The sequence below is a fragment of the Streptomyces sp. NPDC101152 genome, from assembly GCF_044768275.1.
Taxonomy (GTDB): domain Bacteria; phylum Actinomycetota; class Actinomycetes; order Streptomycetales; family Streptomycetaceae; genus Streptomyces.
On record NZ_JBIWPO010000001.1, the window covers coordinates 56,086 to 168,898 of the forward strand.

General features: G+C 69.9%; 108 protein-coding genes and 4 pseudogenes (2 of these 112 running past the window's edge). 79 read left to right on the plus strand and 33 right to left on the minus strand.

Annotation, left to right across the window (positions count from 1 at the left end):
- A protein-coding gene (locus ACIRVK_RS00270) for a pyridoxal phosphate-dependent aminotransferase (protein ID WP_404242340.1) crosses the window boundary here: on the minus strand, positions 1–641 show its 5' portion. Its footprint begins 571 nt before the window's first position; 641 of the gene's 1,212 nt are visible here — the first part of the coding sequence; its start codon is at positions 639–641; its stop codon lies beyond the left edge, outside the window.
- Between the two features lie 248 nt (positions 642–889).
- On the opposite strand from ACIRVK_RS00270, the gene ACIRVK_RS00275 reads away from it, so the two are divergent.
- On the plus strand, positions 890–1,720 hold the full coding sequence (locus ACIRVK_RS00275) for a trypsin-like serine peptidase (RefSeq protein WP_404242342.1): 831 nt from the start codon (positions 890–892) through the stop codon (positions 1,718–1,720).
- Position 1,721: 1 nt separating this feature from the next.
- On the opposite strand, the gene ACIRVK_RS00280 is transcribed toward ACIRVK_RS00275, so the two are convergent.
- Together ACIRVK_RS00280 and ACIRVK_RS00285 are read right to left on the minus strand one after the other, a co-directional pair.
- On the minus strand, positions 1,722–3,353 hold the full coding sequence (locus ACIRVK_RS00280; protein ID WP_404242343.1) for an amidohydrolase family protein: 1,632 nt from the start codon (positions 3,351–3,353) through the stop codon (positions 1,722–1,724).
- A 12-nt stretch (positions 3,354–3,365) separates the two neighbouring features.
- Positions 3,366–4,643 (minus strand): amino acid deaminase, encoded by a 1,278-nt coding sequence (locus ACIRVK_RS00285; protein WP_404242345.1) that lies wholly within the window; start codon positions 4,641–4,643, stop codon positions 3,366–3,368.
- Positions 4,644–4,776: 133 nt separating this feature from the next.
- On the opposite strand from ACIRVK_RS00285, the gene ACIRVK_RS00290 reads away from it, so the two are divergent.
- From ACIRVK_RS00290 to ACIRVK_RS00305, 4 genes are all read left to right on the plus strand, one after another.
- Positions 4,777–5,820 (plus strand): sugar kinase, encoded by a 1,044-nt coding sequence (locus tag ACIRVK_RS00290; RefSeq protein WP_404242347.1) that lies wholly within the window; start codon positions 4,777–4,779, stop codon positions 5,818–5,820.
- Positions 5,817–6,593 (plus strand): IclR family transcriptional regulator, encoded by a 777-nt coding sequence (locus ACIRVK_RS00295; protein WP_404242348.1) that lies wholly within the window; start codon positions 5,817–5,819, stop codon positions 6,591–6,593. Before ACIRVK_RS00290 ends, ACIRVK_RS00295 begins: the two co-directional genes overlap by 4 nt.
- On the plus strand, positions 6,590–7,000 hold the full coding sequence (locus ACIRVK_RS00300; RefSeq protein WP_404242350.1) for a RidA family protein: 411 nt from the start codon (positions 6,590–6,592) through the stop codon (positions 6,998–7,000). Before ACIRVK_RS00295 ends, ACIRVK_RS00300 begins: the two co-directional genes overlap by 4 nt.
- A 107-nt stretch (positions 7,001–7,107) precedes the next feature.
- Positions 7,108–7,614 carry a hypothetical protein gene (locus ACIRVK_RS00305; RefSeq protein ID WP_404242352.1) on the plus strand — a complete coding sequence of 169 codons (507 nt, stop codon included), beginning with the start codon at positions 7,108–7,110 and terminating at the stop codon, positions 7,612–7,614.
- A 5-nt stretch (positions 7,615–7,619) separates the two neighbouring features.
- Here ACIRVK_RS00305 and ACIRVK_RS00310 read toward each other — a convergent pair whose 3' ends face one another.
- The 3 genes from ACIRVK_RS00310 to ACIRVK_RS00320 all read right to left on the minus strand — a co-directional run bounded on the left by ACIRVK_RS00310 (position 7,620) and on the right by ACIRVK_RS00320 (position 11,225).
- Positions 7,620–8,888: a hypothetical protein gene (locus ACIRVK_RS00310; RefSeq protein ID WP_404242354.1), complete on the minus strand. Its 1,269-nt coding sequence runs from the start codon at positions 8,886–8,888 to the stop codon at positions 7,620–7,622.
- A 49-nt stretch (positions 8,889–8,937) separates the two neighbouring features.
- Positions 8,938–9,450: a SigE family RNA polymerase sigma factor gene (locus tag ACIRVK_RS00315; RefSeq protein ID WP_404242356.1), complete on the minus strand. Its 513-nt coding sequence runs from the start codon at positions 9,448–9,450 to the stop codon at positions 8,938–8,940.
- A gap of 77 nt (positions 9,451–9,527) precedes the next feature.
- Positions 9,528–11,225, minus strand: coding sequence for a chitinase (locus tag ACIRVK_RS00320; RefSeq protein ID WP_404242358.1), 1,698 nt, complete (start codon positions 11,223–11,225; stop codon positions 9,528–9,530).
- 305 nt (positions 11,226–11,530) lie between these two features.
- Between ACIRVK_RS00320 and ACIRVK_RS00325 the strand changes: the two genes are divergently transcribed.
- The 15 genes from ACIRVK_RS00325 to ACIRVK_RS00395 all read left to right on the plus strand — a co-directional run bounded on the left by ACIRVK_RS00325 (position 11,531) and on the right by ACIRVK_RS00395 (position 23,435).
- Positions 11,531–12,343 (plus strand): hypothetical protein, encoded by an 813-nt coding sequence (locus ACIRVK_RS00325; RefSeq protein ID WP_404243113.1) that lies wholly within the window; start codon positions 11,531–11,533, stop codon positions 12,341–12,343.
- Between the two features lie 79 nt (positions 12,344–12,422).
- Positions 12,423–13,133 carry a Flp pilus assembly protein CpaB gene (gene cpaB / locus ACIRVK_RS00330; RefSeq protein ID WP_404242360.1) on the plus strand — a complete coding sequence of 237 codons (711 nt, stop codon included), beginning with the start codon at positions 12,423–12,425 and terminating at the stop codon, positions 13,131–13,133.
- Positions 13,134–13,142: 9 nt separating this feature from the next.
- A complete protein-coding gene (locus ACIRVK_RS00335; protein WP_404242362.1) occupies positions 13,143–14,390 on the plus strand; it encodes a CpaE family protein in 1,248 nt (415 codons plus the stop codon).
- Between the two features lie 16 nt (positions 14,391–14,406).
- A complete protein-coding gene (locus tag ACIRVK_RS00340; RefSeq protein WP_404242364.1) occupies positions 14,407–14,829 on the plus strand; it encodes a TadE/TadG family type IV pilus assembly protein in 423 nt (140 codons plus the stop codon).
- The gene (locus ACIRVK_RS00345; RefSeq protein WP_404242366.1) at positions 14,829–15,191 is read left to right on the plus strand and encodes a TadE/TadG family type IV pilus assembly protein; all 363 of its coding nucleotides are present in this window, start codon (positions 14,829–14,831) and stop codon (positions 15,189–15,191) included. The genes ACIRVK_RS00340 and ACIRVK_RS00345 overlap by 1 nt, the downstream gene beginning before the upstream one ends.
- Positions 15,192–15,221: 30 nt before the next feature.
- Positions 15,222–16,559: a CpaF family protein gene (locus ACIRVK_RS00350; RefSeq protein ID WP_404242368.1), complete on the plus strand. Its 1,338-nt coding sequence runs from the start codon at positions 15,222–15,224 to the stop codon at positions 16,557–16,559.
- A 9-nt stretch (positions 16,560–16,568) separates the two neighbouring features.
- On the plus strand, positions 16,569–17,513 hold the full coding sequence (locus ACIRVK_RS00355; RefSeq protein ID WP_404242370.1) for a type II secretion system F family protein: 945 nt from the start codon (positions 16,569–16,571) through the stop codon (positions 17,511–17,513).
- Positions 17,514–17,546: 33 nt separating this feature from the next.
- Positions 17,547–18,434, plus strand: coding sequence for a DUF5936 domain-containing protein (locus ACIRVK_RS00360; RefSeq protein ID WP_404242372.1), 888 nt, complete (start codon positions 17,547–17,549; stop codon positions 18,432–18,434).
- Positions 18,435–18,451: 17 nt separating this feature from the next.
- Positions 18,452–20,062: a sensor histidine kinase gene (locus ACIRVK_RS00365; protein ID WP_404242374.1), complete on the plus strand. Its 1,611-nt coding sequence runs from the start codon at positions 18,452–18,454 to the stop codon at positions 20,060–20,062.
- Positions 20,059–20,940: a response regulator gene (locus ACIRVK_RS00370; RefSeq protein ID WP_404242376.1), complete on the plus strand. Its 882-nt coding sequence runs from the start codon at positions 20,059–20,061 to the stop codon at positions 20,938–20,940. The genes ACIRVK_RS00365 and ACIRVK_RS00370 overlap by 4 nt, the downstream gene beginning before the upstream one ends.
- 139 nt (positions 20,941–21,079) lie before the next feature.
- Entirely contained in the window at positions 21,080–21,313 is a 234-nt protein-coding gene (locus ACIRVK_RS00375) for a Flp family type IVb pilin (RefSeq protein WP_404242378.1), read from the plus strand.
- On the plus strand, positions 21,310–21,912 hold the full coding sequence (locus ACIRVK_RS00380) for a pilus assembly protein TadG-related protein (protein ID WP_404243115.1): 603 nt from the start codon (positions 21,310–21,312) through the stop codon (positions 21,910–21,912). The genes ACIRVK_RS00375 and ACIRVK_RS00380 overlap by 4 nt, the downstream gene beginning before the upstream one ends.
- A 34-nt stretch (positions 21,913–21,946) precedes the next feature.
- Positions 21,947–22,528 (plus strand): hypothetical protein, encoded by a 582-nt coding sequence (locus ACIRVK_RS00385; RefSeq protein WP_404242380.1) that lies wholly within the window; start codon positions 21,947–21,949, stop codon positions 22,526–22,528.
- 56 nt (positions 22,529–22,584) lie between these two features.
- Positions 22,585–23,166, plus strand: coding sequence for an OmpA family protein (locus tag ACIRVK_RS00390; RefSeq protein ID WP_404243117.1), 582 nt, complete (start codon positions 22,585–22,587; stop codon positions 23,164–23,166).
- 107 nt (positions 23,167–23,273) lie between these two features.
- Positions 23,274–23,435 (plus strand): hypothetical protein, encoded by a 162-nt coding sequence (locus ACIRVK_RS00395; protein WP_404242382.1) that lies wholly within the window; start codon positions 23,274–23,276, stop codon positions 23,433–23,435.
- Between the two features lie 322 nt (positions 23,436–23,757).
- Here ACIRVK_RS00395 and ACIRVK_RS00400 read toward each other — a convergent pair whose 3' ends face one another.
- Positions 23,758–24,036: a GntR family transcriptional regulator gene (locus tag ACIRVK_RS00400; protein ID WP_404242384.1), complete on the minus strand. Its 279-nt coding sequence runs from the start codon at positions 24,034–24,036 to the stop codon at positions 23,758–23,760.
- A gap of 167 nt (positions 24,037–24,203) precedes the next feature.
- Here ACIRVK_RS00400 and ACIRVK_RS00405 point away from each other — a divergent pair, with 167 nt between their 5' ends.
- From ACIRVK_RS00405 to ACIRVK_RS00425, 5 genes are all read left to right on the plus strand, one after another.
- Positions 24,204–24,533, plus strand: a complete 330-nt coding sequence (locus ACIRVK_RS00405) for a hypothetical protein (RefSeq protein ID WP_404242386.1) — start codon at positions 24,204–24,206, stop codon at positions 24,531–24,533.
- A gap of 351 nt (positions 24,534–24,884) precedes the next feature.
- Positions 24,885–25,328, plus strand: coding sequence for a hypothetical protein (locus tag ACIRVK_RS00410; RefSeq protein ID WP_404243119.1), 444 nt, complete (start codon positions 24,885–24,887; stop codon positions 25,326–25,328).
- 593 nt (positions 25,329–25,921) lie between these two features.
- Positions 25,922–27,922, plus strand: coding sequence for a Flp family type IVb pilin (locus tag ACIRVK_RS00415; RefSeq protein WP_404242387.1), 2,001 nt, complete (start codon positions 25,922–25,924; stop codon positions 27,920–27,922).
- Positions 27,923–27,996: 74 nt separating this feature from the next.
- Complete coding sequence (locus ACIRVK_RS00420) at positions 27,997–28,764, plus strand: hypothetical protein (protein WP_404242389.1); 768 nt, start codon at positions 27,997–27,999, stop codon at positions 28,762–28,764.
- An 11-nt stretch (positions 28,765–28,775) separates the two neighbouring features.
- Positions 28,776–29,297 (plus strand): hypothetical protein, encoded by a 522-nt coding sequence (locus ACIRVK_RS00425; RefSeq protein ID WP_404242391.1) that lies wholly within the window; start codon positions 28,776–28,778, stop codon positions 29,295–29,297.
- On the opposite strand, the gene ACIRVK_RS00430 is transcribed toward ACIRVK_RS00425, so the two are convergent.
- The 4 genes from ACIRVK_RS00430 to ACIRVK_RS00445 form a co-directional block, all read right to left on the minus strand.
- Positions 29,273–29,869 carry an SMI1/KNR4 family protein gene (locus ACIRVK_RS00430; protein ID WP_404242393.1) on the minus strand — a complete coding sequence of 199 codons (597 nt, stop codon included), beginning with the start codon at positions 29,867–29,869 and terminating at the stop codon, positions 29,273–29,275. The genes ACIRVK_RS00425 and ACIRVK_RS00430 overlap by 25 nt on opposite strands.
- 278 nt (positions 29,870–30,147) lie before the next feature.
- Complete coding sequence (locus ACIRVK_RS00435) at positions 30,148–30,627, minus strand: hypothetical protein (protein WP_404242394.1); 480 nt, start codon at positions 30,625–30,627, stop codon at positions 30,148–30,150.
- Positions 30,627–31,028, minus strand: coding sequence for an LD-carboxypeptidase (locus ACIRVK_RS00440; RefSeq protein WP_404243120.1), 402 nt, complete (start codon positions 31,026–31,028; stop codon positions 30,627–30,629). Before ACIRVK_RS00440 ends, ACIRVK_RS00435 begins: the two co-directional genes overlap by 1 nt.
- Before the next feature lie 125 nt (positions 31,029–31,153).
- On the minus strand, positions 31,154–31,531 hold the full coding sequence (locus ACIRVK_RS00445) for a DUF192 domain-containing protein (RefSeq protein ID WP_404242396.1): 378 nt from the start codon (positions 31,529–31,531) through the stop codon (positions 31,154–31,156).
- Positions 31,532–32,524: 993 nt separating this feature from the next.
- On the opposite strand from ACIRVK_RS00445, the gene ACIRVK_RS00450 reads away from it, so the two are divergent.
- The 14 genes from ACIRVK_RS00450 to ACIRVK_RS00515 all read left to right on the plus strand — a co-directional run bounded on the left by ACIRVK_RS00450 (position 32,525) and on the right by ACIRVK_RS00515 (position 45,752).
- Positions 32,525–32,848, plus strand: a complete 324-nt coding sequence (locus ACIRVK_RS00450; protein ID WP_404242398.1) for a hypothetical protein — start codon at positions 32,525–32,527, stop codon at positions 32,846–32,848.
- Positions 32,845–34,215: a hypothetical protein gene (locus ACIRVK_RS00455; protein ID WP_404242400.1), complete on the plus strand. Its 1,371-nt coding sequence runs from the start codon at positions 32,845–32,847 to the stop codon at positions 34,213–34,215. Before ACIRVK_RS00450 ends, ACIRVK_RS00455 begins: the two co-directional genes overlap by 4 nt.
- Entirely contained in the window at positions 34,212–34,895 is a 684-nt protein-coding gene (locus ACIRVK_RS00460) for a hypothetical protein (protein ID WP_404242402.1), read from the plus strand. The genes ACIRVK_RS00455 and ACIRVK_RS00460 overlap by 4 nt, the downstream gene beginning before the upstream one ends.
- Before the next feature lie 21 nt (positions 34,896–34,916).
- The gene (locus ACIRVK_RS00465; RefSeq protein ID WP_404242404.1) at positions 34,917–35,489 is read left to right on the plus strand and encodes a hypothetical protein; all 573 of its coding nucleotides are present in this window, start codon (positions 34,917–34,919) and stop codon (positions 35,487–35,489) included.
- 15 nt (positions 35,490–35,504) lie between these two features.
- The gene (locus ACIRVK_RS00470; RefSeq protein WP_404242406.1) at positions 35,505–36,092 is read left to right on the plus strand and encodes a dihydrofolate reductase family protein; all 588 of its coding nucleotides are present in this window, start codon (positions 35,505–35,507) and stop codon (positions 36,090–36,092) included.
- A 40-nt stretch (positions 36,093–36,132) separates the two neighbouring features.
- A complete protein-coding gene (locus ACIRVK_RS00475) occupies positions 36,133–37,008 on the plus strand; it encodes an LLM class flavin-dependent oxidoreductase (RefSeq protein ID WP_404242408.1) in 876 nt (291 codons plus the stop codon).
- A gap of 92 nt (positions 37,009–37,100) precedes the next feature.
- Positions 37,101–37,916 carry a methyltransferase domain-containing protein gene (locus ACIRVK_RS00480; protein ID WP_404242410.1) on the plus strand — a complete coding sequence of 272 codons (816 nt, stop codon included), beginning with the start codon at positions 37,101–37,103 and terminating at the stop codon, positions 37,914–37,916.
- A gap of 904 nt (positions 37,917–38,820) precedes the next feature.
- Positions 38,821–39,594, plus strand: a complete 774-nt coding sequence (locus tag ACIRVK_RS00485) for an isoprenyl transferase (protein ID WP_404242412.1) — start codon at positions 38,821–38,823, stop codon at positions 39,592–39,594.
- 316 nt (positions 39,595–39,910) lie between these two features.
- Positions 39,911–41,236, plus strand: a complete 1,326-nt coding sequence (locus ACIRVK_RS00490; protein ID WP_404242414.1) for a PhoH family protein — start codon at positions 39,911–39,913, stop codon at positions 41,234–41,236.
- 401 nt (positions 41,237–41,637) lie between these two features.
- Positions 41,638–42,321 (plus strand): transglycosylase SLT domain-containing protein, encoded by a 684-nt coding sequence (locus ACIRVK_RS00495; RefSeq protein ID WP_404242416.1) that lies wholly within the window; start codon positions 41,638–41,640, stop codon positions 42,319–42,321.
- 150 nt (positions 42,322–42,471) lie between these two features.
- The gene (locus ACIRVK_RS00500) at positions 42,472–43,884 is read left to right on the plus strand and encodes an AI-2E family transporter (RefSeq protein ID WP_404242418.1); all 1,413 of its coding nucleotides are present in this window, start codon (positions 42,472–42,474) and stop codon (positions 43,882–43,884) included.
- A gap of 187 nt (positions 43,885–44,071) precedes the next feature.
- Positions 44,072–44,899, plus strand: coding sequence for a MarR family transcriptional regulator (locus tag ACIRVK_RS00505; protein ID WP_404242420.1), 828 nt, complete (start codon positions 44,072–44,074; stop codon positions 44,897–44,899).
- Between the two features lie 33 nt (positions 44,900–44,932).
- A complete protein-coding gene (locus ACIRVK_RS00510) occupies positions 44,933–45,319 on the plus strand; it encodes a roadblock/LC7 domain-containing protein (protein ID WP_404242422.1) in 387 nt (128 codons plus the stop codon).
- Between the two features lie 4 nt (positions 45,320–45,323).
- Complete coding sequence (locus ACIRVK_RS00515; RefSeq protein WP_404242423.1) at positions 45,324–45,752, plus strand: hypothetical protein; 429 nt, start codon at positions 45,324–45,326, stop codon at positions 45,750–45,752.
- 50 nt (positions 45,753–45,802) lie between these two features.
- Here ACIRVK_RS00515 and ACIRVK_RS00520 read toward each other — a convergent pair whose 3' ends face one another.
- From ACIRVK_RS00520 to ACIRVK_RS00540, 5 genes and pseudogenes are all read right to left on the minus strand, one after another.
- Positions 45,803–48,139, minus strand: a complete 2,337-nt coding sequence (locus ACIRVK_RS00520; protein WP_404242425.1) for an ABC transporter permease — start codon at positions 48,137–48,139, stop codon at positions 45,803–45,805.
- A complete protein-coding gene (locus ACIRVK_RS00525) occupies positions 48,136–48,822 on the minus strand; it encodes an ABC transporter ATP-binding protein (RefSeq protein WP_404242427.1) in 687 nt (228 codons plus the stop codon). The genes ACIRVK_RS00520 and ACIRVK_RS00525 overlap by 4 nt, the downstream gene beginning before the upstream one ends.
- Positions 48,819–49,343, minus strand: coding sequence for a PadR family transcriptional regulator (locus ACIRVK_RS00530; RefSeq protein WP_404242429.1), 525 nt, complete (start codon positions 49,341–49,343; stop codon positions 48,819–48,821). The genes ACIRVK_RS00525 and ACIRVK_RS00530 overlap by 4 nt, the downstream gene beginning before the upstream one ends.
- 105 nt (positions 49,344–49,448) lie before the next feature.
- Positions 49,449–49,694, minus strand: coding sequence for a hypothetical protein (locus ACIRVK_RS00535; RefSeq protein WP_404242431.1), 246 nt, complete (start codon positions 49,692–49,694; stop codon positions 49,449–49,451).
- Positions 49,691–50,694, minus strand: a pseudogene (locus ACIRVK_RS00540) (SPFH domain-containing protein). The gene ACIRVK_RS00535 and the pseudogene ACIRVK_RS00540 overlap by 4 nt, the downstream one beginning before the upstream one ends.
- Positions 50,695–50,984: 290 nt before the next feature.
- Between ACIRVK_RS00540 and ACIRVK_RS00545 the strand changes: the two are divergent.
- The 3 genes and pseudogenes from ACIRVK_RS00545 to ACIRVK_RS00555 all read left to right on the plus strand — a co-directional run.
- A complete protein-coding gene (locus tag ACIRVK_RS00545; protein ID WP_404242433.1) occupies positions 50,985–53,390 on the plus strand; it encodes a transglycosylase domain-containing protein in 2,406 nt (801 codons plus the stop codon).
- Positions 53,391–53,676: 286 nt separating this feature from the next.
- Positions 53,677–54,123 carry a DUF2690 domain-containing protein gene (locus ACIRVK_RS00550; RefSeq protein ID WP_404242435.1) on the plus strand — a complete coding sequence of 149 codons (447 nt, stop codon included), beginning with the start codon at positions 53,677–53,679 and terminating at the stop codon, positions 54,121–54,123.
- Between the two features lie 43 nt (positions 54,124–54,166).
- Positions 54,167–54,861: pseudogene (locus ACIRVK_RS00555) on the plus strand (hypothetical protein); the annotation flags it as partial.
- A gap of 77 nt (positions 54,862–54,938) precedes the next feature.
- Here ACIRVK_RS00555 and ACIRVK_RS00560 read toward each other — a convergent pair.
- From ACIRVK_RS00560 to ACIRVK_RS00575, 4 genes are all read right to left on the minus strand, one after another.
- Positions 54,939–57,041 (minus strand): SpoIIE family protein phosphatase, encoded by a 2,103-nt coding sequence (locus tag ACIRVK_RS00560; RefSeq protein WP_404242437.1) that lies wholly within the window; start codon positions 57,039–57,041, stop codon positions 54,939–54,941.
- Between the two features lie 292 nt (positions 57,042–57,333).
- Positions 57,334–58,029 carry a DUF402 domain-containing protein gene (locus tag ACIRVK_RS00565; RefSeq protein ID WP_404242439.1) on the minus strand — a complete coding sequence of 232 codons (696 nt, stop codon included), beginning with the start codon at positions 58,027–58,029 and terminating at the stop codon, positions 57,334–57,336.
- Positions 58,030–58,101: 72 nt separating this feature from the next.
- Entirely contained in the window at positions 58,102–59,487 is a 1,386-nt protein-coding gene (locus ACIRVK_RS00570) for a class II fumarate hydratase (RefSeq protein WP_404242441.1), read from the minus strand.
- A gap of 214 nt (positions 59,488–59,701) precedes the next feature.
- Positions 59,702–61,393: a fumarate hydratase gene (locus ACIRVK_RS00575; RefSeq protein WP_404242443.1), complete on the minus strand. Its 1,692-nt coding sequence runs from the start codon at positions 61,391–61,393 to the stop codon at positions 59,702–59,704.
- Positions 61,394–61,536: 143 nt separating this feature from the next.
- On the opposite strand from ACIRVK_RS00575, the gene ACIRVK_RS00580 reads away from it, so the two are divergent.
- Together ACIRVK_RS00580 and ACIRVK_RS00585 are read left to right on the plus strand one after the other, a co-directional pair.
- Positions 61,537–62,229, plus strand: coding sequence for a DUF1707 domain-containing protein (locus ACIRVK_RS00580; RefSeq protein WP_404242445.1), 693 nt, complete (start codon positions 61,537–61,539; stop codon positions 62,227–62,229).
- 113 nt (positions 62,230–62,342) lie between these two features.
- Positions 62,343–62,720, plus strand: a complete 378-nt coding sequence (locus ACIRVK_RS00585) for a WhiB family transcriptional regulator (RefSeq protein WP_404242447.1) — start codon at positions 62,343–62,345, stop codon at positions 62,718–62,720.
- Between the two features lie 82 nt (positions 62,721–62,802).
- On the opposite strand, the gene glpX is transcribed toward ACIRVK_RS00585, so the two are convergent.
- Entirely contained in the window at positions 62,803–63,837 is a 1,035-nt protein-coding gene (gene glpX, locus ACIRVK_RS00590; protein WP_404242449.1) for a class II fructose-bisphosphatase, read from the minus strand.
- 127 nt (positions 63,838–63,964) lie between these two features.
- Here glpX and ACIRVK_RS00595 point away from each other — a divergent pair, with 127 nt between their 5' ends.
- Positions 63,965–64,486 (plus strand): DUF4245 domain-containing protein, encoded by a 522-nt coding sequence (locus ACIRVK_RS00595; protein ID WP_404242451.1) that lies wholly within the window; start codon positions 63,965–63,967, stop codon positions 64,484–64,486.
- Positions 64,487–64,549: 63 nt separating this feature from the next.
- On the opposite strand, the gene ACIRVK_RS00600 is transcribed toward ACIRVK_RS00595, so the two are convergent.
- From ACIRVK_RS00600 to xseA, 3 genes are all read right to left on the minus strand, one after another.
- Positions 64,550–65,140 carry a malonic semialdehyde reductase gene (locus tag ACIRVK_RS00600; RefSeq protein ID WP_404242453.1) on the minus strand — a complete coding sequence of 197 codons (591 nt, stop codon included), beginning with the start codon at positions 65,138–65,140 and terminating at the stop codon, positions 64,550–64,552.
- 167 nt (positions 65,141–65,307) lie between these two features.
- Entirely contained in the window at positions 65,308–65,547 is a 240-nt protein-coding gene (locus ACIRVK_RS00605) for an exodeoxyribonuclease VII small subunit (protein ID WP_404242455.1), read from the minus strand.
- A 9-nt stretch (positions 65,548–65,556) separates the two neighbouring features.
- A complete protein-coding gene (xseA, locus tag ACIRVK_RS00610) occupies positions 65,557–66,777 on the minus strand; it encodes an exodeoxyribonuclease VII large subunit (RefSeq protein ID WP_404242457.1) in 1,221 nt (406 codons plus the stop codon).
- An 81-nt stretch (positions 66,778–66,858) separates the two neighbouring features.
- Between xseA and ACIRVK_RS00615 the strand changes: the two genes are divergently transcribed.
- Complete coding sequence (locus ACIRVK_RS00615; protein WP_404242459.1) at positions 66,859–67,869, plus strand: 4-hydroxy-3-methylbut-2-enyl diphosphate reductase; 1,011 nt, start codon at positions 66,859–66,861, stop codon at positions 67,867–67,869.
- 29 nt (positions 67,870–67,898) lie between these two features.
- Entirely contained in the window at positions 67,899–68,645 is a 747-nt protein-coding gene (ppgK, locus tag ACIRVK_RS00620; RefSeq protein WP_404242461.1) for a polyphosphate--glucose phosphotransferase, read from the plus strand.
- 247 nt (positions 68,646–68,892) lie between these two features.
- Here the strand turns inward: ppgK and ACIRVK_RS00625 are convergent, their stop codons facing one another.
- Complete coding sequence (locus ACIRVK_RS00625; protein WP_404242463.1) at positions 68,893–69,474, minus strand: DUF6542 domain-containing protein; 582 nt, start codon at positions 69,472–69,474, stop codon at positions 68,893–68,895.
- 168 nt (positions 69,475–69,642) lie between these two features.
- On the opposite strand from ACIRVK_RS00625, the gene ychF reads away from it, so the two are divergent.
- A complete protein-coding gene (ychF, locus tag ACIRVK_RS00630; protein ID WP_404242465.1) occupies positions 69,643–70,731 on the plus strand; it encodes a redox-regulated ATPase YchF in 1,089 nt (362 codons plus the stop codon).
- 64 nt (positions 70,732–70,795) lie between these two features.
- Here ychF and ACIRVK_RS00635 read toward each other — a convergent pair whose 3' ends face one another.
- Complete coding sequence (locus ACIRVK_RS00635; protein WP_404242467.1) at positions 70,796–71,419, minus strand: Uma2 family endonuclease; 624 nt, start codon at positions 71,417–71,419, stop codon at positions 70,796–70,798.
- 206 nt (positions 71,420–71,625) lie between these two features.
- Here ACIRVK_RS00635 and ACIRVK_RS00640 point away from each other — a divergent pair, with 206 nt between their 5' ends.
- The 13 genes from ACIRVK_RS00640 (at position 71,626) to ACIRVK_RS00700 (ending at position 84,712) form a co-directional block, all read left to right on the plus strand.
- On the plus strand, positions 71,626–72,606 hold the full coding sequence (locus ACIRVK_RS00640; RefSeq protein ID WP_404242469.1) for an LLM class flavin-dependent oxidoreductase: 981 nt from the start codon (positions 71,626–71,628) through the stop codon (positions 72,604–72,606).
- On the plus strand, positions 72,599–73,711 hold the full coding sequence (gene mpaB / locus ACIRVK_RS00645) for a daptide biosynthesis RiPP recognition protein (RefSeq protein WP_404242471.1): 1,113 nt from the start codon (positions 72,599–72,601) through the stop codon (positions 73,709–73,711). The genes ACIRVK_RS00640 and mpaB overlap by 8 nt, the downstream gene beginning before the upstream one ends.
- Entirely contained in the window at positions 73,708–74,523 is an 816-nt protein-coding gene (gene mpaM, locus ACIRVK_RS00650) for a daptide-type RiPP biosynthesis methyltransferase (protein ID WP_404242473.1), read from the plus strand. The genes mpaB and mpaM overlap by 4 nt, the downstream gene beginning before the upstream one ends.
- Entirely contained in the window at positions 74,523–75,803 is a 1,281-nt protein-coding gene (gene mpaD / locus ACIRVK_RS00655; protein WP_404242475.1) for a daptide-type RiPP biosynthesis aminotransferase, read from the plus strand. The genes mpaM and mpaD overlap by 1 nt, the downstream gene beginning before the upstream one ends.
- A complete protein-coding gene (gene mpaC / locus ACIRVK_RS00660; RefSeq protein ID WP_404242477.1) occupies positions 75,803–77,017 on the plus strand; it encodes a daptide-type RiPP biosynthesis dehydogenase in 1,215 nt (404 codons plus the stop codon). Before mpaD ends, mpaC begins: the two co-directional genes overlap by 1 nt.
- Positions 77,018–77,062: 45 nt before the next feature.
- Positions 77,063–77,257, plus strand: a complete 195-nt coding sequence (locus tag ACIRVK_RS00665; protein WP_404242479.1) for a daptide-type RiPP — start codon at positions 77,063–77,065, stop codon at positions 77,255–77,257.
- A 51-nt stretch (positions 77,258–77,308) separates the two neighbouring features.
- Positions 77,309–77,485, plus strand: a complete 177-nt coding sequence (locus ACIRVK_RS00670) for a daptide-type RiPP (protein WP_404242481.1) — start codon at positions 77,309–77,311, stop codon at positions 77,483–77,485.
- A 116-nt stretch (positions 77,486–77,601) separates the two neighbouring features.
- Positions 77,602–77,799 carry a hypothetical protein gene (locus tag ACIRVK_RS00675; protein WP_404242483.1) on the plus strand — a complete coding sequence of 66 codons (198 nt, stop codon included), beginning with the start codon at positions 77,602–77,604 and terminating at the stop codon, positions 77,797–77,799.
- A 2-nt stretch (positions 77,800–77,801) separates the two neighbouring features.
- Positions 77,802–78,530: an ABC transporter ATP-binding protein gene (locus ACIRVK_RS00680; protein WP_404242485.1), complete on the plus strand. Its 729-nt coding sequence runs from the start codon at positions 77,802–77,804 to the stop codon at positions 78,528–78,530.
- The gene (locus tag ACIRVK_RS00685; protein ID WP_404242487.1) at positions 78,523–79,263 is read left to right on the plus strand and encodes an ABC transporter permease; all 741 of its coding nucleotides are present in this window, start codon (positions 78,523–78,525) and stop codon (positions 79,261–79,263) included. The genes ACIRVK_RS00680 and ACIRVK_RS00685 overlap by 8 nt, the downstream gene beginning before the upstream one ends.
- A complete protein-coding gene (mpaP, locus tag ACIRVK_RS00690; protein WP_404242489.1) occupies positions 79,260–80,921 on the plus strand; it encodes a daptide biosynthesis intramembrane metalloprotease in 1,662 nt (553 codons plus the stop codon). The genes ACIRVK_RS00685 and mpaP overlap by 4 nt, the downstream gene beginning before the upstream one ends.
- A gap of 60 nt (positions 80,922–80,981) precedes the next feature.
- Entirely contained in the window at positions 80,982–83,582 is a 2,601-nt protein-coding gene (gene lanKC / locus ACIRVK_RS00695) for a class III lanthionine synthetase LanKC (protein WP_404242491.1), read from the plus strand.
- A gap of 41 nt (positions 83,583–83,623) precedes the next feature.
- Positions 83,624–84,712: a glycosyltransferase family 2 protein gene (locus ACIRVK_RS00700; protein WP_404242493.1), complete on the plus strand. Its 1,089-nt coding sequence runs from the start codon at positions 83,624–83,626 to the stop codon at positions 84,710–84,712.
- Here the strand turns inward: ACIRVK_RS00700 and ACIRVK_RS00705 are convergent.
- Both ACIRVK_RS00705 and ACIRVK_RS00710 read right to left on the minus strand, forming a co-directional pair.
- Positions 84,683–85,657: a helix-turn-helix domain-containing protein gene (locus ACIRVK_RS00705; protein ID WP_404242495.1), complete on the minus strand. Its 975-nt coding sequence runs from the start codon at positions 85,655–85,657 to the stop codon at positions 84,683–84,685. The two genes, ACIRVK_RS00700 and ACIRVK_RS00705, sit on opposite strands and share 30 nt — an antisense overlap.
- Before the next feature lie 210 nt (positions 85,658–85,867).
- Positions 85,868–86,527 carry a GPP34 family phosphoprotein gene (locus ACIRVK_RS00710; RefSeq protein ID WP_404242497.1) on the minus strand — a complete coding sequence of 220 codons (660 nt, stop codon included), beginning with the start codon at positions 86,525–86,527 and terminating at the stop codon, positions 85,868–85,870.
- 257 nt (positions 86,528–86,784) lie between these two features.
- Here ACIRVK_RS00710 and ACIRVK_RS00715 point away from each other — a divergent pair.
- The 9 genes and pseudogenes from ACIRVK_RS00715 to ACIRVK_RS00755 form a co-directional block, all read left to right on the plus strand.
- Positions 86,785–87,102, plus strand: a pseudogene (locus ACIRVK_RS00715) (DUF3533 domain-containing protein); the annotation flags it as partial.
- Between the two features lie 73 nt (positions 87,103–87,175).
- The gene (locus ACIRVK_RS00720; RefSeq protein WP_404242498.1) at positions 87,176–87,745 is read left to right on the plus strand and encodes a TetR/AcrR family transcriptional regulator; all 570 of its coding nucleotides are present in this window, start codon (positions 87,176–87,178) and stop codon (positions 87,743–87,745) included.
- 73 nt (positions 87,746–87,818) lie between these two features.
- Positions 87,819–88,271 (plus strand): annotated as a pseudogene (locus ACIRVK_RS00725) (SDR family NAD(P)-dependent oxidoreductase); the annotation flags it as partial.
- Between the two features lie 162 nt (positions 88,272–88,433).
- Positions 88,434–89,636: a DUF4190 domain-containing protein gene (locus tag ACIRVK_RS00730; protein WP_404242500.1), complete on the plus strand. Its 1,203-nt coding sequence runs from the start codon at positions 88,434–88,436 to the stop codon at positions 89,634–89,636.
- A gap of 147 nt (positions 89,637–89,783) precedes the next feature.
- Positions 89,784–90,536, plus strand: a complete 753-nt coding sequence (locus ACIRVK_RS00735) for a GntR family transcriptional regulator (RefSeq protein ID WP_404242502.1) — start codon at positions 89,784–89,786, stop codon at positions 90,534–90,536.
- Positions 90,537–90,838: 302 nt separating this feature from the next.
- Positions 90,839–91,024: an SPOR domain-containing protein gene (locus ACIRVK_RS00740; RefSeq protein ID WP_404242504.1), complete on the plus strand. Its 186-nt coding sequence runs from the start codon at positions 90,839–90,841 to the stop codon at positions 91,022–91,024.
- A 19-nt stretch (positions 91,025–91,043) separates the two neighbouring features.
- On the plus strand, positions 91,044–91,466 hold the full coding sequence (locus tag ACIRVK_RS00745) for a (deoxy)nucleoside triphosphate pyrophosphohydrolase (protein WP_404242506.1): 423 nt from the start codon (positions 91,044–91,046) through the stop codon (positions 91,464–91,466).
- A 124-nt stretch (positions 91,467–91,590) separates the two neighbouring features.
- Positions 91,591–91,998, plus strand: a complete 408-nt coding sequence (locus ACIRVK_RS00750; protein WP_404242508.1) for an ATP-binding protein — start codon at positions 91,591–91,593, stop codon at positions 91,996–91,998.
- A 310-nt stretch (positions 91,999–92,308) separates the two neighbouring features.
- Positions 92,309–94,966 carry a SpoIIE family protein phosphatase gene (locus ACIRVK_RS00755; protein WP_404242510.1) on the plus strand — a complete coding sequence of 886 codons (2,658 nt, stop codon included), beginning with the start codon at positions 92,309–92,311 and terminating at the stop codon, positions 94,964–94,966.
- 10 nt (positions 94,967–94,976) lie between these two features.
- Here the strand turns inward: ACIRVK_RS00755 and ACIRVK_RS00760 are convergent, their stop codons facing one another.
- Entirely contained in the window at positions 94,977–96,263 is a 1,287-nt protein-coding gene (locus tag ACIRVK_RS00760; RefSeq protein ID WP_404243122.1) for a hypothetical protein, read from the minus strand.
- Positions 96,264–96,338: 75 nt separating this feature from the next.
- Here ACIRVK_RS00760 and ACIRVK_RS00765 point away from each other — a divergent pair, with 75 nt between their 5' ends.
- Entirely contained in the window at positions 96,339–96,485 is a 147-nt protein-coding gene (locus ACIRVK_RS00765; protein ID WP_404242512.1) for a hypothetical protein, read from the plus strand.
- 6 nt (positions 96,486–96,491) lie between these two features.
- On the opposite strand, the gene ACIRVK_RS00770 is transcribed toward ACIRVK_RS00765, so the two are convergent.
- From ACIRVK_RS00770 to ACIRVK_RS00785, 4 genes are read right to left on the minus strand one after another with little or no spacing between them, the layout of a single operon-like run.
- Entirely contained in the window at positions 96,492–97,262 is a 771-nt protein-coding gene (locus ACIRVK_RS00770) for a succinate dehydrogenase/fumarate reductase iron-sulfur subunit (RefSeq protein WP_404242514.1), read from the minus strand.
- A complete protein-coding gene (locus ACIRVK_RS00775) occupies positions 97,259–99,202 on the minus strand; it encodes a fumarate reductase/succinate dehydrogenase flavoprotein subunit (RefSeq protein ID WP_404242516.1) in 1,944 nt (647 codons plus the stop codon). The genes ACIRVK_RS00770 and ACIRVK_RS00775 overlap by 4 nt, the downstream gene beginning before the upstream one ends.
- Before the next feature lie 23 nt (positions 99,203–99,225).
- Positions 99,226–100,047, minus strand: a complete 822-nt coding sequence (locus tag ACIRVK_RS00780; protein ID WP_404242518.1) for a hypothetical protein — start codon at positions 100,045–100,047, stop codon at positions 99,226–99,228.
- Positions 100,048–100,076: 29 nt separating this feature from the next.
- Positions 100,077–100,370, minus strand: a complete 294-nt coding sequence (locus ACIRVK_RS00785) for a hypothetical protein (protein WP_404242520.1) — start codon at positions 100,368–100,370, stop codon at positions 100,077–100,079.
- A gap of 430 nt (positions 100,371–100,800) precedes the next feature.
- Between ACIRVK_RS00785 and ACIRVK_RS00790 the strand changes: the two genes are divergently transcribed.
- The 8 genes from ACIRVK_RS00790 to ACIRVK_RS00825 form a co-directional block, all read left to right on the plus strand.
- On the plus strand, positions 100,801–102,921 hold the full coding sequence (locus ACIRVK_RS00790) for an ABC transporter family substrate-binding protein (RefSeq protein ID WP_404242522.1): 2,121 nt from the start codon (positions 100,801–100,803) through the stop codon (positions 102,919–102,921).
- 126 nt (positions 102,922–103,047) lie between these two features.
- Positions 103,048–104,955, plus strand: coding sequence for a translational GTPase TypA (gene typA / locus ACIRVK_RS00795; RefSeq protein ID WP_404242524.1), 1,908 nt, complete (start codon positions 103,048–103,050; stop codon positions 104,953–104,955).
- A gap of 653 nt (positions 104,956–105,608) precedes the next feature.
- Positions 105,609–106,643, plus strand: coding sequence for an ABC transporter permease (locus tag ACIRVK_RS00800; protein ID WP_404242526.1), 1,035 nt, complete (start codon positions 105,609–105,611; stop codon positions 106,641–106,643).
- 88 nt (positions 106,644–106,731) lie between these two features.
- A complete protein-coding gene (locus tag ACIRVK_RS00805; protein WP_404242528.1) occupies positions 106,732–108,546 on the plus strand; it encodes an ABC transporter substrate-binding protein in 1,815 nt (604 codons plus the stop codon).
- A 94-nt stretch (positions 108,547–108,640) separates the two neighbouring features.
- Complete coding sequence (locus ACIRVK_RS00810; RefSeq protein ID WP_404242529.1) at positions 108,641–109,621, plus strand: ABC transporter permease; 981 nt, start codon at positions 108,641–108,643, stop codon at positions 109,619–109,621.
- Positions 109,622–109,643: 22 nt separating this feature from the next.
- Positions 109,644–110,705, plus strand: a complete 1,062-nt coding sequence (locus tag ACIRVK_RS00815) for an ABC transporter ATP-binding protein (RefSeq protein WP_404242531.1) — start codon at positions 109,644–109,646, stop codon at positions 110,703–110,705.
- 11 nt (positions 110,706–110,716) lie between these two features.
- Positions 110,717–111,844, plus strand: a complete 1,128-nt coding sequence (locus ACIRVK_RS00820; RefSeq protein ID WP_404242533.1) for an ABC transporter ATP-binding protein — start codon at positions 110,717–110,719, stop codon at positions 111,842–111,844.
- A 247-nt stretch (positions 111,845–112,091) separates the two neighbouring features.
- Positions 112,092–112,813, plus strand: partial view of an ABC transporter substrate-binding protein gene (locus ACIRVK_RS00825; RefSeq protein ID WP_404242535.1) — the 5' end (the start) only. The gene runs 907 nt beyond the window's last position; the window shows 722 of its 1,629 coding nt (coding positions 1–722); the start codon lies at positions 112,092–112,094; its stop codon lies beyond the right edge, outside the window.

The following is a 112,813-nucleotide window of genomic DNA, read 5'->3' on the forward strand; positions in this document are numbered from 1 at the left end:
TCGTAGAGGATCTTGTCGTAGATCTCGTCGGAGCAGACCAGCAGGTTGTGGCGGCGGGCGATGTCGGTGAGCCCCTTGATCATCGCCTCGTCGTAGACGGCCCCCGTCGGGTTGTTGGGGTTGATGATGACGATCGCCTTGGTGCGGTCGGTGACCTTGCGCTCGATGTCCGCGAGGTCGGGCATCCAGTCGGCCTGCTCGTCGCACCGGTAGTGCACGGCCGTACCGCCGGAGAGCGAGACGGCGGCGGTCCACAGCGGGTAGTCGGGGGCGGGGACCAGCACCTCGTCGCCGTCGTCCAGCAGGCCCTGCATGGCCATCACGATCAGCTCGGAGACGCCGTTGCCGATGAAGACGTGCTCGACGTCCGTCTCGATGCCGAGGGTCTGGTTGTGCATGACGACCGCGCGACGGGCGGCCAGCAGGCCCTTCGCGTCGCCGTAGCCGTGCGCCGTCGAGACGTTGCGGAGGATGTCCTCCAGGATCTCCGGGGGGCACTCGAAGCCGAACGCCGCCGGGTTGCCGGTGTTCAGCTTGAGGATCCGATGCCCGGCCGCCTCGAGCCGCATCGCCTCCTCGAGCACCGGGCCCCGGATCTCGTAACAGACGTTGGCGAGCTTGGTCGACTGGATCACCTGCATGTCTGGGAGCTTACGGCCCGGTAACGCCTCGTGGACCGTGTTTTCCACCACGCGAGACGCGTCGGTTTGGGCTGTTATCGCCCGTGGCTGGCTCAGCAGTCCCATCCGCCCCTGACGTGGGTGCCGCCCAGCCCCCCATCGGGGGCATCGAAATCCGCCAACCGTGGTCCTGAAACGCCTCCTTGTCCGGGCATCCCCCTCAGTTCACAATGCGCATGACAAATTCAGTCGCAAGAGGGGACCCCCACATGAAAAAGCCTCTCGGCGCCGTCGTCACCGCCCTGGTACTCGCCGGGGCCGGCGCGGCACCGGCGGTCGCGGCGCCCGCGCCGGCCCCGACGATCAAGGCCGTCACCTTCGCCGGCACCGTCTCGCTGAGCAACTGCTCCGGCTCCGTCATCCGCTTCCCGAGCTCCGCGGACAGCGACCCGGCGCTCGTCCTGACCAACGGCCACTGCCTGGAGACCGGCTTCCCCGCGGCCGGCGAGGTCATCACCGGCCAGTCCTCCAGCCGTACCTTCGGCCTGCTGAACTCGGCCGGCAGCAAGGTCGCCACGCTCCGCGCCAACCAGGTCGTCTACTCGACGATGACCGACACGGACGTCACGATCTACCGCCTGACGACCACGTACTCCGCGATCAAGAGCTCCTACGGCATCAGCCCGCTGACCCTGCAGGACACCCACCCGGCCGCCGGTACCGCCATCACGGTCGCCTCCGGCTACTGGAAGCGGACCTACGCCTGCGACATCGACGGGTTCGTCTACCGCCTCCAGGAGGGCGACTGGACCTGGAAGGACTCGGTCCGCTACACCTCCGCCTGCCAGACCATCGGCGGCACCTCGGGCTCCCCGGTGATCGACAACGCCACCGGCAAGGTCGTCGCCGTCAACAACACCGGCAACGAGGACGGCGAGCGCTGCACGGAGAACAACCCGTGCGAGGTCGACGCGAGCGGCAACGTCACCGTCCGCCAGGGCATCAACTACGCCGAGGAGACCTACCAGATCCCGGCCTGCTTCACCACCGGCAACAAGCTGAACCTGGGCGCCAGCGGGTGCGTGCTGCCCAAGCCGTAGCTCAGGCCGGGGTGGCGTTCCGTCGCACGGGACTGCGACGGACCGCCCGTCCCGCCAGCACGTCCGTGCGCCGCCCGTCCTCGATCACCGGCTTCCCGTCCACGAAGACGTACGGAATGCCCGTCGGCAGGGTGCGCGGCTCCTCGAAGGTCGCCCCCGGTGCCACCGTCGCCGGATCGAACAGCACCAGGTCGGCCCGGTACCCCTCGCGGACCAGGCCCCGGTCGGGCAGCCGCAGCCGCGCCGCCGGTCGCGAGGTGAGGTGCGCGACGCACTCCTCCAGCGACAGCACCTCCAACTCCCGCACATACCGCCCGAGATACCGCGGGAAGGTGCCGTAGCCCCGCGGATGCGGCTTGCTTCCCTGCAGGATGCCGTCCGAGCCGCCGGTGTGGACGGGGTGCCGCATGATCTGCCGGACGTTCTCCTCGTGACCGACGTGCTGGAGGATGGTCGTGCCGAGCCGGTCCGTCAGGAGCAGGTGCCGGGCGGTGGTCCAGGGGGTCTCGCCGCGCGCGTCCGCCGACTGCCGGACCGTACGGCCGACGAAGTCCGCCAGGGCGGGGTCCGTCACGCCGGAGATCTCGACCGTGTCCCAGTCGACCGGCACGCCGTGACAGCCGTCCGAGCCGACGGCCTCCAGGTGGTGCCGGACGCGGTCGGCCGTGTCGTCGTCCGCCAGCCGCTTGAGGACCGCCTCAGGTCCGCCCTCGTTCGCCCAACTGGGCAGCAGCGCCACGAGGGTGGTGGAGCCGGGGGTGTAGGGGTACGTGTCGAGGGTGATGTCCGCCCCGGAGGCGAGCGCCTCGTCCAGCAGCGTCAGCAGCTCGGGCGCGCGCCCCTCGTTCACGCCGAAGTTCATGGTGGCGTGGGCGAGATGGAGGGAGCAGCCCGCCTCGCGGGTCAGGGCCACCATCTCCGCGTACGCCTCCAGCGCCCCGGCGCCGTAGGAGCGGTGGTGCGGGCAGTAGTAGCCGCCGTACCGCGCCACCACCCGGCACAGTTCGGTCAGTTCGGCGTCCTTGGCGTACATGCCGGGCGTGTAGGTCAGCCCCGACGACATGCCGACCGCGCCCTGCTCCAGCCCCTCGGCGACCAGCTCCCGCATCCGGTCCAGCTCCCGGGGCGTCGCCTCGCGGTCCTCCCAGCCGACGGCGAGCATCCGGACCGTGCCCTGCGGAACGAGATAGGCGGCGTTGACGGCGATGCCCCGGTCGAGCCGGTCCAGGTATTCGCCGACCGACCGCCAGTCGAAGTCGACGTCGTCTCCGTGCCCGTTCCAGCCGGTGATCGCGGTGCGCACCTCGGCGAGGGTGCGGTCGTCGACGGGGGCGTACGACAGCCCGTCCTGGCCCAGGACCTCGAGGGTGACCCCCTGGGCCGCCTTCGCGCTGTGGTCGGGGTCCCGGAGGAGAGCCAGGTCGCTGTGAGCGTGCATGTCGATGAAGCCGGGGGAGAGGACCAGGCCCTCGGCGTCCAGCTCCCGCATGGCCTTGGGGCGCAGGCAGCCGGCCGCGGCCGCCTCCTTCACGATCGAGACGATCCTGCCGCCGTCGACCACCACGTCCGCCCGGTACGACGGCTCGCCGCTGCCGTCCACGACGTCCGCGTCCCGGATGACGAGCTCCTCCATCGCAGGCTCCCTCTAGAAGAACGTACGGATGTAGTCGACGACCGTGCCGTCCGCCTCGACCAGCGGGATCAGCTGCCACTTGTCGAAGGACGTGCACGGGTGGGACAGGCCCATCCCCACCCAGTCTCCGACCTCCAGGTCCGCCTCGCCGGTCGTCCGCAGCCACGCGTGCTGGTCGGACAGACCGGTCACCTCGACGCCGGTCGCCGGGCGCTCGGTGCCGTCCCGGCGGATCACCTGGGCGAAGGGCAGGTCGAGGTCGTGGGCCGCGTCCCGCTTGCCCGCGTTGACGAAGGCCTGCTCGGCGGTGGGGCGGGAGACGACCTGCGCCCAGAGGCGGAACGCCGGCTCCAGCGCGCCCTCCTCGGGGACCCGGTTGAAGGGCGTGAGCCTGCGGTAGTGGCCGTCGTCGTGCGAGACGTACGCGCCGGACCGCAGCAACTTCAGGACGGGCGAGGAGAGTTCGGGGATCTGGTCGAACACGTCGGCCACCGCGTCGAACCAGGCGCTGCCGCCCGCGCTGACGACGATCTCGTCCAGCCCCTCGAACCGCCCTGCCTTGTCGAAGTCGACCGCCAGGGCCACCAGGCGCCGCAGCCAGGCGTGCACTCGCTCCGGATCGGCCCGCGGCACCTCGCCCTCGTACCCCGCGACCCCGACGAGCCGCAGCGTACGGGTGCCGGCCACCGCGTCGGCGACGGCGGCGCACTCCGCCTCCGTACGCACCCCGGTACGGGCCCCCTCGCCCGCGCCGAGCTCCACGACGACGTCCAGCGGGCGGCCCGCGCCTTCCAGTGCCGCGTCCATGAGCTCGACCCCGCGCACGGAGTCGACGTAACAGATGAACCGGAAGTCCGGGTCGGCGTCGAGTTCGCGCGAGATCCAGCGCAGGGCGGCGGGGTCCACGAGTTCGTTCGCGAGGAAGACGCGCCGGACGCCGAAGGCGCGCCCGACCCGCACCTGGTGCGGCACCGCGAGCGTGATGCCCCAGGCGCCGCGCTCGATCTGCTGCTGGAACAGCTGGGGCGCCATGGTGGTCTTGCCGTGCGGGGCGAAGGCGAGGCCGTGGCGGGCGGCGTACGTCTCCATCAGCGCGAGGTTGTGCTCCAGGCGCTCGGCGGACAGCGCGAGCACCGGGGTTGCGAAGCCGTCGGTGAAGAGGTTGCGGCGCTGGGCGGCCAGCTCGCCGACGGTGAGGCCGTCGGCGTCCGGGGGGAGGCCCTTGAAGCGGTGGTCCACGCGTTCCCCGGCGAGGTGCGCGAGGGCTTCGGAGGGGTTGTCGGCGGGCATGAGGCCTCCCTGATCCGGCCCGTTGCAGTATCTGCAACGTTCATTGCGTATGTCGCTCCCTGCTGTCTAACATCTCGGCGAACGCGGGGTCAACGGAGCCGTCCCCGCAGCCGACCCGGGAGCCACCACCATCGTGACCGCCAGCGCAGCCAGCAGTACCGGCGAGGGCGTGGACGTCGTCACGCTCGGCGAGTCCATGGTCACCTTCCTGCCGTCCCGTCCGGGCCGCCTCGCCGACGTGCCGTCCTTCGACCGGGCCATCGGCGGCGCGGAGTCCAACGTGGCCTGTGTCCTGGCGGCGGCCGGTCACACCGTGCGGTGGGTGAGCCGGGTGGGCGCCGACGGCTTCGGCGACCACCTGGTGAAGACGATCGGCGGCCACGGCGTCGACGTGTCCGCGGTGGGCCGTGACCCGGTCCGCCCGACCGGCGTCTACTTCCGCACTGCCGGCGACCGGGCGACGGACGCGCACGAGGTGGCGTACTACCGCGCCGGCTCGGCGGCGTCCGCGATGACCGTGAGGAACGTCGACCTGGAGGCGGTGCGCGCGGGCCGGGTCCTGCACCTGTCGGGGATCACGGCGGCGCTGTCCGCGGGGTGCCGGGACCTGCTGCTCGAACTGACGGCACCACGTCCTGGGCGTCCGCTGGTCTCCTTCGACGTGAACCACCGGCCGGGACTGTGGCCGCACTCGGGCGGCGCACGCCTCCTGCTGGACCTGGCGCGCCGGGCCGATCTCGTCTTCGTGGGCGAGGACGAGGCGGAGGCGGCGTGGGGCGTCACGGGCGGGCCGGAGGCCGTCCGGGAGGCGCTGCCGGAACCGGGGGTGCTGGTGGTGAAGCAGGGCCCCGGCGGAGCGACGGCGTTCACCGACGCCGCCGCCGTCTTCTCTCCCGCCCTGGACGTCGACGTCGTCGCCGCCATCGGCGCCGGTGACGCCTTCGCCGCCGGATTCCTGTCGGCGACCCTCCGCGAACTGCCCGTGCCGGTCCGCCTCCGCCACGGCCACCTCGCCGCGGCCGCCGCCCTCACCGTCCCCGGCGACCTCGCCGCACCCCCCGCCCGCGACACCGCCGACCGGCTGGCCGCCCTCGACGACGAGGCGTGGGGGAGACTTCGACTCGGCCCCGGCTGGACGCGAGCCGAGCCGGCCCCCGAGGAGGTACGCACCCCATGAGCCAGACCGTCGACCGAGCGCTCAGCATCCTGCCGCTGCTCGCCGAGGGCCCCGCCGACCTCGGTCAGGTCGCCGACCGCCTCGGCGTGCACAAGTCCACGGCCCTGCGCCTCCTGCGCACCCTGCACGAACACGGCATGGTCTACCGCCAGTCCGACCAGCGCTACCGCCTCGGCGCCCGCCTCATCGCGCTCGCCCACGAGGCGATGGAGAACCTCGACATCCGCGAGATCGCCCACCCCCACCTCGTACGCCTCAACGAGCAGTGCGGGCACACCGTCCACCTCGCCGTGTACGAGGACGACGAGGTGCTGTACATCGACAAGGTGGAGAGCCGGTACCCGGTTCGGATGTACTCCCGGATCGGCAAGCCCGTCGCCATCACCGTCGCCGCCGTCGCCAAGCTGCTCCTCGCCGACCTGCCGGAGGCGGAGCGGCGAGCGGTGGCCGAGCGGCTCGACTATCCCGCGTACACCCCCCGCTCCACCCCCAACGCCCCCGCTTTCCTGCGGGAGTTGGAGAAGGTGCGGGAGCAGGGCTGGGCCACCGACCTCGGCGGCCACGAGGAGTCCATCAACTGCGTCGCGGCCCCCGTCCGCGGCGTCGACGGCCGGGTCGTCGCCGCGATGTCGGTCTCCGCGCCGAACGTCGTCGTCACCGCCGACGAACTCCTCACCCTGCTGCCGCTGGTGCGCCGCACCGCCGACGCGATCAGCGGCGAGTACTCCGGCAGGACCCCCGTGACCGACAGCGAAGCGAAGGACCCCGCATGACCGAGAAGATCGCCCTCACCCCCAAGACCCACACCACCCCGCCCGCGAAGTTCTCCCACGGCGTGCGCAAGGGCGACATCCTCCAGGTCGCCGGGCAGGTCGGCTTCCTGCCCGCCGAGGAGGGCAAGCCGCCCACGCCCGCCGGGCCCACCCTGCGCGAGCAGACCCTCCAGACCCTCGCCAACGTCAAGGCGATCCTCGAGGAGGGCGGCGCGAGTTGGGACGACGTGATGATGATCCGCGTCTATCTGACGGACGTCGACCACTTCGCCGAGATGAACGAGATCTACAACTCCTATTTCGAGGAGCAGGCGCTCACCGCGCCGCCCGCCGCCCGCACGACGGTGTACGTCGGCCTGCCGGCCGGCCTCCTCGTCGAGATCGACGCGCTCGCCGTCCTGGGCTGAGGCGGGATGTGTGGTGGCCTTGGTGCTGAATTGGTTCGTGTAGGCGTCTGGTAACGAAGTGGGGGCTGGCTGTGCCCGACACAGGAACGTCGACCATACTGCCCGCTGTGGAGCAGCGCACAGGTTCGAGCAGCCAGCCCCTGAAGACAGAGCCCGTGAAGGGCGCCGGATTCGACCCGGCGTTCATCCCAGGGCTGACCTCCCCCGTGTCCGAGGAGCCGGAGGACGCCAAGCCCGAGGGCGAGGACGTCGAGGCACCGGACGCGGACGAGGCGGAGACCGCGACGGCCGGGGCCGACGAGGACTCCGGCGAGGAGGCGGCCGACGACGGTCCCGTCTTCGAGGCCGCCGACCGGCGGGCCCGGATCGTCGCCGACCGCCGCGGCATCCGCCTCAGCCTCGACGAGGAGAAGTGCGAGTTCCGCTGGGACGAGATCGGCGCCGTCGAGACGGAGTCCCCCCGCTTCGGCAAGCGGTACACCGTCACCGTCCACACCCCCGACCGCCGCTGGTACCCGATCGAGATCGAGGCGCCGGCCCGGTCCCGCTTCCAGGAGTGGGACGAGCAGTTGGACGCGGTGCTCGACGCCTACTTCGAGGAAGAGTCGGAGTAGGGCCCTTACTCACGCCACCACGCCGGGCTGAGGGCGATCGCGCGCAGCTGCCGCATGGTCAGGGCCGGGGTCTCGCGGGTGGCGGGAGTGTCCTGGGCGCCGGAGTTGAAGGCGCTGACCACCACGCGCCGACCGTCGGTGCGCAGGGTGTCCACGGACCACCAGACGACACCCGCGCCCCCCTTCTCGCCGGGCTGCTGGTGCAGGGCGACCTTCGTCCCGTCGGGCAGGGTCTGGGCGCCGGAGCCGAAGAGTTCGGTCGCCGAGTCCGCCATGTTGCCCTGGACGTTGACCTGGACGAGGCTCCTGCCCCTGCCGTCGTCGAGGACGAGGTAGCCGAACCCGGGGCCGTCGGTGCTGTCGTCGGCAATGGCCTTGATCCCCTTCGGCAGCAGTGACGTGAGCGTCGCCCGCACCGTCCGGGTGCCCACCGGGGCGGTCGGGGTCGGCTGCGGGCCGGGCGTGTTCGGGTCCGTCGGCATGGCGTCGACGACGTTCCGCCAGACACCGGCCGCCGCCAACTGCCGCAACCGGGCCGGGGACAGCGGAGGTTCGGGCCGGCTGATCGGCGCGCCCTTCTCGGCGGCGGCGTTCCACTCGCTGACGCCGATGTGCTGCCCCTCAGGCGTGACGAGCTCGGCTGTCCACCACTTGGTGTCGACCCGGCGGTCCGGATACTCGTACCCCTGCAGCACCATGACCACCGAACCGTCCGCCAGCCGGGTCCTGGTGCAGGCGTCGTAGTGGGCGTACACCTTGCCCGGGCACTCGGTGGTCTGCCGCGCCTGGTCGCCGCCCGGCTGCACGCGCCCGAAGCTGACGCCGACGGCCGCGGGGCCCTTGCCGTCGTCGTAGACGAGACGCACGTACGGCCCCGGCTGCTCGGCGGTGCCGCGTGCCTCCGCCTGGCTGAACCTCCCCTTCGGCAGCAGCCTTTCGAGGGTGTGGATCAGCTGGTTGCCCGAGCCGGGGAAGGGGGCCCGGGTGGCGTGCGGGGACGGCTTGTTCGCGCCCACCGACGCCCCGTCCCGCGGTGCGGAACCGGCGCCGGTCACGAGCAGCGCGCCGCCCACGCCGACGATCGCGAGGGAGGCGGCCGCACCGCCCACGGCGGCGGCCCGGCGCCGCAGCAGGCGCCGGCGGCCCTTGAGAACCCCGCCGGTGACGAGTGCGGCCCGGTCGGTGTCGAAGACGCCGCCCGCCTCGCGCAGTCCGGCGGAGAGCCGCTCCTCGAAGGGATCGCTGTGGGGCTGGCTGTGCTGTTCCACGGGCATGATGGACCACCGTTTCGCGAAGGGGTTGACGTGAGGTGGGGCGGGCGGGTCAGGGCCGGGCGTACTCGCCGAGGTCCTCGCCGAGCAGTTCGCGCAGCCGCCCGAGCGCCCGCACGCACCGTGTCCGTACGGCGGCCGAGCTGGCGTTCATGACGTCCGCGGTCTCCTCGACGGAACGGTCCTCCCAGTACCGCAGCACCACCACGGCCCGGTCCTTGGCGGCCAGCCGGCCGAGGGCCTCGAGCAGCGTCAGCCGCAGCGAGGGATCACCGTCGAGGGCGCGGTCGGGCAGGTCGGGGAGCGTGTCGGTGGCCTGCTCGGTGCTGCTGCGCCGGCGCTGGTGGGCGAGGAAGGTCCGGGTCAGCACGGTCTGCGCGTAACCCGCCGGGTTGTCGACCCGCGACACCCGCCCCCAGCGGACGTACAGCCGCCCGAGGGTCTCCTGCACCAGGTCCTCGGCGAGGTGGGTGTCGCCCGCGGTCAGGAGACAGGCCGAGCGGTACAGATGCCCGGCACGGGCGCCGGCGAACTCCGCGTACTCGTCCGCTCGTGCCTGTCTCATCCCTGTCCCCCTGTCACCGTGCCGTCCTCACTTCACTGATGCGGTGGCACCGGGGAAATGTTTCACCCCGAACGGCCCTACGGCAGCCCGTGGACGTGCGGTCCCACCGTGCCGGACCACGAACCACCGGCCGCCGCGTCCCAGTTGGTCGACCAGGTCATGGCGCCCCGCAGGTCGGGATAGGTCCGGGACGGTTTGAAGGAGCCGCAGTTGGTGGCCCGGGTGAGGCAGTCGAGGGCGTTGTCCAGCACGGTCGGGGACACGTACCCGCTGCCCGCGGCGCTCGTCGAGGCCGGGACGCCCAGGCCCACCTGGGACGGCGACAGGCCGCCCTCGAGCTGGATGCAGGCGAGGGCCGTCAGGAAGTCGACCGAGCCCTGTGAGTACACCTTGCCGTCGCAGCCCAGCATCGAACCGCTGTTGTAGTACTGGGTGTTGACGACCGTGAGGATGTCCTTGACGTTCAGCGCGGTCTGGAAGTAGCCGGCCGACGTCGACTGCATGTCGATCGTCTGCGGGGCCATCGTGATGACGAGGGACGAGCCGGCCTTCGCCGACAGGGACCGCAGCGCCTGGGACATGTAGGTCGGGTTGAGGCCGTTCTCCAGGTCGATGTCGACGCCGTCGAAGCCGTACGTCTGCATCAGCGAGTACACCGAGTTCGCGAAGTTGGCCGCGGACGCGGAGTCGCTCACCGACACCGTGCCGTTCTGCCCGCCGACGGAGACGACCACCTTCTTGCCGGCCGCGTGCTTGGCCGCGATGTCCGCCTTGAACTGGTCGACGGTGTAACCGCCGAGGCCGGCCGAGTCCAGGGTGAAGCTCACCGCACCCGGCGTGGTCGTCGCGTCCGCGAACGCCACGGCGATGATGTCGTACTGGGAAGAGACGTCCGAGAGCTTCTGGACCGTGGCGCCGTTGTTGAAGTTCTGCCAGTACCCGGTGACCGCGTGCCTGGGCAGCGCGCCACCCCCTCCGCCGCCCCCGCCACTGGCCGCCGTCGTCCCGGTCACCGCCGCCGACTTCCCGGACTCGCCCGCCGAGTTGGTCGCCGTGACCTGGAAGGAGTACGAGGTGGAGGCCGCGAGCCCGGTCACGGTCGCCGAGGTCCCGGACACCGCCGTCACCTTCGTGCCGTCCCGGTAGACGTTGTAGCCGGTCGCACCCGACACCGCGTTCCAGGCGAGGGAGACGGACGAGGACGTCGTCCCCGACACCGCGAGGCCACCCGGCGCCGCCGGGACCGTGGGGCCGGGATCGCCGCCCCCGCCGCCGTCCGGTCCGTACACGGACACGTCGTCGGCGTAGTAGGCGGCCTGCCCGTACCAGCCGTGGGTGTAGACGGTGACGGACGTGGTGGCGGCGCCGGTGGTGAAGCTCGTCGTCAGCTGCTTCCAGCTCGCGGAGTCCGGCGTCCAGGTCGAGACGTCCGTCGTTCCCGTGCCGCTGACGCCGAGGAAGGCGTACCCGCCCTGCACCCAGGCGCTCAGCGAGTACGTCGCGTTCGGCTGGACGGCCACGGTCTGGGCGCACTGCGCGTCGTCCTGGCCGGCCGGCGTGGCCTTGAGCGCGGCCGAGCCGCCGTGCACCGGTGCGGAGACCGTCGTTCCGCTGCCGGCGGAACACGTCCAGTTGCTCAGGCCGGACTCGAAACCGGCGTTCTTCGCGTTGTTGACGTCCGCCGCGGAGGCCTGGCCCGCGCCCGCGAGGGACAGGGCGAGGGCGGCGGTCACGGCGGAGGACCAGAGGCGTGTCGATCGTCTCAGTGGGGACATGACAACAAGTTGGTCCAGACCAATACGGCTGTCAAGAGGTCCAGACCAAATCGGCTGCGCACCCCAGGGTCATTTCCTTGGCGGCGAGATGCTCAACCTGCCCCGTTTTGACGTGTCTTGTGAAACACCAGTTGCCCATCAGCTACAGAAACGCTGTTCTCCGGTCACAGAGGCGTGGATACAGTGCTGAGGTAGTCACGCAGTGAAGTCATCTCGGTGTACCGGAGTCACCCAGCCCCGGTGGATCGACGGCGTAACACGGGGAGCTGCGCGTGCCAACTGCCATTGCCGTGACCAGTGCCGACATGGCGCTGCCGCCGCTGGACGAACGGACCCTGCCCGCCGCCGTCCTGCCGGACCTGGACCGACAGTCGCTCGACGAGGCGCTGTCCGCCGTCCAGGCACTGATCGACCAGCACGGGCATGTCGTCGTCGTGTCCTCACGGGCCGCACCGCCCGGGGTGGAGCGTCGGCTGCACACCATCCGCTCGCTCCTGGAGAGCGACCGCATCGCCCTGTTCCGCCCGGATCTGCCCCCGCTCGCCCTCGCCGTACTGGCTCGCCAGTTACGGCAGTTGGCGTCCTGCGACCTCTCGCCCGGCGTGCTGGCCTCCGCGGGCCGGCTGCTCACCCATTACATCCACGCCGGCGCGCTGCTGGGCTCCGTCGCCCGCCTCGACCGCGTCCCCGTCGGCCTCAGGTCCCACGCCAAGTCCTGGGTGCCCGGCAGTCACTTCGCCGTCCTCGCCCACCCCGAGCCGCAGTTGGTGCGGCTCGGCCCCACGGCCGCCCTGGCGGGACCGGAGTTCGGCACCTGGATGCTGGTCGGCAAGGGCCAGCTCCAGTCGGACTGGGTGACCGGCACCCTCGCCCAGCAGTGGAACGTCCAGGGCCTGCGCGAGACGGCGCCACCCGCCGAGTCCTCCGCCTGGTGGGGGACGAACAAACTGATCGAGTTCGCGACCTTCCTCCCCGACCTCTCGGTCCTCTACCAACTGGTCGCGTCGGTGCGGCAGAGCACCTGCCACTGGTGCGGCATCGACGTCATCGGCGACCGCTGCGTCTTCTGCTCCGCAACCCCACCACCGCTCCTGGAGAACCAGCTCCCGGCCGGCTAGCCCCGGGCCGCCCGACCTGCCGCTCGCCCGACCGATCCCATTCCGCTCGACCGATATCCCCGATGAGGTTGTACGGCTCATGAACTCCCGTCAGCGCCGCGGTGTGCTCCTCCTGCTCCTGTCGGTCCTGTGCGCCCTCGGCGCGTTCGCCGGCGTCCTGTCCGTCATCAGCGACGTGAAGTCCAAGGTCGGCCCGGAGGTCACCGCCTACCAGGTGAAGGACGACATCGCGCCGTACACCCAGCTGAACGCGGGCCAGTTCGAGAAGATCAAGATGCCGAAACGGTGGCTGTCGCACAACGCGGTCACCGACCTGGACGCCGTCCGGGGCAAGATCGCCGTCACCACGCTGCGGTCCGGCTCCCTGCTGCAGAGCGACATGATCGTGGACCAGCCCGCCCTGCAGCCGGGCCAGCAGGAGGTCGCCATCATGATCGACGCGGCGACCGGTGTGGCGGGGAAGATCACGCCCGGTTCGACGGTCAACGTGTACGCCACCTTCGCGGGCGCGCGGGACGGCGACCCCGCCCAGTCCAAGATCATCGTAACGAACGCGAAGGTGCTGGACGTCGGCCGGATCACCGCGCTGGACCCCAACACGAGCAACAAGAACAGCCAGCAGCCCACCGACGCCGTCCCCATCACCTTCGCCCTCTCCACCCTCGACGCCCAGCGGATCACCTACGCCGAGTCGTTCGCCCAGCGGGTCCGGCTCGCGCTGGTGGCTCCGGGCACCAGCACCACGGTCCCCGACAGGGACCGGACGTACCAGCTCGCGAAGGACAAGTGAGAGGCCCCCATGCCCACCAGGATCCTGCCGGCGGTCGGGGACGCGGACGCGGTGCGTTCCATCACGACGCTGCTCAGCCAGCTCCCGGACGCCGAGCCGGTGGCCCCCGTCGTCGACTCCACCCAACTCGTCGACACCCTTGCCCGGCTGGCCGCCGAGTCCATCGACGAACTCCCCGAGGTCGTCGTCGTCCACGAGCGCATCGGCCCCGTCCCCGCCCTGGAACTCATCCGCGAAGTCGCCCTGCGCTTCCCGGCGGTGGGCGTCATCCTCGTCACCTCGGACGCGAGCCCCGGCCTCTTCCAGGCGGCGATGGACTACGGCGCCCGCGGCCTGGTCGCCCTCCCCCTCAGCTACGAGGAACTCGCCAGCCGCGTCCAGGCGGTCGCCCAGTGGTCGGTGGGCGTACGGCGCCATCTGGGCTCCGGCGGCGACGTGTTCACCGGCGTCGGCGGCATCGTCGTCACGGTGAGCGGCGCGAAGGGCGGGGTGGGAGCCACCCTGACCTCGATCCAACTGGCGCTCGCGGCCCAGGCGTCGGGCCGGAGCACCGCTCTGGTGGACATGGACCTGCAGACCGGGGACGTGGCCTCGTACCTGGATGTCCAGTTCCGCCGCTCGGTGGTCGACCTGGCCGCGATCACCGACATCTCGCCCCGGGTCCTCGCCGACGCCGTCTACCGCCACGACACCGGCATCGCCCTCCTCCTCGCGCCCGGCGAGGGCGAACGCGGCGAGGAGGTCACCGACCGCGGCGCCCGGCAGATCGTCAGCGCCCTGCGCTCACGGTACGAGGTCGTGGTCATCGACTGCGGGGCGCAGCTCAACGGGGCGGGCGCGGCCGCCGTCGAGATGGCGGACACGGCCCTCCTCGTCACCACCCCGGACGTGGTCGCGGTCCGGGGCGCCAAACGGACCGTCCGGATGTGGGACCGCCTGCAGATCCGCAAGGCCGAGGAGACGACGGTGGTCGTCAACCGGCACACCCGCGCGACCGAGATCCAGCCACCGCTGATCCAGAAGATCACCGGCACGGCGGTGGCGGCGACCGTGGTCCCGGCCAACTTCAAGGAGCTGCAGGGGGCGGTGGACGCCGGCCGGGTCCACGAACTGGACAGCAAGGGCGCGGTCAAGCAGGCCCTGTGGGGGCTGGCGGGCGAACTGGGACTGGTGAAGTCGGCCGAGGGACCGCAGCGGGGCGGGGGACGGTTCCGGGGCGACCGGGGCGCCGTGAGTTTCCGGCGGCGGCGGGACTGAGGAGACGGGGGCTCGGATGCGTACCGCTTGGGCGGAGAGGGAGCGGCAGAGGGACGAGGGCAACAGGGGCCGAGGCAGGGACAGGGGCCAGGTCACCATCGAGTTCCTCGGCATGACCCCGCTGATCATCGTGACGCTGGTGGTGGTGTGGCAGCTCGTGCTGGTGGGATACGCGTACACGCTCGCGGGGAATGCTGCGGACGAGGGGGTGCGGGCGGGGACGGCGGCCGAGGGCGATATGCAGGGCCAGTGCAGCGCGGCAGGTATGAAGGACCTGTCGGGCGCGTGGCAGGGGGGTGCCGATGTGCAGTGCAAGGCGGAGGGCGGTTATGTCACCGCCGATGTCCGGATCAAGGTCCCTGTGCTCTTTCCCGGTGTGATCGACTTCCCGTTCACCGTGACAGGCCACGCGGGCGCGGTTGAGGAGGCGCCGCACTGATGTCATACGACTGTGAGGGCCGTGACCGTGGCCAAGTCGCCATCGAGTTCCTGGGCTTTCTGCCGATCCTGCTACTGGTGGGCATGGCGGCCGTGCAGCTGGGTCTGATCGCGTACACCGCGCAGCAGGCCGGCACGGCAGCCCGGGCGGGGGCACGCTACGCCTCGTTGCACCAGGGGGCCGGTGCCGACGGGGCCTGCAAGGTCGCGGTCAGCAGCCAGCTCGCTGGAGGGACCAGCTGCTCGGGTGGTTCGGGCGGTGACGAGGTCACGGTCACGGCCACCGTCCACATCCCCTCGATCGTCCCCTTCGTGGACTTCGGAGACGCCCACAAGACCGCCACTATGCCGCTCGACCACTGACGCACTCAGGCACAGCGAGGAGCACGCACCATGAGCCTGCGGGCACGCATCAACCCCCCCGAGGAGAACGGCCACCGGGGCGAGGACGGCCACATGGTCGCCTCGTACCGGGCCAAGCTCCTCGAGGAGATCGACCTCGCGGAGATGTCCTCGCTGGCCGCCGCCGAACGCCGGGCCCGCCTCGAGCGTGTCCTCGGGCACATCATCAGCCGCGAGGGCCCGGTGCTGTCGACGGTGGAGCGCTCCCAGCTGATCCGCCGGGTGGTGGACGAGGCGCTGGGCCTCGGCATCCTGGAGCCGCTCCTCGAGGACGCGTCGATCACGGAGATCATGGTGAACGGGCCCGACGCGATCTTTGTGGAACGGAGCGGCAGGGTGGAGCAGTTGCCGATCCGCTTCCCGTCACACGATCAGCTCATGCAGACGATCGAGCGGATCGTCTCGACCGTGAACCGCCGGGTCGACGAGTCGAACCCGATGGTCGACGCCCGCCTCCCCTCTGGTGAGCGTGTCAACGTGATCATCCCGCCGTTGTCCCTGACTGGGGCCACGCTCACCATCCGTCGTTTCCCTCGCTCCTTCACACTGCAGGAAATGATCACCTTCGGCTCGTTGGACGAGCACATGCTGTACCTGCTGGCAGGGCTGGTGCAGGCGAAATTCAACGTGATCGTGTCGGGTGCGACGGGCACCGGCAAGACGACCCTCCTCAACGCCCTCTCCGGCCTGATCCCGGAGGGCGAACGCATCATCACCATCGAGGACTCCGCCGAACTCCAGCTACAGCAGTCCCACGTCATCCGGCTGGAGTCCCGCCCCCCGAACGTGGAGGGCAACGGCCAGATCACCATCCGCGACCTGGTCCGCAACTCCCTGCGCATGCGCCCCGACCGCATCGTCGTCGGTGAGGTCCGCGGCGGCGAGTCCCTCGACATGCTCCAGGCGATGTCGACGGGCCACGACGGTTCGCTGGCCACGGTCCACGCGAACAGCGCGGAGGACGCCCTGATGCGTCTGAAGACCCTGGCCTCGATGTCTGAGGTGGAGATCCCCTTCGAAGCGCTGCACGACCAGATCAACAGCGCGGTCGACGTGATCATCCAGTTGACCCGGTTCGCGGACGGCGCCCGCCGGATCACCGAGATTGCGCTCCTCGACAGCCATGGCAGCGAGCCGTACCGCCTGACGACGGTTGCCCGCTTCAACGCGCAGCCCATGGCCGCCGACGGCCGTGTCTACGGCAACTTCGAGTACTTTCCCCTCCCGCGTCGGACCGCCGACCGCCTCTACCTGGCGAGTCAGCCCGTCCCTCAAGCCTTCGGCGTCGCCCGGACGGCAGACCAGCTAGCCACCCGAGAAGCCAGGTAGGACCGCCCGATGGATCTGCACAGCCTGATCACGCTCACCACCGGCATCACCCTGCTGACCTGCGTCCTGGCGGTCATGGGCCTGCACTCCTACGCCATGGGCAGGGCTCAGCGCCAAGCCCTCGTCGACCGCCTTTCTGCCACCGGCCAGATCACTGTCGGCGGCCGACCACGCCGCTTCCGCAAGCTGGACCGACGGCTGCGCCGTACGACGTTCGGCAAGAAGCTGGAACTACGGCTGGCCGCAACAGGCCTGGACATCACCCCGGGTGAGTTCTTTGTCTACATGCTCGCCACGGTGGCGGGGCTGTGGCTCATCGGGCAAGCGACCCTCGCTCCCTTCTTCGGTCCGCTCGCCGGACTGCTGGGGATCTGGGTGGCCGTGCAGTTCCTGAACTGGCAGCGGCAGAAGCGTATCGAGAGGTTCATCAACCAACTCCCGGAGCTGGCAAGGATGCTGGCCAACGCAACGCAGGCCGGTCTGGCGCTGCGAACGGCGATCGGCATGGCCGCCGAGGAGTTGGAGGCGCCGGCGGGTGAGGAGCTGACCAAGGTCGCCAACCTGCTGGCGATCGGGCACTCGATGGACGACGCGCTCGGCGAGCTTGCGGACCGACTGCCGTCCCGGGAACTGGTGGTGCTCGTCACCACTTTGGTGCTGTCCAACCGGGCGGGCGGCCAGGTCGTCGAAGCCTTGCGCAATCTCACAGAGACCCTGGAGGAACGCAAGGAAACCCGGCGCGAGATCCGCACGCAACTGTCCCAGGTGAACCTGACGTCCTACGCCGTACCTGTCCTCGGAGTGGGCTCGCTGTTCTTGATGAACAGCATCAAGGACGGCGCCCTGGATCGTATGACGGGCTCTCCGATCGGTCAGGCCTGCGTGCTGATCTCCTTCGGCCTGTATGCCGTCGGCTTTCTCCTCATCCGCCGTATGTCCCGCATCGACGTCTGAGACATCCGGTTACCGGAAGGAGGGAGAGACGCGATGGCACTTCTGCTGGCACTCGTCATGGGACTCAGCGTGTGGGGCATCTTCGCGGGCATCCGCATGTACCGCGCCGATGCCCGGCTGCCCGGCGACCTCGCACTGGCCCTGGAGGTCGGCTCAACACGGACCAGCGCCGTGGGCTCGCTCATCGACCGGCTCGGCATTCGGTACGCGCCCGCGGTCCTGCGCCTGATGGGCCCCAAGATGGTCGCCAAGTACCGCCGCCGGATCGACCTTGCAGGCAACCCCGGCGGCCTCACTATCGACCGCTACGGAGCCCGACGCGCGGTGTACGGGTTTGTCGGTGGCCTCGGCGGTCTCATCGCCCTGATGCAGGGGAGCTTCCTCATCGCTCTCCTCATGATCGCCTTCGGGGTGTTCTGGGCTGATGTCGGCATCTGGTCGGCGATCCGCATCCGCAAGGACGCGATTGAGCGGACCCTGCCGGACTTCCTCGACGTCCTGGCGGTCGTGGTCAGCGCGGGCCTCGGCTTCCGCCAGGCACTCGACCGGGTCGCGACGAAGTACGAGGGCCCGTGGGCGGACGAGATCCGCATCACCCTGCGCCAGATGGACCTCGGCATGAGCCGCCGTCAGGCCTTCCAGGAGCTGCGTCGGCGCAATGACTCCGAGCAGGTGGCCATGTTCGTGACCGCGTTGCAGCAGGGCGAGGAACTGGGCGCGCCGATTGTGGACACCCTCGTCGCGCTCGCCAAGGACATGCGCCGAACAGACGCGCAGAACGCCCGTCGCAAAGCCGCCCGCGCGGTCCCGAAGGCCACTTTGATGATCACGACCTTCATGGTTCCCGCCACCATGATCCTCCTCGGCGCGGGAATGCTGCTCGGTTCTGGTACGGACTTCACCTCGATCGTGGGCAAATAGGACGGGTGACGAAGGGCATGGCGACGACAAGGGAACGCACCGGGCTACTGCGGCGCCGCCCGAGGACACCGGAGATCACCACGCCCCCCGCGGGCACGGTTCTCCCGCCTCACGTGCGCACCGGAGCGTCCGACATCCCGGTGACGTCGGTGACTCCGGCGCTGCCACCAGGTTGGGAGCGCGCGGACGCGCATCTGGCTGGCGTACCGGCACAGCCGGATCCTCGCGGCCAGGTCCGACCTGCAAGGGTCTCGGCAGACAGGGCCGGGGACACCGTCGGGACTGCGGCGCCGGTCGTCGTCGAGGCCCGGCCACCGCAGGCGCCCCCCACGACCACGCCCAAAGACCCCACCATCGCCCTGCAGATCAACGCGCTCCAGGCGATGTGTCGTCAGGTCTTCGGCTTCCGCCTCGCCATGATTGCCCTCGCGGCCCCTGCCGCAATCCTGAACGCCGCCCCGGGACTTAGTACCCGCGGTCCGGTGGGCGCGGCCACCGTCATCACCTTCATGGGCTCCTATGTCCTGTTCCGGGACTGGGAGCGGTTCGGCCCCCTGCTCCTGCGCCACCCCTCCCTGCTGGCAGTTGACACTCTCTTCGGCTCCCTGCTCCTCATCTCCGCCGGCCCGGACACCACCCTGGCCTACGTCAGCGTCTGCACTCCACTGCTCGCCGGCATCGTCTATGGATGGCGGGGCGCCGCCTGCTTCGCCTCCCTCCAGTCGCTGATCCTCCTGCTGGTCTACACGGCCGCGAGGAACCTACACGCGGACCTCGCCCAGTCCTTGCTGCTGCCAGGCCTGTGTGTCATTGCCGGGGCTGTAGGTTCGGCCCTTCGTAAGCTCATGCTTCGGTTCGGGGAGGCGACCCATGCCCTGACCGGGGTCCAGGCCAGGCTCGCGGTGACGGAGGCCGTCAGCGCCGAACGGGCGCGGCTGGCCCGAGAGATGCATGACACGGTGGCCAAGACCCTGCACGGGGTGGCTCTGGCTGCGGACGGCCTCGCCGGCTCAGCCGATGCCGACCGCATGGACGCGGAGCTCGTCAAACAACAAGCTGAACTCGTCGCCCGCTCGGCTCGCCGCGCAGCCGCCGAATCCCGGGAACTCCTCGCGGACCTGCGCCGCGAGTCCGACCCGGATCAGGCCACCGACGTCCTGGTCGAACTGGCGGCCCGCACCCGGGACTTCGCCACCAGCACCGGCCTCCGGGCCATCTATCGCCCCACCGGCGACCACGCCGTACCGCCCGTCCCGCCCGCGGTCGCCCGTCAACTCCTCACCATCACCTCGGAGGCCATGGAGAATGCGCACCGCCACGCGGGCCCGACGAAGATCGACATAAGCGCGGGAGTCCACGGCGAACTCCTCCGCATCAGCGTCTACGACGACGGTCGAGGCCTGCCCCCTGGCACCAACCTCGAACAGCTGCGACGGGCAGGCCACTTCGGGCTGGTCGGCATGGTCGAGCGTGCCGCCTCGGTGGGCGCCCGCATCCGCATCGGCCGCGGCGGCCATACGCGCGGCACCGAGGTACGCCTGGAACTCCCGCTCGCCGCCCTCACGACATCGAACACATCAGTACGTAGCCCCCATCCCCCCACGTCAGGAGAGGAGGCCGCCCGATGACCGACCGGACGCGTCCCCATTCGGTGCCTCAACAGCCACCGCAGAGCCCCTTCGGGGCGTCGGCAGCACCCACGCCGCTCAAGGTCATCGTGGCGGACGACAACCCTGTCGTCCGTGCCGGCCTCACAGCGCTGCTCTCCGGACGTGAGGACATAACGGTCGTCGCAGAGGCGGCGGACGGCCGTGAGGCCTACGAGGCGACCCACCGACTGCGCCCGGACGTCGTCCTCCTGGACGTTCGTATGCCCGGCGTGGACGGTATCTCGGCGCTTCCGCACCTCGTGCCCTTGGCTCCCGTCATGATGCTCACGTACAGCAGGGAGTCGGAGATTGTCCAGGAAGCCCTGCGCCGAGGCGCGGGGGGCTACCTGGTTCATGGGGAGTTCACCGCCGACCAACTCGTCGCAGCTGTACGGGACGCCAAGGACGGCAGAGCCCACTTCACGCCCTCTGCTGCAGGAGCGCTGCTGGATCAGCTCCGTCAGGGACAGCGTGAGATGCCACTCCCCGAGGGGTTGGGTGGTGCGAATGCATACGATGCAAAGCCCATCACCCATCCCGCTCTCTTCTCGGAACTCCCAGCACCAGTAGAAGATTTTCTTCCGCCTCCACAAAACATCCTCAAAGGGCTTTCGCAACTGCAATCGTCTGTGGGACAGTCTTCAAGGTTCCGACTGAGCACGAGGGAGGCGGAGATCATGGACCTCATCGCGTCCGGCATGAACAACCAGCAGATCGCCGCCACGTGCTTCATCAGCGAGAAGACGGTCAAGAACCACATCAACCGCATCTTCGCCAAGCTCCACAGCACCAGCCGCTCGGAGGCCGCCGCCAAGTGGCTCGGCACGGCTCCTGGTTCGGGCCGAGGGCTGGGGTGAGGCGAGATGAATCGTGGGGGGAGTGCTCGGGGCCTTGACTGGGCCCGGAATTGGGCCCTGGGGCCCTCGGGTGAGGGCGGTGTCCCGCCGTACGGTGACGATGCCGGTGACCGGCCGGCCGAACTCGGAGGGGAACACCATGAGCGACCTGATGCTGAAGACTGCCGTCGCGACCAGGGTCCGGATCAACGGCTGGAAGAACACCACGGTCGAGGCGGTACGGCGCCGGGCCAACGACAAGGGGCAGACCGCAGTCGAGTACCTGGGCATCATTGCGGTGGTGGTGGCGATCGTCGTACTCATCGCTTCGACGAACTTGGGCCAGACCATTGTGAACAAACTGACTGCTCAGATCGCGAAGGTCGCTCCCTGACCCGACGACCTTTCAGGTTCGGCGACTCAGGGCAGGCTTTCCCCATCTATCTCACGGTGGTGGGGGGCCTGCTCTTTCTCGCGTTCGCCTACTTCGCGGTCGGCCAGGCCGCGGTGAACCGGAACGGCGCCCAGACGGCTGCCGACGCGGCTGCGCTCGCCGCGGCACAGGACACCCGGGACCAACTTGCCGGCGCGTGGGTGCAGGACGTGCTCGACCCCACGAAATGGCAGGACATCTTCCACGGGAAGTCCGACGGACTTCTTCCCTCGTGCGGGCGTGCGTACCAGCTCGCCGCCCGGAACGACGCCGGAGTGATCAGCTGCGCCCCGGACGGGCCCTTGGGGTTCACGGTCGAGGCTCAGACGAACAAGCCCATCGGGGACTCAGTCATCCCATCGACGAAGGACCGCCGGTCGCACGCGGACGCCAAGGCCGTGATCGAGCCGCTCTGCTCTTTCGAGCTTCCGGCCGCAGGCGCAGGCCCACACACACTGCCGCGGCTCTCCTGCAAGGACCGGAACTGGGACCTCGACCCGCAGCACCTCACCGATCTGCCGGGACCTCAGGACCTCTTCGACGTCCATCTGGCCGACTGACAAGCGAACGACGAGTGGAGAAGGAAGCGGAGTCATGAGCATTCGGTTCACTACCAAGGCCCGCAGGGGGATGGTCGCGCTGACCGTTGCGGCCGGACTGGCCGTCGGGGTGGCCGGCTGCGGCAGCGGAGGCGGGGACGGCAAGAAGCCGGACGCATCGGCATCCACCGCCAAAGTCTCCGGGTCCAATCCCAGTGCTCAGGATGGGCAGTCCGCTGCGCCCCTGGCGGAGTTGAAGGGCCCGAGCGGCCTGCTGCTTCAGATCACGTCTGTGGTGCGGGATTCCGGGGGATTCGTCACGGTGAACGGGACCATGAAGAACGACGGTTCCGACGTTGCCGTGATCCCCGCCGAGTTGAGTGGCAACGAGACTGAGATCATGAACAATGGCAGGTCGTTGGGCGGCGCGACGCTCGTCGACTCCCAGGGAAAGAAGCGGTACTACGTGCTCAGGGACACGGACGGGCGTCCACTGACCACGACGGGTTTCTCCACGCTCAAGGCCGGTGAATCAATGGGAGTGTTTCTGCAGTTCCCGTCACCGCCGACAAGTACGACCGAGGTCACCTTCCAACTGCCGCTGTTCCCGAGCGCGGTCATCAAGATCTCTGGGTGAGGCGCACCGTGACCACGACATTCAGGCTCCCTCTGGCCGTCACCGCTGCCGCCCTCATGGTCGCGGCCAACCTTTACGGCGCTACGGCGGTTCATGCGGATCCGAGCCCAAGCGTCCCCCCAGGCACCGACCCATCCGCCTCCGCTCCCGTAAAGATCGACCCCCACGACCCCAACCTCAAACTCTCCAAAGGCGCCACGCTAGCCGCCCCGAAAGTCCTCGACATCAAGTCGGTCGTGGAGGACCAGTCCGGTGACGAACGCCGTGAGGACACCAACACGGAAGTGACCTTCGCGCTGCAGGCGGAGGTCCTGTTCGGCAAGGACAGCGCCACACTGAACGCCGACGCGAAGGCACGGATCGCCGCGATCGCAGACGAGGTCAAGAAGCAGCACGCCACCCAGGTACGCGTCTTCGGCTTCACCGACAACCTCGGCACGCACGAACACGGCGTCGTCCTGTCCAAGCAGCGCGCCAACGCCGTACAGGCGGTCCTGGACCAGGATCTCAATGACCCGAACATCACGTTCGAAGTCCGCGGCTACGCAGAGCAGTACCCCATCGCCGACAACTCGACGGAGGACGGCCGCAAGAAGAACCGCCGGGTGGAGGTCACGTTCCCGCGGACGGGGAGCTGAGGGACAACCGACGTCGGCGTCGAGTAGGTCCGCCAGTGAGCCCATGTCCCCGTCGCCGAACTGAGATAGGCAGACTCGGTGGCCGAGCGTGAACGCGGAGGTGCGCAGTGAAGGGACGTTCGTGGTCCGAGGTCCGCGCGGAGGCGTTGTCTCGCCATCCGGAACTGGCCACGGCTGAGGCCGAGGAGCAGCGCGCCGCCATCCGGGAAGAGAGCAAGGCCCGCATCCGGGGGCATGAACTGGCCGGGCTGCGCCGGAACGAGGACTGACGCAACGGGACATGGCGCCAGGCCCAAGGTCGGTCAGGCGCGCGTCTCGCAGATCGAGCACGGTCAGATCGACGGTCTTGAAATGCTGCGCGTCTATGCGGCCGTACTGGGTGGGCGGATCACGGGTGTCTGGAGTGGGGCGTCTCCTCGGTGCAGGTGGCCTGACACCTCATCGCTCCCTGCACTCCCAACGGACTGGGCTCGGCCGGCGCGTTATGCACAGCGGCAGCCCGGCTCGCGAGGGCCGTGAGGGCTCACGAGTATCTGACGGCAAGATGAGACTGATCGCTCCGGTCGTCTAGTAGATCGTGAGCTCCTACAGTCAGGCGTCGCTCTCATTGTCATCGGACGCGTCGCTGGGCAGCGCGACAGCGAACACGCCCTTGCCCTGGACGCCCTGAACGATCCCCTCGGCCTGCAGCAGTTCGATGGCGGACTTGATGGTGCGGCGGCTGATCTGACCGCCCGTCTCCAGCTCCAGCTCGTGCTGGGAGGGAATGCGGCGGCCGACCGGGATCTCGCCGCGTCGGATCCGCTCGCGCAGAGCTGATGCCAGCTGCACGTACATCGGGGTGATGCTCTCCCGGTCGATCTCTATCATGCCTGGGAGCGTAAAAGGTCAGCTCAGGCCAGCATAGGACTGCCTATCACGTGAGAAGACGTGCCAAGACGTTCTAAGTTGCCGTACAGTCGGTGTCAGCAGAAGACCCCCGCGACGGGTGGAGCCGTCCGGAGGCTTGGCCACCAACCCTCTGGAGGTTGACGACAGTGAGCATTATCCACGCGATGGTCCGCTGCATCCTGGACCTGTTCGCGCCCGGCACCGGCACCCGCCGGGCGAGCGCACACCCCGCGCAGAAGGCCCCGGCCCCCGCACCGGACTCACCCCACCCCCCAGCCGTACCACTCCCCACCCACCGCTCCCCGTATGGCCTGCCCGTGGCGCTCGACGGCCGTGCCGCCACCTTGGTTCGTCCCTACGTGGTCGCCGCCGAACGAGAGCACGCCCAACTCCGACGCCGCATCGCGCTGGTCCTGGCCGCGGACTTCGGCATCGACCTGGACCGGCACGTGCTCGGCGCGGGAGGGATGACGTGATGGAAACGCGAAACGAGCCGCCGCCCGGTGACGCGGAGGCCCACCGCCCGAAGCTCACGGCGCCACGCCCACCGGTGCGGATGTGCGTGCGCTGCCATGTAACCACCGAAACCCCGGTCGTGGTGTGCGTGGTGCACCAGAACTCGGGACCCGGTTTCACTGTGTACGCCTGCCAGACGTGCGCCCCGCACTTCCCGCCGCCGGAGGTGCCGTTGTGACGGGCGGCACCGGGACACCCGGGCAGTGTTTGGGGGGTGCACGGTTCACATCTGCGGGTGATGGCAGGGCGGCTAGTTTCGAAGTACTTTCAAAGTCATGAGTCCCGAGAGCGCAGCCGTGAACTTCTCCTAACTGGTCAACAAGAACAGGCAGACTCTGGCTCGGCTCCAAGAATCGCCGAGGCTGGTCCTGCACCGCAGAGATGGTGAGGATCTGGTCCTGACCACTGCAGCACGGGCCGAACAGGACCAGACGGTGGTGTCGGCGGCTACCCGGATGCTCGCCGCGATGGCCAGGCGGGAGCCCGGCAGCATGGAACTGCTCTTGGACATACTGCCGGACGCTTTCCCCTGGGTCCGCTTCCTGCCCGAGGCAGACGTCCACGTCTTCGCCGTCGAACTGGTCGACACGATGAGGGCCGCCGACGCGGTCGGGAACCGCGCGTCTGTGGCCCAAGTGCTCATCGCCTGGCAGCACACCGCTGAGGTTCACTCCGACCCCGAACTCATGGCGGCGCTGACCAGGGACCACGGTGAGGACTATGGGCCTGCGCCGGACCCGCGGGACCTCGCGTGAGTCCGGCACGCGGCGATCGCGCTGCACCACCGGCGCCAGACGGACACTGGGAGGTCCGCTTCGCGGACCGGCTTCGGCGAAGGGCTGGGAAAATTTCTGCAGGCACGCTCGCGAGAACACCTACGAGCCTGGCTCAACATGCGCCAAGATCCGAAGCCCACCACTGAGACATCCCGACAACACCGGCTGAAGGGCAGGCTGGCGCACGGCGTTCACCGGGGACAGACCTGTGAACAATGGCAGATCGAAGTGACCGGCGGCGGACGAATCTGGTACCTCCTGGACACCGCTCGCAACACTTGCTGGATCACTTTCGCAGGTACAGGACATCCCCGGGCAACAGATCCCCGATGAGTAGTTCCCAGGTCGGATCTTCTCCCTGATTGGGCACCGATTTGGGCCCCCAGACCCATGCCGCCCACCCACCCCCTCCCTACCGTCGATCCATGCCGTGGACCAAGGGCGGGGGCCGGTCGACCTGACCCGGCAGCGCAGCAACCCGCCTCGCCACACCGATGGTCAACGAGGGGACGGGCATGTCGTCAGTCGGGGGAGCAGCGCAGTACGGGGCCGGTTGGCCACCGGAGCCAGGGTTGCGACGAGAACCGCCACGCGCACTCTCGCTGGCGTACCTCCTCATCCACACCCTCTTCGGCTTCACCGTCCTCGGCGGCCTGGGCCTCCTCCTCACCGCCGCCTCCTACGACGCCCTCGGCGGCGGTGTCATCGCCCGCGTCGCCTACGCCGCCGCCCCCGGCACCCTCGGCTGGTGGCTCGCCCGGCGCAGCCGACAGGGCGGCGGCCCGTGGACAGGGCGCGGCCTAATCGCCGTACAGGCATGGCTGATCCTCGGCGGCCTCGCCAACCTCGCCGCCGGCTCCGGCCGCGCCGGCCTCCAACTCCTCCTCCCCACGCTCATCCTCTGCTTCCTGCTCCAGCCGGAGAGCAGACAGTGGTACGACACCCCCACCTCCGACCGCGCCAAGCACCGCCCCTTCTCCGTCTCCCGCATGATCCGCTGGCGCCGCGACGACGGCCAGACGGCGGTCGAGTACGCCGGCCTCGTCGCCATGGTCGCCGCCATCATCACGGCGCTCCTGGTCAGCGGCCTCGGCACCCAGATCTACGGCGGTATCGAGACCCAGGTCTGCAAGGTCGCCGGCCTCGGCTGCCCGGCGGCCTCCGGGGGCACGGACACCAGGGCGGGCACAAGCTCGACCCAGGGCACGAGCACAGGCGACCGTCAGCACACCACCGGCGGCAAGAAGACCACGACCACCCGGAGCAACGCGGACAACAGCACCGGCAAGAAGGACGACGGCTGCTTCTCCGGCATCGGCGCCTTCTTCGGCTGCGCCGGCAACCAGATCAAACAGGTCGGCCAGGGCATCTTCGTCGACGGCGTCTGGGGCGACCTGACCGGCATCTACGACATGGTCCGTCACCCCATCAAGACCCTGAAGGGCCTCGGCGACTACGGCAAACAACTCGGCCACGACTGGATGACCAACTCCCAGGACGCCCGTGACAAGTGGTCCAAGGGCGACTACCTGGGCGCCGTCCTGGGCTGGGGCGGCGCCTCGCTGAAAACCGGCGGAACCGTTCTTTATGACATGTTCATCGGCGACGACGTGGCCAAGGACTGGAAGAACGGCGACAAGACCCGCGCCGTCAGCCACGTCCTGTGGAACATCGGCTCCCTCTTCATCCCTGGCTACGACGGAGCCAAGGTCGTCGAGAAGGTCGGCGACCTCGGCAAGCTCGGCAAACTGGGCAAGCTCGCGGAGGAGGCGGCCGAGGCGGCGGAGGAGGCGAAACGGGCCGCAAAGGCGGGGGACGTCGCAGAAGCCGAGAAGGCGGCAAAGCAGGCCGACGAGGCAGCCGCGGAAGCAGAGCAGAAGGCCAGAAAGGCCGGCTGCACGATCTCCGCCCCGGCCCACCGCATCCCGTACGACACTCACGAGCACTACGACGGCACGACACCGGACACCGGCGGCAACCCCACCACCGGCTCCCCCGGCACCGGAACGACCGTCCTCGCCGCAGGCGCCGGCTCCCCGTACGTCGTACTCGCCCAGGACGGCTGCGACGAGGAAGCCAAGAAGGCGGCCGAGGAGGCCCGTAAGAAGGCAGACGAGGCGGACAAGGCGGCGGGCCAGTGGCAGGCGGGAGACGACATCGCCGGTCCTGCGGCGGGGAAGAAGTTGAAGTTCCCCAACAAGCGGCACACCGTCGGCGGCGCGGGCAGCGGGCAGATCAAGGAACACAACACGGTGATCCTGCGGGGAAACGAGAACCTGGTCCGCGACGACATCGAGGGGATATCCAAGGGGCGCGCAAGGCTCCTGCCCGACGGAAACACATACGAGATCAACGGCCGCCGCTACCGGGTCGAGGACACCGGAACTGTTTTCCCCGTCTCCGGCCCGGGCTTGGTCGACATGGACCGCATTGAATACGCTGCCCTGAAGGAGATCGTGCGGAACAAGGGTGATCTGGAGAAGTCGCAGGCTTTGCGTCGAGATCCGAAATTCATCAACAATCCGGACAAGGTCGCGAAGGCCAAGCAGGTGTACGACGGGACGTACAAGTGATTGCGAATCTCTTCACCGTCGCGGAACTGGAGCCGTCAACGCTCCGTCAAGCGTTGGCAGCGTTGCTGGTTCTCATGGATGAGTCGGTGGACGTCTGCGACGTGGACGGAGACCAAGAGGCACGCCGATGGAACGCGCCAGTCCTCTGCACGTACCGCGTATTGCCGCTCGGCGACCTGGCGCTGGAACTCGAGGTCCAGGTCCAGGACGGGACGTCCGGCACATGGGACGAGGCAGCCCTCGCCCAAGGCCTCGCGGCCCGCACAGGGACCTCGGTCCTCTATCCGTCCCCGGATCTGGACCTGGACAGTGCGTACCGGGTCGCAATGGCGGACGGACGGGAAGTGCGCTGTCGACTGGAGGCGATCGACTCGGACGAGGACACGACGTACCGGGTCGACGCGGTGGAGGAGCCGGTCCCTGATCTGCCCCGTGCGACGGTGGAGCCTCTCCCCGAAGTCCTCGACAACGAACCTCTCCCGACACCCCTCTCCGACGAGTTCCTGGCCACCTGTCCCGCAGGCACAACGGACACGGTGGAAGGCCGTGTCCACTACGCCCTGCGCGTATGGGAGCGACTCGTCCGCAGGCTCGAGACCGGCCAAGACCCCCCGGGGCGTTATCGCGAAGACCTGCTCAAGCGTGACCTGGAAGCCCGCGACGACCTCGACCGACTTTCCCACGAGATGGACGACCCGCACGCCGAGGCCCTGCGATCCACGCTCAGCCGCCTCGACCGCAGCTACCGCGACCACACCTTGCCGGGACCTGGACAGCAAACGGAGCGCTGGTGGTGGCACCAGCGATTGAAGCGCGTTCCCTGGAAGCAAGTGACCAAGTGACAGGAGCAGCGGTGCCCGTTTCGAGTACGACTCAATGGAGCGAGGTTGAGGAGATCCTGCGCCAGCGGTCCGTCACGGATGTCCTGATCCCGGGACGGATCGACCGCGACGAACGGGTCCCACGGTTCGCCCCTCAACCCGTCGTCGTGTTCGTCGTCTTGGACGAGGGCGCCCTGCGCCTGGAATCGGTCGGCGGATACGGCCAGTTGGAGGTCCGACTCGTACGATCAGTGACCCTCGACGATGTCGAACTCTTCGCCGCCATCGAGGAGGAGGGCGACGAACTCGCCCTCGCCTCCCAGGGCGAGCAACTCTTCGGCGACAGCTGGGACCGCCTGCGCTGCACCACCGTCCGCCCCTTCACGGACCCGGCGTCGAAGCCCGACGAGGGCGTGGTGAAATGCCTGGCCGTCGAACTCGAGTCCCGCTACTGGCTCTTCTTCGACCCGACCTGGACCTTCGGCATCAAAATCGGAAACGCGGAGGACATGCGCCGCTGGGAACGTAGTCAGAACGGCTCGAAGCTCGGCTGAACAGGGCCGATCTCTCCGGCGGCAGCCAGTTCCTCCAGGTCCTCCGGCTCGAGGAACTCCAAGGCGTCCGGTTCGATGCCGTGGTACGGGTCGACGTCGAGTAGCCGTCGTACGAACGCGAGGGCGAAGCTTGAGAACGGTCCGTCGAAGGTCTCGCAACCTTCTTCGTGGACCATCGTGACGATCTTCCATCGGTTTGGATCCGGGTCACAGGGAAGGAAGAAGTGCTCGTCGCCGCTGTAGTCGTATCCCCACGAGATCAGCCCACCGGGCTCGGGGCGGAAGGGGTACGGGACATGCTCGGAGCCGCCACCGTCGAGGGCCCTGTCCCGGCGCTCAGTGAAAACCTCGTGCGTCTTGCGCATGCGTGCCAGCAACGGGCTTGATCCACGCGGGTGGAAGACGACGAGCTCGCCGGAGATGACCCCGCTGCCGTAGGTGTCGAGGAACGTCTTGAAGTCACTGGGCAGAGGGGAGCCTATGTGCTGCTCGACTTCGGTCCAGTCATCCGGGGTGGACGGCCGGCGCGTGGGCTCGCCGAGCAGGGCCTGCAACTCATGTAACGAGGACACGCACTGCTCCCAAGCTCAAGCCGCTCAACCTTCGATGAGGCGAACCTAGTGGTCGTCACCCTTCAGCGACAATGCTCAACGCCTTCGCTGTCACCGGACACTCATTCCGAAACGGTGGGTTACCCAGGAGGTGGACAACCCCGCGCGCCAGGTCCTCCGATCCATGCTCACCCGCCTCTACCGCGACGACACGCTGCCAGGACCCGGGCAGCAGGCGAAGCGCTGGATGTAGACCTCAACGAGTGGTTGTATCCAGCGCCTTCACAACATGCGACCGCCTAGACGACGGCCGAGCGGACGGACAGTGTTCCCGTGGCTGTATCGATCGTTGCCTGGGTGCCGAGGGGGATCGTCGGGGGGTTGTTCCCGTGTCCGGCCGGGAGGTCGCCGAGGACCGGAATGCCGAGTCCGACCAGTCGGTCGTGCAGGACGTCGCGGATGCCCCATCCGCCCAGCGTGGGGTCGTCGGCATCGCGTTCGAAGCCGATGAACTGGGCGAGGGTGATGCCGCGCAGACCGTCGAGTGCCCGGGACCGGGTGAGTTGGGTCAGGGCGCGGTCGACTTCACCCAGCCCGGTGCCTCTTTGGTGTTCGAGGAAGAGGATGGCTCCCCGCAGGCTGGGCAGGCCGGCTCCGGTCTCCGTGCGGATCGCGTTGAGGTTGCCGCCCATCAGGATGCCGGTCGCCGTGCCGTCGACGGTGACGTCCGCGGTCACCTCGGACGGGTCGCGGTGGAGAGTGACGGAGGCGGTGGTCATCAGTGCGCGGCGCAGGGACTCGGCGGACGCGGGCCCGGTGTAGGTGTCGTTGGCTTTGGCGAAGGGGCCATGGAGTGAGGCCAGGCGGCATCGTGACCACAGGCGAGGTGGAGGTGGGTGATATCGCTGAAGCCGACGACCGGCTTCGGGTCACGTCTGAGTGCGTCGGTGTCGAGGTCGTCGACGATGCGGTAGGTGCCTTTGCCACCCATAGCGGCGATCACGGCGCGGACGCTGGGGTCGCGGAATGCCTCGTTCAGGTCGGAGAGGCGGTCCTCGTCGCGGCCGGCCATGTAACCCCACTGGTCGGAAGACGTGTTTGCCCAGCTCGACCTGAAGGCCCCAGGAGGTGAGCAGTTCGACGCCCCGGGCGACTTCTTCCCGACTGGGCGGACAGGCAGGAGCGACGATCCGCACCCGGTCTCCGGGCCGCAAGCGCGGCGACCTCAACGACGGAGGATTTTGGTGGTCATCCATCCGACAATCCTGCGCGTGATCACCAACGGCCGAGATCCACTTTCACGGATCACGCGTCATCGACCACCACATCCACCCGCACCCCAGTCCTGATCCCCCAGCCGGCCATGGCACCCGCCCCCGCCTCCAGCACATGCCGCGCCCAGATTCGGGGCAACCCCAGCCGCCCCGGCTCCATGGTGCGGACGGCGATGACGGTGAGCCGTCGGTCGAGGTAGGCGACATCGATGGGGATACGCATACGAAAGGTGTGCACGCTGTTGGCCGGGGTGAGCAGCAATGCCCCCTCAACGGAGTCTCGCCCCAACAACCCTTTGGTGCGAGCCCGATAGGAGGTGGCGATCTCCAATGGCAGGGAAGCAGCCTCGGCATCCTCCTCGCCGTGCAGAACCAGAATTCCGCGCCCGTCCCGCCATCGCCGTCCCATGCCGAGTACGCCTCCTGTTGCCGTCAGTGCCGCACTTGCGCGACCTGAACCTACCCGTAGGGAATGACCATCGGTGGCCGCATCTGTTTCGCATGCCGTAGATCGATGGGCGGAAGGTGCCAAGTGCCGGGGCAGGCAACGCCCCGTCGCGAGGCCCGGCACGCCCACAGGACGCCCCGGACGCCGCTCCTTATCGGGCAAACGTTGCCTGTCGCGGCACTAGCATGCCGGGCAGGGCCCCACGCCCCACTCGGACCCCGGACAGGGGGATGAGCATGCGGTCGACCACTTCACGTCCAATCTTCCGGCGCTCTGTCAGCATCGTCGTGGTCGGCGTGGCCCTTGCCTCAACCTCAGGATGTACCGTTCCCGTCGATGCCGTCGCCGGCCTCTCCGTGACCGCCGACGGAGATCTGCTCGGCGTCTTGATGGTGTGCGGACATCACCTCGACGGTGCGACCCTTTACGAGGACGGCGACGACGTCAACAAGCAGAAGACGGTCGGCTCATGGACCGTCGACCGCCCCCTTGGGCGGGGCCTCGTCACCTGGACACTCGATTCCCCCGCCGACGGCTGGACCACAACCAGATCCCTCGCTCCGCTCACTGTCAAGGCCACCTACGCGCTGTATGGCTGGACCAAGGACAACTCGTGGTCAGTGAGCAGCAGTTCCTTCACCCTGGCCGACCGGGACCGACTCACCCCGGGGAAGGTCCGCTACGACAGCGTCTCGGGTAGCGGTGACGAGGCCCCAATCACCGTCCCCGTGGCTGATTTCAAAAGCCAAGGCGTGCCAGGGCATGTAGGGTCACGGCGCCTCCGACTAGATCGAGAGGCACACGTGACCGGGAGGCGCGCGCTTCAACCGTCGCCTCTCTCGCATCCGGCGGGCGCTCCCCCTGAAGAGGGGGAGTGCTTCCCTATCCGCCACGAAAACTGGACGACGTCGTTCCTTCCATCGGTGCTGATCGACCGGGGAGAGGGGCGGCAGAATGGCGGAACGACTCGTGGTGGACGGGGACGAGCTTGCTCACTTCATGAAGCTTCTGAAGAAATCCGGCGACTCACTGAGGGGACTGCGTCGGGCTCTGAACGACGCGACCGTCACAGGGCTGGGCACGGATGACCTGGACTCCGCGTGCGAGGAGTTTCAGCGGGACTGGAGGTTCGGGACCCAGCAGATCGGCGAGCAGACCGACGGTCTGGCAGAAGTCATCGGGAAGAGCAGGGACAGCTATCGCGAGGTGGACAGAGCACTCGACGAAGCGCTGAAGGGGGGCAAGTCCGGCAAGGGCGGGGCGGGGAACTCAAAGTGACTCTCAGCAAGCCGCGAGGGCCCAAGTCCGGGTCGGGCCCTACTGATCCGGGCTATCCGAATCTTGGTTTCAACCCGGTGCCGGGCAGCGGGGACACGGTGCGCGAACTGCACAAGAAGCTGGGCAACTGCGCCAAAGTCCTGGAGGAGACCCATGGGTTGGTGACCAAGCTGGTGGAGGGCAGCTACTGGAAGGGCGACGCTGCCGTCGCATTCCGGGAACAGCTGGCGGACGGTCCATTGCCGCTGAACCTCAAGAACGCCGCGCACTCCATCCGCAAGGCGGCCCGCCAACTGCAACGTTGGGAGGGTGAACTCGACGACTTTCAGCGGCATGCCAGGCGACTGGAGGACGATGCAAAGGACGCGCGAGCAGCCCTGGATGCGGCGAAGAGCCACGCGAACAAGGTGGGGAAAGATCCTGAGCTGCACAAGAAGGGCGCCCAGGACGTTGAGGCGCAGAAGTCGCTGACCCATGCGCATACAGCCGTAGAGGATGCAGAGGCCGAGCTCCGCAAGATCATCGCCAGGGCGAAGAAGCTGGCCGAGGAGCACGAGGAGAAGGCGCGCCACCGAGCCGACAGGATCCGTGACGCCACACGGAAGCTGGCACCTCACGAGCCAGGAGCGTTCGACAAGGTCCTGGACTGGCTGAGTGACAACCTGCCCGACATTCTCAGCGCCTGCGCGGCCGTACTGGGCGCACTGGCACTACTGGGACTCACGGTTGTGGCGCCTTGGGTACTGCTGCTTGCGGCCGGCCTGCTGAGTGGGATGGCCTTCGGCTTGCGCGTCACCGATCCCGAAGTTCTCGGGTCGCTGAGGGGCGGTTTCGTGGACGGAGAGCTGAACGTCGAGTTTTGGAGTAACGCGCTGGGGGTCGCGGGGGACTTCCTGGGGATGCTGCCCGGATTGGGAGCGGTCATCAAGGGCGGCTATCTGGGTGTAAGGGCCTTGGGAGAGTCCGGCGAACTGCTTTCGCTGGCCGGAGATGCCGAGGAGGGCTTGACGCTGGGCCAGAAGCTCGCAAGGACGGGCACCAACGCAGTGACGTCGCTCAAGACCATCGGTAGTTCTGTCACGTCGGAGGCCGCCACTCTGGAAGGGGCGGTGAGTATTCTGGCGCACCCCCGGGTGCTGGGCGGACGGCTCGCGCCGATCGTCGAGAAGGTTGACGCGCCGGCTACGTACCTCGGGACTGGGACAGCTGTCTACGGGGTCGTGAGCAGTGGTGTGGACAGCCTTGACACCGATGCGGCCAAGACCACGACCAACCTCCTCGACGGACCCAGAACCCTCGGTGTCGACTTTCCGGCGACCTTGGGGGCCATCCACTTCCTGTTGCGCGGAGCCGGGGAGACAGCATGACCAGTGTCTCGTACATGATCGACGAGTCTGCTTGCAGCCAGGATGCCGATATCTGGTTCGCGTTGCCCGCGGGTTTCGTCCCGCTTCCGTTGCACGAGCTCAACGAGGCAGCCCGCACTGCGCAGACGGCATGGCAAGGCGACTTGCTGCGGCCCCTGCTGGAAACGATGCTCGAAGGATCTGCCCGGCAGCGGCTGCTGACCGATCTGGGGCCGGTCCTCCGCATGGCCCAGCTCCTTCTCGCGGCCGGAGCCGTGAAGTGCTGCCTCGGGCTGCATCGGGACGACGAAGGTGACGGTCGTTTGCTCCTTTCCCTCTTCACTCTTGCTTCGCGTGCGACCGACTGGGCGCCCCGCAGCGTCCTCGCGGCCCGCGCCGCCATGAGTGCACAGGGCGCCGATCAGATCCTGACCCTGGATCTGCCGTGCGGGCCGGCTTCGCTCGTGCAGGTCTCCCTGAACGGAGCACCGGAAAAGGGGATCGCCGAAGGACACCGATTGCTCCAGATCACGGCGTACGTTCCGTGCCCAGATGGCCGACGGATCGCGTTGCTCACGCTGGCTACGACGGCTGTGGACCAAGCGGAGTACTACCGGGCCTTGCTGAGCGACATCGCGGGAACGGTCAGTTTTGACAACCCGCTTCCGAACGTAATCGATGACGTACCCGACGAGGACTGAATGCCTCCTACGCGCGCCCCTTTGGCCTGGGACGATCCGGCGACCCGTCGCGCATGGGCCAAACTCGTGACCTGCGCGGCACTCGGTCAACTCTTCTGGCCCCTGGCATGGGGAGCCCTGCTGGCCTGGTACGTCAGCATGTCCGAGACCTGGACGTTGTGGCTCTTGTTCGTCCCGATGGCCTACACCTTCTACCGGACCTTTCTCCAGGTGGCGTACTGGAGAGGAGCCTTTCGTGCACGGACTCTTCTTCGGCGATATCCATGGCAGACGTACAACGCTCCGGAGAGCGGTGTCGGCAACATCCCGGGTGTTCGGAGCGGCTACGCCTGGCTGAGATTTCCCCTGCCGGATGCACCGGACCAGCAGGTGACGATGACCCTGCATTCTCATGTGCGATCCGTATGGTGGGGAGGCCGCCTCGGGAAACGGGCCAAGCCCGAACGCAAGGCACAGGTCCAGGAGATCTGGTTCGCCGGTGACCCCCGCATGGCTGCGGTGATCGCAGTACCGGGCCCGCGTCGCCTGTACGTGCTCCATCAACGCCCGACTTTCAGCCCCGACATGCCCGGCCGTGTGGTGAAGGATTCCTGACCGATTGGATCGTCCATGGGAAAGATCGTTCAGATCATGTCCGTCTCCCTCGACGGCTACATCGAAGGCCCCGGCCACGACATCACCTGGCACCGTGTCGACGACGAACTGCACCAGCACATGAACGACACGGTCAGGCAGCTCGGTGGGCTGCTCAGTGGGCGGCGTACGCATGAGCTGATGGAGGCGTACTGGCCCACCGCCGACTCGCAGCCGGGCGTCAGCAGGGTGGAGGCCGAGTTCGCCGGGATCTGGCGGGAGATGCCCAAGGTGATGTACTCGCGGACGGTCGAGAAGGCCGGGTGGAACACCACGGTTGCGAGGGAAGTCGTCCCCGGCGAGGTCGAGGCGCTCAAGGCGCAGGCCGGCGGGGATCTCGGGCTGGGCGGGGCCGAGCTCGGCGGGGAGTTCCTTCGGCTCGGGCTGGTGGATCAGCTCCGGGTGTATGTCCACCCCGTGTTGCTGGGGCGCGGCACTCGGCTGTTCCCGGGGGACCACGGGCTGCCGTACGCCGACTCCCTCCGGTTGCTGGAGAGCCGGGTGTTCGGGAACGGCGTCGTGCTTCTTCTCTACGAGTGGGAGCGTGGCACCGGTGCGGAGTAATTCTGTTGTCCGGCGCCGGGCGGCCGGGTAGGAAGGGCCCATGACCGCACTCGGAGCCGTTTTCCGTCCTCAACTGCCGCCCGAGCGCCTGCGGGACGTCGTACGTCGTGCCGACGAGAGCGGGCTGGAGCAGCTGTGGCTGTGGGAGGACTGTTTCCGGGAGGGCGGGATCTCCACCGCGGCCGCCGCACTCGCCTGGTCCGAACGGGTGAGGATCGGCGTCGGGCTGCTGCCGGTCCCGCTGCGCAACGTCGCCCTCACCGCCATGGAGGCCGCCGCGCTGCACCGGATGTTCCCGGGGCGCCCGATCCTCGCGGTCGGGCACGGCGTGCAGGACTGGATGGGGCAGGTCGGGGTGCGGGCCGAGTCGCCCCTCACGCTGCTCCGGGAGCATCTCCTCGCGCTGCGTGCCCTGTTGCGCGGGGAGCGGCTGACGACCAGCGGGCGGTACGTCCGTCTCGACGAGGTCGCTCTCGACTGGCCGCCCGCCGAACCCGTTCCCGTCCTCGCCGGCGCCACCGGGCCCCGCACGCTGCGGCTGACCGGTGAGGCCGCCGACGGTACCGTCCTCACCGCCTCCACCACCGCGGAGGGCGTACGGCAGGCCCGGCAACTCATCGGCGCCGGGCGGGAGTCGGGCGGCCGTACCGACGCGCCGCACGAAGTCGTCGTCTACCTGCTCGCCGCCACCGGCGCGGGTGCCGAGACCCGGCTGCGTGCCGAACTCGTCGCCGAGGGGCTCGCGAACGTCCCCGACCTCGGTGTCGCCGGAGACGCCGGCGCCGTCGCGAAGGCCGTCCAGCGGCTCGCGGAGGCCGGCGCCGACACGGTGATCCTCCAGCCGACCGGCGACGAACCCGACCCGGAGGGGTTCGTACGGTTCGCGGCGGAGGAGGTCAGGCCGCTCGTTCCATGAACGGCCCCGACGGCCCCGACAGCCCCAACGGCCCCATCGGCACCCCGCGAAAATCAGCGGCGCCACCCCCACCGCCCTGCCACGATCGACCCATGCCTGATCAACACCGGACTCCGGAACCCCCGCCCCACGAACCCCGCACCTTCGTATCCCTGATCGCCGAAGGCGTCGCCGTGCCCACGGAAGGGTGGGACTTCTCCTGGTTCGAGGGGCGGGCCACCGAGGAACGGCCGTCCTGGGGGTACGCCGTCTCCCTCGCCGACCGGCTGGCGCACGCCACCGCCGTGCTGGACGTCCAGACCGGGGGAGGGGAGGTCTTCGACTTCGCCCTCGGACGGGCGCCGAAGACCCCGGTGCTCACCGCCGCCACCGAGGGCTGGCCGCCCAACGTCGGCAAAGCCACCGAGCTGCTCCGCCCTCGAGGCACCGTGGTGGTCGGTGTCCCCGAGGACGCACCGCTGCCGTTCGCGGACGGTGCCTTCGACCTCGTCAGCAGCCGGCATCCGGTGACCCCGCACTGGACGGAGATCGCCCGCGTCCTGCAGCCCGGCGGCACGTACTTCGCCCAGCACGTCGGCCCGCGCAGCGTCTTCGAGCTCGTCGAGCACTTCCTCGGTCCGCAGCCGGAGGCCCACCTCAGCAGCCGTCACCCCGAGCGCGAACGCGCCGGCGCGGAGGCGGCCGGTCTGGAGATCGTCGACCTGCGTGCCGAGCGGCTGCGGGTCGAGTTCCACGACATCGCGGCCGTCGTCCACTTCCTGCGCAAGGTGATCTGGATGGTCCCGGACTTCACCGTCGAGGCCTACGAGCCCCGACTCCGGGCTCTGCACGAGCGGATCGAGTCCGAGGGCCCGTTCGTGTCCCACAGCACGCGCCACCTCTTCGAGGCCCGCAAGCCGGTCCGGTAAGACGGCAGAGTAAGACGGCGGCACCGCCCGGTTCCGCGGGATTGGCCAGGAAATGCTGGTCCAGCCGCCGTGCGCCAGACCGGTGACCGATGGTGGCCAGGGTCATGTGGTGACTGTGCGGCGGTAGTGGGAGGGAAGCCGTCCTGGAGCCGACGGGTCGGTTTCCACATTGTTATTCCCGCGAGTCGCATCCAGCCCCATCGGTCACGTAGGTTCAGACCAAGGTAATTCGCGCAAGCAAATATGTGCGGTCGGCACCGCGCGGTGGAGGGGGCTGCGCGGGTGCCGTTTCTCCCCGGGCGCCTGCCGTCGTGGGCGTCAAGCGGGCGTTCGCACCCGCCGTCACCCACCCGGAGGACCTCGGTCGCGACACGCCGAACGCGTACCAAGACGCGCCGAACCGCGTCTTCCCTGAGAAACCGCTGTGATCCGGCCAGGAGCCCCCTCCGCAGAGGGCTCTCCGTGACCACCCATGCGTCGCCGTTCGATTCCGGAGAGTAGTTGTGGCACGCCGATGCGCGCAGCATCACTTACGAAGGGTTATGGTGGAAACCCCCCCTCGGGCCGGTCCGTCTCCCCCCCACGGACCGGCCCGTTTTTTGTCCCGTCGGACCGGCCCGTTTCTTGGGTGCGGGGTCGTGACGTCAGCGGTCGCGCCGCGCGGTGCGACCAGGCACGACCAGGCACGGGGGCTCCCCGCACTCGTCCACAAGCCGACCCACGAGCCGGCCGACAAGCCGACCCACGAGCCGGCCGACAAGGCGGCCCACAAGCCGACCACCCCCCCACATTTGGCGCCCCCGACGGCCCCGACGCCCCCCGAACGTCAAATAGGCGCCCGCTACAACCAACGGTAGGCTGCGGCCCGCGGGGACCGTACCGGTACGGAGGGGCTGACGATCTAGTGAACCTGCGCGACAAGCTGCGCGGCCTGTTGGTCAGGCTGTACGCGCGCCGGGTGGAAGGCCACCTGGACCACGCTCAGGTGCCCAAGCACATCGGCGTCATCATGGACGGGAACCGGCGCTGGGCGAAGGCGGCCGGCTCCACGACCGTGCACGGCCACCGGGCCGGCGCGGAGAAGATCGAGGAGTTCCTCGGCTGGTGCACGGAGACGGACGTCGAGGTCGTCACCCTGTGGCTGCTGTCGACGGACAACTTCGACCGCCCGCAGGAGGAGCTCGTCCCGCTGCTCGGGATCATCGAGGGCGTCGTGCACGCCCTCGCCGAGGACGGTCGCTGGCGGGTGCACCACGTCGGCACGCTCGACCTGCTGCCGCAGCGGATGCAGACCACGCTCAAGGAGGCCGAGGAGGCCACCGCCCACATCGACGGGATACTGGTCAACGTCGCCATCGGCTACGGCGGCCGGCAGGAGATCGCCGACGCGGTGCGCGCGATGCTGCTCGACGCCCACGACAAGGGCACCCCGATGGAGGACCTCGCCGAGGCCGTCGACGTCGACATGATCGGCCGCCACCTCTACACCGGCGCCCAGCCCGACCCCGACCTGGTCATCCGCACCAGCGGCGAGCAGCGGCTGTCCGGCTTCATGCTGTGGCAGACGGCGCACTCCGAGTACTACTTCTGCGAGGTCTTCTGGCCCGCCTTCCGCAAGGTCGACTTCCTGCGCGCCCTGCGTGACTACGCCGCGCGACACCGCCGTTACGGCGGATGACGTCGGAAATCCCGCTACTACCCCCTTTCCGACAGAAGTAACAGGGAGTTCACCAGGACGCCGCCCGACGCGTCGGCATGGCAGCGCATGTTCGAGGGCATAAGCCAGTCAGGTCGATGCCCGAACCACGGGTGTCGGATCTCAGCGGGCGGCACGGGGCCGTCCGCCCGGGAGGCCCCTTGCACCAGCCCGACCGTGCGGTTCCGGCACGGAAGACAAGGCGGAGGGCCGGTCCCCGGCCCGTGCAAACGGGCCGTCGACCGGCCCAGCTCCACTCCGTCGCTCCCCGACCTCATCCGAGGGGGTACGTCCTTCCGTGGTGACCAGCACAAAGCGCCACAAGCCAGACCGGCGCACCTATGTTCTCGACACCAGTGTTCTGCTGTCGGACCCCAACGCACTGAACCGCTTCGACGAGCACGAGGTCGTGCTCCCCATCGTCGTGGTCACGGAGCTGGAGGCCAAGCGGCACCATCCCGAACTCGGGTACTTCGCCCGGCAGGCCCTGCGCCTGCTCGACGACTTCCGGGTCCGGCACGGCCGTCTCGACGCCCCCATCCCGATCGGGGACCTCGGCGGCACCGTGCGTGTCGAGCTCAACCACTCGGACCCCAGCGTGCTGCCGACCGGCTACCGCCTGGGGGACAACGACTCCCGCATCCTCGCGGTCGCCCGCAACCTGCAGGCCGAGGGGTACGACGTCACCGTCGTGTCGAAGGACCTCCCGCTCAGGATCAAGGCCTCGTCCGTCGGGCTCCTCGCCGAGGAGTACCGCGCCGAACTCGCCATCACGGGCTCCTCCGGCTGGACCGGGATGTCCGAACTGACCCTGCCGGCCGAGCAGGTGGACATCCTCTTCGAGGAAGGGCACGTCTACGTCCCCGAGGCGTCCGACCTGCCCGTGCACACCGGCCTGACCATCCACTCCGAGCGTGGCAAGGCGCTCGGACGGGTCACGGCGGACGGCAACGTCCGGCTGGTGCGCGGCGACCGGGAGGCCTTCGGGATCAAGGGCCGCAGCGCCGAGCAGCGGATCGCGCTCGACCTGCTGCTCGACCCGGACGTCGGGATCGTCTCGATGGGCGGCCGGGCCGGCACCGGCAAGTCGGCGCTCGCGCTGTGTGCGGGTCTGGAGGCCGTGCTGGAGCGACGCCAGCACAAGAAGGTGATGGTCTTCCGGCCGCTGTACGCGGTGGGCGGGCAGGAGCTCGGCTATCTGCCGGGATCCGAGTCCGAGAAGATGAGCCCCTGGGCGCAGGCGGTCTTCGACACGCTGTCCGCGGTCACCAGCCGAGAGGTCATCGAGGAGGTCACCGCGCGCGGGATGCTCGAGGTGCTGCCGCTCACCCACATCCGCGGCCGCTCGCTGCACGACGCGTTCGTGATCGTGGACGAGGCGCAGTCGCTGGAGCGGAACGTCCTGCTGACCGTGCTGTCCCGTGTCGGTGCCAACTCACGGGTCGTTCTCACCCATGACGTGGCCCAGCGGGACAACCTGCGCGTGGGGCGCTACGACGGTGTCGTCGCCGTCGTGGAGAAGCTGAAGGGGCATCCGCTCTTCGCGCACGTGACCCTGACGAGGTCCGAGAGGTCCCAGATCGCCGCACTGGTGACCGAAATGCTGGAAGACGGTCACATCTGACCGATTCGGCAGCGGTTGGCGCCGTCCCACAAAGGCTGTGAGCCTACTGGGACGGCGCTTTCGCGTGTGGCGGTTTCGCGAAATCCCCAGGGCCAAACCGGATGTGAGCTTTCACACGCAACTCGGAATTGCCACCCGGCGTCCGGTTACGGCAGAGTCTCTTTCCTGTCAGGCCCCGCATACGACACAGCTGTACCCCCAGCGGTACGGCGCCACATGAGCACCACCATCAACTCCATACCGGACGTCGTATGCCGCCCGCGCACCACGCGGCGCTCCCCGCACGGGAGTTGCCCACCGGGCCCGTGCCTCCCGTGACCGTGCAGTGGGGAGGCCAGCGTTCAGGGGCACGATTGCGTCCGCCAGGGTCACCGAAGCGGGCGATGCTGGAAGGAAACCGTGTGAGCCGGATTTCGGTCCGGGGATTCGCAGTGGCCTCGGCCACCGCGGTCACCGCCGTCGGAAGCGTCGTCGGAGTTGCCTCGGGCAGCGTCGCGCAGAACAACGACGCCGAGGCGACGGCAGCCGACACCACGCTGCTCGCTGACATACCGGCGGGGCAGCAGGCCCAGGTGCAGACCGCGTCCCTGACGCAGCAGGCCGACGCCCAGGCCATCCAGGCGGATGCCAGCGCCAAGAAGGACGCCGAGGAGGCCGCCCGCAAGGCCGCCGCCGAGACCGCCCTGGCCAAGAAGGCCGCCGCCGAGCAGGCGGCCAAGGACGCCAAGGCGCGCGCGGACGCCAAGTCGGCGGCGAGCCGGAGCAGCTCCGACTTCCCGGTCCAGAGCTCGTACAGCATCGCCGACATCCAGGCGATGGCACGGCAGATGGTGCCCAGCGGCCAGTTCCAGTGCTTCAGCTACATCGTGGACCACGAGTCCAGCTGGAACTACCACGCGGTGAACGCCAGTTCCGGCGCCTACGGTCTGTTCCAGGCCCTGCCCGCCTCGAAGTACTCCACGGCGGGCTCCGACTGGCAGACCAACCCGGCCACGCAGATCAAGTGGGGCCTCAACTACATGAACAGCCGCTACGGCAGCCCGTGCCAGGCCCAGTCCTTCTGGGCCGCCAACCACTGGTATTAAGCCGTCGGGGTCCCGCACCCCTCTCTCAACCTTCGACAGCCCCTCCCCGTCCTAGGGGGAGGGGCTGTCGCCCTGTACGGTCGGACGCGAACGGCTCCGGGGGGAGGAGTGGTGGCCAGCACCCGGGGACGCGGGGGAAGAGGACGGATCATGTCGCGAGTGCCAGGGTGGCTCGGTCGGCTCGGCGCGGGCCTCACCGAGGTGAGTGAGCGGCTGGACGAGCGCCGCGCCGAGGTGGAGCGGGAGGAGGCCGAGATCGGGCCGCCGCCGCGCAGGACCGTCAAGGCCGCGCGCAGCTCCGCCGGCGACCGGCCGGCCGCGCGGTCCGTCGGGCACGTCGACCACATCGACCACGTCGACCAGGTCATCGAGGTCCACCCCGCCCCGGTCCGCCCCGACCCCGCGCACGCCGTGCCATGGGGGGTTCGGGTCGCCGCCGAGGCCGGCTGGCGGCTGCTGGTGCTCGCGGGCACCGTCTGGGTGCTGATGCGGGTCATCAGCACCGTACAGCTCGTCGTCTTCGCCTTCGTCATCGCGCTGCTCATCACGGCGCTGCTGCAGCCGACGGTGGCCCGGCTCAAGAGCCACGGCGTCCCGCGCGGCCTGGCCACGGCCCTCACGGCGATCCTGGGCTTCGTCGTGCTGGGCCTGTTGGCGTGGTTCGTGACCTGGCAGGTCATGGAGAACATCGACAACCTCTCCAACCAGATCCAGCACGGCATCGACGACCTGCGCAACTGGCTCCTGAAGAGCCCCTTCCACGTCACCGACAAGCAGATCAACCAGATCGCCAAGAACCTGCGGGACGCGGTCGGCGCCAACACCGACCAGATCACGTCCTTCGGCCTGGAGGGCGTCCAGGTCTTCGTCGAGGTGCTGACCGGCATCCTGCTGACCTTCTTCTCGACCCTCTTCCTGCTCTACGACGGCCGGCGCATCTGGGAGTGGACGCTCAAGCTGATCCCCGCGGCGGCCCGCCCGGCCGTCGCCGGCGCCGGCCCGCGTGCCTGGCGCACCCTGACCGCCTACGTCCGCGGCACGGTCCTGGTGGCCCTCATAGACGCCGTCTTCATCGGCATCGGCATCTACTTCCTCGACGTGCCCATGGCCGTCCCGCTGGCCGTGTTCATCTTCCTGTTCTCCTTCATCCCGCTGGTCGGCGCGGTGGCCTCCGGCGCGCTCGCGGTGGTCGTCGCGCTGGTCACCCAGGGCGTGTTCACCGCGGTGATGACGCTGGTCGTGGTCCTGGCGGTCCAGCAGATCGAGGGCCACATCCTGCAGCCCTTCATCCTCGGCCGCGCGGTCAGCGTGCACCCCCTCGCCGTGGTCCTCACGGTCGCCACGGGCGGCATGGTGGCCGGCATCGGCGGCGCGGTGGTGGCCGTACCGCTGGTGGCGGTGACGAACACGGTGGTCGGCTACCTGCGGGCGTACGACCTGGAACGGCGGGCGGCCGGCGGTGGCCGCGCGGGGGAGCCACCGGAGCGGGCGGGGACCGATGAAGAGCCGCTCGAGCCCGTCGGGGCCGAGGGGGGCCCGGCCCCCAGTGAGGCCGGCGCCTGAAAAGAGTTCGGAGATCGGTCAAATGAGCGCCGAACAAAGGCATTTGGACGGCCCGGCGGCTCAACTTCCGTCAGCTGGGGACAGCTCGGAAGTTTCCCGCCGGAATATGCGCCCGGCTTGATACACCTTCCCTCCTCAGCGCTACGCGTCAGGCGTATGTGCGATCTGCGGCAGGGCGGGGGGCGTGATGTCGGGCTACGAGCTGCTGGCGCGCTCCCTGGCCGCCTGCGGCCGTGAGGGGCTGACGGGGGAGCTGCGGGTGTCCGGGGCGCCCGGGGGCGTGTTCCACCTCCGGGACGGCCTCGTGGTCGCCGCGGAGTCGCCCGGGGCGCCCGGTGCCGAGGCGCTGCTGCTGCGTTCGGGGCGGGTGAGCGGCGAGCAGTGGGCCGCGCTGGTACGGGAGGCCGGAGGGGCGCGCTGGCCGGGTGCCGGGCTGATCGCGCACGGCTTCGCCGGAGCCGCCCAGTTGCGGGTGGTGTGCACGATGGCGCTCAGGGACGCGGCGTTCGCGGTCGTCGCGGGCCAGGTGGACGGCTGTGAGTGCGCCGCACCCCGATGCGAACCGCCCGCCCTCCTCGCCGTGGGCGAGCCGCCCTCCCGGCTGCTGCAGGACGCGGCCCGCAAGCTCGCCGCCCTCGCCGCGCTGCCCCGCCCCGTCCACCCCGACCGGGAACGGCCCGTACCCGTACGGCGGTTCGACGAATCCACGCTGAGCGAGCTGCGGCGCGACCTGCTCACCCACGCCGACGGCCGGCGTACCGCCCGCGACCTCGCCTTCCGCACCGGGCGCGGTGTCTACACCGTCACCGTCGAGGTGGCCCGCATGCTCGCCGAGGGCCTGCTGGAATGCGCCCCGCCGCCCACACCGGTCCCCGTCCGTACGCCACCGGAGGGCCTGAGGCAGCGCACACCCCCGCCCCCCGCACCGCCCGAGCCCGAGCCGCCCCCGCCCGTCGAGCTGCCACGCCGCCGTCCGGGCGGGTTCTTCCGCCTAAGGAACGGAACCACCAGATGACCGAATGCCACATGTTTCAAGGGAGTTGAGCCTATGGATCACGAAGCCCTGGCGCACGAGATGCGCGGACTGCGAGAACAGGTGACCGGCATCACCGACACCGCGGTCGCGGCCTCGGACGGGCTGCTCATCGCCGCCGACACCGCCGACTCGATCGACCCGGAGGGCCTCGCGGCGCTCGCCGCGGCCGGGCTCGGCCTCGCCCGGCGCACCGCCCAGGCGACCGCCCGCGGCACCCTGCGCCGCACGGTGACGTACGGCAGCCACGGCTGTGCCGCCTTCTACGCCGTCGGCGACACGGCCCTGATGGTCGTCCTCGGTGACGAGGGCCTGGACGTGGACCGGCTGCACCGGGTCACCCAGGCGGCCCTCGACCGGATCGGCTCGATCCTCATGGACAAGACGGCAGAAGGAGTCTGAAGGGATGGCGACGAAGCGTATGACCCCCGGTTTCTCCGACCAGGTGATGGGCCTGGTCAAGTCCTTGCGTACGGACGCGCCCGACTGTCTGGCCTCGGGCGTCGTCGACATGTCCACCGGCATGCTGCTGTCGTACGAGACCGTCGACAATCACCCGCCGGAGGTCCTGGACCTGCTGGCCGGCGCCACCCTGGACCTGTTCCAGGGGCGCACGGTGGTGATGATCGAGGACGTCTTCAAGGAGCGGCGCGGCGTCCAGAGCGACAACCACTTCTTCCAGGAGATCCTCGTCAACAGCGAGAACCTCACCCACCTGTTCGTGCGGATGAACGAGCAGCAGGACGTCGTCGCCGTCGTCGTCTGCCGCAAGTCGGTCAATGTGGGGATGCTGTTCGCCCAGGTACGGCGGGTCGTGCAGAGCTACGGCCTGTGAACGCATCCGGGCCCCTCCCCGTCGCAGGGGGAGGGGCCCGGATGCGGCGCCTACTCGGTGCGCAGGCCCTCCGGGCGCATCAGCCGCAGCAGCGGCGGCAGGCTGAGCGCGGTCACGGCGAGCACGACCGCCGCGCCGAGGCCCGTCATCGTCAGCACGCTCGCCCAGTCCACGGTCACCGAGTCACCGGTCATCTTCAGCAGCACCGCGCCCAGCGTCAGCCCGACCACGGACGCCAGCAGCAGCCCGAGCGCGATCGGGATCGCCGTCTGCCACAGCACCGACAGGCTCAGCGTGCGGCGCCGGGTGCCGAAGGCGACCAGCGACGACAGCAGCTTCCTGCGCTCCCGCAACTGCTCCAGCTGGGAGACCAGCAGGCTCGCGCCGATCAGCACCAGCACGCAGGTCGCGCCGACGAACAGGCCGGTGCGGATGGACCGGAACTGCAGGGACTGCTCGGTGGACGTCAGCGTGAACTCGGTCGCCAGCGGATCGAGCCGCGCGCTGGTGTTGCGCGCGTACTCGCGGGCGTCCGGTACCGACGGATCCAGTGAGACGTACACCTTGTTGGTCAGGCCGGCCGCCGCCGCGGGCAGCGCCGTCGAGGTGATGAGCAGGCCGCCGCGCGCGTAACCGCTGGGGTCCTCGCGGGGGGTCGCCGTCCTGATGTCCGCGGGCACCTTCCAGGCGGCGGCCGGACGGCTCGTGACCCCGCTCCAGCCCGGGTTGAACCACAGCGTCCCGCCGGGCCTGAACAGCTCCTTCTCCTTGGCGTCGGAGTCGCCGCCCACGATCTGGAAGATGTCGCCGTCCCGGCACGAGGGCAGCGTCGCCACCTCGCGCAGTTCCGCGCAGGAGCCGGCGGCCACCTCCAGCTCGTTCTGCGGGTCCTTCGGCGCGTTCCCCAGCGAGCCCTCCGCGAGGACCGAGGCACGGCTCACGCCCTCGGTCCGCACGAACTGCCGGCGTGCCTCGGCGAGTGAGACGCCGCCTCCCTGCAGGGAGACCTCCATCTGCGCCCGGTTCACGTCGTTGCGTGTCTGCTTGGTGTAGTCGTGCTCGACGCCGGAGAACAGCATCTGCAGCGCGATCGCCCCGGCCACCGCGACCGCGATGCCGTTGACCATGCGGGCCGCCGAACCGCTGCTCAACTGCAGCCTGCGGACCGCCAGTTGCCAGGAGACCGCGCCGGGATCCAGCCGGGCCACCACGGCCTCGACGACCCACGGCAGCAGAGCGGTGACGCCGACCAGCAGCAGCACGGTGCCGCTGATCACCATCCACTGGTTGAAGTTCCCGTTGCGGTTGCCCTGTCCGACCATCGGGTACAGCAGGCCGAGGCCGGCCAGCGGGAGCAGCAGCCGCCACCACAGCCGGCGGCGCGGCGGCCTGGCCGTACGGACCACGCCCAGCGGTTCGATGACGACCCCGCGCAACGCGAACAGGGTCACCAGCACGGCCGCGGCCGGGACCGCGACGGCGACGAGCACGACGAGCAGGGGCGAGGAGTCGAGGTCGCTCGGGAAGACACTGATGTCCCGCACCACCAGCAGGGCCGCGAGCTGCCGCGCCACCAGGAAGAAGACGGTGCCGAGGACCAGCCCGAGCAGCGCCCCGGCCAGGGCCTCGCCGCCCGCGATCCGGCGCGCCATCCGCCCGTCCGCGCCGACCAGGCGCAGCGCGGCCAGCCGGCGGTCCCGGCGCTCGCCGCCGAAGCGCACGGCCGCGGCGATGAACACGCCGACCGGCAGCAGCAGCACCACGAAGATGATCATGACGAGCAGGAGCAGGACGGGGTCCAGCGGCTGGTCCTGGTGCCCGGGGGAGGGCCCGAAGTAGTCGAGCCGCTCGATGTAGCCGCCTCTCAGATGGTTCTCCAGTCCCGTGGCGCCCGCGTAGAAGGCGAGCTCGGCGGGCCCGATCAGTCCGGCCTCCTGGATGGTTCCGGTGATCCGGTACGGGATGCGCTCGCGCAGCAGCCTGCCGGAGCCGGAGTCCAGCAGCTCCTTCAGCGCGGGCGAGACCACCATCTCGCCCTTCGCCGGGAACCTGCTCACACCCGGCGGCAGCGGCGAGCGGGCACCCTCGGGCTCCAGCAGCCGGCCGCGCACGTCCCTGCCGCGGAACGTCGTGCCGGCCTGGCCGACGATCAGCGTGTCGTCCGCCTTCTTCAGCGCCTTGCCGGTGAAGGTGAAGTCGTCCCGGGCACTGCCGCGGTGGTCACGCGCGGACAGTGCGTTCGGGATCGCCGTCGTGATCAGCAGCAGGGCCACGCCGAGCCCCACACCGACGGCGGTCAGCAGGGCCCGTACCCAGCCCTCGCGGCCGCCCACGAAGGCGAACCGCACCCCCATGGCCAGATCCCCGGCCCACCCCCGCAGTGTCATACGACCCGCTCCATGTCCCGGGACCTGCCGTCCCGTACGACGATCTCGCGGTCGGAGTAGGCGGCCACCCGGGCCTCGTGCGTGACGAGGACGACCGCCGCGTTGGTCGACCGGGCCGCCTCCGTCAGCAGCTCCATCACGCGCTCGCCGTTGAGCGAGTCGAGCGCGCCGGTCGGCTCGTCGGCGAAGAGCACCCGTGGGTTGGTCACCAGCGCCCGGGCGACGGCGACGCGTTGCCCCTGGCCGCCGGAGACCTCGCCGGGGCGCTTCTTGCGCAGGTCGTCGACCTCGAGCCGCTCCATCCAGCCCAGCGCGGCCTTCTCGGCCTCCTTGCGCGAGGTGCCGTTCAGCCTGAGCGGCAGGGCGACGTTCTCGACGCAGGTCAGCTCCGGCACCAACTGCCCGAACTGGAAGACGAACCCGAACTCCGAGCGGCGCAACGCGCTGCGCTCGGCGTCGCCCATGGTCGCCATCTCGCGACCGTTGTAGACGATCGATCCGGAGTCGGGCGGCACGATCCCGGCGAGGCAGTGCAGCAGCGTCGACTTGCCGGACCCGGAGGGGCCCATCACGGCGACGACCTCGCCGGGGTGGATGGAGAACTCGGCGCCGTCGAGGGCGACCGTGGGGCCGTAAGCCTTGTGCAGGTCGTCGGCGACCAGCAGGGAGCCGGCGGGAGTCACCTGGCCACCACCTCGGCGAGCTTGTCGAGACGCGCCGCGGTGAGCTCCAGCCACCGCAGGTCGGCCTCGAGATGGAACAGGGCGTGGTCGCAGATCAGCTGGTCGGCGAGGTCGCCCTTCCTCTTTCGGTCCGTCAGGATGCGCATCATGCGCAGGTGCTCGGCACGCTGGGTGTCGAGGATGTCGGCCGCGTTGCGGTGCGTGAGCAGCGCGAGGACGACCTTGGTGTAGAGCGTCGACTGGAGGTACGGCTCCGGCGCCTCGGGCGTCGCGAGCCACCGCTCGACGTCGGTGACCCCGGCGTCGGTGATGGCGTACCGCTTGCGCTCGGGACCGCCGCCCGCCTCGATGCCGTCGACCTCGACGAGGCCGTTCTTCAGCAGCCGGGACATCGTCGAGTAGACCTGGCCGTAGTGCAGCGGCCGGTCGTGACCGAACTTCTCGTCGAAGGCCCGCTTCAGGTCGTAACCGTGGCGCGGACCGGACTCCAGGAGCCCCAGAAGGGTGTGACCGATGGACATGCCGAGGACTGTACATGGTGTGTATACGCGCCATGTATACGCACGGTGTGTAGATCATGGCGGGGTGTGGGAGGGCCCAGGTGAGGGCCGATTGTCACAACTCCGTCACGGAGAGGGCGGGGGCTCGGGTGGGCGGCCCCTTCTGGGCAGGGGGCCCGCCTCCCCGGGCAGCCGGCCCGCCTCCTTCAGCGCCCTGCGCAGCAGGAACTCGATCTGGGCGTTGGCGGAACGCAGCTCGTCGCCGGCCCAGCGCGCGATCGCCTCGTGCACGGCCGGGTCCAGCCGCAGCAGCACCTGCTTGCGCTGCTGCGGCCGGCGTGCGGGCGTGGCGCCCTCGGAGGGTTCCGTCACTGGTAGAGGGTCCCGGTGTTCAGTACGGGCTGCGGTGCGCGGTCCCCGCACAGCACCACCATCAGGTTGGACACCATCGCCGCCTTGCGCTCCTCGTCCAGCTCCACGATGTCGCTCCCCCACTGCCTGAAGGGCGTGGGAGGTGCCCCCACGGAGATCCGGACGAGCGCCGCCTCGACCATCCCGACCGCCCTGTCCACGATCTGCCGCCGGGCCGCCACGACGGCCCCCGCCTGCTGGCGCTGGAGCATCGCCGAGGCGATCTCGGGAGCGTACGCGAGATGCGTGAACCGGGACTCGATGATCTGCACGCCGGCCGCCTCCACGCGCGCGTGCAGTTCAATGGCGAGCTTCTCGGTGATCTCCTCGGCGTTGCCGCGCAGCGACAGCCCGCCCTCGTCGTGCGCGTCATAGGGGTACTCGATGGCGATGTGCCGTACGGCCGCCTCGGTCTGCGTGGCGACGAACTCCAGGTAGTTGTCGACCTCGAACGTCGCCTGCGCCGTGTCGCGCACCCTCCAGACCACCACGGCGGCCAGTTCGATCGGATTGCCGTAAGCGTCGTTCACCTTCAGTACCGCGGTCTCGTGGTTGCGGACACGGGTGGAGATCCTCGTGCGTGAGGTTGGGGGCACCTCCCGCTCGAGCGAAGCCGAGAGTGGGGGAGGGTTCACCCGCGCAGCCCGTCCTGGCGGATCGTCCCCCGGTAGCGCCCGAAGAGCTGCACGACCCGCGCCTCGCCCGGCGCCACGGTGTTCAGGCCCCGCAGCGAGATGATCGCGGCGAGGAGCACGAGGATCCCCGCGGGTATCAGCGCGGCCTTCACGCCGGTGGCACTCGCCGCGGCCGCAGCGGCGAGCAGCGCGGCCCCGGCGCCCAGGCCGAGGAGCCCGAGCAGCAGCGCGAGTCCTCCGCCGATGCTGTGCGCGTCGAACTCGCGGACCCGGGGAGCGGGCATCTCCGGTACGTCGGCGGTCGGTGTGGAGTCCTGTTCGGACATGGGTGATCCCCCGTTCTCATACGGTCCTCAAGCGGTCCTTAAGGTCCCGTTGGTCAGATTCTTACCTATCTTGGTTCTAGCCAAGTGATATCACTTTACCCCCGCGAGGCAACCCTGAAGCGCTCTGACCCGTCGGTTCCGTTGGGGCGGGTGCTGATTCTCACGCCCGGGAAAGGCCGGATCGGCGGACCTTTGTCATATCTCCTGGTGTTAGCTTTCTGAGCTGACCTGAGCGGCGGAACCTGTGTGACGTGTGAGCACACATGAACGAAGCGGAGCGGATCGGACCCATGGGACGAGCGGAAGAGAGACGAGCGCGACAGCGCGGTGCCCGCCGCGCGGCGCCCCCGACGCGCTCGCCCCAGGCGACGGCGCCCCCGACGCGCTCCGCCCAGGCGACGGCGTCCGCGGGTCCGGCGGCGGCGGAGCCCACCGTCATGGGCGGCCGGGCCGCGGCCCGCAGGGCGGCCCAGGGACGCGGCAAGCCGAAGGGGAAGGGCAAGGACGGCCGCAGCTTCCTGCGCCGGATGTTCACCTGGAAGAAGGTCGTCGGCACGATCTTCACCCTGTGCCTGCTCGTCATGGGCGCCTTCGTGGCGCTGTACGTGATGACCCCGATCCCGGCGGCGAACGCGGACGCCACGCTGCAGAGCAACGTGTACAAGTACAGCGACGGATCCCTGCTGACCCGCGACGGTCAGCGCAACCGCGAGATCGTCGACCTCTCCAAGGTGCCCAAGGACGTCCAGCGGACCTTCGTCGCCGCTGAGAACAAGACCTTCTACCAGGACTCCGGCGTCGACCTCCGGGGTACCGCCCGAGGCATCTTCAACACGCTCATGGGCAAGGGCGCGCAGGGCGGTTCGACGATCACCCAGCAGTACGTGAAGAACTTCTACCTGACCCAGAACCAGACCGTCACGCGCAAGCTGAAGGAACTGGTCATCTCGCTGAAGCTGGACCGCCAGAAGTCCAAGGACTACATCCTCGCCGGCTACATCAACACCAGCTACTACGGCCGTGGCGCCTACGGCATCCAGGCCGCCGCGCAGGCCTACTACCGCGTGGACGCCCAGAACCTCTCGGTCGAGCAGGGCGCCTACCTCGCGGCCCTCCTGCAGGCGCCGAACCAGTACGACTGGGCCATCGCCACCGACACCGGCAAGCAACTGGCCAAGGCCCGCTGGAACTATGTGCTCGACAACATGGTCAAGCAGCACTGGCTGGACCCGACCAAGCGCGCGGCCATGAAGTTCCCGGTGCCCAAGGACCCCAAGGCCTCGCCGGGCATGGGCGGGCAGACCGGATACCTGGTGGACGCGGCCAACAACGAACTCGCCGCACAACTGGTCGCCGAGGGCAAGTCCGACAACGTCAACGACGCCCTGACGGCGATCAAGGCCGGCGGCTGGACCATCACGCTCAACATCGACAAGAAGAAGCAGTCCGCGCTGGTGAAGGCCGCCAAGAGCCAGCTGACCGGCAAGCTGAACCCGAAGAAGCGCAAGGTCGACGGGGACGTCCAGGCCGGTGCCGTGTCCGTGGACCCGAAGACGGGCGGGGTCGTCGCCCTGTACGGCGGCAAGGACTACTTCTCCCACTACTACAGCAACGCGACCCGCCGGGACTACCAGGTGGCGTCCACCTTCAAGCCGGTGATCCTCGCCGCGGCCCTGGCCAAGCAGGCGCAGACGCAGGACGGCCAGGAGATCACGGCCACGACGACCTACGACGGAACCAGCGGCCGTCAGGTCGTGGACCACGGCAGCAAGGTCGGCTTCGGGCCGCCCAACGAGGACAACACGGACTACGGCAAGATCACCGTCCAGAAGGCGATGGACTACTCCGTCAACGCCGTCTTCGCGCAGATGGGCGTCGACGTCGGCATGCAGAACGTGCTGGGCGTCGCCGGCCAGCTCGGCATGGACACCAAGGGCCTGCAGGCGGTGCCCGCCCAGACGCTCGGTTCCATGGGCGCGAGCCCGATGGAGATGGCCGGGATCTACGCCACCTTCGCCAACCACGGCAAGAAGGTCACCCCGACCGTCATCAAGTCCGCCGTCCAGAGCGGCGGCAGCCCCATCCAACTGCCGAACCCCATCGGCGGCCAGGTGATCACCCGCGAGGCAGCCGACACGGTGACCTCGGTCCTGACGGGCGTGGTCGACGACGGTACGGCCAAGGAGTCGGTGGCCAACAACCCCGCCCGCAACGGCCAGCAGGTGGCGGGCAAGACGGGTACGTCCGACAAGAACAAGTCGGCGTGGTTCACCGGGTACACACCGGATCTGGTGACCTCGGTCGGCGTGTTCGGCGAGGACGCGAAGGTCCACGCGCAGGTCCCGCTGTACGGAGCGGGTGGCGTGGCACGCGTCAACGGCGGTGGCTTCCCGGCGCAGGTGTGGGCGGCGTACATGTTCGGCGTGACGCAGAGCGACACCAAGTTCGACCTCCAGACGACCCAGGGCGCGGCGGTCGCGCCGTCGTTCACCCCGTCGAGCACTCCGAGCAGCACCCCGTCGAACACTCCGAGCGGCACCCCGTCGCACAAGCCCAGCAACAGCCCGTCGAACAAGCCCAGCAACAGTCCGTCGAACAAGCCCAGCAACAGTCCGTCGAACACCCCCAGCAACAGCCCGTCGAACAGTCAGTCGCCCCCCTTGAACAACCCACTGAAGCCGAACAACGGCCAGTAGCCAACAGAAAATCACGCGGACGCTCGGCTGAGGTTTCCCAGCCGAGCGTTTTGCATGGGCAACCGATGACGGCCGGTCCGGCGTTCGTCCCTGACGATCCGGCACGCCAATAGGTTGTGGGCGATTTCAAGCCGAGATTTTACCGATTTTGCAGGTGCCATAAAAATGCTTGACTCGGGTGACATGCATCGGCCAAGCTTTCTTCTCGGCAGTCGAGGGGGAAGCGACAGACATCATGGCGGCCCTGACTCGGTGTGTGAAATGTCAAACGTGGGGGATACCTGGCATGCGCAAAATGTCCAAGCTTGCGCTCATTTCCGTTGCTGCAACGGCTTTTTCGATGCTTCCGCTGGCTGGTACTTCGTACGCCGCGGGCTGTTCCGGCGCCGGCTGCGACAACAAGGGGCCGAAGGCGACCGCCTGTGATTCTTCCGCGACGACGGAACGGTCCATCAACAACAACGGTCGGGTGGCGGAACTCCGCTGGTCAACGGAGTGCGTCGCGGGATGGGTACGGATCAAGAACAACGCCAGCCCTTCGGTCTATGACTCGACCGCCACGATTGAGAAGTACAACGGTGACGGAAAGCTCTTGAAGGCCCTTTCCGTGCGGACTCCCGGAGAAGGCGGCACCGACTGGTCGAACATGCTCGGGGGAGGGACGTACTACTACCGTGTCTGCGTCCGCTTCGACAGCGACCTGTATCCGCTTCTGTGCAGCTCGAAGTTCTAGCCTCGCACTTGCGCAAGGCACCGTATTTCTTAGGGGCATCGGTATGACCGTCGCCGAGGGCGGACGCACCGGCTGGAACACCATGTACGCCCTCACGCGCGCGCTGCAATATGAATTGGGCATCAGCGCCCTGTCCAGTACTTTCGGGCCGACCACGCTTAACGCACTCAAGTCGAAGTACCCCAAACTCAACGCTTCCACGGTTCCGTCCGCCGACTTCTGTCGCATCATCCAGTCCGCCCTGTACCGCAAGGGCTATGACGGCGGCGGCATCGACGGGGTGTACAGCGACCGCGTCGCCTTATCCATATCGACACTCAAGGCCGATATGGGTGTTGGTGGCACCTTCCGGGCAGCAGCCTCGAGCCCAAGGTGTTCAAGGGCCTGCTCAACATGGACGCCTACGCCACCGTCAACAGCGGCTCCGACAGGGTCCGTGAGATCCAGCAGTGGATGAACGGCCGCTACGTCAACCGGCAGGACTTCTACATCGTCCCCTGCGACGGCCACCACTCCCGCGATGTCGCCAAGTCCCTGCTCTTCGCCATTCAGTACGAGCTCGGCATGGCCGACGGCACCGCCAACGGCGTCTTCGGCCCCGGCGCCCAGTCCGGCCTGCGTAACCACACGGTCGCCGCGGGCACCACCGGCACGTGGGCCCTGCTCTTCACCGCCGCCATGATCCTCAACAAGCGCGCCGTGCCCTTCGGGAACTTCACCGGGGACGTGTTGACCGCCCTGGTCTGAGGCGCCGTGAGGCAACGGCCCAGCGCCCGCCCGGGCACTGGGCCGTTCTGTTGTTGCGCCCCTCCGCGTCAGATCTGGTTCGCGTTCTTGGCCAGTTCGAACCAGACGACCTTCCCGGTGCTGAGCCGGGTGGCCCCCCAACGGCGCGCCAGCCGGTTGACCAGGTACAGACCCCGGCCGCCCTCGTCCGTCGCCCGGGCCTGCCGCAGGCGGGGCAGCTGGGGCACGTCGTCGCCCACTTCGCAGCGCAGGACGTCGGTGCGCAGCAGACGCAGGGTCACCGGGCGGGAGGTGTAGCGGACCGCGTTGGTCACGACCTCGCTGACCAGCAGTTCGACGGAGTCGCTGAGTTCCTCCATGCCCCATCGGGACAGGGCACGCCGGGCCAGTCGCCGGGCACGGCCGGGTGCCGCGTCCTCCGGCTCCAGGAACCAGTACGCCACGTCACTCGGCGCGATCCCGTCGAAGCGGGCGGCGAGCAGCGCGATGTCGTCGTCCCGGTCGCCCGGACCGAGCATGTCGAGCACCTCGTCGCACAGCGCCTCCAGCGGCGGCGGATGATCCGGCCCCGTCAGCGCGGCGGTCGCGGCGAGCTTCTCGCGCAGCTGCTCTATGCCGGTCCACACGTCCCGCAGCCGGGACTCCACCAGCCCGTCGGTGTACAGCAGCAGCGTCGCCCCGGCCGGCGCGTCCAGCTCCACGGCCTCGAAGTCGACACCGCCCACGCCGATCGGCGCCCCGGGCGGCACCCGCAGCACCTCGGCCCGCCCGCCCAGGTGCAGCAGCACCGGCGGCGGATGGCCCGCGTTGGCGATGGTGATGCGGTGCGAGACCGGGTCGTAGACCGCGTACAGGCAGGTCGCCATGCGGTCGGTGCCGAGGCGCTGGGCCTGCTCGTCGAGGTGGTGCAGGACCTCCTGCGGAGGCAGGTCCAGGCCGGCGAGGGTCTGCGCCGTCGTCCGCAACTGGCCCATGATGGCCGCCGACGTCATGGAGTGGCCCATCACGTCGCCCACGACCAGCGCGACCCGGCTGCCCGGCAGGGGGATCGCGTCGTACCAGTCGCCGCCCACCCGCGCCGTCTCCGCGGCCGGCAGATAGCGCGACGCCAGCCGCACACCCGTCGGCTGCGGGAGCGTCTCCGGCAGCATGGTGCGCTGCAACTCGTCCGCGATGTACGCCTCGCGCCCGTACAACACCGCCTTGTCGATGCCCAGCGCGCTGTGCGTGGCGAGCTGCGCGGCGACCAGGAGGTCGTCCGGCTCGAAGGGGATGCGCTCCGGGCGGCGCAGGAACAGCGCCGCGCCGATCACCCGGCGCCGGCCCCGCAGCGGGGCGAGGATCGCGCGCTGCCCGCCGGGCACGGCCGATTCCCCGTGCTCCCCGAGGAGTTCGGGCAGGGCGGCATGGGCGGCGGGCGCGTCGGTGAAGACCGGGCGCACTCCGCGCAGCACCTCGGCGAGCGCGCTGCCGGGCCGCACCTCGCACAGTTCGGCGCCGAGCGTGTCGAGTTCCGACAGCTCGGGCGGCTCCGGCTGCAGGGCCGGCGAGAAGCCGCCCTCGGTGTCGCGTTCGGCCGGAATGCGGTCGGTGCGCCGCAGGCGCAGCAGCAGCGGACCCGTGGGGCGCTCGTCGCCGACCGGCAGCGGGTCGCGCAGGTACACCAGGATCGCGTCGGAGAACGTCGGCACGGTCGCCCGGCACAGTCCCATCACGATCTCGTCGAGGTCGATGCCGCGGGCGATCCGCCGGGTCGCGGCGCCCACGAACCGGAGCCGGTCGCCGTCCCGCCGCATGGGCGTGGGCTGCCCGGGCGCCAGCCCCTGCCCGGTACGGCGCTCGTGCCCGTCCTGGGGCCTGTCCGGCTCGGCGCCCGGCTGGAGCGGGATGGCCTCCGGCACGGGCCGCGGACGGTGGGTGTCGGGTTCTACGGCGGCCGGCTGGGAGTGCTCGGGGCCGCTGGTGTCGGGGGGCGAGGCCGGTTCCTTTCCCTTGCCGCACGGCGTGGCCGTACCCGGCGTCGACGGTGTCTCTCCGGTGCGTGCCTGTGCGGGTAAGGCGGCCGAGGGCGCGGGAGCCGCCGGCGCCGGGGTGTGCAGGAGCGCCCCGCGGGCGTCCGCGGGGTCGGCGCCCGGCTGCGGGCGCTGGTAGGAGATCGGATGCTCCGTCACGCGTGTCGAATCCGTCCGTCCGGGGCTGCGTGCGACACACGCAGATGGTCCCGCCGAAATCCCGATACCCGGAATATGTGCACCCGGAACGGAATTCCCGCGTGGTCAGGGGATGTTCCTGTGCCACCGGCGAACCGCCGGTTCGCACCGGTGTCGCCCTCGTACCCCTCGCTCACGTCCTGCCGCCCCTCGGTGACGATCGGTCAAGCCCAGCGCATGATCCGGGAGTTGCCACTGCGCTCCCTTGCGGAGGACGATCCTACGGTTGTGGACCGGGGGCGCATCAAGGGTCTCATGTGGACACGTGCGCGGGCGTACGGTCCCAGTCCTCCGGCAAAGAAGGTACAGCCCAGGACGGATCCGGGCGCCAGTGCTGCCAGCCCTCGCTGTACGGCGGGCCCCAGGCGCGGATCTCCTCCACCGCCGACAGCCCCGCCCGCCGTACCCGTTCGGCCACCTCGTCGTCCATCAGGCCGTCCTGGCGGGCCTGCGCGAACTCGTCCTCGTCGCGCCAGGCCCAGCTGCGGTCCGGATAGACGCAGATGTCGAGGAAGTGGTCCTCGGAGTCGACCCCGTCGGCCCAACGCTCAAGAGGCGTCTCGAGGTTGACGTACCAGTTCTTGAACCGCCAGCCCGGCTCCCAGAACAGCCACACCGACCAGGGTTCGCCGGGCCGGGCCAGCTTCAGCACGCCGGTGCCGAACCAGCGGTCGAGCTGGACGGTGCGCGGCTTGGTGTAGCGCGAGCGCAGCGGTTCCTGGTGCACGGGCGTGCCGTCGACGAGCATCGGCCTGACGCACTCGGTGCCGGGCGCGAGCCACACGGCGAGCAGGTCGGCGTCGTCACGGACGACGGTGACCGGGCGGGCGATGTGGACACGGTCGCCGGCGTTCTCCCGGTACCGCCACAGGATCTGCGTCCCGGGGGCCCAGAAGCCCGTCGGCCCGTCCGCCGCCACGTCCGCACTCACCGCTCCACCGTCCGCCATGCACAGATATTAGGTGCCGTAGGCATACGACGCTGCGGCGCGCGTCACGGTTCTCGCCATGTCGACGATCGGTTACGGGCGCGTCATACGCAGGACATCCAACGCCTCGTCGAGCTGCTGCTCCGTCAGGTCGCCCCGCTCCACGTACCCGCTCTCCAGCACGACCTGACGGATCGTCTTCCGCTCCGCCAGCGCCTTCTTGGCGACCTTCGCGGCCTCCTCGTACCCGATGTACTTGTTCAGCGGGGTCACCACGGACGGTGACGACTCGGCGTACTCGCGCGCCCGTTCCCGGTTCGCGGTGATCCCGTCCACGGTGCGGTCGGCGAGCAGCCGGGAGACGTTCGCGAGCAGCCGGACCGACTCCAGGACGTTCTTCGCGATCACCGGCAGCATGACGTTCAGTTCGAAGTTGCCGGCCGCTCCGGCGGTGGCGACGGTGGCGTCGTTCCCGACGACCTGGGCGGCGACCATGAGCACCGCCTCCGGGATCACCGGGTTGACCTTGCCCGGCATGATCGAGGAACCGGGCTGCAGGTCGGGCAGCGTGATCTCGGCCAGCCCCGTGCGGGGGCCCGAGGACATCCAGCGCAGATCGTTGGCGATCTTGGTCAGCCCGACCGCGATGGTCCTCAGCTGCCCGCTGGTCTCGACGATCCCGTCCCGCGCGCCCTGCGCCTCGAAGTGGTCGCGGGCCTCGGTCAGCGGCAGCCCGGTGACGCGGGAGACCTCCTCGATGACGGCCGCGGAGAAGCCGGGCGGGGTGTTGATGCCCGTGCCGACCGCCGTACCGCCCAGGGGCAGTTCGGCGAGGCGCGGGAGCGAGGCGTACAGCCGCTCGACGCCGTACCGGACCTGCGCCGCGTACCCGCCGAACTCCTGCCCCAGCGTCACGGGCGTGGCGTCCATGAGGTGCGTGCGCCCCGACTTCACGACGTTCGCGAACTCCTCGGACTTGCGCTCCAGGGAGGCGGCGAGGTGCTCCAGGGCCGGGATGAGGTCCCGGGTGACGGCGGCGGTGGCGGCGATGTGGATGGAGGACGGGAAGACGTCGTTGGACGACTGCGAGGCGTTGACGTGGTCGTTGGGGTGGACGTCCCGGCCGAGCCGCTCGCTCGCCAGCGTGGCGAGGACCTCGTTGGTGTTCATGTTGGACGAGGTGCCCGAACCGGTCTGGAAGACGTCGACCGGGAACTGCTCGTCCCAATCGCCCCGGGCGACCTCCTCGGCGGCCTCCTGGATCGCCTCGGCGATGTCCTTGTCGAGCACCCCCAGGCGCGCGTTCACCTTCGCCGCGGCGCCCTTGACGCGGGCGAGCGCCTCGATGTGGGCGCGCTCGATCCGCTGGCCGGAGACGGGGAAGTTCTCCACCGCGCGCTGGGTCTGGGCCCGCCACTTCGCCTCGGCCGGGACGCGTACCTCACCCATGGAGTCGTGCTCGATCCGGTATTCGCTCATACCCGTATAGCGATCGGGATGCTGACGATGTTCCGGGCCGCCGCCACTCGATCGGGTGAGATCCGGCTCTCACCGTGGAGGAGACCCAGGAGCAGACGCCCGCCGTCCGACGGCACCGCCCAGCCCGTCTGGGGTCCCCCCTCTGGGGGAGTTCGAGGACGAGGCCGTCAGGCCGGCGGCGGGGGCGAAACCGTCCCCCGCCGCACCACAGGCGCTACGCCAGCCCCGGCCCCCGCACCGGAATGGTCGTGAACGTCGGCTGCGGGGCCGGGTCCTGGAAGAAGTCGTTGCCCTTGTCGTCCACGACGATGAACGCCGGGAAATCCTCCACCTCGATCTTCCAGACGGCCTCCATGCCGAGCTCCTCGTACTCGACGACCTCGACCTTCTTGATGCAGTCCTGGGCGAGGCGGGCCGCCGGGCCGCCGATGGAGCCGAGGTAGAAGCCGCCGTGCGCGTCGCAGGCGTCCGTGACCTGCTTGCTGCGGTTGCCCTTGGCGAGCATCACCTTGGAGCCGCCGGCCGCCTGGAACTGCTCGACGTAGGAGTCCATACGGCCGGCCGTGGTCGGGCCGAAGGAGCCGGACGCGTAGCCCTCGGGGGTCTTCGCGGGGCCCGCGTAGTACACCGGGTGGTCCTTCAGGTACTGCGGCAGCTCCTCGCCCGCGTCCAGGCGCTCCTTGATCTTGGCGTGCGCGATGTCACGGGCCACGACCAGCGGGCCGGTGAGCGAGAGGCGGGTCTTCACCGGGTACTTGGTGAGCTCGGCGAGGATCGCGTCCATCGGCTGGTTGAGGTCGATCCTCACGACGTCACCGGCCTCGTCCAGATGCTCGTCCGTCGTCTCCGGCAGGAAGCGTGCCGGGTCCGTCTCCAACTGCTCCAGGAAGACGCCCTCGGGGGTGATCTTCGCGAGCGCCTGGCGGTCGGCGGAGCAGGAGACGGCGATGGCGACCGGGCAGGACGCGCCGTGCCGGGGCAGGCGCACCACACGCACGTCGTGGCAGAAGTACTTGCCGCCGAACTGCGCGCCGATACCGATCCTCTGCGTCAGCTCGAAGACCTTCTGCTCCAGCTCCTTGTCCCGGAAGCCGTGGCCGAGTTCGGAGCCCTCGGCCGGGATCTCGTCCAGGTAGTGCGCGGAGGCGTACTTGGCGGTCTTCAGCGCGTACTCGGCGCTGGTGCCGCCCACCACGATCGCCAGGTGGTACGGCGGGCACGCGGCCGTGCCGAGCGAACGGATCTTCTCCTCCAGGAACTTCATCATGGAGGACTCGTTCAGGACGGCCTTGGTCTCCTGGTAGAGGAACGACTTGTTGGCGGAGCCGCCACCCTTGGCCATGAACAGGAACTTGTAGGCGCCGCCGTCGGTCGCGTACAGCTCGATCTGGGCCGGAAGGTTGGAGCCGGTGTTCTTCTCGTCCCACATGGAAAGCGGGGCCATCTGCGAGTACCGCAGGTTGAGGTTCTGGTAGGCGTCGTAGATGCCCCGGGACAGGGCCTCCTCGTCGCCGCCGGCCGTCAGCACGTTCTGTCCGCGCTTGCCCATGACGATCGCCGTGCCGGTGTCCTGGCACATCGGGAGCACGCCGGCGGCCGCGATGTTGGCGTTCTTCAGCAGGTCCAGGGCGACGAACTTGTCGTTGCCGGACGCCTCCGGGTCGTCGATGATGCGCCGCAACTGGGCCAGGTGCGCGGGCCGCAGGTAGTGCTGGATGTCGTGGATGGCCTCCTCGGCGAGCTTGCGCAGCGCCTCCGGCTCCACCTTGAGGAACGTCCGCCCGTCGGCCTCGAAGGTGGAGACACCCTCGGAGGTCACCAGCCGGTAGGGGGTGGTGTCCTCTCCCATGGGGAGCAGATCGGTGTACGCGAACGCAGGGTTGGGTGGGGGGGAAGTACGCGGCATCGCAGCCCATTCCTCACTCGGCAGACGGTCGCTGCCTCCCTTGGCAGCGGCCACCAGCGTAGAACCTGCGTCCGACAGCGGGCCTGTGAGGTTGTCCTCAGGAGGGGTAGTCGCGATCTATCGCGTTTCGGTACGCTGCTGTCGTGGACCTTCACAAGCACACCGAACCCGCCCTCGCGGAGCCCGGCCTGCGTGCCTCCGACGCCGACCGCGACCGCGTCGCCGACATCCTGCGCGAGGCCCTCGCCGAGGGCCGCCTGACCTCCGACGAGCACGCCGAGCGGGTGGAGGGCGTCCTGGCCGCCAAGACGGTCGGCGAACTGGAGGTCTTCATACGGGACCTGCCCGCCGCCCACCGCCCCCGCACGGCCCCCGCCTTCGCCGCGGCCCCGAGCCGCCCCACCCTCGGCGCGATCCCGGTCGACCCGGACGACAACGTCGTCGCGGTGTTCAGCAGTGCCATGCGCAAGGGGCGCTGGCGGGCGGGCCGCCGTATCCACGCGTACGCGATCTTCGGCAGCGTGGAGATAGACCTCAGCGAGGCGCTCTTCGAGTACCAGCAGGTCGTGATCAAGGCGATCTCGGTCTTCGGCAACGTCGAGGTCCGCGTCCCGGAGAACGTGTCGCTGCGCGGCACCGGCGGCGGCGTCCTCGGCAACTTCGAGGTGGCCCCGCTGGACGCGGAGGAACCGGACGCGCCGGTGGTCTTCGTGGACGGCTGGGCGGTGCTGGGCAACGTGGAGGCGAGGCCGAAGCGGGGCAAGCTCGTCGCGGACATCCTCGATCGCGTGCAGCACAAGGTGGACCGGAGTTTGCGCAAGCACCTGGGTCGTTGACGTATGTGAACGGTGGATTCCAGCGGTTCGGAACTCAGTGCATAGGCGCGCGCACAGCGGGTAGGGCTTGCTGCATCGTCGCTCGCTCGCGAAGCCGTCGTCAGGAGTAGACCGTGCTGCAACCGCCGCATTCGTCCCTGCAGGTAGCTGCCGTTCCGGCCCCGCGGGTGCCAGTGCGGGACAGGGACCAAGACGCTCCATGGCACACCGAGGCGGTGTGCCGGCGCGACGAGGCCGGCCTGTTCTTCGCCCCCTCCAAGGAACCCACCGCCGCGCGGCTCTCCCGCGAGGAGGCGGCCAAGCGCGTGTGCGCCCGCTGTCCGGTGATGGTCGAGTGCCGCGAGCACGCCCTGCTGCAGCCCGAGCCCTACGGCGTCTGGGGCGGCCTGACGGCGGCCGAACGCCGGGTGGTGCTGGCCCGGCGCCGCCGCCGGGACATGGAGCTGAAGAAGGCGGCACGGGCCCAGGGCCGTATAGCGCAGGCGGGTTAGCCGCGCGAGGCGGGTGAGCCGGGCGCCCCCTCCGCACCAGGGGGCGCCCACTTCTCGATGCGCGGGCTCCGCAAGTCCCGCGCTATTTGGCGCGGTCGAAGTCGATCTGGCTGTAGGCCCGCAGCTTGCTCAGCCGGTGCTCGGAGTCGATCCGCCGTACCGTGCCCGACTTCGAGCGCATGACGATGGACTCGGTGAGCGCCGTCTCCGACCGGTAGCGCACCCCTCGCAGCAGCTCGCCGTCGGTGATGCCGGTCGCGACGAAGAAGACGTTCTCCCCGGACACCAGGTCGTCGGTCGTCAGCACGCGGTCGAGGTCGTGCCCGGCGTCGATCGCCCGCGCCCGCTCCTCGTCGTCCTTGGGCCACAGCTTGCCCTGGATCGTCCCGCCCAGGCACTTCACCGCGCAGGCGGAGATGATGCCCTCCGGCGTCCCGCCGATACCGAGGAGCATGTCCACGCCCGTGCCCTCGCGCAGCGCGTAGATGGAGCCGGCGACGTCGCCGTCGGAGATCAGCTTGATCCGTGCCCCCGCCTCCCGGATCTCCTTGATGATCCCCTCGTGCCGCGGCCGGTCCAGGATCACGACCGTCACGTCCTCCGGCGTCGACCGCTTCGCCTTGGCGACCCGCCGGATGTTCACCGACACCGGCGCGTCGATGTCGACGAAGTCCGCCGCCTCGGGCCCGGTGACCAGCTTGTCCATGTAGAACACGGCGGACGGGTCGAACATCGACCCGCGGTCGGCGGCCGCCAGCACGGCGATCGCGTTCGGCATGCCCTTGGCGGTGAGCGTCGTCCCGTCGATCGGGTCGACGGCGATGTCGCACTCGGGCCCGGTGCCGTCACCGACCCGCTCCCCGTTGAAGAGCATCGGGGCCTCGTCCTTCTCGCCCTCGCCGATGACGACGATGCCGTTCATCGAGACGGTGTGGACGAGGGTCCGCATGGCGCGCACCGCGGCGCCGTCGGCGCCGTTCTTGTCGCCCCGCCCGACCCAGCGGCCCGCGGCCATCGCGGCGGCTTCGGTCACCCGGACGAGTTCCAGGGCGAGGTTGCGGTCGGGGGCTTCGCTGGGAACTTCGAGTTCGGACGGCAGGTGATGATGCTCGGTCATCGAGGCGCACCTTTCTGATACGACGACGGCCGGATGAGGGTTCGACCCTCGACTCTATCGTCAGTCCGACAAAATGAGCAGGGGACCCCACGGATGAGCGGACCGGGTACCTGCGACGATAGGGGGCGTGGCAGGTTCGAACGGCAAGCAGAAAACGGTCCGGGACATGGTCCTCTCCCTGGGCCTGATCGGGATCGCGGCGGCGCTCATCTACGTGTTCATCCCGCACGACGACTCCGCCCCCGATCTCCCCCGGGTGGACTACCGCGTCGAGCTGCTCACGGCGCGTCGCGCGGCGACGTACCCGGTGGCGGCCCCCGAGGGCCTGCCGGCTACCTGGAAGGCGACCTCGGTCCGCTTCGACGGCGCGAACTCCGACGCCTGGCACCTCGGCTTCCAGGCCCCCGGCGGTCAGTACGTGCAGGTCGAACAGTCGACTCAGAAGCCGTCGGAGTTCATCGACACCGCCACCCAGGGCGCCACGGCGACCAAGTCCACCGAGCAGATCGACGGCAGGACCTGGACGCGCTACACCGGCGGCCGCTACAACGCCCTGGTGCTGCCCGGCAAGGGCTCCACGACCGTCGTCGCGGGCACCGGCTCGTTCGAGCAGCTGACCCAGGTGGCGCAGGTGCTGAAGACCTCGTAGGAGCACCTGGACACGGCGAAGGCCCCGGCGGTGTCGCCGGGGCCTTCGTCATGCCGAAGTCGCTCAGACCGTGGTGACGACCTGGTCGTACTCCAGGCGCGGGGAGCGCGGGAACCAGGCGTCCTCGCCCGGCTTGCCGATGTTGACGACCATCAGCACGGAGTGGTCGTCGTCCAGGAACTCCTTCTGGATGCCCTCGAGGTCGGCGCCGGTCATCGGGCCGGCGGCGAGACCGGCGGCGCGGACGCCGATGATGAAGTAGGCGGCCTGGAGGGCGGCGTTCAGCGTGGCGTTCTTCTCGCGGGCCTCGCGGCTGGCCGCGAACATGTCCTTGGCCTGCGGGAAGTGCGGGAAGAGGTGGGGCAGCTCCTCGTGGAACTCGTTGTCCGCGGAGAGGATCGCGACCAGCGGGGCGGCGGCGGTCTTCTTCTGGTTGCCCTCGGCGAGGTGCTGCACCAGGCGCTCACGGGCCTCGGGGGAGCGGACCAGGGTGACGCGCAGCGGCGACTGGTTCATGGAGGTCGGGCCGTACTTGACCAGGTCGTAGATCGCCTGCACCTGCTCCTCGGTCACCGGCTCGTCGGTGAAGGTGTTGGCGGTGCGGGCCTCGCGGAACAGCAGGTCCTGGGCGGCGGGGTCAAGAGCGAGAGACATGCGGGGAACTTCCTCGGGGGTGACGCCTGGGTCCTTTACCGGACCGCGGTCCGGATTGGCTGACGGCACGAAGGTACGTGAGGGAAGGTTCAAGTTTCAACAAAGAGCAGCCCGTAGTGATCCGCTTCACACGGATCACTCCGGGGACTGCCGGCGGCTCCTGCCCCCTACGACTGCTCGTCGCCCTCCGCCTCGGCCCTCTCCTCCTCGGCCAGCGCCGCGTCCAGTCGCGCCCGGGCCCCGTCCAGCCAGCGCCGGCACACCTTGGCCAGTTCCTCGCCGCGCTCCCACAGCGCCAGGGACTCCTCCAGCGTCGTACCGCCGGCCTCCAGCCGCCGTACGACCTCGATCAGCTCGTCCCGAGCCTGCTCGTACCCGAGCGCCTCTTCCGCCACCTTGCTGCTCATCCACCCACCCTAGACATCGACATCGGCATCGACTCGTACGGAGAACTCACCCTCGGACACCCGCGCCCGCAGCGGCTCGTCCCCGGTGACCTCGGCGGGGTCCCGCACCACGTGCCCGTCCGCCTTCTGCAGGACCGCGTAGCCGCGCTTGAGGGTGGCGGCGGGGGAGAGGGCCACCACGCGCGCGTGCGTGTGCGTCAGCTCGGAGTCGGCGCGGTCGAGGAGGTGGCCGAGCGTCCGCCGCGAACGCTCGACCAGCGAGGCCACCTGGTCGGCCCGCTCGTCGATCATCCGGTGCGGATCCTCTATCGAGGGCCGCGCGAGGGCCTGCGCGAGCCCCCGCTCCTCCCGCTCGACGAACGCCACCACGCACCGCCGCGCCCGGTCCCGCAGCAGCCGCACCCGCTCGTACTCCTCCCCGACGTCCGGTACGACCTTCTTCGCGGCGTCGGTCGGCGTGGACGCCCGCAGGTCGGCGACGTAGTCAAGCAGCGGGTTGTCCGGCTCGTGCCCGATCGCGGAGACCACCGGCGTACGGCACTCGGCCACGGCCCGCACCAACTGCTCGTCGGAGAACGGCAGCAGGTCCTCCACGCTGCCGCCGCCCCGCGCGACGATGATCACGTCCACGTCGCCCAGCTCGTCGAGCTCCTTCACGGCCTGCACGACCTGCGGGACGGCGTGCACGCCCTGCACGGCGACGTTGCGCACCTCGAAGCGGACGGCGGGCCAGCGGTGCCGGGCGTTCTCCAGCACGTCCCGCTCGGCCGCCGAGGCCCGCCCGCACACCAGCCCCACGAGCTGCGGCAGGAACGGCAGCGGTTTCTTCCGCTCCGCCGCGAACAGCCCCTCCGCGGCCAGCGACTTCTTCAACTGCTCAAGGCGCGCGAGCAGTTCACCGACCCCCACGGGCCTTATCTCGGCGGCGCGCAGCGACAGCTGGCCGCGGGGCGCGTACCACTCGGGCTTGGCGTACACGACGACGCGCGCGCCCTCGCTCACCACGTCGGCCACGGCGTCGAACGTCTGCCGGTAACAGGTGACGCCGATCGAGATGTCGTACGAGGGGTCACGCAGGGTCAGGAACACGACCCCCGCGCCCGGCCGCCGCGACAACTGGGTGATCTGCCCCTCGACCCAGACGGCCCCCAGCCGGTCGATCCACCCTCCGATGAGCCGCGACACCTCACCGACGGGCAGGGGAGTCTCGGCGGACGTGTTGAGAGCCATGCCGCGAGAGTAACGGCCCGCACCGACAACGCCCCGAACACCGGCCAGCGGGATCTCCGGCGCCCCGGACCCGGCCTTACGATGGATCGCATGACCGCTTCGCCTGGCCGCCGTGTCCTGCTCGCCGCCCCCCGGGGCTACTGCGCTGGTGTGGACCGCGCCGTGATCGCCGTCGAGAAAGCCCTGGAGCAGTACGGGGCTCCCGTCTACGTCCGGCACGAGATCGTGCACAACAAGTACGTCGTGCAGACCCTGGAGAAGAAGGGCGCCGTCTTCGTCGAGCGGACGGAGGAAGTTCCCGAAGGGAACATCGTCATGTTCTCCGCGCACGGGGTGGCCCCGGTCGTGCACGAGGAGGCCGAGCGCGGCAAGCTGGCCACCATCGACGCCACCTGCCCGCTGGTCACCAAGGTCCACAAGGAAGCCGTCCGCTTCGCCAAGGAGGACTACGACATCCTCCTGATCGGGCACGAGGGCCACGAGGAGGTCATCGGCACCTCCGGCGAGGCCCCCGACCACATCACCCTCGTCGACGGCCCCGGGGACGTCGACAAGGTCGAGGTCCGCGACCCCTCCAAGGTGGTCTGGCTGTCCCAGACCACGCTCTCCGTCGACGAGACCATGGAGACCGTCGACGCCCTCAAGGAGAAGTTCCCGCAGCTGATCTCCCCGCCCAGCGACGACATCTGCTACGCCACCCAGAACCGTCAGCTCGCGGTGAAGCAGATGGGCGCCGAGGCCGATCTCGTCATCGTGGTCGGCTCCCGCAACTCCTCCAACTCCAAGCGGCTGGTCGAGGTCGCCAAGCTGGCCGGCGCCCGCGAGGCCTACCTGGTGGACTTCGCCGACGAGATCGACGAGGCCTGGCTGGAGGGCGTCTCCACGGTCGGCGTGACCTCCGGCGCCTCCGTCCCGGAGACCCTGGTCGAGCAGGTCCTGGAGTGGCTGTCGCAGCGCGGCTTCGAGGACGTGGAGATCGTCAAGGCGGCCGAGGAGTCCATCACCTTCTCGCTCCCCAAGGAACTCCGCCGCGACCTGCGCGAGGAGGCGGCGGCGCTGATCGCCGAGCGCACCGGGACCTCGGCCGAGTGACTGTCGGTCGTCCGTCGTAACGTAGGGCCATGCAGATCTTCGGCGTTGACATCGGCGGATCCGGGATCAAGGGCGCCCCTGTGGACCTTGACAGGGGCGACCTGGCCCAGGAACGTTTCAAGGTGCTCACCCCGCACCCCTCGACGCCCGACAGCGTGGCAGACGGGGTGCGTGAGGTCGTCGAGCACTTCGGGTGGCGGGGGCCGGTCGGGCTGACCTTCCCGGGCGTGGTCACCGACGGGGCCACGATCCGTACGGCGGCGAACGTCGACAAGAGCTGGGTCGACACGGACGCGCGCGCGTTGTTCAGCGAGCGCCTCGGCGGCCTCCCGGTGACGGTGGTCAACGACGGGGACGCGGCGGGCGTCGCCGAGATGCACTTCGGCGCCGGCAAGGACCGCAGAGGCGTGGTCATCCTGCTGACCTTCGGCACGGGCATCGGCAGCGCCCTGTTCGTCGACGGCATCCTCGTCCCCAACAGCGAGCTGGGCCACCTCGAGCTGCACGGCCAGGACGCCGAGAAGCGGGCCTCCAGCAAGGCCAAGGACGACGAGGAGCTGACCTGGGAGCACTGGGCGCACCGCGTCCAGAAGTACCTCGCCCACGTCGAGATGCTCTTCACGCCCGACCTGTTCATCATCGGCGGTGGCGTCAGCCGCAAGGCGCACAAGTTCCTGCCCTTCATCGAGGGCATCCAGGCGGAGATCGTCCCGGCCCAGCTGCAGAACAACGCGGGCATCGTGGGCGCGGCGATGCGGGCGGCGACGGACGGCTAGGGCCTGTTGCGAAAGTGGCGCCTGCCGCGCGACGCCCGGAAGGCTCCCCCAGAGGGGGTACCCCCACTTGCCGCACCGCCCGAAAGCCCGTGTACGCCCGGTCCATCAACGGCGTCTTCCGGCCGGCACGCCGAGAGCACGCTCCCCCACGCTCGAACCACTCGCGCGGGGGGGACCCCCACGACGCCGCGCGGCCGCCCGCCGGGCGACGACGCCACTTTCGCGGCACTAGCGGCGCCGCGCCGGATCAGCGCGGCGGCTCGGTCCTGCGCCGGACGGCCTGGCGGCGCATCAGGGCGACCTTCCGTACGGTGACGATCGAGCCGGCGACCAGGGTCCCCCCGTACAACCAGCCGACCTGGGTGGCGAGCGCTGTCACCAGGCCCATCAGGCGGCCCGACAGCCCGCCGGCGCCGTTGGCGACCGGCACCAGGCCCACCGCGAAGGCGATCGGTACGACGACGGGGGCGGTCACCAGGTCGCTCTTGCGCACCCAGATCGCCGTCAGCACGCACACCGGCAGGAACAGCACGCCGTAGGCGGCCGTGGACGAGCCGAACAGCAGCTCGTCCAGGAAGCCCAGGACCAGCATCACCGCCCCGCAGAACAGGCCGCCGCCCAGCCCGGTCAGCCGCGGGTTGGGCAGCCGCCGTACCGTCGCGGCCGGAGGCGGGCCCTGCCGTCGTACCGCCGCCGGACGGGCGGCCGGGCGCTTCTGCGCGGGCCGGTTGCCGTTGCCCGGGGCCCCGCCGCGCGCCGCCTGTGGGGGCAGCGGGGGCGTGCCGCGTCGCGTTCCGTCGTGCGGGGGTCGCGTCCTGTGTTGCTCCACGCGACCAACTTAGGTCGGTTTATGTGCCGAATCGCTCCTCAGACACGCCGGAGGTCGGAGCTTGGCCATGCGTTCGAACGGTAGCCGGAGCGGCGGTTTGCACGCCGTAGACTGGTGGATCGGCCCAGCCCCCCAAGTCCTCTCCTCTCACGTACGGGAAGTCGCAACGTGTCGCTCACGATCGGAATCGTCGGTCTGCCGAATGTCGGCAAGTCGACCCTGTTCAACGCCCTGACCAAGAACGACGTGCTCGCGGCCAACTACCCGTTCGCCACGATCGAGCCGAACGTGGGCGTGGTCGGCGTCCCGGACCCCCGCCTGACCAAACTGGCCGAGATCTTCTCCTCACAGCGGATCCTTCCGGCGACCGTCGACTTCGTCGACATCGCGGGCATCGTGCGGGGTGCCTCCGAGGGTGAGGGCCTGGGCAACAAGTTCCTCGCGAACATCCGTGAGTCCGACGCGATCTGCCAGGTCATCCGCGCCTTCAAGGACGAGAACGTCGTCCACGTCGACGGCAAGGTCTCGCCCAAGGACGACATCGAGACGATCAACACCGAGCTGATCCTCGCGGACCTCCAGACGATCGAGAAGGTCCTTCCGCGCCTCCAGAAGGAGTCGCGCATCAAGAAAGACGTGGCCCCGAAGGTGGCGGCGGTCGAGGCGGCGAAGGAGATCCTGGAGAAGGGCGACACCCTCTTCTCACAGGGCTTCGTCCAGGGCGGCGAGCGCGCCGAACTCCTCCACGACCTGCACCTCCTGACGACCAAGCCCTTCCTGTACGTCTTCAACGTCGACGAGGACGAACTGGTCGACGACGACTTCAAGAACGAGCAGCGCGCCCTGGTCGCCCCCGCCGAGGCGATCTTCCTCAACGCCAAGCTGGAGGCGGACCTCGCCGAACTGGACGAGGCCGACGCCCTGGAGCTGCTGGAGGCCGTCGGCGCCGAGGAGCCCGGCCTCGCCACCCTCGCCCGGGTCGGCTTCAACACCCTCGGCCTGCAGACGTACCTCACGGCCGGCCCCAAGGAATCCCGCGCCTGGACCATCAAGAAGGGCGCCACCGCCCCCGAGGCGGCCGGTGTCATCCACACCGACTTCCAGAAGGGCTTCATCAAGGCGGAGGTCATCTCCTTCGACGACCTGGTCCAGACCGGCTCCGTCGCCGAGGCCCGCGCGAAGGGGAAGGCGCGGATGGAGGGCAAGGACTATGTGATGCAGGACGGGGACGTGGTGGAGTTCCGCTTCAACGTGTGATCGCGCCACCTGGCGCCGGCCGATCGTCGAGTGGGCAAGCCGGAAGGGGCCGGACTCCGGTGAGTCAGGCCCCTTCCGGCTTGCCTGTGCCGGCTTGGGGTGACTCCTGTTTGCCCCGCGGAGGGGTGAGCTTGTCGAGTTCCAGGCTGATCTCGAAAGGCACAGGGCGCTTCAGAGTGCCTCGGAAGATACCGGCGGGCGCGTAGACGCCGGTCGGTTCGTCGAGTTCGTAGACGTGGACGACCGGGGCGCCGTCTTCGTCCTCGATGCACCAGTAGTGCGGGATGCCGGCCTCCGCGTACTTGCGCAGCTTGACCGTGCGGTCCCGGTGCGCGGACTCGGGTGAGACGACCTCGATGACCAGTCGCACCTCGTCCGGAGCGAACCAAGTGCGGTCTCCGTCGTAGTCGGCCGTCGTCAACAGCAGATCCGGCTCCGGCCTGTTTCGCTCGTCGAGCTTTATGGTCATCTCGCGGCCCACCCTGACATCGCCGGGCGCCTGCTCCATGAGAGCGACGGTGAGCATGGTGACGAGGTGGCCGTGCCACCACCTCTGCGGCGACATCATGAAGACAAGCGCTCCGTCGATCAGCTCGGTGTGGCGGGGCGCCTCGGGAAGGCGGTCCAGGTCTTCCGCGAACCAGCCTTCCTCGCGCGGCGGGCGCATCCAGTCGGGCAGTGCGGTCATGGCTCAACCGTAGCGATTCGACGAGGCGTGGGCCACGAGATCGTTACCCGGGCGGACGTCGGTGGTACGAGCACGGCAACGCCGTGCTCGTCCCGCCCTGTGCAGCTTGCTGCAGTCGGATGTGCACGAAGCTGCAGCGTTCGCTCTTGCCCTGCCCCGCACTGGAATGGAAATATCCAGGGAGATCACCAACGGGGGCGAGGAAAGTGGACTACTCGATACTGATACCTTTTCTGCAGCGCCGTCCTGAGCAGGTCCTCCCTTATGCGGCGCTCGTGGAATGGACAAAGGCCCGCAGGCTCTGGCAGGGCCAGAGTCTGCTGATGGAGCCTTTCCAGACCTTTTCCGCCGTCGCCGGCGCCGGCTTTCGCGTGCCGACCGGCCTCGGTGTGACGCTGATGCCGCTGCGGCACCCCTTCGAGGCGGCCCACCAGGTGAAGACCCTCGCCATGGCGACCGGCGAGAGCGTGGTCGCGGGGTTCGGTCCGGGTGCGAAAACGTTCCAGCAGAGCCTGCGCGGTGCCCCCTACCGCAGTCAGCTGACGGCGGTCCGCGAGTATCTGACGATCGTCCGGGGCCTGCTCGGCGGCGAAGTGGTCGACGTCAAGGGCGAGTACTTCTCCTGCCACGCGCAGATGGGCCCCGCCATGGCCCCGCCGGTCCACCTCGGCCTCGGCGTGCTGCGCCCCGGCATGGCCCGGCTCGCGGGGGAGGTGGCCGACGTGGCCGTCACCTGGCTCACGCCGGCCGCGTACCTGGACGGGGTCGTACGGCCCGCGCTCCGGGAGGGCGCGGACGCCGCGGGCCGGCCGGTGCCCAAGGTGACGGCCATGGTCCCGGTCGCCCTGGAACGCCCGGATCGAGATGTCTCGGAATTCGTGCTGGCCAGCAACAGCGGTCATATGCAGGCACCGCATTACATCGACATGCTCGGGCGGGCGGGAATTGATTTCTCGCGACTCGATCCGCGGAGTGCGGGGCGGCTCATGGCGGACGCCGGTGCATTCGTGTTCGGCAGCTTGGACCAGATCGTCGAGCGCTTCAAAGAATACAAAGAAGCCGGCGTCGATGAAATAGTCATCAACCTCACAGGCGTATGCAATCTTTATGGCGCGAAAGCCGCCATGGAGGATCTGAAGAAGATCCTCGCGGCGGTGGGCGCCGATCGGAGGGACTCCGGTGCATGAGGCCCTGATCAGCCGAGCGGGGCTGCATCTGCGGTCCTGGGTGACGGGACGCCCGCCCGCGGGCGGTGCGGCGGGCGACGGCGCGGTGACGGTCGTCCTGGAGGAACCAGGCCATCTGGAGGCGTTGCTCGCCTCGGACGTCGTGGGTCCGCGGACGCTCGTCCTGGTCCCCGGGGAGCAGGAGGGAGAGGAGCACGACGGATCCGGCGCCACGGTCGTCGGCTACGAGGGCTCGCTGAGCGAACCCGGCGGTGACGCCTCGATCGGCGGCACCCTGTTTCTCCAGGTGCAGGACTACGGCACCAGCCCCTACATGTCGTTGCTGGGGACGACGCTGGTCCGCGTCGCCGGCCAGGTCGACTTCGAGGCGTTCCTCGCGGACGCCGATCTGGCCAGGGCCGAGGGGGAGTTCGCCGCGTTCGCGGTGTCTCCCGCCGTACAGATCGCGGACCTTCCGGCACTCGGCGGCGCCGACCCGGGCGACGGCCCGGACACCCGGCTGTACGTGGACCGCCACGGAGGGATCTCCGTGTCGCCGTATGGCCTGCGCCTGGGCACCATCGGTGAGGACGGTGCCGCGGAACTGCGGGCGGAATGGGACCGGCTGTCGGAGGGAAGTCCCACCGGCGCTCCCGTGGCCCTCGGCGCCGTCGTGCCGGAGGACGTGCGCGGTCCGGCCGTACGGGAAAGGCCCTGGCTCGGCCGGTACCTCGGGGCCCTCGACGTCCTGCGGGACCTGCAGGCGCACGGGGTCGGCGAGGTGCGGGTGTCCGGCTTCGGCCGGCGTCTGGTGCCCGCGCTCGACGCGGTGGAGGACCCCGCCGACCCGGCTGACCCGCGGGCGCCGTTCCTCGCCTGGACACCGGATGCCGCGTACGTGCGGGTGCCCGGTCACGACCGGACCTTCCGGCTCGGCAGGCAGGCCGCCGAGGTCGCCGAGATGCTGCTGGTCCACGGGAGCGCCGAGGCACTTCTGGAGCACGCGGCCGGGGGCGACGGGGCCCTGCCGGTGCCGCGCGCCGCGATCGACCAGGTGCTCGGGTTCTTCGACGACCGGGGAGTGCCCCTCCTGCCGGGAGCGCGCGTCGCGGAGGTGACGGCATGACGACGACGGCACGGGAGGCGGTACCCGGCGTCGCCGGGGAGGTCCTGGCGGAGTACGGCGGCCGGGTGAGCCGGCACGACCTGTACGACGAGGTCGGCGTACCCGTCTACCACGACCTGGCGGCGGTCGACACCAGCGAGATCAGGGAAGTGCTGCGGGTGGTACGGGCCTTCCCCGGGCCGGTCCTCGAACTCGCCGCGGGCTCCGGGAGGCTGACGATGCCCCTGCTCGCCCTCGGCCGCGAGGTCACGGCGCTGGAGCTCAAGGAGGCGATGCTGGACCTGCTGCGGGAGCGGCTCGCCGGCGCCCCTGCGGGAGCCCGTGAGCGCTGCATGCCCGTGCAGGGCGACATGTCCGCCTTCGACCTCGGCCGTACGTTCGCGGTCGTGGTGCTCGGCACCACCTCCGTCTCGCTCCTCGACGAGGAGGGCAGGGCCGGCCTCTACGCAGCCGTACGTGCCCATCTCCAGCCCGGTGGACGGTTCCTGCTGTCCACCGTCGACCTCACGGACGCCTCGGCGGACGACACCGACCTGGACTTCGAGGCCGTGGGGGCCAGCGGCAGGCGGTACCGGATGATCGAGCACTGGCCGGCCGGCGCCTCGACGCGCAACGTCACCATCCTGCCGCCCAAGGCGGAGGCCGCACATGCGTCGCAGGTCCTGGCGCTGACCACCTCCATCCGGGTCCTGCCCGCCGACCGGCTGGAGCGCGAACTCGCGGACGCCGGACTGGCCGTCGTCCAGCGGCACACCCTGCCCGCCACCGGGCCCCGGCACCGGGACGTCCTGCTGGAAGTGGAGGCCGTCTGATGGCCGGTGAACTGTGGCCCTCCCTGCTGGAACCCGCCGCGCACGGCCGGGACGACCTGTGCGCCGTCTCCGCCCGAGGCGTCCGGGTCCGCTTCCTCGACGGGCGTGAACTCCTCTGCGGCACCAGCGGGCTGTGGAACGCCAACCTGGGCTACGGGAACGAGGCGATCGCACAGGCCTGCGCCGAGGCGCTGCGCGACGCGTCCTACCTCTCCGTGTTCCGCTACGAGAACAGCCACGCCCGCCGGGCCGCCCAGGCCCTGGTGCGGGCCGCCGGGTCCGGGTACTACGGCCGGGTGGTCTTCTCCACCTCGGGCGGCGCGGCCAACGACCTGGTGATGAAGCTGGCCCGCCACCACCACGCGCTGCGCGGAGGAAACCGCAAGCTGGTGGTGGGGCTGCGGGACAGCTACCACGGACTCACCTTCGGCGGGTTCGCCCTCACCGGCGAGAACCTCGGCCAGCCCCTCTACGGTGTCGACCAGCGCCTGGTCCGCCATGTGACCCCGAACGCGGCCGACGAGATCGCCGCCCTGATGGCACGTCAGGGCGGCCAGATCGCCGCGGTCGTGGTGGAGCCCGTCCTGGGATCCGGCGCGGTCCCCCTCACCCCCGGCTACGTCGAGACGCTGCTGGACCTGCGCGACCGGTACGGCTTCCTGCTGGTCGCCGACGAGGTGGCCACCGGATTCGGCCGTACCGGCAGCCTCTTCGCCTCCCAGGAGTGGCCGGCCCCGCCGGACCTGCTGATCACCTCCAAGGGCTTGACCAACGGCACCAGCGCCGCGGCGGCCGTGCTGGTCTCCGAGGAGGTCGCCGCGCCCTTCGACGCGGCCAACGAACTCTTCGTCCACGGCGAGACGCAGGCGGGCACCCCGGTGACCTGCGCGGCGATCCTCGCCACCCTGGCCGAGATGCAACGCCTCGACGCCGTGGCCGCCGCACGGCGCCTGTCCGCCCGCCTCGACGAGGCCCTGGCGGAGCTGGCGGCATCGCATCCGCACGTCGCCGGCACCACGGGCACCGGTTGCTTCCGGTCGATCCGGCTGCGTACGGCCGACGGGGAACCGCTGCCGCAGCACGAGGTGCCGCAGGTGGTGGACGCGATCCGCCGGGCCGGTGCCATCGTCCACCCGAGTGTGCGGGGGATCCAGTTGCTGCCCGCACTCGTCTACACCGACGCCGAACTCGGTGAACTCCTCGACTGCGTGCGCGCCGGCGTGGACGCCCATGTCGCGGGCGGCGGTCGCGTGGCCGCGGTCACGGCGGGGGCGGCCTGATGGACGTCGTCTGGAACCTCGGCAGGCAGCGGCTCACGCAGGTCGCGTACGGCATCGCCGGCCTCGCCAAGTGGCTTCCCCTGCGCGCCGGGAGCGGCCTGACGATCCTCGCCGACGCGGCCGTCGCCGACGCCGAGGCCGTCACCCGGGTCGAGGAGTGCGCCGCCTTCGCCGGCCGCCGTGTGGAGCGCGTGGTGCTCTCGGGCCCCGGCACCCTGGAGAACGTCACCGCGCTCGCTGAACGGCTGCGCGGGAGCGAACTCGTGGTGGCCGTCGGGGGCGGAACGCTGCTGGACCGGGCGAAGCTCGCCGTCCTGCTGGCCGGCGACCCCGCCGTCCTTGACCGGCTCTCCGTACGGCACCGCAGCGGGCTGGTGCTGCTGTCGGCAGCGTCCAACCCGGGGATCCCCCTGGTCACCGTCCCGACCACGGTGGGCACCGGCAGTGAGCTCAGCGGGGCCGTGTGCCTGGGCACGGCACAGGGCAAGCGGCTGGTGCTGGGCAACGGACTGCAGCCCGAGGTGGCGGTGCTGGACCCGGTGGCGACCCGGACCCTGCCCGTGGACCTGCTCGCCGAGGGCGTCCTCGAGGTGTTCTTCCGGGTGGCCGGGATGTTCGCGGGGGACCACCAGGAACTGCCCACCGAGGACACCTTCGCCCTGGCGCTGCTGGACCGGCTGGTCCGGCTGGGCGGCGAGCTGGAGGAGGCACGGCGGACCGGCGCCGCACCGGGCGACCGGCTCCGCCTGGAGATCGCCAAGCTGAGCGGCACGAGCCACAACCCGTGGCTCAACCTGGGCCGCGACCCGTGCGCCTGCAAGGGCTGGTACCTGGCCAACGAGCTCTCCACCGGCCTGGGACTGCGCAAGATGACCGCGGCCGCCGCGCTGCTGCCGCCGCTGTGGCGGCGGATCACGGCACCGGATCCGCGCTGGGGCTCGGCCCGGCGGCTCGAGCGGCTGTGGCAGGTCGTCAGGGCGGCCCGGCCGGCGCTGCCCGCCGATCCCGCGGACGGCGTCGACGCCCTGATGGACGCCTGGCGCATCGAACGCGGCATCACCGCCACGAGCGGGCGGATCGACGAGATCGCGCGGTCCACGACCCTCGCCTGGGGCGACGGACTGCCGACCCTCGGCGCCCTCACCCTCGCCGACGTCCGTCAGGTCATGACCGAGGCCGCCCGCACACCACAGACTTCCGTCGGCTTCCGCTGACGGATGCCCGTCCACGAACCGGAACAGGGGGAGGAGGTGAAGAGCATGCAGACCGTGAGCAAGAACCAGAGCGCGCCTCTGGAGCTGGCTCTGCAGGAGCTGGAGGCACACGAGCTGGACATGCAGGAGCTGGAGCAGCTCGACGCGCCGTTCGGCTGGAGTGACCTCGTCAGCTTCGTCAGCGGCCTGAGTGCAGGGGGGGTCGTCTCGTACGTCTCCCTCGTCACGCTGGCCACCTGAGGCCACCCGGCCGACAGGCACACCCACGGAAAGGGAACGGAGGTGAAAAACATGCAGGAGAACACGAACCCGGCCCTCGAACTGGCCATGCAGGAACTGGACATGGAGGAGCTGGAGGGCATGGAGGCTCCCGACTGGTGGAACAGCTTCCTCGCGAGCTTCGCGGTGTCCGCCGGTGTCAGCGCCACCTACAGCTCGCTCGTCATCACCTCGGTCGTCGCCACCTGATCCGGTGCGGCGAGCGATGAAGTGAGCCCTGTTCCGGATGCTGGCCAAGAGCATCCGGAACAGGGCCGCGTATCAGCGAATATACGCGGCTGCGCGCCGCAGAGAAGAGATGCGTTATGCCCCAGGCTGCCTCTCGTGGCGTCTTCTGGTCCATCGCGGCCTTCTGGATCGTCACCGTGATCGCCACCCCCGGAGTCGTCTCCGCTCTCACCCACGGCCAGGCCCGTACGACGGCGCTCCTCGTCTCCATCGGCATCGAGCTGTTCATCATCGCGTGTGTCGGTGTGTACCTGCGGGTGAGTGGGAGGCCCTGAGAATGACCGATGTCGTCGCCATCGAGGGTCTGACCAAGCGCTACGGCGATGTGACGGCGGTCCAGGACGTCTCCTTCCGCGTGGGACCCGGCCGGATCGTCGGGCTCCTGGGACGTAACGGCGCGGGCAAGACGACCACCCTGCGGATGCTGCTCGGTCTCGTCCGCCCGACCGCGGGACGGGCCACCGTGTTCGGCCGTCCCTACGGCGAACTACCCGACGCGGCGCACCGGATCGGCGTCAGCATGGACGGCATCGGCCCGTCGAACGCCGCCACCGGCAGAGCGGACCTGCGCATCTGGGCGAGAACCCTGGGCCTCGGCTCCTCCCGGGTCGAGGAGGTCCTCGAGCGGGTCGGTCTCGACGGCGACGCCCACCGCAAGCTGCGCGGCTACTCGACCGGTATGCGCCAGCGGCACGCCTTGGCCACCGCGCTGCTGGCCGACCCCGAACTGCTCGTCCTGGACGAGCCGGCCAACGGACTCGACCCCGACGGCATCCGCTGGCTGCGGCAGTTCCTGCGGTCCCTCGCGGACGAGGGCCGCACCGTGCTGCTCTCCAGCCACCTGCTGGCCGAGGTCGAGCAGACGGCCGACGACATCGTGATCCTCCAGCGGACGCTGCGCTACAGCGGCACGGCGGCCGATCTCACCGGCGACGGCGACGTCAGCCTGGAAGACCGCTTCTTCGAGCTCGTCGGCCCCCAGTCGAAGGAGCACGCCCATGGGTGACCTCATAGGCGCCGAATGGCGCAAGATCTGGACCGGCCGGTCCTGGTGGGCCCTCGGGACGGCGGCGCTGCTGCTGTCCGCGCTCGCCGACGCCGGCTACCTGAAGCAGGCGCTGGACAAGCCGTCGCAGGTCCGTCCCTCGGCGGCCGTCCTCACCTCCACCCTGGTGCAGGGCTGGTTCACGGTCGAGCTGGCCGCCGCTCTGGTCGGCATGCTCGCGGTGACCCGGGAGTTCGGCAGCGGTGCCATCTGTAGATCGGTCCTGCTCAGCGGCGGCCGGGGCCGTCTGCTGCTGGCGAAGCTGCTGGCCGTCACGGGCACCGGCGCGCTGTTCGCCGTGGTCACCGGGGCGGTGGCCGCCGTCAGCCCGTGGGTGTTCCTCACCGGGCACTACCGGCCGCAGTGGACGGCGACGACGACCTGGACGCTGCTCGGCGTGATGCTGGTGGTGGTGACGGGCGCGCTGTGGGGCAGCCTGCTCGGGCTGCTGATCCGCCAGCAGGTCGCCGCCGTCGTCACGCTCCTGCTCAGCACCTGGCTGGTGAGCGGGGGACTGCTCCGACTGGCCCCGAAGGTGGGCCGGTTCACCATCGACGAGGCCATGGCGTCCGTGTACCGGGGCGGCAACGCCGGTCTGCTGTCGATCCCGTGGGCCCTCGTGGTCCTGGCGCTCTGGATCGCTGCGGCGACGGTCGGCGCCCGCGTCCTGTTCCTGCGCAAGGACCTGCCGTGAAGCTGACCCTGAACCGCCCGGAGCCCGCCGCCGCCCCGCCGCCGCTTCCCGAGCTCCCGAGCCTCGCGTCGGACGTGCAGGTGCACGAGCCCGCCGCGGACGGGGCGCCGTGGATCGTCCAGTTCGGGGCGCAGCGCTACCTCCGGGTGGGCGCGGGTATGGCCCGGCTGCTGAGGCTGGCCGACGGCACCCACACGGCGGGCGACATCGCGGGCGAGCTGGGTGGCCCCTGGACTCCGGAGCTGGTGCACGAGGGCCTGCTGCGCGCCCAGCGGATGCAGCTGCTCGAGGGCGGCGAACGGCAGCCGGCCAAGAACCGCAGATTCGCCTACGTACCGCCGCTGACCTTCCAGTTCACGCTGGTGAGACCGGACAGGCTGCTGAGCCGGCTGCGGCCCTTCCTCGCCCGGCTGGCCCATCGGGGCTGGGCCGTGGCCCTGACCGCCGTGACCGTCGCGGGGCTCCTGTGCCTGGGCGTCCAGGCCCCCGCGGCCGCGGGGGCGCTCGGCCGGCCCGTGTCGGTGTCGGTCCTGGCGGTCCTGGTCTGCCTCACCTACGCGGGCACGATGCTGCACGAGATGGCGCACGGTATGGTGCTGAGCCACTACGGCGGACGGCCCAACCGCATGGGCGTCATGCTCTTCTACCTGACACCGGCCTTCTTCTGCGACGTCACGGACGGCTGGCGACTGCCCCGGAGTGACCAGCGCGTGCGGATCGCCCTGGCGGGCATCACCGTCCAGGGGGTCATCGGCGGCCTCGCGGGCGTCGCGTCCGCCGTCGTCGCCGCGACCGGGGGCAGCCCGGGGGTCCGCGACACCCTGCTGCTCCTGGCGGTGACCAACTACGTCTCCGGAGCCTTCAACGCCATACCGTTCGTCAAACTGGACGGCTACCTGGCGCTCATGAGCCATCTGGACATCCCCCACCTGCGGGACCGGGCCATGACGGACGCCCGCCGGCTGATGGCGCGACTGCTGTTCGGCGGACGCTACGAGCGCGCACTGCCCGGTGTCTCCTGGGCACCCCTGTTCGGACTGGCCTGCATGATCTTCCCGGTGTACGTCGTGAGCATGGCGTTCACGGTCTGGCGGTCCGTGCTCGAGGCCCTGGGCCTGGTCGGCGCGGCGATCGTCTCCTGCGTCCTGGGCTACGTGCTGCTGCGCGTCTACTCGGGTGCGCTCCGGCTGGTCGCCGAGGCCCGGGCCGCGGGTGCCCGCTCCTGGCGGATCGCGCTCGTGTCGGTGGCGGCGCTGGCCGCGGTGTCCGGAACCGCCCTCGGGGTGTCCCTGCCGTACACCGTCTCCGGAGGCTTCGTCAGGGAGCACGGGCAGGTGCTGTTCGTGGCGACCGGGGCGGCCGACCGAGCGGCGATCGGGGCGGGCGCCCCGGTGCGCCTGGAGCGTGGGGGCGTGCTCCTCCACGACCCGCTGGGCGAGGCGACGGTGGCGAGCACCGAGCCCGTGCAGATCACGGCACCGTTGTCCGCGTTCGTCCCCGTGAAGGGCCTCGCGTCGCTGCGCGTACCGGCCTCCGGGATTCCCCTGGCGACGCGTCACCTGCCGGCCGACCCCACGGGTCTCGCCTCGGTGAGCGCGGGCCGGCGCAGCCTGGGCACCTGGCTCTACCTCAGGTACGTGGCGCCGTTCTGGCGCTGATCCCGTACCGCACCCCCTTCTTCTCCTTCCCGCACCTGTTCCCAAGGCGGTTGACCTGTCATGGACATACTTCGGCATCTGATGTACTGCCCGCCCGGCACCCCGTTCTTCGACCGGGACGGCGCGGACGCCGGCGGACAGGACGACTTCGCCGTGGTCCCGGTCGACGCGCTGGACGGCTGGGGGCACAACACCGGCCCCGACTGGGTGATGCTGACGCCACCGCGGCCCCGGCTGCCCGCCCAGGGCTGGAAGATCCATGTGTCGGCCACCCCGGACAACGCCGAGAGCGTGCTGGCACGGTCCTTCGACTACCTGGTCCCGCGCGAGATCGCGTTCAAGTTCATCCGCAGCAGTAAGGTCCTGCTGCGCCGCAACGGAAAGTACGGCGACCGGAGCGCCAGCGGGAAGTTCATCACGATCTACCCCGAGGACGAGGCCCAACTCGCCCTCGTGCTCGATGAGCTGGGTTCGCTGCTCGACGGCGAGCCGGGCCCGTACATCCTCAGCGACCTGCGCTGGCGTTCAGGACCCCTGTACGTCCGTTACGGCGGGTTCCTCGCGCGGACCATGAAGTCGCCGACGGGTGAGACCGTCCACTGCATCGAGGACCCCGACGGCCGTCTCGTGCCCGACCGGCGCGGCCCGTCGTTCCGGCCGCCGGAGTGGGTCACCGTCCCCGACTGCCTGGCCGAGGCGGTGCGAGCGCGCAACGCGGGCACGCTGCAGGACTTCCCCTACCGTGCCGACAAGGCACTGCACTTCTCCAACGGCGGCGGTGTCTACCGGGGCACCGATCTGCGCACCGGCGATCCGGTCCTGCTGCGGGAGGCCAGACCCCTCTCCGGTCTCGACACCCACGGCGAAGACGCCGTCGCCCGCCTCCACCGGGAGCACCGGTGTCTGGAGAAGCTGGCCGGGCTCCCCTGCATCCCGCGACTGATCGAGGCTCGCGTGGGACACGAACACCACTTCCTGGTGCGGGAGTTCGTGCAGGGCGAGACCCTGGCCGCGGCGGTGGCCCGCCGCGTCCCGCAGTCGCCTCTGGACGATCCGCGACAGGCGGCGCAGTACACGGAGTGGGCCGTCGACGTGCTCGACCAGGTCGAGCGGGGGATGCGGGCGATGCACGAACGGGGTGTCGTCTTCGGCGATCTGCACCCGGGCAACATCCTCGTCCGAGACGACGGCACCATCGTCTTCGTCGACCTGGAGACCGCCTCGACCGACCCGCTGGCCCGGCAGATCCACGCCGCCCCGGGGTTCGCCGCGCCGCCCACGCACCGGGGCACGGACGTGGACCGGTACGCCCTCGGCTGTCTGCGCCTCGCCCTGTTCGCCCCGCTCACCACACTGGTGTCCTGGGGCCCGCACAAGGTGGACCAGCTCATCGCCCACGTCGTCGCGCGCTACCCCGTACCGGGTGACTACGGCGACAAGGTGCGGGCGGATCTGGTGCCGCGGCAAACGTCGCCTGCCGCGGCACCAGCCCCCGTGAACCCGGACGACGTCCAGGACCGAACGCCGGCCGTCAGCGGCGCCCCGGGACCGCACACGGACACCGGTGGCCCGGCGTGGCGCCGTCCTCTCGCCGTGGCCGAGGGCATCGCGGCCACCGCCACCCCCGAACGCGAGGACCGCCTCTTCCCCGGTGATGCCAGCCAGTTCCTCCTGCCCGAGGGGGGAGTCAGCCTCGCCTACGGAGCCGCCGGGGTGCTGTGGGCGCTCGCCGAGGCGGAGACGGAGGTCCCCGACGGGTGGATCGACTGGCTGGAGACAGCGACGCTCCGCCAGGGCGAGCCGTCGCCCGGCCTCTACACCGGGCTGGCCGGCGTCGCCTGCGCGCTGAACCGCCTGGGCCGCACCGACACCGCCGCCGCCCTCTTCCAGCGGTTGCACAAGGCCGAGCCCGCCAACGACAGCCTCTTCGACGGCCTGGCGGGGATCGGGCTCGCCCATCTCCATCTGGCAAGCACCACCGACGACCGACTCGCCCTGAAGTACGCGACGGCGGCGGCCGAGCAGCTCACCGAGCACGCCACGACCCGCGTGCCGCGCCGCGGGGAGGCAGGGCTGATGCGCGGCCGGGCAGGTGGCGCCCTGCTCCTGCTGCGGCTGTACGCGCAGACCGCGGAGAACAACCTGCTCGACGCGGCGCGGGAGTTGCTCGACAGCGATCTGCGGGCCCTCGGCTGGACCGACGCCGGACAGCACCCGGCGGACCCGGACGCCCCGGACGCCCCCGAGGTCGCCGAGGGCTGGGCGGAGGGAGCCCCCGGTGCCCGCCCCCTGCTCGCGTCCGGCGGCGGGGGTACGGCGATGGTGCTGGAGGAGTATCTGAGGCACCGGCCCGATCCGCGCTTCGCCCTCGCACGCGACAGCGTGCGGCGCGCCGCACGCGGCTACACGCCCCGCACCGCCGGTCTCTTCCACGGCTGGGCAGGCGTCACGCTGACCCTGCGCCACCTCGGTGACGACCCCTTGGCCGCGCCGGGCCTGTCGGACGCCCTCGACCTGTTCCAGGTCGGCTACGACAACAGGCCCGCCTTCCTCGGCCACGAGAACCTGCGGCTGTCCACCGATCTGGCGACGGGCGCCGCCGGCGTACTGCCTGCACTGCGTACACAGGCCGGCGGACCGCCCGCCCTGCCGTTCCTGTGACCCGCCGCCCGCGCCCCGCCGAGGAGGAGACCAGAGCGCCCATGAGCCCCACCGGCACCGTGCGGACGTCCGTCATCTGCCCGACCTACAACAGGGGCCGGTCGATCACGGCGACCATCGACTCCGTCCGCGCCCAGACGGTGGACGACTGGGAACTGCTGGTCGTCTCGGACGGCTGCGACGACGACACGGAGGAGTGGGTGCGTCGCGCCGCCCGGGAGGATGCCCGGGTCCGGCTCCACCGCATCGCCAGGACCGGCCACCCCAGCGGGCCGCGCAACGCCGGACTTGCCGCCGCCCGGGGAGAGTTCATCGCCTACCTGGACCATGACGACGTCTGGCGGCCCCGCCATCTGAGCGTCGCGCTCGGCATGCTGGAGGCCGGGGCGGACCTCGTGGCGACGGGCTGCACATACCTCGACGCGACGGGGGCGGTAGTGGCCCCCCTGGACGCCCTCGCCGGGTGCTGGCACCCTCAACTGCAGCTGATGGGGCCGATGTTCGAACCGTCGCGGGTCGCCCATCGTCGCGGTCTGCCCGAGCGGGTCGGCGGCTGGCGGACCGGCGCCGGACTGGAGGACTGGGACCTGTGGCTGCGGCTGGCCGACGCCGGTCACGCGTTCCGCACGGTCCTGGAGCCGACCGCGGCCCTGCTGACGGACGGCGGCACGCGCAGGCACCGGATGCCGCGCCCGCACCGGCTGCCCCTGGTCGTCCTGGACGACGTGAAAGCCGCGCACACCCTGCTGCTCGAACTGCGCGAGGGACGCCACGACGCGCCCTTCCGCGCCGCCTGTCTGGCCGACATGAAGGACTGGTTCCGGCAGATGCGTGCCACGGGCGAACTGGTGCGCCCCCAGGACTGGGACGGCGACCTGGACGCCGAGATCGAGCGTGTGGTCGGCGGAGTGGGAAGGCTCTTCGAGGAACTGGTCCTGGTGCCGGAGCGCGGACGTTTCGCCCTGGCCAAGAACCTGCTGTGCGCGCGGGCCGAACACGCCCGCCGTGCCGCCGAGTTGCTGCCGGCCGTTCAGCCCCGGCAACTGCGCCTGCTGGCGGACCTGGCCGGCCGTGCCCGAGGGGCGCGGCCGGCCGGCCGCTCAGATCCAGCCCCGGTCCCTCGCGTGTAGCGCTGCCTGGACACGGGTGGCCGCGTCCAGGCGTTTCAGGAGCCGGGCGATGTGCCCGCGGTAGGTCCGCACGGAGATGCCCAGCTCCCGCGCGCCGACCTCGTCCTTGTCGGCGTGCGTCATCGCCTCGAGCACGCGGAGCTGGAAGGCGTCGCACGGTGACTCCGTGCCGGCCGGCAGCAGCACCGAGGCCGCGTCGGCCGCGCTCGACCAGCAGTGGTCGAACAGCGACTGGAGCGTGCGCACGAGCCCGTCCTCGCGGATCAGCAGCGCACTCTCCGAGGTGGAGTTGTGGGCCGACTGTACGAGGGCGGCGCTGCTGTCGGTGATCAGCACCCGCTCGAAACTGCCGCTGAGGAAGCGGATGCGCGCCCCGTTCTCGATCAGCTCCGTGAGGTAGGCCGCGGTCGTGGTGTCCTCCAGCGCCTGCCTGGGCACCAGGGCGCGCAGCGCGATGCCGCGGCGCAGACAGCGCAGGTCGGACTCCCGGGTGCCGGCCAGGCCCTCCGCCGCAGCGAAGTCGTTCGGCTGCATGGTCAGGACCTCGTGCCGGGCGAAGAAGATGAGCTCGTCGGCCCGGCTGTGCAGCGGCTCGCAGTCCGCCAGTGGCTCGACGTGGTCGTTCCCGCCTTCCTTCCGCCACCACTGCAGTGCCTGGTGGAGGAAGAGATGGCTGGAAGAGAGGACTTCCCGCTGTTCGTCCTGAAGCCGCTTGAGCCGTTCTTCCGCGAGACGCGCGATGCTGATCCCCGGGTCGACGGCCTGTGGTTCACCGTGTTCGCCGAAACTGATCATGCCGTGCAGACTCAGGCGCTCCAGAGAGGCGCGCACGGATGCCTCGTCCATTCCCAGGCAGGCGCTCAGGTCGGAAGTCCCCGAACCCGGCTGCTCCAGCAGCGTTCTGTACACGTCCTCATCAAGGGACAGGATGCCCAGTGTCTTCAATGATCCCCCATGAACGCGTCGGATACGGTCAACTATCTGACGTAGTAACGATCCTACTTTGACCGAAACTGTTCATGGCCACATCAATGTCAAAGTTTGCCACGCCCCGGCAAAACGCCGCATTGGCCTGCACCAATGCCGCCCGCTGTGCCGCACCGGGCGATCGCCGCCCGGACGCGCGGAGGCGTCCAGGCGGCGACGCGCCGAGCGTCAGGTGAACATCCCGGGCACGGACGCGGCCGTGAGGACGACGAGGGCGCGCAGGGCGGACTGGACGGCGTCCCCCAACTGGTCGGCCGGCCCCTGGCCCTCGGCGATGGCGCCCATCCGGGCCTCGACCGCCTTCGCGTCGTCGGCGTCCGGCAGGACCAGGGCGTGCAGACCCGCGTGGTGCAGCAGGGCGATCAGCGCCGCGGTCTCCGCGTCGGGCTCCTGGCCCTCCAGTACCACGGTGGCGAGTTCGCGTCGCAGGTCCGCGGGTACGGCCGGGTCCGTCACCGGATAGCGGTGGGACCCGAACACCCCCAGCACACGCTTGCCCTCCTCGCGCACCAACCCCTTGCGCTGCAGGCCTTCGTACGCTGCGGACAGGGCCCGCTCCCTGATCGCGAGCAGCCAGACCTGCGGCGAGGCGTCGGGGCGCTCGCGCAGCTGCTCCGCCAGCGCGGCCGCAACAGGCTCCGTGGGCGGTGCCGTCTCGGCCGCGACCAGCTTGCCGTCGCGTACCACCACATGTCCCGAGCGCGTCAGTTCGAGCAACGGCGCCGCCGCGACCGCGAACCCGACGCGCAGCGGTTCCCGCAGTGCGCCGCTGTCCTCTTCGAGCCCGAGCAGAACGACCTGCTCACCCAACGTCAGCCCCGTACGCATGCGTCCTCCTTCTGCGACTACTCCGCTTATTAGTACGGGTCGTAGGGGGTCGCGGTTCCATCGGGTACGGCCTCAGCGTGGCGTTCCGTACCGGTCGGGGGAGGTGTTCAACGGCCGGGCCGTCCGGCGGCTGCTCCTGCGGCGGCTCGGGCTTGCGTCCGTAAACCGATCGGTTTACAGTGGTGAACCGATCGGTTTCTCGTCGTGAGGGCGAGTCACGTCGTCTCCCGAAGACGGCGAGGCGGGCGAGCGCACCCATGCTGGTGGTCACGCTGGTCTTCATCGGGATGTCGGTGCCCACGGCGGGTGCCACCACGCCCCTCCAGGCGTTGCCCGGCTTCTATCGCTTCCTCGCCGAGTTCGAGCCGCTGCGGCAGATCACCGGCGGCATCCGCTCGATCCTCTACTACGACGCCCAGGGCGACGCCGGGCTGACGCGCGGCTGGGTGATGCTGGCCGCCGGCCTCGCGGCGGCCGCCCTGTTCGGCTTCGGCGTGACCGGCTGGTACGACCGCAAGGGTCTGCACCGCATCCCCGTGGAGACGCCGCCCGAGAAGGACGCCGTCCCGGCGTAGGAGCGGGTTCGCCGGCCCGCTCCCTGGAAACCGGTCGGTCTCCACTCGGTCGGAATCGAGTTAACCTCGCAGTATGACCACAGAGGCGAAGCAGGGCACCCGGGAGCGGCTGCTGGACGCGGCGGCGACGCTGACCTACCGGGACGGGGTCGGTATCGGCGTCGAGGCCCTGTGCAAGGCGGCCGGGGTGTCCAAGCGCTCCATGTACCAGCTCTTCGAGAGCAAGGACGACCTGCTGGCGGCCAGCCTCGAACAGCGCACGTCCGCCTACGTGGCGACGCTCCTTCCCGCGCCGGACGACGGCCGTACGCCTCGCGAGCGCATCCTGGACGTCTTCGAGCAGGTGGAACGGCAGGCGGGCGAGCCCGACTTCCGGGGCTGCCCGTACCTGGCCGTCCAGATCGAACTCAAGGACCGGAGCCACCCCGCGAGCCGGGTCGCCCACCAGGTCAAGGCGAACCTGACCGGGTTCTTCCGCAGGGAGGCCGAGCAGGGCGGGGCGAGCGACCCCGAACTGCTGGCCCGGCAGCTCAGCCTGGTCTTCGACGGCGCCAGCGCCCGCGCGGGCATAGGAGCCGACACACTGACGGGGCTGGTCGCGCCCACGGTGACCACCCTCCTCGACGCGGCGGGCGTGCGCTGACGCGCGCTCAGCTCGTCGCCGCGGCAGGGGTTCGATCCAGCGGGTGGCCGCCGGGGAGCAGGCGTCGTGGTGCAGGGACGGGGTGAAGGTGCAGATGAGCAGCATGGGCGGCCAGACCTCCTTCCCGGGCTTCTCGGCCTACAGCGGCACGAAGTTCGCCCTGGAGGGCATGTCCGAGGCCCTCGCGGGCGAGGTCGCCGAGTACGGCGTCAAGGTGCTGATCGTGGAGCCGGGTGCGTTCCGGACATCGCTGTACGACGGGAGACGCGCCGGCGACGCCGACGGCGGGGCGTACGCCTCCGTGGGCGGCACGCACGCGCTGGTCGGCGCCGGTTTCGACGAACGGGCCGGCGACCCCGCCAAGGCGGCGGCCCTCATCCGCGCCGCCCTCGACGCGGAGCACACCCCGCTCCACCTGCCCCTCGGCGACGACGGCGTGAGTGCCGCGCTGGCCCATCTGGACCAGGTCCGCGAGGACATCACGGCCTGGGAGAAGCGGACCCGCCACACGGGGTACGACGACTGATAGTCGGGGGCCGCGGGCAGCAGGGGGACGGGGAGGTCGGCGGCGCCTGGCTCACGCTTACCATGCGCCCAGGCCGTACGCCGGTCCCATGTCCGGTACGCACATCCCCGCACGCCCGGCGCAGCCCCACTGCGCCGCCGCCGAACCAGGAGCACGGTGCCCGTGTCCATACCCCCGCCCCCGGTGCCGCCGCAGGAACCCCGAGGACCCTTGCCGCAGGGCCCGTTCCCGCAGGGGCCGTACGGCGCCCCGGGGCCGTACCCGCCGCCGTACGGCTACCAGCCCTGGGGGCAGGGATACGGCCCGTACCACCGGCCCGCACCGGTCAACGGGCCCGCCGTCGCCTCGCTCGTGCTCGGCATCCTGTGCTGTGTCCCGGCCGCCGGGCTGCTGTTGGGGCTGATCGCGCTGCGGCAGATCCGGCGGAAGGGGGAGCGGGGCAAGGGGATGGCCGTCGCGGGGGCGGTGCTCTCCTCGCTCGGACTCGCCCTGTGGACACTCGCGCTGGCCACCGGCGGCGTCGCCGACTTCTGGAACGGCTTCAAGGACGGCGCGCACGACAACGGCAGCGCCTACACCCTCGCCAAGGGCGAGTGCTTCGACGTGCCCGGCGGCACCATCGAGGGCCTGACCTACCACGTCCACAAGGTGCCGTGCGCGGACAGGCACGACGGCGAGGTCTTCGCCGACTTCCGGATGACCGGGTACACCGCCTACCCCGGCGACGCCGAGGTCACCGACACCGCCGACACGCGGTGCTACGCGCTGCGCCACGCCTACGCCATGGACGCCTGGGCCGTACCCGCCGACGTGGACGTGTACTACCTGACCCCGACCCGGCAGAGCTGGCGGCTCGGGGACCGCGAGGTCACCTGCGTGTTCGGCAACACGGACGCCAAGGCCGGCCTGACCGGCTCCCTGCGCAACGACGCCCGGACGCTGAACGCCCATCAGATCGCCTATCTCCAGGCCGTCGACCTGGGGAACGAGGCCCTCGACGGCCAGCCCCTCGCCGGTCCCCAGACCGATCTCGGGGCCAACACGGCCTGGGCGCGGCGGGTGTCGGAGGCCTTCGCCCGGGAGACGGGGATGCTGCGCGCCCACCCGTGGCCGGCGGACGCGAAGCAGCCGGTCCTCGCCGTGGCGGCGGAACTGGACACCCTCGGCAAGGACTGGGCCCGGGCGGCCGCGGCCACCGACTCCGACGGTTTCTACACCGTCTACGACAAGATCATGGTCCGGGAGACCCCGCAGAGGTCCGTCACCGCCCGCAAGGCTCTGCGCCTCGCCACGATCCCGCCCGCGGGGGACGGCGCGGGCGGCGGGGCGGCCCGTGGCGGGGGCGGTTCCGGTGTCGAGGTGTGACGGCGGCCATAGCGGGGAGAAAGTGCCTGCGTAAAGGCTTCACCCGGCGCATGTCACCACATCGAGTGATTCTCTGGCCTTTGCTTGCATGGCGGAACCCACGGTTGCCACGCTGTTGCTGTCTGTACAACCTGATGGGAGCGGCCAGTGACTTTCGGTGAGCAGCCGGCGTACCTGCGCGTCGCGGGTGATCTTCGCCAGAAGATCGTCAACGGCTCGCTGCCACCGCACACCCGCCTCCCCTCCCAGGCCAGAATCCGCGAGGAGTACGGCGTCTCGGACACGGTCGCGCTGGAGGCGCGCAAGGTGCTGATGGCCGAGGGCCTGGTCGAGGGCCGCTCCGGTTCGGGCACGTACGTGCGCGAGCGGCCCGTGCCGCGCAGCATCGCGCGCTCCGGCTTCCGCCCGGCCGGTGGTGCCACGCCGTTCCGCCAGGAGCAGGCGGACGGGGAGGCCCGCGGTACCTGGGAGTCCAGGAGCGAACAGGCCGAGGCGGGCGGGGCCGTCGCCGAGCGCCTGTGCATCAAGCCCGGCGACCGCGTGATGTGCACGCGGTACGTCTTCCGGGAGGCCGGCGAGGCGATGATGCTCTCCACCTCGTGGGAGCCCCTCGCGGTGACCGGCCGCACGCCCGTCATGCTGCCCGAGGAAGGCCCGCTCGGCGGCATGGGCGTCGTCGAGCGCATGGCGGCCATCGACGTGGTGGTGGACAACGTCACCGAGGAGGTCGGCGCTCGCCCCGGTCTCGCCGAGGAGCTGCTCGCCCTGGGCGGTGTCCCTGGTCATGTGGTCCTCGTCATCCAGCGCACCTTCTACGCCTCGGGCCGCCCGGTCGAGACCGCCGACGTGGTCATCCCGGCCGACCGCTACCGGGCCGCGTACCACCTCCCGGTGAAATAGCGCACACCTTTACGGAGTTCACCCCCGCTCACCGTCCCCGCAGTCCCCTTCGCCCGCCCACGGAATCCGCCCGTCCGGCACTGGAATCCGGACGTTCTCGCAGGTTGCCGCGGGTCCCTCCGGCGTGCCGCCGATCGGATGCGTCCCGGTCACCAGGGGGCGCGCCCGTGTTCGCGCGCCCCCTCGATCTGGCCGGTTGCGTACCTCTTTGTGAAAAGGCGTATTCGCTGCGTGAAGGCAAGGCGTAGGCTCGGGCATATGCGGAGTGCGGTTTCCTTAGTGGGCGGGGGCGGTGGGGCGCGATGAACGACGGCACGATCACTCTTCCCTGGCTCGTCATACGGCAGGACGACAACGGCAACCGCTACCGCGTGGGCCGGTACGCGACCCGGGCCGAGGCCCAGAAGATCGCCGACAGTCTCGACGACCGCGGCCACAAACAGCTCTACTGGGTCGAGCGCATCGGCCAGAACGGCGCGGTCAACTGACTCCCGTAGGCTCCCGTCCATGACGGAACGGATCGTGGTGGTCGGTGCCGCCCTGCTCGACTCCGGCCGCCTCCTCGCGGCCCGCCGCAGCGCCCCCGCCGACCTGGCGGGCCGCTGGGAACTCCCCGGCGGCAAGGTGGAGGCGGGGGAGGCCCCCGAGGCGGCCCTGGTGCGCGAGCTGCGCGAGGAACTGGGCGTGGACGCCGAGGCGGTGGAGCGCGTGCCGGGGGAGTGGCCGCTGAAGGCCCCGTACGTCCTGCGTGTGTGGACCGCCCGTCTCCTGCCCGGTTCCCCGGCCCCCGCACCCCTGGAGGACCACGACGGCCTGCGCTGGCTGACGGTGGACGAACTCTGGGACGTGCCGTGGCTGGACCACGACGTCCCGGCTGTCCGGAAGGTGATGGCTCACCTGGGGCAGCGGGGTGAAGTCCCGCTCTCCTGACCCGCCCGTACGCCGTTCGCGCCACCGTGCGCCCCAGCGGACGGTACTGCCCCCTGGATATCGGGTATGTGCCCCTTAACCCCATGAAACCGGACATGGGCGGGGTGAGTTCCGGGCCCGGGAAGTGATCGGCGTGATCGACACCGAAGGCGACTGCGCCGAGTGGACCTTCCCCGCGGAACCGGGCGCCGTCAGAAACGCCCGCGCGGCGGTCCGCGGCCAGCTCCACAGCTGGCGCCTGGACGTCCTCGGAGATCTGACGGCCCTGCTGGTCAGCGAGCTGGTCACCAACTCCCTGCGGCACGCCACCGGCCCCATCGGCGTCCGTCTCGTCCGCTCGCCGGCCCTGCCCGCCGTCCTGCTGGTGGAGGTCTCCGACCCCCTCCCCGACCCGCCCCGCGAACGGATCGCCCGCCCCGAGGACGAGAGCGGCCGTGGCCTGCAACTGGTCGCCCTGTCCTCCCGCCGCTGGGGCACCAGACCCGGCGCGGCGGGCAAGACGGTGTGGTTCGAACTCGCGGTGCCGCACTAGGGGGTGTTTTGAGAGTCCAGTGCGGTGCCCGCGGTGTTCGGTGCGTGGCCTCGGCGTGCCGGACGCTGTACGCGACCCGTCCCCCTGTCGACCCACTGGATCCGGCCACGGAAGTCGTTCGACGGGTGTGATTCGAGGACGTGCCCGCTGGTTAGAAGACTGGAAGTGTTCTCACGGCCGGGACCGAAAACCACCGGGACCGTGCTGTGATCGTGAACACCGTGTTGTGCGGCGCCGTAGTGCTGGATACTGCGGGCAGCCGCCCCCGGTGACCGGTACCGGACGCGGTGAGCTGGAGGGGACGGTTCGCGTGAGCGAGATACCAGCGAAGGCCACGGAGTCCGAGGACCCGTCGGACGGCGCGAGGACGGAGGCCGCGGCGGCTGCCGCGGCGGACGGCCCGGGCCGGGCGACGGGTGGCGCGGGGCTGTCCTCCTTCGACGGGACACCGCCCGGTGACGCCATGTGGCAGAGCAGCCCGCCCGGCTCCATCTACGACTACATCAAGGTCGCCTCCTTCTCCATCGGTCCCGACGGCCTGGTGGACCAGTGGAGTCTGCGCGCCGAGCAGCTCTTCGGCATCGGCGCCGAGCGGGCCGTCGGCATGGATCCCATCGAGGCGTTCATCGACCCCGACCTGCGCGCGCAGGGCCAGCGGAAGATGGCCGAGATCCTCGACGGGCGGGAGTGGACCGGCGTCGTGCCGTTCCGGGTGCCCGAGACCGCCGAGGACGACGCCGGACGGCAGGGACTCGCCGAGGTGTACGTCATGCCGACGCAGACCGAGGACGCCCGCAGGGGCGCCGTCTGCATCGTCGTCGACGTGCGCACGCTGCGCAGCATCGAGACCGACCTGGCCGCCTCGCAGTCGATTTTCGGTCAATCTCCGTTCGGCTTCCTGCTGATCGACCCCGATCTGCGGGTCCGGCGCGCCAACCAGCGGTTCGCCTCCCTGTTCGGCGGCACACCCGACGACCACCGCGGCAAGGGCGTCCACGACTATCTGCCCCGCTCCGAGGCCGAGCGGGTCGCCGCGACCCTGCGCCGGGTCCTGGAGACCGGCGACTCCATCACGGACATGCACGTCACGGGCTTCCTGCCGGGCTCCGACGAGCGCCGGCACTGGTCCATCAACCTCTACCGGGTACACAGCGGTTCCGGCCGCCCCATCGGCATCGCCTGGCTCGGAACCGACATCACCGCCCGCCGCGCCGCGGCCCGGGAAGCGGCCGCCGCACGGCGCAATCTCGCCCTCCTGAACGAGGCGGGCGCCCGTATCGGCAACTCCCTCGACCTGGAGACCACGGCCCGCGAACTCCTCGACGTGGTCGTGCCCGGCTTCTGCGACCTCGCCACGGTCGACCTCTACCAGGGCCTGCTGGCCGGCGACGAGACCCCGCCCGGGCTCGCCGACGGCAGCGCGGCGCTGCGCCGGGTCGCCTTCGCCAGCGCGGTCTCCGACGCCCCGTTCGTCGGCGGGGGCGCGCCCGTCGAACTGGGCGCCGTCCACCACTACCCCTTCAACTCGCCCTGCGCCGACGCCCTGCGCACCGCCCGCACCCAGCTGGTGCCCGCCGAGGACGGCAGCGTCGTGCAGTCCACGCTGGCCGTGCCGATGGTCGCCCACGACACGGTCGTGGGAATGGCCCAGTTCGCCCGGACGAAGGGCAGCGAGCCGTTCGGGGACCGGGACCGGGATCTGGCGGTCGAGCTCGCGGCGCGGGCCGCCGTCTGTATCGACAACGCCCGCCTGTACCGGCGTGAGCACGAGCGGGCGCTGATGCTGCAACGCTCGCTGCTCCCGCCGGGCGACCCGGTCGCCTCCGGCCTCGACATCGCCTGCCGCTATCTGCCGGGCAACTCCTCCGCCGACCGGCCGAGCGAGGTCGGCGGCGACTGGTTCGACGTGATCGAACTGCCGGGGCACCGCACGGCGTTGGTCGTCGGCGACGTCATGGGCCGCGGGCTGCGGGCGGCCGTGGCGATGGGCGAACTCCGTTCCGCGGTGCGGACGCTGGCGCTGCTCGACCTCGAACCGGCCGAGGTGCTCTCCGCGTTGGACGAGATCGCCCGTGGTCTGGGCGCCCCGGGCGGCGTCCAGCAGGCCACGCGGGCCGCGCGCCGGCCCCGCGAGGCGGACCTGTCCGAGGTGTACCTCGCGACCTGCGTGTACGCCGTCTACGACTCCGTCACCCGCCGCTGCACCTTCGCCAACGCGGGCCACCTTCCGCCGGTCCTGGTCGAACCGGGCGAGGACGCGCTGATGCTGGACGTGCCGCCGGGCATGCCGCTGGGCGTCGGCGGGGAGCCCTTCGAGGAGGTGGAGGTCGAACTGCCCGAGGGCGCGCTGCTCGCGCTCTACACGGATGGACTGGTCGAGTCCCGCGACCATCCGCTGGACGAGGGACTGCAGGCCTTCGTCGGTGCGCTCACCGACCCCAGCCGGCCGCTGGAGGACGTCTGCGACCACGTCCTGAACACGCTCGACACCCACCACGGCGAGGACGACATCGCGCTGCTGATGGCCCGGGTGCAGGGGCTGCCGACGGACTCCGTCGGCGACTGGACGCTGCCGCGGGAGCCGCGGAGTGTGGGCCGGGCCCGGGAGTACGCCCGGGGGCAGTTGCTGTCGTGGGACCTGGAGCCCCTGGTCGACACGACGGAACTGCTGGTCAGCGAGCTGGTCACGAACGCGCTGCGGTACGGCGAGGGCGAGATCAGACTCCGCCTGCTGCTGGACCGCACCCTGGTGTGCGAGGTCTGGGACTCCGGTCTGGTCCAGCCGCGTCGGCGCCGGGCCCGTGACACGGACGAGGGCGGCCGCGGTCTGCAACTGGTCGGGCTGCTCAGCGCGGCGTGGGGCTCTCGCCGCACGCCGCGCGGCAAGACCGTGTGGTTCGAACTCCCGCTGCCGGACGGCGAGACGGGGCTGACCGATCCGGCGGAGGCGTTGCTGAGCCTGTTCTGAGGGCGCGGCACTAGGAGCCGTCGCCGTGGACGTCCCGCCCGGCCAGCTCCCACGCCTCGTGGGCCAGGGGACCGGCCGTCCACGGCTCCGTCAGCAGCAGGCGCCGCGCTTCCGCGAGCCGGATGCGCGCGGCGCTGCCCACGGTCTCCCGGTGCGTGGTGACGAAGGTGTCCGCCCCGGACACGGTGCTGTCCGCCACCAGCCGGGCGGCGGCCGACAGCACGCCCTGGCGGCCCACCCCCACGCGCGCGGTCGCCCCCACCACGCGACGGAGGGCGTCCAACGGGTCGTACGGCCCGGCTGTCAGCTCCTGTCGTACGGCGGCCAGGACGCGGTCGGCGTCGGCGCGCCCCGTCACCCCCGAGAGTTCCGCCTCCGCGCCGGTCAGGGCGGCCGGGAGCAGGGACTCGGCCGACGCCAGGTCGGCGGCGAGGCGGTCCACGGCGCCGAGGAGAGCGGTGGCCCGGGCTATGGACGTCTCGGCGGCGCGCAGATGACGCACCGCGCTCTCCTCCTCCGCCAGGTCGGTGGACTGCCGGGCTTGGTTGAGGTCGCCGGTGGCGAGCACCAACTGGTCCTTGGCCTGCTCGACGTACCCGGCGACCGAGCCGGTCGCCGTCGGCCCGTACCGCTCCCCGAGCTCGGCCACGGTCGCCTCCGCGCCTCCCGCCCGGGCCGCCAGTTCCCGGAAGCGGTGCTCGGCGGCCTCCAGCGCCTCCCGTCCGGCGCCCGCCCCGAACCCCTCCAGCCGCCGCTTCGCCTCCTCGCACCGGCCGACGATCCCCGCGAGCGCGTGCCGGCGCGACGGCTCGTCCTCCGGTATCCCGTCCTCGTACTGCTGCCGTATCCGGAAGGCGGCCGCCAGCTCGGCCTCGGCCTCCTCCAGTGACCGGGCGTGGCTCGCCTCCCGGGTGAACCCGAGTTCCTCGCGGCGAGCGCGCACCCGGTCGTCGGCCTCGATCAGCAGGGCCCGTGCCCGCTCGTCCAGCACGGCGAGCGGCGACGCCGGCACGGGTGCGGGGACGGCGGTGCTCGCCGGTGTCGTCGGCGTCCGGGCCCGGCGGCTCCGTCGCGCATAGCCGTACCCGGAGAGGAGGAGCACGGCGACCACGGCGACCAGAGGCAGCACCAGGTCGGCGGTGGACGTCTCGTCCCGAACGGAGGCGGTGTCCGGCACGACCATCCCCGGCAGCAGCAGCCACACCACCCCGGCCAGCGCCCCCACCAGGGTGTGCGTCACCCGCGCGCGCAGCTGAACGGCGCCCCGCCGCGGCCGGCCCCGGATCAAGGATGGCATCACATTTCGGAGCGTATGGGTGCTGACGGGGTGACGCGAGCGGGGTGCGCCGACGGGACGGAAGGGCCGAGCGAGATGGCATTGCTCGGCAAGGGCGGCGCGGCTCTGGGTGACTGGGCGCTCTCCCGCGAGCAGGGAGCCCGGACCACGGTTCGCACCTCGGACCCCGACGAGCTGGAAAAGCTCCTGGTCGGGTCCGCGGTCAAGGTCGAAGAGGTGTAGCCCCTTCTACGACGGACGCCTCCTGATCTTCGAGCCCAGCCACACCAGTGGGTCGTACTTGCGGTCGACGGCTCGTTCCTTCAGGGGGATCAGGGCGTTGTCGGTGATCTTGATGCCCTCGGGGCAGACCTCCGTGCAGCACTTGGTGATGTTGCAGTAGCCGAGGCCGTGTTCGTCCTGGGCGGTCTTCTTGCGGTCCAGGCCGGTGCCGGCGGCCGCGTCCAGGGGGTGCATGTCCAGTTCGGCGACGCGCATCAGGAAGCGCGGGCCGGCGAACGCCGTCTTGTTCTCCTCGTGGTCGCGCACCACATGGCAGGTGTCCTGGCACAGGAAGCACTCGATGCACTTGCGGAACTCCTGCGAGCGGTCCACGTCCTCCTGCATCATGCGGTACTCGCCGGGACCGAGGCCGGCGGGCGGCACGAAGGCCGGGACCTCGCGTGCCTTCTGGTAGTTGAAGCCCACGTCCGTGACGAGGTCACGGACCACCGGGAAGGCCCGCAGCGGGGTGACGGTGATCGTCTCCTCGCGGGTGAAGACCGACATGCGCGTCATGCACATCAGGCGCGGTCGCCCGTTGATCTCCGCGGAACACGAACCGCACTTGCCCGCCTTGCAGTTCCAGCGGACGGCGAGGTCGGGGGCCTGGGTGGCCTGCAGGCGGTGGATGATGTCGAGCACCACCTCGCCGTCGTTGACCTCGACCTGGAAGTCCTCCAGACCGCCGCCCTTGACGTCGCCCCGCCACACCTTGAAGCGGGCCTCGTAGCTGCTCACTCGTACAGCTCCTCTTCGGCGAGGTACTTGACCAGCTCTTCCTTGTCGAAGAGGGCGAGCAGGTCGGCGCGGATGGGTTCGGTTCTCTCGCGGGTGAGGGCGATCTGACCGCGGACCGGGTCCGTCGCCGCCAGTCCACCCGTGGGGTCGGTGAGCGCGCACAGCAGGTTGACGTTGCGCCACTTGCGGTCCATCGCCCCGAAGTCCTCCCGGGTGTGGCCGCCGCGCGACTCGGTGCGCTCCAGCGCCGCCCGGGCCACGCACTCGCTGACCAGCAGCATGTTGCGCAGGTCGAGGGCGAGGTGCCAGCCGGGATTGAACTGCCGGTGCCCCTCGACGCCGGCCCGCCGGGCCCGTACCCGCAGATCCGCCAGCTTCTCGAGGGCCTGTTCCATCTCGCCCTCGCGGCGGATGATGCCGACCAGGTCGTTCATGGTCTGCTGGAGTTCCTGGTGCAGGGTGTACGGGTTCTCCGGCGGGCGTCCGTCGTCCTCGCCGGGGGCCGGGCCCTCCGCGGAGAAGGGCCGCAGGGCCTCGGCGGCGGCCGCGTCGACCTGGGTGTCGTCCACCGCCGGGCGGCCCTGCGCGAGCCCCGTGGCGTACTCGGCCGCGTGCCAGCCCGCCCGGCGTCCGAAGACCAGCAGGTCGGAGAGGGAGTTCCCGCCGAGGCGGTTGGAGCCGTGCATGCCGCCCGCGACCTCGCCGGCCGCGAACAGGCCCGGCACCCCGCGCGCCGCCGCAGTGTCGGAGTCGACGGCGATGCCGCCCATCACGTAGTGGCAGGTCGGCCCGACCTCCATCGCCTCCGCCGTGATGTCCACGTCCGCCAGTTCCTTGAACTGGTGGTACATGGAGGGCAGCCGGCGCCGGATGACCTCGGCCGGCATCCGCGTCGACACGTCCAGGAACACGCCGCCGTGCGGGGAGCCGCGGCCCGCCTTGACCTCGGAGTTGATCGCGCGGGCGACCTCGTCGCGGGGGAGCAGCTCGGGGGGACGCCGGTTGTTGTCCGGGTCCTCGTACCAGCGGTCGCCCTCCTCCTCCGACTCGGCGTACTTCTCCTTGAAGACGTCGGGGACGTAGTCGAACATGAACCGCTTGCCCTCGGAGTTCCTGAGCACCCCGCCGTCACCGCGGACCGACTCGGTGACGAGGATGCCCTTCACCGACGGCGGCCAGACCATGCCCGTCGGGTGGAACTGCACGAACTCCATGTTGAGCAGGGGCGCCCCGGCGAGCAGCGCCAGCGCGTGCCCGTCGCCCGTGTACTCCCACGAGTTCGAGGTGACCTTGAAGGACTTGCCGATGCCACCGGTGGCGATGACCACGGCGGGCGCCTCCAGGACGAAGAAACGGCCGGTCTCCCGCTCGTAGGCGAAGACCCCGGACACCCGGCTGCCGTCCTTGAGGATCCGGGTGACCGTGCACTCCTGGAAGACCTTCAGGCGGGACTCGTAGTCGCCCGTCTCGCGGTGGTCCTCCTGCTGCAGGGAGACGATCTTCTGCTGGAGGGTGCGGATGAGTTCGAGGCCCGTGCGGTCGCCGACGTGCGCCAGGCGCGGGTACTCGTGGCCGCCGAAGTTGCGCTGGGAGATCTTCCCTTCCTTCGTGCGGTCGAAGAGGGCGCCCCAGGTCTCCAGCTCCCAGACCCGGTCCGGGGCCTCCTGGGCGTGCAGCTCGGCCATCCGCCACTGGTTGAGGAACTTTCCGCCGCGCATGGTGTCGCGGAAGTGGACCTGCCAGTTGTCGTGCGCGTTGACGTTGGCCATGGCCGCCGCGATGCCGCCCTCGGCCATCACGGTGTGCGCCTTGCCGAACAGCGACTTGCAGATGACTGCCGTACGGGCGCCACGCTCGCGCGCCTCGATGGCGGCCCGGAGGCCCGCGCCCCCGGCGCCGACCACGACGACGTCCCACTCCTGGCGGTCGACCACGGACATCAGTTAGGCCCCACTCATCTCAGTCAGAAGAAGCGCGGATCGTCGAAGACACCGGACGCGACCAGGTAGACGTAGAAGTCGGCGAGCGCCACGCTCACCAACGACGCCCAGGCCAGCAGCATGTGCCGGGCGTTGAGCTTCCCGACGAACTGCCATGCCTTGTATCGCACGGGGTGTTGGGAGAAGTGCTTGAGCTTGCCGCCGACGATGTGCCGGCAGGAGTGGCAGGAGATCGTGTAGGCCCAGATCAGCACGATGTTGACCAGGAAGACGAGGGTGCCGAGGCCCATGTGACCCCAGTTCTCGTGCGTGTCGCGGAAGGCCAGCACCGTGTCGTAGGTCAGCGTGCCCGCGACCAGGATCGCCGCGTAGAAGAAGTACCGGTGGATGTTCTGCAGGATCAGCGGGAAGCGGGTCTCACCGGTGTACTTCTTGTGCGGCTCGGCCACCGCGCAGGCCGGCGGGGACGCCCAGAAGCCCCGGTAGTAGGCCTTGCGGTAGTAGTAGCAGGTCAGGCGGAAGCCGAGCGGGAAGATCAGGATGATGATCGCCGGGGAGATGCCCCACCAGCTGCCGAAGAGGTCGGCGTTGGGGCCGGACGGCATGGTCTTGCAGTTCTGCGCCAGACACGGCGAGTAGAACGGGGAGACGTACGGCGCCGCGTAGTAGTCCGCGTTCGCGAAGGCCCGCCAGGTCGAGTACACGACGAAGGCCAGCAGGCCGGCCGCGGTGGCGGCGGGGGCCAGCCACCAGCGGTCGGTCCGCAGATGCGGGGCGTCGATCGCGGCGCGCGTCCCTGCTCTGACGCCGCCGCTGTTCAGATGGGGTTCCGTACCAGTGGCCAAGGGGTGACTCCGGTCGGTGTCGAAGGCGCTCAGCGGTGTTCGGGGCCGTGGTGCGCGCCGAGTCCCTCGTCGTCGCAGTCCGTCCACTGAGAGTCGTCGTACGGCTTGTCGGGGATGGTGACGAGTTCTGGTTTGCGGGGCGCGGCCTTGAGCGAGGCGGCCGCGCGCAGGAGCTGGACGCTCTCCCGCAGGTGGTCGGCGTCGGCGCGGACGCGCCGCATGTCGAGCCCACCACTGCCGAGCTGCTGTTCCAGGCGGCCCACCGACCGGGACAGGTCGTCGAGGCAGCGCTGGACTGACGTCAGGTCGTCTTGCACGGACATGACGTGACCTCACTTCCATCGGCCGTCAGGCCTCGGGTGGCAACGTTCATGCGCCTGCGAGTGTTGCGCGTCACACCTGCCGCTGGGAAGGGATGTGCAGCGATTGGCGGATTGCACACCTCCCGTGCACGCCCGCAGGCGCTATTTGTGCGCCGGGGGCGCACGCCGCGATCGCGGCCGGCTACGACTCCTCGTCTGTCAGTCTGGCTCCGGCCGGACCGCGCGGCAACCGAGGCGGCCCCGCCCTCAGCCCGCCCGGCGCGTTGCGCCGCACGGGTGGGCTTCCGCGCTCCCGCCGACGTGTCGCGCCGGGCGGGCACGCCCTCTCCCCTTCAGTGGGGCCGTCCATCTGATCAACTCCATATACCGCCAAACGTGATCAGACCCTGACCCATGTCACCGGCGGAAGCGGCTCCCGGAGGTAGCAGAGATGTCCCACGACGGCGTCAACCTGCGCGCGGTCATGCGTTCGGTCGCCTTCCTCACCGCGGGTGTGCTCGCGGTGCCCCTGATCGCGGGGTGCGGGTCCGACGACCCGGCGGGCAAGCCGCTCGCCCAGTTGGACATCGCTCCGGCGGGGCGTGCCGCGATCGCCGACGGGGGCACCCTCCGGTGGGCCGTGGACGACGTGCCCGAGACGCTGAACACCTTCCAGTCGGACGCCGACGCGACCACCACCCGCATCGCGCAGGCCGTCCTGCCGGCCATGTACCGGCTGGACGCCGCGGGGCGGCCGGTGCGCGACGCCGACTACCTGGAGTCCGCCAAGGTGGTCACCACCGAGCCGAAGCAGGTCGTGGTCTACCGGCTGAGCCAGCAGGCCGTCTGGAGCGACGGCCGGGAGATCGGCGCCGCCGACTTCGCCGCCCAGTGGCGCGCCCTGTCCGGCAAGGACGGCTCCTACTGGACCGCCCGCAACGCCGGCTACGACCGGATCGAGAAGGTGGAGCGCGGCGCCAACGACCTCGAGGTCAAGGTCACCTTCGCCCGGCCCTACGCCGACTGGAAGTCGCTGTTCTCCCCGCTGTACCCGAAGGACGTCATGGGCACGCCGGACGCCTTCAACGACGGCGCCCGCCGCACGCTCAAGACCACCGCCGGGCCCTTCACCGTCCGGCAGGTCGACAAGAAGGACGACCAGGTCACCCTCGTCCGCAACGCCCGCTGGTGGGGCCGCCCCGCCAAGCTGTCCGAGATCGACCTGACGGCCGTACCGCGCGACAAGCGCGCCGCCGCGCTGGCCGCCGGGAAGATCGACCTGGCCGAGATCGACCCCCAGGACGCCCAGCACATCGACGTGGCCGCCCGCGCCAAGAGCACCGGCACCCCGCTGATGGGCCCCGGCGGCGGGCGCACCGCGGCCAGGAAGCCGAGCACCCGGTACCAGAAGCAGCAGGACGCCCTGCGTGGCTTCGAGGTCCGCAAGTCGCTGGAACCCGCCTACACCCAGCTCGCCCTCAACGGCTCCTCGGGCCCCCTCGCCGACGAACGCGTGCGCCGTGCCGTGGCCCGCGCCCTGGACCGGGCGGCCCTCGCCCGCTCCGTCCTCGGGCCGCTCGGTCTGCCCGCCGTACCGCTCGGCAGCCACCTCGCGCTGTCCGGGCAGGCCGCCTACGCCGACAACAGCGGCGCGCTCGGCGGTCAGGACACCGGACAGGCGCAGGCGCTGCTCTCGGACGCCGGGTGGGTGCCGGGCGGACCGCTCAAGGAGCAGAAGAAGGACGGCAGCAAGGCCGCCGGGGCCAAGGGCCGGGGGACCGGCGCCTCCGACGGCGGCGGTGACGGGACGCACATCGTCGGCCAGGACGACAAGGTCGACGACAAGTCCGACGGCAAGGGCGACCAGAAGCACGGCGGCGAGGACGGCGCCAAGCACCTCGCCGGCGGCAAGCAGTACGGCGACGCGCAGCTCAAGCAGGGCGGTGCGGCGGGGGCGTACGCGCCGAAGGGCACGGCGGCCCCGGCCCGGGCCTCGTCCGGGGTGCTCGCCAAGGACGGCAAGCCGCTGGAGCTCCGTTTCGTGATCCCCTCCGGTCCCGGTTCGGAGACTTTGCGCACACTCGCGGACCGGATCAGCGCGATGCTGGCGAAGGTCGGCATCCGTACGGACATCACCAAGGTGCCCGACGACAGCTACTTCAAGGACCACGTCGCGTCCGGGGAGTACGACCTCGCGCTGTACTCCTGGCCCGCCTCCGCGTTCCCCGCCACCGACGCGCGGCCCATCTACGCCAAGCCGGTGCCGGCCGCTGACGGCTCGCTGAACGTCGAGCAGAACTACACGCGGGTCGGCACCGACCAGGTGGACCAGCTCTTCGACCAGGCCGCATCCACGCTGGACGACGGCCGGCGGCACGAGCTGCTGCGCAAGGCGGACTCGCGGATCTGGGCGGCGGCCGGCTCCATTCCGCTCTACCAGCGGCCTCAGTTGGTGGCCGCGCGGAAGACCGTGGTGAACGCCGGTGCGTTCGGCTTCCGGACGCCCGTCTTCGAGGACATGGGCTTCCTGAAGAAGGGCGCGAAGGCCTCCGCCAGTCCGTCGGCGAACTGAGCCCGGCGAGCCCCTGCCCGGGACGGCACGTACCATGGGGTGAGGCCGTGGCGTGTCCAGCCCGGCAGGGTCCGCGTAACACAGATGTACGCGTCGGCCTTCCTCACACTCCAGGAGTACGCCTTCATGGCCACGCGCCACGACATCCGCAACGTCGCCATCGTCGCCCACGTCGACCACGGCAAGACGACCCTCGTCGACGCCATGCTGAAGCAGGCCGGTGCCTTCGCAGCGCACGCCGCCGAGTCGCTCGACGACCGCATGATGGACTCGAACGACCTGGAGCGTGAGAAGGGCATCACGATCCTGGCCAAGAACACGGCCGTGAAGTACCACCCGAAGGATGGCGGCGACGTCATCACCATCAACATCATCGACACTCCGGGCCACGCCGACTTCGGTGGCGAGGTCGAGCGCGGTCTGTCGATGGTGGACGCGGTGGTCCTGCTGGTGGACGCCTCCGAGGGCCCGCTGCCGCAGACCCGGTTCGTGCTGCGCAAGGCACTCCAGCAGCGCCTGCCGGTCATCCTCTGCATCAACAAGACCGACCGCCCGGACTCACGGATCGACGAGGTCGTCAACGAGACCTACGACCTCTTCCTGGACCTGGACGCGGACGAGGAGCAGATCGAGTTCCCCATCGTCTACGCGTGCGCGCGTGACGGCGTGGCCTCGCTGACCAAGCCCGCGGACGGCACCGTCCCGCAGGACAGCAACAGCCTGGAGCCCTTCTTCTCCACGATCCTGTCGCACGTCCCGGCCCCCCAGTACGACGAGGAGGGGCCGCTCCAGGCGCACGTCACCAACCTGGACGCCGACAACTTCCTTGGCCGTATCGCGCTGCTCCGCGTCGAGCAGGGCGAGCTGCGCAAGGGCCAGACCGTCACCTGGATCAAGCGTGACGGCACGATGTCCAACGTCCGCATCACAGAGCTGCTGATGACCGAGGCGCTCACCCGCAAGCCCGCCGAGAAGGCCGGCCCGGGTGACATCTGTGCCGTCGCCGGTATCTCGGACATCATGATCGGCGAGACCCTGGCCGACCCGGAGAACCCGATCCCGCTGCCGCTGATCACGGTCGACGAGCCGGCGATCTCGATGACCATCGGTACGAACACCTCGCCGCTGGTCGGCCGCGGCGGCACCGGCAAGGGCGCCGACAACAAGGCCGCGGTCAAGGACCGCAAGGTGACCGCCCGTCAGGTCAAGGACCGTCTCGACCGCGAGCTGATCGGTAACGTCTCCCTGCGCGTGCTCGACACCGAGCGTCCGGACGCCTGGGAGGTCCAGGGCCGCGGTGAGCTGGCGCTCGCCATCCTGGTCGAGCAGATGCGCCGCGAGGGCTTCGAGCTGACCATCGGCAAGCCGCAGGTCGTCACCAAGGACGTCGACGGCAAGGTCTACGAGCCGGTCGAGCGCATGACGATCGACGTGCCCGAGGAGCACATGGGCGCCGTCACGCAGCTCATGGGCGTCCGCAAGGGCCGGATGGACAACATGTCCAACCACGGCTCGGGTTGGGTCCGCATGGAGTTCGTGGTGCCCTCCCGTGGCCTGATCGGCTTCCGGACGGAGTTCCTGACGCAGACCCGGGGCACGGGCATCGGACACTCCATCCACGAGGGCCACGAGCCCTGGTTCGGCCAGCTCCAGACTCGCAACAACGGTTCGCTGGTCGCCGACCGCGCCGGCGCCGTCACGGCGTTCGCGATGACGAACCTTCAGGAGCGCGGCGTGCTCTTCGTGGACCCGGGCACCGAGGTGTACGAGGGCATGATCGTCGGCGAGAACTCGCGCTCCGACGACATGGACGTCAACATCACCAAGGAGAAGAAGCTCACGAACATGCGGTCGTCCTCGGCCGACACGTTCGAGGCGATCGTCCCGCCGCGCAAGCTCTCGCTGGAGCAGTCGCTGGAGTTCTGCCGGGACGACGAGTGCGTGGAGGTCACCCCGGAGGCCGTTCGCATTCGCAAGGTGAACCTGGACGCCCGCGAGCGCGCCCGCGCCGCGAGCCGCGCCAAGCACGGCTGACAGCCGGCCGGCGGCGAACCACCCGGGCCCGGGCGTCCCCATCTTCGGGACGCCCGGGCCTTTCGCAACTCATTTTTCCGTGGCCGGTGTCCGAAATACGGAACCACCAGACCGATAGCCATGTAACACGTCCGTTTCGTGGCCATCTTGTCCCGAACGGTTTGTCCAGTTTTTGGAAGATGCACGCGTCAGCTGTGACCGAATTGAGATTTGAAGACTGTGGTCGGCCCCTGGCTCATGGCAGATAGTTAGCCGCGTAGCGCTCGGGCCAACGGGTCTCGCGCCGTGGGGACGGCGCCGACTCTCGAGCACCAGGGGGTGTCTGAGTCTCTGTCAGGGGTGACGGGGAACGGACATGTGCCCCCTTCTGTCGGTGAACACGTGGAGTCATGAGGAGGAGCCCCATGTGCGGTGTCACGAACACCAGGTGGGTCACGCCGTCCGTCGCGGGCAACTGCCCTCCCGGGTGTGGCGGTTCACTCTGAGGATTTTGCAAGCCGTTTAGCGCTGGCTTACGCCTACGCGCGTCCGGCTGCGGGTTTCCCGCCATCCTCGGGTGGCTCCCGACACTTCTTCATGATCCGGTCCGCGATCGCGCGACACCCGCGCGGCTCGCCGGCGCGGCACACCCACACCTGTGAAATGGACCAACTGTGACCAGTCCTATCGACGTTGACGGCGGCGGTACGTCGGTCGTCGTCGACGGCGCCCCCCAGCCTCCGAAGGAGGCCGAGGCGGCCAAGCTCGAGGGCCGCTCGCCCGGCCAGCTGATGTGGATCCGCTTCAAGCGCGACCGCACCGGCGTCCTCTCGGCGTTCGTCGTGCTCTTCTTCTTCGTCATCGCGGCCGCCGCGCCGCTGATCGCGAAGGTGTACGGCAAGAACCCGTACACGATCTACGCCGACACCCGCCCGGAGCTGTTCGACAGCCAGGGTGTGCCGGTGCAGCCCAACGGCGGCATCAGCGGCGAGTTCTGGTTCGGGCTCGAACCCGGCAACGGCTACGACGTGTTCACCAAGCTGATCTACGGGATCCGCACCTCGCTGATGATCTCCCTCGCGGTGACGGTCGCCACGGTGGTGACGGGCATCCTGCTGGGCATCGCGGCCGGCTACCTCGGCGGCAAGGCCGACTACTGGATCGGCCGGGTCATCGACTTCCTGCTGGCCTTCCCCTCCCAGCTGTTCTTCATCGCCAGCATGCCGGTGGTGGTGTCCCTCTTCGTCAGCCCGCGCAACGAGACACCGACCTACGTGCGCGTGGTCGCGCTCATCCTGGTCCAGTGGTTCCTCGGCTGGATGAGCCTCGCCCGCATCCTGCGCGGCACCACGCTCGCCCTGCGCGAGAGGGAGTTCATCGAGGCGGCGAAGGTCAGCGGGGCCTCTTCCTGGCGCATCATCCGCCGGGAGATCCTGCCGAACGTGGTCACACCGATCCTGGTGCAGGCGACGTACATGCTGCCGAGCTTCGTGACCATCGAGGCGGGACTCTCCTACCTCGGTGTCGGCATCGTCGAACCGACCCCCGACTGGGGCCAGATGTTCGCCAAGGCCTCGAGCGAACTGGTCCTGCAGAACGACATCACCTACATGATCTTCCCCGGCGTCTCGATGGTCATCTTCGTCGTCGCGTTCAACCTGCTCGGGGACTCGGTCAGGGACGCCTTCGATCCCAGGGCGGCGCGCTGACCGTCAGTTCGAGGGCGTCCCTGCCCCGGATACCGCACAGCCATTCGTATATGCACCGGCGACACACAGATGGGTGGAAACTTCAGTGATGAGTAGGGGCGGACGCCACACTTACGCCGCTTTGTCCGTAGTTGCGGCGGGAGCACTCGTGCTCACCGGTTGCAGCAAGGGCGGCAGCAGCTCCGGCGACAACTCGAGCAAGGACCAGCAGAACGCCAAGCGGCAGCAGGCGTCCATCAAGTTCGGCAACGCCGCGGACTCGCAGGGTCCGGCCGCCGCCGTACCGGGCGCCAAGAGCGGCGGCACCATGGAGGTGCTGCAGCGCGACTCCTACGCCCACCTCGACCCGGGGCAGATCTACGTCTCCGACGAGGGCTCGCTGGCGACCCTGATCCACAGAGGACTCACCGGCTACAAGTCCACCAGCAACGACGGCAGCAAGCACGAGGTCGTCGGCGACCTGGCCACCGACTCCGGTACCACCACGGACGGCGGCAAGACCTGGAAGTACACCCTCAAGGACGGCATCAAGTTCGAGGACGGGACGCCGATCACGTCGGCCGACTTCCGGCAGACCTTCGAGCGCCTGTTCGCGCCGTTCATCAACCAGGGCCCGGCCTACATCCAGCAGTGGATGGCCAACACCTCGAGCGCCTCCGACTACCGCAAGCTGCTGCCGGACGGTCCGTACAAGGGCAAGCACCTGCCCGACAGCGTCCTCGAGACGCCCGACGCGAAGACCATCATCTTCCACTTCCAGAAGCCCCGCCCCGACCTGCCGTACGCCCTCGCCATGGCGGGCTACGCGGTGGTGTCCAAGAAGGGCGACACCCAGCAGAAGTACGACAAGGCCCCGATCGCGAGCGGCCCGTACAAGATCCAGTCGTTCAAGTCCGGCAAGTCGATGGTGCTGGTCAAGAACACCAACTGGGACCCGAAGACGGACCCGATCCGCAACCAGTACGTGGACCAGTTCAACTTCACCTTCAACGTCCAGTACGAGAACTCCACCAAGGCGCTCCTCGCGGACACCGGTGCCGACCAGACCGGCGTCAGCTTCAACAACTCGGTGGACGCGGGCAACATCAACGCGGTCCTCGGCGGCAACGCGGCCATCAAGGCCCGTACGGTCGCGGGCTACCAGCCGTTCGTCGGCCAGATCAACATCAACATGTCCCACGCGCCGCTGCAGGACAAGACGGTTCGTCAGGCCATCGCCTACGCCCTGCCGATCACGCCGATCATCCGCGCCTTCGGCGGTGCCTCGGCCGCCGAGGTCGCCGGCGGCTTCATCAGCCCGACCGTCAGCGGCTACGACGCCAGCTTCGACCCGTGGGGCAAGAAGAAGAACCCCGGTGGTGACGCGGCCAAGGCCAAGGCGCTGCTGAAGAAGGCCGGCAAGCTCGGCCTGAAGCTGACCTACGGCTACCAGAACACGCCCGAGGGCCAGCAGTACTCCACGGCCATCGCCGCGGCCCTGAAGAACGCCGGCTTCAACGTGCAGCGCCAGGACATCCCGGCCGAGACGTACTACGACCAGGTCGGCAAGGTCAACAACAACTACGACATCTACGCCTCCGCCTGGGGCGCCGACTGGCCGTCCGCCTCGACCGTGATCCCGCCGGTGTTCGACGGCCGCACGATCGCCGACGGTGCGCCGAACTACTCGCACGTCAACGACCCGAAGGTGAACGCGGACATCGACGCCGCGAACAAGATCTCCGACCCGGTCAAGTCGGCCGCCGCGTGGGAGAAGATCGACCAGTACCTGGCCAAGGACGTCATCAACGCCGTCCCGACCATCTACTACAAGCAGGTCCAGATCTCCGGCTCCAAGGTCGGCGGCCTGGTCTACGACGACGTCCTCGGCGGAATCGACCCGCGTCGTCTCTTCCTCAAGTAACCCCCCTGTCCGACCGGTACCCGGTGCGCCCGCCTCGCGCGGTGGCCGCACCGGGTACCGCCCGGCCCGCTGACGTCAGAGAGCTGCCCCTGTCATGCTGCGCTTCCTCGTCCGCCGGACCCTCGGTGCCGTTGTCATCCTCTTCCTGTTGAGCATCGTGACGTTCTTGCTGTTCTTCGGGATGCCTCGTGATCCGGCGCTGCTGATGTGCGGCAAGACCTGCAACCCGACCAGTCTCGCGAACATCCACCATGTGCTCGGCCTGGACAAGTCGATCCCCGAGCAGTACGGGATCTTCCTGAAGAACCTTGTCCTCGGCAGCAACCAGTTCGCGCAGGGCCCCTGCCCGGCCCCCTGCTTCGGGTACTCGTACCACACCAACGACCCGGTCTGGTCGACGATGATGGACCGCCTGCCCACCACCGTCTCGCTCACCCTGGGTTCAGCGGTGATCTTCCTGTTCGTGGGTCTGGGCACCGGCATGCTCTCCGCCTGGCGGCGGGGGACACTGCTCGACAAGTCGGTCACCGCGGGGTCGATGGTGGTCGGTTCGCTGCAGATCTACTTCATCGGCCCGCTGCTGCTCTCGCTCCTCGTCTACCAGTCCCACCTGTTCGACAAGCCCGCCTACAACAACTTCACCGCGGACCCGGTCGCCTGGTTCACCGGGCTGATCATCCCGTGGGTGGTGCTGTCCACGATCTTCGCCTCGCAGTACACCCGTATGGCGCGCTCGGCGATGATCGAGCAGCTCCAGGAGGAGCACGTGCGCACCGCCCGCGCCAAGGGCATGTCGCGCCGGTACGTCTTCTTCCGCTACGCCTGGCGCGGCTCGCTCATCCCCATCGTCACCATCTTCGGCATCGACCTCGGCTCGCTGCTGGGCGGCGCCATCATCACGGAGTTCACCTTCGGACTGCCCGGCCTCGGCATGCTCGCGGTGCAGTCCGTGCAGTTCAGCGACCTGCCCCTGCTGCTCGGCGTGATGCTGTTCTCCGCCGCCATGATCCTGCTGTTCAACATCATCGTCGACGCCTGCTACGCCTTCATCGACCCGCGCGTGCGGCTGTCCTAGGCCGGGTAAGAGGAGCACTCTCGTGACCACTATGACCAAGGAAGCCGGCGCCCCCGTGCCGGCCGACGCGGGCACCTTCCTCTCCGTGCGGGACCTGCACGTCAGCTTCAAGACCGAGGACGGCGTCGTGAAGGCCGTCGACGGCCTCTCCTTCGACCTGGAGCGGGGCCGGACGCTCGGCATCGTCGGTGAGTCGGGCTCCGGCAAGTCCGTCACCAACCTGACGATCCTCGGCCTGCACAACCCGATGTTCACCACCGTCGAGGGCGAGATCCTGCTGGAGGGCAAGGAGCTCACCACCGCACGGGAGTCGGAGCTGGAGAAGCTGCGCGGCAACAAGGCCGCCATGATCTTCCAGGACCCGCTCACCGCGCTCTCCCCGTACTACACGGTGGGCCGGCAGATCGCCGAACCGTTCAGGAAGCACACCGGTGCCTCCAAGAAGGCGGCCTGGGACCGGGCCGTCGAGATGCTCGGCAAGGTCGGCATCCCGAACCCCAAGGAGCGGGCTAAGGACTACCCGCACCAGTTCTCCGGCGGTATGCGCCAGCGCGCCATGATCGCCATGGCCCTGGTCTGCGACCCCGACCTGCTGATCGCCGACGAGCCGACGACGGCCCTGGACGTGACCGTCCAGGCCCAGATCCTCGACCTGCTGAAGGACCTCCAGCAGGAGTTCGGCTCCGCGATCATCTTCATCACCCACGACCTGGGCGTCATCGCCGACATGGCCGACGACATCATGGTGATGTACGCGGGCGGCGCGATCGAGCGCGGCACGGTGAACGAGGTGATGCGCGCGCCGCAACACCCCTACACCTGGGGCCTGTTGAACTCCATGCCGCGCCTCGACTCCGACCTCGCGGCGCCGCTCGCGCCGATCCCCGGCGCGCCGCCCTCGCTGCTCACGCCGCCTTCCGGCTGCCGCTTCCACCCGCGCTGCACCTTCCAGGACCGGGTCGGCGGCAACCGCTGCGTCACCGAGCGCCCGCTGCTCGCCCCGGACCGCGCCTCGGCGTGCCACCTCACGGCGGAACAGAAGCGCACCATCTTCGTCGAAGAGATCAAGCCCCGTCTGGGCTAGGAGGACACGTCATGACAGAGGACCTCGTCCTTCCCGCCCCCCGCGACGCGGGCACCGGCCCGAGCGGGGAGCCCCTGCTCGAAGTCACGGGCCTGACCAAGCACTTCCCGATCAAGGGCGGCTTCCCGATCCGCCGTACGGTCGGTGCCGTGCAGGCAGTCGACGGCATCGACCTCACCGTGCACGTCGGTGAGAGCTTCGGCCTGGTGGGGGAGTCGGGCTGCGGCAAGTCGACCACCGGCCGGCTGATCACGCGGCTCATGGAGCCCACCAGCGGCAAGATCTCCTACCGCGGCCAGGACATCACCCATGCCTCGCGCAAGGAGCTGGCGCCGATCCGCTCCGAGATCCAGATGATCTTCCAGGACCCGTACTCGTCGCTGAACCCGCGGCAGACGGTCGGCAAGATCATCTCCGGTCCGATGGAGATCAACGGCATCGAGCCGGAGGGCGGCCGCGAGAAGCGCGTGCGCGAGCTGCTCGAGATCGTCGGCCTGAACCCCGAGCACTACAACCGCTTCCCGCACGAGTTCTCCGGCGGTCAGCGCCAGCGCATCGGCGTGGCGCGGGCGTTGGCGCTCGAACCGAAGCTGATCGTCGCCGACGAGCCCGTGTCGGCCCTGGACGTGTCGATCCAGGCCCAGGTGGTGAACCTGCTCCAGAAGGTGCAGGACGAACTCGGCATCGCGTTCCTGTTCATCGCCCACGACCTCGCCGTCGTACGGCACTTCTCGCAGCGCGTGGCGGTCATGTACCTCGGCAAGATCATCGAGGTCGGCGACCGCGAGTCCATCTACACCCGCCCCCGCCACCCCTACACCCACGCCCTGCTGTCCGCGGTCCCCGAGGTCAACCTCGATCCGGACCAGGACTCGGGCGGCGCCCGGGAGCGCATCAGGCTGGCCGGCGACGTCCCGTCCCCGATCTCACCGCCGTCCGGCTGCCGCTTCCGCACCCGCTGCTGGAAGGCGCAGGACAAGTGCGCCACGGAGGAGCCCCCGCTCGTCCAGCTCTCCGGCAACAACGCCGGCCACCTGACGGCCTGCCACTTCCCCGAGGACCCGACCATCGAGGGCCGCGAGGAGGACATCGTCCTGGACCCGGCCCTGGCGGCACTGGAGGAGGACGCCACGGACTAGCGCCGGCAGGCCCAGCCCGCCGAGCCCTGTTCTCGGTGCTGATCAGCCGGACCCCGGGTCCGGAGAAGGCCCGCGCCCGCGAAGGCGCGGGCCTTCGCGCGCTCGGAAGGCGTCGGGAGGCGAGGGAAGCGCGGGGTGAGGGCCATCCGGATGGTGGCACCACCCCAGAGGGCCGACAGCGTATGCGGGGTGACTCATTTGTGCCGATATTGTCCGGTAACGGTCGGCACTCCTGAGGAGGCACTCCATGCGTGGAGCCACGCACGCCAGGTGGGCCGCGGGCGCGGCGGCGGTCGCACTCGCGGCGACGGCCTGCGGGGGCGGTAGCGGCAGTGGGTCCGGTAACGGCAGCGGAGTGCTCAGCTCGTCCTGGGGCGACCCGCAGAACCCGCTGGAGCCGTCCAACACCAACGAGGTGCAGGGCGGCAAGGTCCTCGACCTGATCTTCCGCGGACTGAAGCGGTACGACCCGAAGACCGGCGCCGCCAAGGACATGCTCGCCGAGAAGATCGACACCAAGGACTCGCAGAACTTCACGATCACCGTCAAGGACGGGTGGAAGTTCAGCAACGGCGAGGCCGTCACCGCGAAGTCGTTCGTGGACGCCTGGAACTACGGGGCGAGCCTGAAGAACAACCAGAAGAACGCGTACTTCTTCGGGTACATCGACGGCTACGCCAAGGTGCACCCGGACACCGGCACTCAGACCGCCGACACGCTCTCCGGTCTCAAGGTCACCGGCCCGAGGACGTTCACCGTCAAGCTCAGCCAGAAGTTCTCGACCTTCCCCGACACCCTGGGCTACGCGGCCTTCGCCCCGCTGCCGCAGGCGTTCTTCACCGACCACGCCGGCTGGATCCAGAAGCCGGTGGGCAACGGCCCGTACATGATCCAGTCGTACACCAAGGGCTCGAAGATGTCCCTCAGGAAGTGGGACGCCTACCCCGGGACCGACGAGGCGCAGAACGA

What these genes read in the sequence shown, in the direction of transcription:
- ACIRVK_RS00275 (WP_404242342.1), top strand. Translation starts at nt 890, where the DNA reads ATGAAAAAGCCTCTCGGCGCCGTCGTCACCGCCCTGGTACTCGCCGGG.
- ACIRVK_RS00280 (WP_404242343.1), bottom strand. Translation starts at nt 3,353, where the DNA reads ATGGAGGAGCTCGTCATCCGGGACGCGGACGTCGTGGACGGCAGCGGC.
- ACIRVK_RS00285 (WP_404242345.1), bottom strand. Translation starts at nt 4,643, where the DNA reads ATGCCCGCCGACAACCCCTCCGAAGCCCTCGCGCACCTCGCCGGGGAA.
- ACIRVK_RS00295 (WP_404242348.1), top strand. Translation starts at nt 5,817, where the DNA reads ATGAGCCAGACCGTCGACCGAGCGCTCAGCATCCTGCCGCTGCTCGCC.
- ACIRVK_RS00300 (WP_404242350.1), top strand. Translation starts at nt 6,590, where the DNA reads ATGACCGAGAAGATCGCCCTCACCCCCAAGACCCACACCACCCCGCCC.
- ACIRVK_RS00310 (WP_404242354.1), bottom strand. Translation starts at nt 8,888, where the DNA reads ATGCCCGTGGAACAGCACAGCCAGCCCCACAGCGATCCCTTCGAGGAG.
- ACIRVK_RS00315 (WP_404242356.1), bottom strand. Translation starts at nt 9,450, where the DNA reads ATGAGACAGGCACGAGCGGACGAGTACGCGGAGTTCGCCGGCGCCCGT.
- ACIRVK_RS00320 (WP_404242358.1), bottom strand. Translation starts at nt 11,225, where the DNA reads ATGTCCCCACTGAGACGATCGACACGCCTCTGGTCCTCCGCCGTGACC.
- ACIRVK_RS00325 (WP_404243113.1), top strand. Translation starts at nt 11,531, where the DNA reads ATGGCGCTGCCGCCGCTGGACGAACGGACCCTGCCCGCCGCCGTCCTG.
- cpaB (WP_404242360.1), top strand. Translation starts at nt 12,423, where the DNA reads ATGAACTCCCGTCAGCGCCGCGGTGTGCTCCTCCTGCTCCTGTCGGTC.
- ACIRVK_RS00335 (WP_404242362.1), top strand. Translation starts at nt 13,143, where the DNA reads ATGCCCACCAGGATCCTGCCGGCGGTCGGGGACGCGGACGCGGTGCGT.
- ACIRVK_RS00340 (WP_404242364.1), top strand. Translation starts at nt 14,407, where the DNA reads ATGCGTACCGCTTGGGCGGAGAGGGAGCGGCAGAGGGACGAGGGCAAC.
- ACIRVK_RS00345 (WP_404242366.1), top strand. Translation starts at nt 14,829, where the DNA reads ATGTCATACGACTGTGAGGGCCGTGACCGTGGCCAAGTCGCCATCGAG.
- ACIRVK_RS00350 (WP_404242368.1), top strand. Translation starts at nt 15,222, where the DNA reads ATGAGCCTGCGGGCACGCATCAACCCCCCCGAGGAGAACGGCCACCGG.
- ACIRVK_RS00355 (WP_404242370.1), top strand. Translation starts at nt 16,569, where the DNA reads ATGGATCTGCACAGCCTGATCACGCTCACCACCGGCATCACCCTGCTG.
- ACIRVK_RS00360 (WP_404242372.1), top strand. Translation starts at nt 17,547, where the DNA reads ATGGCACTTCTGCTGGCACTCGTCATGGGACTCAGCGTGTGGGGCATC.
- ACIRVK_RS00365 (WP_404242374.1), top strand. Translation starts at nt 18,452, where the DNA reads ATGGCGACGACAAGGGAACGCACCGGGCTACTGCGGCGCCGCCCGAGG.
- ACIRVK_RS00370 (WP_404242376.1), top strand. Translation starts at nt 20,059, where the DNA reads ATGACCGACCGGACGCGTCCCCATTCGGTGCCTCAACAGCCACCGCAG.
- ACIRVK_RS00375 (WP_404242378.1), top strand. Translation starts at nt 21,080, where the DNA reads ATGAGCGACCTGATGCTGAAGACTGCCGTCGCGACCAGGGTCCGGATC.
- ACIRVK_RS00385 (WP_404242380.1), top strand. Translation starts at nt 21,947, where the DNA reads ATGAGCATTCGGTTCACTACCAAGGCCCGCAGGGGGATGGTCGCGCTG.
- ACIRVK_RS00390 (WP_404243117.1), top strand. Translation starts at nt 22,585, where the DNA reads ATGGTCGCGGCCAACCTTTACGGCGCTACGGCGGTTCATGCGGATCCG.
- ACIRVK_RS00400 (WP_404242384.1), bottom strand. Translation starts at nt 24,036, where the DNA reads ATGATAGAGATCGACCGGGAGAGCATCACCCCGATGTACGTGCAGCTG.
- ACIRVK_RS00420 (WP_404242389.1), top strand. Translation starts at nt 27,997, where the DNA reads ATGGATGAGTCGGTGGACGTCTGCGACGTGGACGGAGACCAAGAGGCA.
- ACIRVK_RS00435 (WP_404242394.1), bottom strand. Translation starts at nt 30,627, where the DNA reads ATGACCACCGCCTCCGTCACTCTCCACCGCGACCCGTCCGAGGTGACC.
- ACIRVK_RS00445 (WP_404242396.1), bottom strand. Translation starts at nt 31,531, where the DNA reads ATGGGACGGCGATGGCGGGACGGGCGCGGAATTCTGGTTCTGCACGGC.
- ACIRVK_RS00450 (WP_404242398.1), top strand. Translation starts at nt 32,525, where the DNA reads ATGGCGGAACGACTCGTGGTGGACGGGGACGAGCTTGCTCACTTCATG.
- ACIRVK_RS00460 (WP_404242402.1), top strand. Translation starts at nt 34,212, where the DNA reads ATGACCAGTGTCTCGTACATGATCGACGAGTCTGCTTGCAGCCAGGAT.
- ACIRVK_RS00470 (WP_404242406.1), top strand. Translation starts at nt 35,505, where the DNA reads ATGGGAAAGATCGTTCAGATCATGTCCGTCTCCCTCGACGGCTACATC.
- ACIRVK_RS00475 (WP_404242408.1), top strand. Translation starts at nt 36,133, where the DNA reads ATGACCGCACTCGGAGCCGTTTTCCGTCCTCAACTGCCGCCCGAGCGC.
- ACIRVK_RS00480 (WP_404242410.1), top strand. Translation starts at nt 37,101, where the DNA reads ATGCCTGATCAACACCGGACTCCGGAACCCCCGCCCCACGAACCCCGC.
- ACIRVK_RS00500 (WP_404242418.1), top strand. Translation starts at nt 42,472, where the DNA reads ATGTCGCGAGTGCCAGGGTGGCTCGGTCGGCTCGGCGCGGGCCTCACC.
- ACIRVK_RS00505 (WP_404242420.1), top strand. Translation starts at nt 44,072, where the DNA reads ATGTCGGGCTACGAGCTGCTGGCGCGCTCCCTGGCCGCCTGCGGCCGT.
- ACIRVK_RS00510 (WP_404242422.1), top strand. Translation starts at nt 44,933, where the DNA reads ATGGATCACGAAGCCCTGGCGCACGAGATGCGCGGACTGCGAGAACAG.
- ACIRVK_RS00515 (WP_404242423.1), top strand. Translation starts at nt 45,324, where the DNA reads ATGGCGACGAAGCGTATGACCCCCGGTTTCTCCGACCAGGTGATGGGC.
- ACIRVK_RS00520 (WP_404242425.1), bottom strand. Translation starts at nt 48,139, where the DNA reads ATGACACTGCGGGGGTGGGCCGGGGATCTGGCCATGGGGGTGCGGTTC.
- ACIRVK_RS00530 (WP_404242429.1), bottom strand. Translation starts at nt 49,343, where the DNA reads ATGTCCATCGGTCACACCCTTCTGGGGCTCCTGGAGTCCGGTCCGCGC.
- ACIRVK_RS00545 (WP_404242433.1), top strand. Translation starts at nt 50,985, where the DNA reads ATGGGACGAGCGGAAGAGAGACGAGCGCGACAGCGCGGTGCCCGCCGC.
- ACIRVK_RS00550 (WP_404242435.1), top strand. Translation starts at nt 53,677, where the DNA reads ATGCGCAAAATGTCCAAGCTTGCGCTCATTTCCGTTGCTGCAACGGCT.
- ACIRVK_RS00565 (WP_404242439.1), bottom strand. Translation starts at nt 58,029, where the DNA reads ATGGCGGACGGTGGAGCGGTGAGTGCGGACGTGGCGGCGGACGGGCCG.
- ACIRVK_RS00570 (WP_404242441.1), bottom strand. Translation starts at nt 59,487, where the DNA reads ATGAGCGAATACCGGATCGAGCACGACTCCATGGGTGAGGTACGCGTC.
- ACIRVK_RS00575 (WP_404242443.1), bottom strand. Translation starts at nt 61,393, where the DNA reads ATGCCGCGTACTTCCCCCCCACCCAACCCTGCGTTCGCGTACACCGAT.
- glpX (WP_404242449.1), bottom strand. Translation starts at nt 63,837, where the DNA reads ATGACCGAGCATCATCACCTGCCGTCCGAACTCGAAGTTCCCAGCGAA.
- ACIRVK_RS00600 (WP_404242453.1), bottom strand. Translation starts at nt 65,140, where the DNA reads ATGTCTCTCGCTCTTGACCCCGCCGCCCAGGACCTGCTGTTCCGCGAG.
- ACIRVK_RS00605 (WP_404242455.1), bottom strand. Translation starts at nt 65,547, where the DNA reads ATGAGCAGCAAGGTGGCGGAAGAGGCGCTCGGGTACGAGCAGGCTCGG.
- xseA (WP_404242457.1), bottom strand. Translation starts at nt 66,777, where the DNA reads ATGGCTCTCAACACGTCCGCCGAGACTCCCCTGCCCGTCGGTGAGGTG.
- ACIRVK_RS00615 (WP_404242459.1), top strand. Translation starts at nt 66,859, where the DNA reads ATGGATCGCATGACCGCTTCGCCTGGCCGCCGTGTCCTGCTCGCCGCC.
- ppgK (WP_404242461.1), top strand. Translation starts at nt 67,899, where the DNA reads ATGCAGATCTTCGGCGTTGACATCGGCGGATCCGGGATCAAGGGCGCC.
- ACIRVK_RS00635 (WP_404242467.1), bottom strand. Translation starts at nt 71,419, where the DNA reads ATGACCGCACTGCCCGACTGGATGCGCCCGCCGCGCGAGGAAGGCTGG.
- mpaM (WP_404242473.1), top strand. Translation starts at nt 73,708, where the DNA reads ATGACGACGACGGCACGGGAGGCGGTACCCGGCGTCGCCGGGGAGGTC.
- mpaD (WP_404242475.1), top strand. Translation starts at nt 74,523, where the DNA reads ATGGCCGGTGAACTGTGGCCCTCCCTGCTGGAACCCGCCGCGCACGGC.
- mpaC (WP_404242477.1), top strand. Translation starts at nt 75,803, where the DNA reads ATGGACGTCGTCTGGAACCTCGGCAGGCAGCGGCTCACGCAGGTCGCG.
- ACIRVK_RS00665 (WP_404242479.1), top strand. Translation starts at nt 77,063, where the DNA reads ATGCAGACCGTGAGCAAGAACCAGAGCGCGCCTCTGGAGCTGGCTCTG.
- ACIRVK_RS00670 (WP_404242481.1), top strand. Translation starts at nt 77,309, where the DNA reads ATGCAGGAGAACACGAACCCGGCCCTCGAACTGGCCATGCAGGAACTG.
- ACIRVK_RS00675 (WP_404242483.1), top strand. Translation starts at nt 77,602, where the DNA reads ATGCCCCAGGCTGCCTCTCGTGGCGTCTTCTGGTCCATCGCGGCCTTC.
- ACIRVK_RS00680 (WP_404242485.1), top strand. Translation starts at nt 77,802, where the DNA reads ATGACCGATGTCGTCGCCATCGAGGGTCTGACCAAGCGCTACGGCGAT.
- ACIRVK_RS00685 (WP_404242487.1), top strand. Translation starts at nt 78,523, where the DNA reads ATGGGTGACCTCATAGGCGCCGAATGGCGCAAGATCTGGACCGGCCGG.
- lanKC (WP_404242491.1), top strand. Translation starts at nt 80,982, where the DNA reads ATGGACATACTTCGGCATCTGATGTACTGCCCGCCCGGCACCCCGTTC.
- ACIRVK_RS00700 (WP_404242493.1), top strand. Translation starts at nt 83,624, where the DNA reads ATGAGCCCCACCGGCACCGTGCGGACGTCCGTCATCTGCCCGACCTAC.
- ACIRVK_RS00710 (WP_404242497.1), bottom strand. Translation starts at nt 86,527, where the DNA reads ATGCGTACGGGGCTGACGTTGGGTGAGCAGGTCGTTCTGCTCGGGCTC.
- ACIRVK_RS00720 (WP_404242498.1), top strand. Translation starts at nt 87,176, where the DNA reads ATGACCACAGAGGCGAAGCAGGGCACCCGGGAGCGGCTGCTGGACGCG.
- ACIRVK_RS00740 (WP_404242504.1), top strand. Translation starts at nt 90,839, where the DNA reads ATGAACGACGGCACGATCACTCTTCCCTGGCTCGTCATACGGCAGGAC.
- ACIRVK_RS00745 (WP_404242506.1), top strand. Translation starts at nt 91,044, where the DNA reads ATGACGGAACGGATCGTGGTGGTCGGTGCCGCCCTGCTCGACTCCGGC.
- ACIRVK_RS00760 (WP_404243122.1), bottom strand. Translation starts at nt 96,263, where the DNA reads ATGCCATCCTTGATCCGGGGCCGGCCGCGGCGGGGCGCCGTTCAGCTG.
- ACIRVK_RS00765 (WP_404242512.1), top strand. Translation starts at nt 96,339, where the DNA reads ATGGCATTGCTCGGCAAGGGCGGCGCGGCTCTGGGTGACTGGGCGCTC.
- ACIRVK_RS00775 (WP_404242516.1), bottom strand. Translation starts at nt 99,202, where the DNA reads ATGTCCGTGGTCGACCGCCAGGAGTGGGACGTCGTCGTGGTCGGCGCC.
- ACIRVK_RS00785 (WP_404242520.1), bottom strand. Translation starts at nt 100,370, where the DNA reads ATGTCCGTGCAAGACGACCTGACGTCAGTCCAGCGCTGCCTCGACGAC.
- ACIRVK_RS00790 (WP_404242522.1), top strand. Translation starts at nt 100,801, where the DNA reads ATGTCCCACGACGGCGTCAACCTGCGCGCGGTCATGCGTTCGGTCGCC.
- typA (WP_404242524.1), top strand. Translation starts at nt 103,048, where the DNA reads ATGGCCACGCGCCACGACATCCGCAACGTCGCCATCGTCGCCCACGTC.
- ACIRVK_RS00805 (WP_404242528.1), top strand. Translation starts at nt 106,732, where the DNA reads ATGAGTAGGGGCGGACGCCACACTTACGCCGCTTTGTCCGTAGTTGCG.
- ACIRVK_RS00810 (WP_404242529.1), top strand. Translation starts at nt 108,641, where the DNA reads ATGCTGCGCTTCCTCGTCCGCCGGACCCTCGGTGCCGTTGTCATCCTC.
- ACIRVK_RS00820 (WP_404242533.1), top strand. Translation starts at nt 110,717, where the DNA reads ATGACAGAGGACCTCGTCCTTCCCGCCCCCCGCGACGCGGGCACCGGC.